Source organism: Candidatus Palauibacter scopulicola, from assembly GCF_947581915.1.
Lineage (GTDB): Bacteria > Gemmatimonadota > Gemmatimonadetes > Palauibacterales > Palauibacteraceae > Palauibacter > Palauibacter scopulicola.
Genome location: NZ_CANPWG010000008.1, coordinates 114,577 through 196,089, shown reverse-complemented (window position 1 = coordinate 196,089; position 81,513 = coordinate 114,577). Strand labels below are relative to the sequence as shown.

At 70.4% G+C, this 81,513-nt stretch carries 59 protein-coding genes and 1 tRNA gene (1 of these 60 only partly in view); 42 read left to right on the top strand and 18 right to left on the bottom strand.

Annotated elements, in window-relative coordinates:
• On the bottom strand, positions 1-344 hold a 344-nt coding region (locus RN743_RS01425), incomplete at its 3' end, for a hypothetical protein (protein ID WP_310775479.1).
• A 481-nt stretch (positions 345-825) separates the two neighbouring features.
• Between RN743_RS01425 and RN743_RS01420 the strand changes: the two genes are divergently transcribed.
• A complete protein-coding gene (locus RN743_RS01420) occupies positions 826-3,204 on the top strand; it encodes an ATP-binding protein (RefSeq protein ID WP_310775477.1) in 2,379 nt (792 codons plus the stop codon).
• Positions 3,205-3,216: 12 nt separating this feature from the next.
• On the opposite strand, the gene RN743_RS01415 is transcribed toward RN743_RS01420, so the two are convergent.
• From RN743_RS01415 to RN743_RS01380, 8 genes are read right to left on the bottom strand one after another with little or no spacing between them, the layout of a single operon-like run.
• Entirely contained in the window at positions 3,217-6,288 is a 3,072-nt protein-coding gene (locus tag RN743_RS01415) for a DUF5107 domain-containing protein (protein ID WP_310775476.1), read from the bottom strand.
• Positions 6,276-8,465 (bottom strand): galactokinase, encoded by a 2,190-nt coding sequence (gene galK, locus RN743_RS01410; RefSeq protein ID WP_310775474.1) that lies wholly within the window; start codon positions 8,463-8,465, stop codon positions 6,276-6,278. The genes RN743_RS01415 and galK overlap by 13 nt, the downstream gene beginning before the upstream one ends.
• Positions 8,466-8,469: 4 nt before the next feature.
• Entirely contained in the window at positions 8,470-10,326 is a 1,857-nt protein-coding gene (locus RN743_RS01405; protein WP_310775488.1) for a trehalase family glycosidase, read from the bottom strand.
• Positions 10,327-10,330: 4 nt separating this feature from the next.
• Positions 10,331-11,152: a carbohydrate ABC transporter permease gene (locus RN743_RS01400; RefSeq protein WP_310775472.1), complete on the bottom strand. Its 822-nt coding sequence runs from the start codon at positions 11,150-11,152 to the stop codon at positions 10,331-10,333.
• Positions 11,145-12,926 (bottom strand): sugar ABC transporter permease, encoded by a 1,782-nt coding sequence (locus tag RN743_RS01395; RefSeq protein ID WP_310775469.1) that lies wholly within the window; start codon positions 12,924-12,926, stop codon positions 11,145-11,147. Before RN743_RS01395 ends, RN743_RS01400 begins: the two co-directional genes overlap by 8 nt.
• On the bottom strand, positions 12,923-14,269 hold the full coding sequence (locus tag RN743_RS01390; protein ID WP_310775467.1) for a sugar ABC transporter substrate-binding protein: 1,347 nt from the start codon (positions 14,267-14,269) through the stop codon (positions 12,923-12,925). Before RN743_RS01390 ends, RN743_RS01395 begins: the two co-directional genes overlap by 4 nt.
• A gap of 17 nt (positions 14,270-14,286) precedes the next feature.
• The gene (locus RN743_RS01385) at positions 14,287-15,420 is read right to left on the bottom strand and encodes an ABC transporter ATP-binding protein (RefSeq protein ID WP_310775465.1); all 1,134 of its coding nucleotides are present in this window, start codon (positions 15,418-15,420) and stop codon (positions 14,287-14,289) included.
• A gap of 5 nt (positions 15,421-15,425) precedes the next feature.
• The gene (locus RN743_RS01380) at positions 15,426-17,783 is read right to left on the bottom strand and encodes a trehalase family glycosidase (RefSeq protein WP_310775463.1); all 2,358 of its coding nucleotides are present in this window, start codon (positions 17,781-17,783) and stop codon (positions 15,426-15,428) included.
• 145 nt (positions 17,784-17,928) lie between these two features.
• Between RN743_RS01380 and RN743_RS01375 the strand changes: the two genes are divergently transcribed.
• Positions 17,929-18,651 (top strand): hypothetical protein, encoded by a 723-nt coding sequence (locus tag RN743_RS01375; RefSeq protein ID WP_310775461.1) that lies wholly within the window; start codon positions 17,929-17,931, stop codon positions 18,649-18,651.
• A 9-nt stretch (positions 18,652-18,660) separates the two neighbouring features.
• Here RN743_RS01375 and RN743_RS01370 read toward each other — a convergent pair whose 3' ends face one another.
• The 5 genes from RN743_RS01370 to RN743_RS01350 form a co-directional block, all read right to left on the bottom strand.
• Positions 18,661-21,219, bottom strand: a complete 2,559-nt coding sequence (locus tag RN743_RS01370; RefSeq protein WP_310775459.1) for a M66 family metalloprotease — start codon at positions 21,217-21,219, stop codon at positions 18,661-18,663.
• An 88-nt stretch (positions 21,220-21,307) separates the two neighbouring features.
• Positions 21,308-24,481 (bottom strand): hypothetical protein, encoded by a 3,174-nt coding sequence (locus tag RN743_RS01365; RefSeq protein ID WP_310775456.1) that lies wholly within the window; start codon positions 24,479-24,481, stop codon positions 21,308-21,310.
• Positions 24,482-24,757: 276 nt separating this feature from the next.
• The gene (locus RN743_RS01360; RefSeq protein ID WP_343218973.1) at positions 24,758-26,155 is read right to left on the bottom strand and encodes an NAD(P)(+) transhydrogenase (Re/Si-specific) subunit beta; all 1,398 of its coding nucleotides are present in this window, start codon (positions 26,153-26,155) and stop codon (positions 24,758-24,760) included.
• 9 nt (positions 26,156-26,164) lie between these two features.
• The gene (locus RN743_RS01355) at positions 26,165-26,458 is read right to left on the bottom strand and encodes an NAD(P) transhydrogenase subunit alpha (protein WP_310758303.1); all 294 of its coding nucleotides are present in this window, start codon (positions 26,456-26,458) and stop codon (positions 26,165-26,167) included.
• 66 nt (positions 26,459-26,524) lie between these two features.
• Positions 26,525-27,655, bottom strand: a complete 1,131-nt coding sequence (locus RN743_RS01350; RefSeq protein WP_310775452.1) for a Re/Si-specific NAD(P)(+) transhydrogenase subunit alpha — start codon at positions 27,653-27,655, stop codon at positions 26,525-26,527.
• 168 nt (positions 27,656-27,823) lie between these two features.
• Here RN743_RS01350 and RN743_RS01345 point away from each other — a divergent pair, with 168 nt between their 5' ends.
• From RN743_RS01345 to RN743_RS01330, 4 genes are all read left to right on the top strand, one after another.
• Positions 27,824-28,399 (top strand): hypothetical protein, encoded by a 576-nt coding sequence (locus RN743_RS01345; protein ID WP_310775450.1) that lies wholly within the window; start codon positions 27,824-27,826, stop codon positions 28,397-28,399.
• A 39-nt stretch (positions 28,400-28,438) separates the two neighbouring features.
• Positions 28,439-29,122 carry a hypothetical protein gene (locus RN743_RS01340; RefSeq protein ID WP_310775448.1) on the top strand — a complete coding sequence of 228 codons (684 nt, stop codon included), beginning with the start codon at positions 28,439-28,441 and terminating at the stop codon, positions 29,120-29,122.
• Positions 29,123-29,403: 281 nt separating this feature from the next.
• Complete coding sequence (locus RN743_RS01335) at positions 29,404-32,919, top strand: VCBS repeat-containing protein (RefSeq protein WP_310775446.1); 3,516 nt, start codon at positions 29,404-29,406, stop codon at positions 32,917-32,919.
• On the top strand, positions 32,916-35,207 hold the full coding sequence (locus RN743_RS01330; RefSeq protein WP_310775444.1) for a CRTAC1 family protein: 2,292 nt from the start codon (positions 32,916-32,918) through the stop codon (positions 35,205-35,207). Before RN743_RS01335 ends, RN743_RS01330 begins: the two co-directional genes overlap by 4 nt.
• Before the next feature lie 9 nt (positions 35,208-35,216).
• On the opposite strand, the gene RN743_RS01325 is transcribed toward RN743_RS01330, so the two are convergent.
• The 4 genes from RN743_RS01325 to RN743_RS01310 all read right to left on the bottom strand — a co-directional run bounded on the left by RN743_RS01325 (position 35,217) and on the right by RN743_RS01310 (position 40,205).
• Entirely contained in the window at positions 35,217-36,335 is a 1,119-nt protein-coding gene (locus RN743_RS01325; RefSeq protein WP_310775442.1) for a helix-turn-helix transcriptional regulator, read from the bottom strand.
• Positions 36,336-36,556: 221 nt separating this feature from the next.
• Positions 36,557-37,729, bottom strand: a complete 1,173-nt coding sequence (locus RN743_RS01320; RefSeq protein ID WP_310775440.1) for a helix-turn-helix transcriptional regulator — start codon at positions 37,727-37,729, stop codon at positions 36,557-36,559.
• Between the two features lie 263 nt (positions 37,730-37,992).
• Positions 37,993-38,712 (bottom strand): thioredoxin domain-containing protein, encoded by a 720-nt coding sequence (locus RN743_RS01315; RefSeq protein ID WP_310775438.1) that lies wholly within the window; start codon positions 38,710-38,712, stop codon positions 37,993-37,995.
• Positions 38,709-40,205 (bottom strand): aminotransferase class I/II-fold pyridoxal phosphate-dependent enzyme, encoded by a 1,497-nt coding sequence (locus tag RN743_RS01310; RefSeq protein WP_310775436.1) that lies wholly within the window; start codon positions 40,203-40,205, stop codon positions 38,709-38,711. Before RN743_RS01310 ends, RN743_RS01315 begins: the two co-directional genes overlap by 4 nt.
• Positions 40,206-40,242: 37 nt before the next feature.
• Between RN743_RS01310 and RN743_RS01305 the strand changes: the two genes are divergently transcribed.
• From RN743_RS01305 to smc, 36 genes are all read left to right on the top strand, one after another.
• Complete coding sequence (locus RN743_RS01305) at positions 40,243-42,237, top strand: AAA domain-containing protein (protein ID WP_310775434.1); 1,995 nt, start codon at positions 40,243-40,245, stop codon at positions 42,235-42,237.
• A gap of 880 nt (positions 42,238-43,117) precedes the next feature.
• On the top strand, positions 43,118-43,552 hold the full coding sequence (dtd, locus tag RN743_RS01300) for a D-aminoacyl-tRNA deacylase (RefSeq protein ID WP_343218972.1): 435 nt from the start codon (positions 43,118-43,120) through the stop codon (positions 43,550-43,552).
• A gap of 2 nt (positions 43,553-43,554) precedes the next feature.
• Positions 43,555-44,052, top strand: a complete 498-nt coding sequence (locus RN743_RS01295) for a TIGR00725 family protein (protein WP_310775430.1) — start codon at positions 43,555-43,557, stop codon at positions 44,050-44,052.
• On the top strand, positions 44,049-44,435 hold the full coding sequence (locus tag RN743_RS01290; RefSeq protein WP_310775428.1) for a hypothetical protein: 387 nt from the start codon (positions 44,049-44,051) through the stop codon (positions 44,433-44,435). Before RN743_RS01295 ends, RN743_RS01290 begins: the two co-directional genes overlap by 4 nt.
• Positions 44,436-44,682: 247 nt before the next feature.
• Entirely contained in the window at positions 44,683-45,771 is a 1,089-nt protein-coding gene (recA, locus tag RN743_RS01285) for a recombinase RecA (RefSeq protein ID WP_310775426.1), read from the top strand.
• A 122-nt stretch (positions 45,772-45,893) separates the two neighbouring features.
• On the top strand, positions 45,894-46,442 hold the full coding sequence (locus RN743_RS01280; RefSeq protein WP_310775424.1) for a regulatory protein RecX: 549 nt from the start codon (positions 45,894-45,896) through the stop codon (positions 46,440-46,442).
• Positions 46,439-49,123, top strand: a complete 2,685-nt coding sequence (alaS, locus tag RN743_RS01275; protein ID WP_310775422.1) for an alanine--tRNA ligase — start codon at positions 46,439-46,441, stop codon at positions 49,121-49,123. Before RN743_RS01280 ends, alaS begins: the two co-directional genes overlap by 4 nt.
• Before the next feature lies 1 nt (position 49,124).
• The gene (locus RN743_RS01270; protein WP_310775420.1) at positions 49,125-49,481 is read left to right on the top strand and encodes a hypothetical protein; all 357 of its coding nucleotides are present in this window, start codon (positions 49,125-49,127) and stop codon (positions 49,479-49,481) included.
• Complete coding sequence (locus RN743_RS01265; RefSeq protein WP_310775418.1) at positions 49,478-50,260, top strand: SDR family NAD(P)-dependent oxidoreductase; 783 nt, start codon at positions 49,478-49,480, stop codon at positions 50,258-50,260. Before RN743_RS01270 ends, RN743_RS01265 begins: the two co-directional genes overlap by 4 nt.
• 7 nt (positions 50,261-50,267) lie before the next feature.
• A complete protein-coding gene (locus tag RN743_RS01260) occupies positions 50,268-51,641 on the top strand; it encodes a hypothetical protein (RefSeq protein ID WP_310775416.1) in 1,374 nt (457 codons plus the stop codon).
• Positions 51,634-53,082 (top strand): replication-associated recombination protein A, encoded by a 1,449-nt coding sequence (locus RN743_RS01255; RefSeq protein ID WP_310775414.1) that lies wholly within the window; start codon positions 51,634-51,636, stop codon positions 53,080-53,082. The genes RN743_RS01260 and RN743_RS01255 overlap by 8 nt, the downstream gene beginning before the upstream one ends.
• Positions 53,079-54,365 carry a GTPase HflX gene (gene hflX, locus RN743_RS01250; protein WP_310775412.1) on the top strand — a complete coding sequence of 429 codons (1,287 nt, stop codon included), beginning with the start codon at positions 53,079-53,081 and terminating at the stop codon, positions 54,363-54,365. The genes RN743_RS01255 and hflX overlap by 4 nt, the downstream gene beginning before the upstream one ends.
• 45 nt (positions 54,366-54,410) lie before the next feature.
• On the top strand, positions 54,411-55,166 hold the full coding sequence (locus RN743_RS01245) for a pyridoxine 5'-phosphate synthase (protein ID WP_310775410.1): 756 nt from the start codon (positions 54,411-54,413) through the stop codon (positions 55,164-55,166).
• On the top strand, positions 55,163-56,212 hold the full coding sequence (locus tag RN743_RS01240) for a lysylphosphatidylglycerol synthase transmembrane domain-containing protein (RefSeq protein ID WP_310775408.1): 1,050 nt from the start codon (positions 55,163-55,165) through the stop codon (positions 56,210-56,212). The genes RN743_RS01245 and RN743_RS01240 overlap by 4 nt, the downstream gene beginning before the upstream one ends.
• Positions 56,213-56,240: 28 nt before the next feature.
• Positions 56,241-57,212, top strand: coding sequence for a hypothetical protein (locus RN743_RS01235; protein WP_310775406.1), 972 nt, complete (start codon positions 56,241-56,243; stop codon positions 57,210-57,212).
• Positions 57,213-57,320: 108 nt separating this feature from the next.
• Positions 57,321-57,391, top strand: a tRNA-Gln gene (locus RN743_RS01230).
• 17 nt (positions 57,392-57,408) lie between these two features.
• Positions 57,409-59,556: a thioredoxin domain-containing protein gene (locus RN743_RS01225; RefSeq protein ID WP_310775404.1), complete on the top strand. Its 2,148-nt coding sequence runs from the start codon at positions 57,409-57,411 to the stop codon at positions 59,554-59,556.
• A gap of 47 nt (positions 59,557-59,603) precedes the next feature.
• Entirely contained in the window at positions 59,604-60,671 is a 1,068-nt protein-coding gene (locus tag RN743_RS01220; RefSeq protein WP_310775402.1) for a mechanosensitive ion channel family protein, read from the top strand.
• A gap of 183 nt (positions 60,672-60,854) precedes the next feature.
• On the top strand, positions 60,855-61,820 hold the full coding sequence (locus tag RN743_RS01215; protein ID WP_310775399.1) for a ribose-phosphate pyrophosphokinase: 966 nt from the start codon (positions 60,855-60,857) through the stop codon (positions 61,818-61,820).
• A 19-nt stretch (positions 61,821-61,839) separates the two neighbouring features.
• Positions 61,840-62,496, top strand: a complete 657-nt coding sequence (locus RN743_RS01210) for a 50S ribosomal protein L25/general stress protein Ctc (protein WP_310775397.1) — start codon at positions 61,840-61,842, stop codon at positions 62,494-62,496.
• Positions 62,497-62,529: 33 nt separating this feature from the next.
• Positions 62,530-63,099, top strand: coding sequence for an aminoacyl-tRNA hydrolase (gene pth, locus RN743_RS01205; RefSeq protein WP_310775395.1), 570 nt, complete (start codon positions 62,530-62,532; stop codon positions 63,097-63,099).
• A gap of 75 nt (positions 63,100-63,174) precedes the next feature.
• Positions 63,175-65,319, top strand: coding sequence for a sodium-translocating pyrophosphatase (locus tag RN743_RS01200; RefSeq protein ID WP_310775393.1), 2,145 nt, complete (start codon positions 63,175-63,177; stop codon positions 65,317-65,319).
• A 1,053-nt stretch (positions 65,320-66,372) separates the two neighbouring features.
• Complete coding sequence (locus tag RN743_RS01195) at positions 66,373-66,792, top strand: hypothetical protein (RefSeq protein ID WP_310775391.1); 420 nt, start codon at positions 66,373-66,375, stop codon at positions 66,790-66,792.
• Positions 66,731-67,993 (top strand): cysteine desulfurase family protein, encoded by a 1,263-nt coding sequence (locus RN743_RS01190; RefSeq protein ID WP_310775389.1) that lies wholly within the window; start codon positions 66,731-66,733, stop codon positions 67,991-67,993. Before RN743_RS01195 ends, RN743_RS01190 begins: the two co-directional genes overlap by 62 nt.
• Before the next feature lie 69 nt (positions 67,994-68,062).
• Entirely contained in the window at positions 68,063-70,015 is a 1,953-nt protein-coding gene (locus RN743_RS01185; protein ID WP_310775387.1) for a hypothetical protein, read from the top strand.
• Positions 70,012-70,848: a hypothetical protein gene (locus RN743_RS01180; protein WP_310775385.1), complete on the top strand. Its 837-nt coding sequence runs from the start codon at positions 70,012-70,014 to the stop codon at positions 70,846-70,848. The genes RN743_RS01185 and RN743_RS01180 overlap by 4 nt, the downstream gene beginning before the upstream one ends.
• The gene (locus RN743_RS01175; RefSeq protein WP_310775383.1) at positions 70,845-71,489 is read left to right on the top strand and encodes a hypothetical protein; all 645 of its coding nucleotides are present in this window, start codon (positions 70,845-70,847) and stop codon (positions 71,487-71,489) included. Before RN743_RS01180 ends, RN743_RS01175 begins: the two co-directional genes overlap by 4 nt.
• Entirely contained in the window at positions 71,473-72,351 is an 879-nt protein-coding gene (locus RN743_RS01170) for a hypothetical protein (protein ID WP_310775381.1), read from the top strand. Before RN743_RS01175 ends, RN743_RS01170 begins: the two co-directional genes overlap by 17 nt.
• A gap of 232 nt (positions 72,352-72,583) precedes the next feature.
• Positions 72,584-73,273: a 30S ribosomal protein S6 gene (gene rpsF / locus RN743_RS01165; protein ID WP_310775379.1), complete on the top strand. Its 690-nt coding sequence runs from the start codon at positions 72,584-72,586 to the stop codon at positions 73,271-73,273.
• On the top strand, positions 73,274-73,498 hold the full coding sequence (gene rpsR / locus RN743_RS01160) for a 30S ribosomal protein S18 (RefSeq protein WP_310775377.1): 225 nt from the start codon (positions 73,274-73,276) through the stop codon (positions 73,496-73,498).
• 11 nt (positions 73,499-73,509) lie between these two features.
• Positions 73,510-74,445, top strand: coding sequence for a DUF2232 domain-containing protein (locus tag RN743_RS01155; protein ID WP_310775375.1), 936 nt, complete (start codon positions 73,510-73,512; stop codon positions 74,443-74,445).
• A 15-nt stretch (positions 74,446-74,460) separates the two neighbouring features.
• The gene (gene rplI / locus RN743_RS01150) at positions 74,461-74,910 is read left to right on the top strand and encodes a 50S ribosomal protein L9 (RefSeq protein ID WP_343218971.1); all 450 of its coding nucleotides are present in this window, start codon (positions 74,461-74,463) and stop codon (positions 74,908-74,910) included.
• 17 nt (positions 74,911-74,927) lie between these two features.
• Positions 74,928-75,323, top strand: a complete 396-nt coding sequence (gene rsfS / locus RN743_RS01145; RefSeq protein ID WP_310775371.1) for a ribosome silencing factor — start codon at positions 74,928-74,930, stop codon at positions 75,321-75,323.
• A 53-nt stretch (positions 75,324-75,376) separates the two neighbouring features.
• Positions 75,377-76,924 carry an SPOR domain-containing protein gene (locus tag RN743_RS01140; RefSeq protein ID WP_310775369.1) on the top strand — a complete coding sequence of 516 codons (1,548 nt, stop codon included), beginning with the start codon at positions 75,377-75,379 and terminating at the stop codon, positions 76,922-76,924.
• Positions 76,921-78,492: an SPOR domain-containing protein gene (locus RN743_RS01135; RefSeq protein ID WP_310775367.1), complete on the top strand. Its 1,572-nt coding sequence runs from the start codon at positions 76,921-76,923 to the stop codon at positions 78,490-78,492. The genes RN743_RS01140 and RN743_RS01135 overlap by 4 nt, the downstream gene beginning before the upstream one ends.
• 7 nt (positions 78,493-78,499) lie before the next feature.
• Positions 78,500-81,513: the 5' portion of a chromosome segregation protein SMC gene (gene smc, locus RN743_RS01130; protein WP_310775365.1), read on the top strand. The gene runs 517 nt beyond the window's last position; the window shows 3,014 of its 3,531 coding nt (coding positions 1-3,014); the start codon lies at positions 78,500-78,502; its stop codon lies beyond the right edge, outside the window.

Below are 81,513 nucleotides of genomic sequence, written 5' to 3'. Positions count from 1 at the left end.
CCGGCCATGTCCTCATCGGTCGCCGTCACGGTCACCGTCTGCGCCGAGTTCCAGTCCGCCGTCGTGAACGTCAGACTCGACTTGTCGACCGTCGCCACGCCGGACTTCCGGGTACATGAGGTCCCGGCGTGTTCATGGCACCTGGAGGGGGCGTCGGCCGGGGTCACCGAGATCGTCACCGTGTCGGTCGGCTGCGCGTTCAGCACGACGGTGTAGGAACCCGTCGAGCCTTCCTGTATGGTCAGTCTGTTGGCTGATACGGTCACGCCGGCGGTCTGCGCCGCGGCCGAGGGGGCCGGCAGGAGGAGGTACGCCGCGAGAATGCCGAGCGCGATGCGCGTCACATTCCCTCCCGGACGCAGCCTCCTTCGTCGTCGGGATCCGACGGGTTGGGGCGGGAGTCATGCGGCTTGGAGGCGTACATGTACCCGGCAAGCCGCGCACGCGAACCGCTCCATGACCGACTTGGGGACGACCTAGCGAGTACCGGGTACCGCATGGGTCACCTCATGGCCTAAGGCAGCCACACCTCCCCACAAAACCCCACCTTTAATCTAGCGGGTCGTGTACGATACTTGGGCGATAGACGACCATTTTTCGGCGATATTTTGACGATTATCCGTTCAGGCGCCTCGACTCGGCCGCTACGTCCCGGCCCGCAACACTGGCCCGGGAGCCACGGAACCCCTATATACGAGGCCATCTTATGCGACCTTCGGGCGATCGAGGGCCGTGTGGCGGCGATATTCCGGTGATATTCGGACGTCGTCCGGTCGGGCGGCCCGGCGCGGTTGCAGGGTGGCGGACGATGACGGAGGGGTGCCAATGACGGAGGACCGTGAGGGGCTGCGGCGACAGATCGAAGTGCTCGAGGAGCGCATCTCCAGACTGAGCGCCGCCGTGCTGCGCGTCAGCGACAGCCTCGACCTGGATACGGTGCTGCAGGAGGTCGTGGACGGCGCCCGCGACCTGACGGCGGCCCGCTACGCGACGATCGTGACCGTGGACGATGCCGGGAACGTTGCGGAGTTCGTCACGTCCGGCTTCACGCCCGAAGAAGCGAGCGAGCTGGCCGCCTGGCCGGACGGACCGCGCGTCTTCGATCACTTCCGGGACCTCGCGGCGCCGCTGCGGCTGACGGACCTGCCGGCCTATGTCCGGGGGCTCGGCTTCTCGACGGATCTCATTCGGTCCAGCACGCTGCAGAGCGCGCCGATGCGGCACCGGGGCGTGAACATCGGCAGCTTCTTTCTTGCCGAGAAGGAGGGCGGCGGCGCCTTCACGAGCGCCGACGAAGAGGTCACCCTGCTGTTCGCCTCCCAGGCCGCGACCGCGATCGCCAACGCCCGGGCCCACCGCGAGGAGCGCCGGGCACGGGCTGACCTGGAAGCCCTGATCGAGACGTCGCCCGTGGGCGTGGTCGTCTTCGATGCCGAGTCGGGCGAGGCCGTATCGTTCAACCAGGAGGCACGGCGCATCGTCGAGGGCCTGAGCGCGCCCGGGCGCGCGCTCGAGGAGTTGCTGGACGTCATCACCTGTCGACGCGCCGATGGGCGCGAGGTCTCCCTGGCGGCGTTCCCGCTGGCCCAGCAGCTGCGCATCGGCGAGACGGTCCGCACCGAGGAGATGACGCTCTCGGTCCCGGACGGCCGGAGCGTGACGACGCTGGTCAACGCCACCCCGATCCACGCGTCGGAGGACGCGGTCCGGGCGGTGGTGGTCACGATGCAGGACCTGGCGCCATTCGAGGAGCTCGAGCGGCTGCGGACCGAGTTCCTCGGGATCGTGAGTCACGAGTTGCGGACGCCGCTCACGTCGATCAAGGGTTCGACGGCCACCGTACTCGCCCCTTCGGCGGACTTCTCGGCGGCCGAAATGCTGCAGTTCTTCCGCATCATCGATGGGCAGGCGGACCAGATGAGCGGCCTGATCGGCGACTTGCTGGATGCCGGGCGCATCGCCACGGGCACACTGTCGGTCTCGACCGAATCCTCGGAGGTGGCAGGGCTCGTGGACCGGGCGAGGAGCACCTTCCTGGCCGGCGGCGCCCGGCACGCGGTTCACGTCGACCTTCCCGGGGACCTGCCTCTCGTATCGGCGGATCGACAACGCATCATACAGGTGCTGAACAACCTCCTCGCCAATGCAGCCACGCACTCTCCGGAGTCGTCGCATATCGAGGTTTCCGCCCGACACGAGGGGGCTCACGTCGCGATCACCGTCTCCGATAACGGTCGGGGCATTCCGCCGGAGCGCCTCCCGCACCTGTTCCGGAATTACGGTGGCACGGGGGACACGAAGCAGGGCCCGCAAGGCGGTCTGGGGCTGGCCATCTGCAAGGGACTCGTCGAGGCTCACGGCGGGCGCATCCGGGCCAGGAGCCGCGGCGAGGGCCAGGGCGCCCGGTTCACCTTCACCGTCCCGCTGGCCGACACGATCCCGTTGGCCGAGCATGCCGACGGTGACCTTGCAACGGCGGACTTTGCCCAGGTTCCGGGAGGGGCGCCCGGACCACGCCGGGCACAGGTGCGCGTCCTCGTGGTGGACGACGATCCGCAGGCGCTGCGCCATGTCCGAGACGCGCTCACCGCCGCCGGTTACGCTGCGGTCGTGACCGGCGACCACCGGGAGTTGTCAAAGGTCATCCAGACCGAGAAACCCCATCTGGTCCTGCTCGACCTGATGCTGTCCGGCGCCGACGGGATCGAGTTGCTGGAGCAGGTTCCCGAACTGTCCGATCTGCCGGTCATCTTCATCTCCGCCTACGGACGGGACGAGACCATCGCCCGCGCCCTGGGCGCCGGCGCCGCCGACTACATCGTCAAACCATTCTCCCCGACGGAATTGACGGCGAGAGTGCGGGCTGCCGTGCGAAAGCACGCCGCACCCGAACGCTTCGTGCTCGGAGCACTCGCGATCGACTACGAACGCCGCCACGTGACCCTGGCCGGGCGCAAGCTGGACCTGACGGCCACGGAGTACGAGATCCTGCGCGTGCTTTCGACGAATGCGGGGCGGGTGTCCACGTACCGTTCCCTGTTCCGGAAGGTCTGGCGGCGGCATCCGGACCCCCGCGCCCCGAAACTCGTCCACGCCGTCATCAAGAGGCTCCGAAAGAAGCTGGGCGAGGACGGGACCCGCGCAGCCTACATCCGAAACGAGCGCGGCGTCGGCTACCGCATGCCCGAACCGGGCGAAACGTAGTTACCGACGCAGTTACCGGCGGGCGGCGGCGGCGACCGCCCGGCGGAGTAGCGCCTGCTCGATCGTTGCGATCGGGGATGGGGCGGCGGCGAGCGAGTCGATGCGGGCGCGCAGCGAGGCGATGGTGACGGTCTCGAAGGCCCGGGACACGGGTCCGGCATCGGGGCTTTCCGCCACCGCGTCGAACAGGAACCGTACGAGGCGGTCGTCGGGGTCGAAGGGGCGGCCCTGGCCGAGCGATTCCGGCCACAGCAGCGCCGCTTCCAGGTGACGGCGGGCGAGCGGGCGGTTCCCGGCCTCCAGTTCGTCCAGCGCGGCCCCGATGTGCAGGAGCTCGTACAGGCGGTGGGCCTCGCCGGAGTTCTCCGAGGGTAGTACGAGGGTGCCGGCGAGGATCCCGTTGGCCTCGCGGTACTCGCCCGCCCGGATGAGCCCCCGCGCGTGGATGAGGGCGAGGTTGAAGTCGTCCGGGAAGAGTTCCCGTCCCCGGCCGGACGCCTCGCGCGCCTCGCCCCAGCGTCCCGTCTCCTGCAGATGCCGGATGAGGGAGATGCGGAGGAGGCGGCTGCCGGGATCCACCTCGACGGCGCGACGGAAGTCGGGTCCGGGGTCGCCGCCCAGGGCTTCCGTCAGGTGCGCGCGCGCCGCGTAGGCGGGGCCGTAGTCGGACTCATCGCCCAGGGTCGCGAGCACCTCGGCCGCTTCGGCGTCGCGGTCGAGCGCCCACAGGTTCAGGCCCAGCAGGTAGCGCCAGCCCCAGTGCGGGTCTTCGCGGGCCGCCCAGCGCAGGACCGGCAGGGTCTCCGGGCGGTAGGGGAAGGCGAAGGCGGGATCGGTCCCCGCCCGCAGGAGCTCCGCGTCGTCCGTCAGGAAGCCGAGCCACGCCGCGGTGACGGGACCGCCGTCCACCCGGTCCGCCAACTCCAGCAGGCGGGCGGCATCGCCGGGCAGCCCGCGGTTCGCGTAGCCCACGGCGAGTTCCAGCAGCGTCTGCCCCGGGTATTCGCTCCGCATCGACGCGGTGAGGCGCGCGGCTTCGGCTCCGTCCGTCGCCTCTGCCCCGCCGGGTCCCCCGGCCCGCGCCGCGAGATAGCGCTCGGCCAGCACGAAATGGTTCAGCGGGTCGAGTTCCAGCAGCTCCGCCCGCACGCGCGCCGCGCCGGCTTCGTCTCCCTCCAGCCGCGCCGCGATCGCCAGCACCTCGCGGGCCGGAATGCTCGCGCGATCGTGGTCGAGCGCCAGCGCGGCGTGGCGGCGCGTTTCGGCCATGTCCCCCGCCTCCAGCGCCAACTCCGCCAGCCGAGTACGCGCCGCGGCCCGGAACGAGACCGACCGGGCCGCCCAGCCGAACGAGTCGAGCGCATCGGCGCGGCGCCCGAGGGCCAGATACAGGTTGCCGGCGAGGAAGTTGGCCTCCGGATCGTAGGTGTCGAGCTGGAGCGCGCGCCGGGCATGGGCGAGACCCTCCTCATGGCGAGCCGACCTCAACGCCAGCGCGCCTAGACCCAGCAACGCCTCACGGTTCCACGGCTCGGCATCGAGCGCCCGGTGGTATAGCGTCCGCGCGTCGGCATGGCGGCGGCCACGCACCAGCTCCCTCGCCTCGAACACCAGGCGATCCGTCTCCGGGAGCGCGTCCCACGCTTCGGCGTTCGTCCCGAACGGCCGGGACACCGAGGGATCCCCACCGAATCCGCACACCCCGGCGAGCCCGGTCGCGTCCGGCCTCGAGCAGGCTTCCAGCCGGAGCCCCGGCACGGCAACGCGCCACGGACGCCCGGGATCGACGTCGAACTCGAGGGTCACCGGTTCAAGGGGTTCGAGCGCCACCGCCCGCGCGTCGACCGGTTCGCCGCCCGACCATGCCGCCACGGTGTCGACCCCGGCCCCGAACGCCTGGATCACGACCCGCAGGCGGTCGCTCTCCCGTTCGACGTGCATGGCGCCGTGGGGCGAGGCGTCCGTGAGGCCGCCGGTTCCTTCCAGCGGGAACCACCACTCCGTCCAGCGGCTGGCCGAGAACGGATCGAACCCGGCCTGCGAGATCGGGTTGCGGTGCGCTCCCGGCTGGTACTGCGCGTGGAGCCGCCCGGCCTGGAACTCGACGTACTGTCCGTCCGTGTCGGTGAGCAGATCCTCCCAGATGCCGCCCGCCCGCGAGAGCGCCCACAGCCACATCTTGCGCCCGGGCATTTCCTCGTGCGGGGCCCAGTGTCCCCAGCCGTAGTCTTCGTCGTGGTAGTAGCCGCCGAAGAAGTCGTTCAGCGCTCCGACGACGTGGTAGGACTTGTGTCCCCCGAATGCGTTGTTGCGGTAGAGGGGGAGGAATCGCCCCTCCTCGTCCTCGGGCCAGGGGCGCGCCCGCCCGGAGTGCTCCAGGTAGGCGTTGCCGGGCACGAACAGTTCCAGGTCGTCCTGCGCGAAGGCCGCGGCCGTCATCCAGTTGTAGTAGGGCTGCTCCAGCGGGGTCGGGTTGTACCACAGCACACGCGTCTCGAAGGCGGCCCGGTCCGGCGGAAGCCGGATCTCGACCCGCCACGGGGTCCGCGACGGGAGGTCGGTGGCGCCGACGATCGTGCTCACGCTGCCGTCCGCGTTCTCGCGCACCAGGTAGTCCACCGGCGTAGCGGTGGCCGGCGTGTGCCCGATGACGCCGAAGTTGAACTCGATGCCGCCCGAGGTCCACGGGCCGCGGAGCGCGATGTCCCGGAACTTCATCACTTCGTTCCGATAGATGAACTCGTGCCCGGTCGCCTTCACGACGGCCCCCCACACCTTGCCGCCCACCTCCGGAAGGACGAAGACCTCGATGAGGTCGTTCTCCATCGTCACGACCTTCCACTCCCGGGGCTCCGACGTCGCCGCGTACCCCTCGAACGTGTGGTAGGGGTACAGCCGGCGGTCGGTGGCCAGCACCGGCACGGGGTTCGGATCCGAGAACGGATACGTGTCCAGAACCCGCACCTCCTCGGAAATCCGGGCGCGGGGCCCCGGAGCGTCGCACGCGGCCGCAGTCAAGGCAGTACACGGGATGGCCGCGGCCAGCGCGGCGGTTCGCAACTGCCGCAACGTCAATCGGAACACGTGACACCTCCTTCGCTCGTTACGGTGGCGCCGTCGGAGGCGTCGGCGACGAACAGGGCGCGGCGGCCGACCCCTCCGCGGGGGGCGTAGAAACGATCGATCAGGGCCTCGATCACGGCCTTCGCCTCGTTCGCGCCGCAGAGCGCGACCGCGCAGCCGCCGAATCCCGCGCCCGTGAGCCGCGCCCCGGCCGCGCCCGCGTCGCGGGCGACCCCCACGATCTCGTCCAGCGCCGGCGTGCTCACGCCGAAGTCATCGCGCAGGCTGGCGTGCGATTCGTTCATCAGGCGGCCGAAGGAGGCCATCTCACCGTCGCGAAGCGCGCGCTCGGCCTCGATCACCCGCCGGCCCTCCGTGGCCACATGGCGAAAGCGCCTCGACAACGTGAGCGGCAGCGACTTCCGCGCCCCGGCCAGGACGGTGGCGAACTCGGCTTGGTCGGCTTCCATCACCTCCAGCCAGGAGGTTCGCCCCACCCGCTCGAGGGCCTCCGCGCACTGGGCCCGCCGCTCGTTGTACAACTCGCGGACCGCGCCCGCCTTCTCCGCGCGCGTCAACGACGAGGCGACGATCCACCGCCAGCCCTCCGGCACCGGCGCCGGCGTCACGCGCAGCGGTTCGAAGTCGATCCGCAGCGCGTGCCCTTCCTTTCCGCAGAGGGACGCGGCCTGGTCCATCCCGCCGCCCTGCAGGCCGACATGGCGCTCGGCCCGGGCGAGGAGCGCCGCCAGTTCCAGTGCCTCCACCTGCTCTTCGTTCGCGTGCAACAGCGCCAGCGCGGACGCGACCACGAGGGCGGAGGAGGACGACAGCCCCTCCGCCACCGGTACGGTGCCCGTGACCGTGCCCCGGATGCCTCGCTTCAGTTCGACGCCGTGGTCGAGCAACCCCCGGGCCGCGGCCCGCACGTAGTTCGACCAGTGGCCCTGGGGTGCGGATTCCGTGGCGCGCTCCAGCCGAAAGGCGAACGAACCATGGTCGGAATCGCCTTCGAGTTCGACCGTCGAGTGCGCCACCGCCTCGAAGTCCACGTTGACGTGTCGGTCGAGAGCCATTGGCAGCACCGGCAGGCCGTTGTAGTCGATGTGCTCGCCGATCAGGTTGATGCGCCCCGGAGCGGTCGCGACGCCACTGGGCAACGCCTGCGGTGGACCGAAGAGCGACGCCTGCGCCGAGCGCACCGGCTTCGCGTGGGCGTACGGCGTCCAGAGGTCGACGGGGTACGCGCCCGCCTCCGTGAGTTGCCGGAGCCAGACGGCGACGCCCTCGTGGTCTCCGGGGAAGGTGACGCCCTTCCACCCCTTGCCTGCGGGCACCAGGCCGCAACGCGTTCGTTCGGCGACCACCAGGTTGCTCACGGTTTCCGACAGGTAGAACTCGTCCTCGGTCCCGGGGGAGGCAGCGACGAAATCCCGGAAGCGCTCCTCCAGCAACGGCAGGATGTCGGGGAAGAAGCCCCACAGGCCCATGCACGCCTGGCTGTCCGCGCCCACGCGGATCGCCGCGCCGGAGGGCGTGCACCCGACGACGTCGGGCCGGACCACGGCGGCATCGGCGCCTCCGCCCGTCCGCTGCGCGCCGCCGTCGAGGCGCAGGTCGAGGCCCTCGGTCATGCGGAGCAGCGTGCCGTCGGGCCCCTCTTCGCACAGGCCGCGCGACACGCCGCCGAAAGCGGACAGGGTGTCGGCCAGGGAGTAGGTCACCGCGAAGGCACGGATGCCCGGAGGCGGCGCCGCGAGCGCGTGTGCCAGGCCCTCGTACGCGATCCGCCCGTAGAAGTCGTCCGCGTTGCACACGGCGAACGGGGCCCGGCGGGACAGGGAGGTCGCCGCGGACAACACGGCGAATCCCGTGCCCCAGGGCCGAACGCGCCCGGGCGGGGGGAGCGGGACGAGGTCGGCGTCGGCGAGACGCTGGCGGGCGAAGGAGAGGGAGATCCCCGCCGCCCGCACCGGCGCCAGGCGCGTCTCGAACTCATCGCGCTGGCTCTCGCGCACGACGAGCACGAAACGCCCGAAGCCCGCGCGCACGGCGTCGTACACGGCGTACTCGAGCAGCGACCCGCCGCCCGGCCCCACCGGTTCGAGCTGCTTGGGGCGACCGAACCGGGTGGATTGCCCGGCGGCAAGGATCACCAAGGCCGGCCGTTCCGGCCGGTCGGCCGCCTCCACGGTCATGGCGTCAACTCGACCGTCCCCGCCAAGGACACGCGGCGACGGACTCCTCGATCGCGCCCAGCGCGAGCAGCGGTCCCCAACTCTGGAACCGGTGCCCTCGCCCCCGGCCGCTGCGCGCGTCGAAGTTCTCGCGGCAGAACCCCGTACGCCGGAGATCGGCCAGGAACATGAGCGCCCCTTTCCATGCGAGTTCACTCGCCAGTTCGTCGAACCCGTACCGCCGCAGTCCCTGCAGCACGAGGTAATTCATGGGCGGCCAAATGGAACCGCGCCAGTACTGCTGGTCGTCAAAGGCGGGGTCGTCGCGCGAGATCGTGGGCAGCACCCACTCGCCCCGGAAGCGCGCGGGGTTGCGAAGCACACCGGCCATGCGCCGCGCCCGGCGAGCCGATGGCGCGCCGGCAACCAGGGGAAGGAAGTTCGACGCGGCCACGCGAGGGGAGTGGCCGCCGGGCAGCTCGTCCAGGTACAGCCCCGCGGCTTCGGACCAAAGCACCCGGTTCATCGTCCGGACGAGCCGGCAGCGCTCCGCCTCAAGCCGCTCCGCCTCCCCCCCGTGGCCCAGAATGCGGGCGATCCGCGCCAGGCATTCGAGGTCCAGGGCGCGGTAGCTGCACAGATCGACGGCGGACATGGCGAGGACTTCCCGCTCCGGATCCCATGCCGCCTCCTCCCACAGCGGCAGGTCGTCCTGCCCCGATTCCCATGCCCCCCGCTGGTGGCCGCTTGCGCTCACCTCCCACTCCGGAAGCTGCTCGCGCGGCGGAACCCGCGCCGTATCCGAACCCCAGGCCAGAAGCCCCGGCGTGAGGCCCTCCCGGCGCGGCCGCCCACCCTTGTCCGCCACCCACCAGTCGTTCCACTCGCGGAGCCCGGTCCAGGCCGCGGCCAGCGCGTCTTCGTCGGGACAGGCGAGGTGCAGTTTCAGCGCCGCGAACGACCCCACCGGGGGCTGGGAGCGATCGGGCGTGCCGCCGAGGCGGCTCCTCCAGTTGGGCACGTTCCCGTTCGGATAACGCGACTCGAGCCCGGCGAGGAGGACGTCCCACGCCAACCGCCCCGACGCCGTGGCGAGCGCGAGCGCGTTGAAGAACGAATCCCACCCGAACACCGTCCAGTCGTCCGGCTCCGCCGCGCCGTCCCCGCGTCCGCTGCCCCCCGGCTTCGGGAAGATCCAGCGGCGGCCGGCCGGCGCGTACAGGCGTCCCGTTTCCGGTTGGAGGAGGACGTTCCACATCGAGTGGTCCGCGACGGCTTCGACGAGTTCTTCCGCGGCCCCGGACCCACGGGGGCGGCGGCGGTCCCAGTCGGCGCGCGCGTCGTCGATCCAGCGGTCCAGCTCCGGGAGAAGCCGTCGGGCGCGGTCCAGGGCGGGCGTGGATCCGGGCCGCGCCCCCTTCGGCTCCCAGGCGACGACCGTGGCCGCGCGTTCCCCCGCCCGCGGCGCGAAGGCGGCGGCGATCTCCACGCCTTCCAGCGCGGCCCGCCAGCCATCGGATGCCTGGTCCCACCGCGCCTTCCACCCCCACGGATCATCCCCCACCAGTTCCACGCGGCCGGGCACGCGCGCCACAGCCCGCAGCGCCAGGGCATTCTCGCAGCGCGACCACTCCAGGATCAGCGTGCCCTCCGCAGGGCGGGAATCCGACGACGGCTCGGCGGCGAGGTCGAACTCCATGCGCGCATAAAATCCATCCGGCGCGTGGGGACCGACGCGGGAGACCATCCAGTACCAGTCCTCCAACTCCCGCTGCTCACCGCTCGGAGTCGTGAAGACGAGTCGAAGGCCGATCCCGTCGCCGGGTCCGGCCGCAAACACGAGCCCCGCCCAGCGCCGCGCCTCAAGCGCCCCGACCCGCATCACGCTAGCGGATGCCTTCCAGTTGGATGCCGCGCACGAAGTACCGTTGGGTGAAGAGGAAGAGGAGGGCGATGGGCAGAACCGCGGCGACGCCGGCCGCCATCTGGTAGGGCCAGTTGATTTCGTAGGTGGAATGGAAGGCCGCGATTCCCACCTCGACGACGCGCATCTCCATGGAGCGGGTCACGAGGAGCGGCCACAGAAGATTCTTCCACGCGTCGACGAACGCGAACAGGGCGAGCGTGGCCACGGCGGGCTTCGCGAGCGGCAGCGCGACGCTCCAGAAGATGCGCACGCGCCCGGCACCGTCCACGCGCGCGGCGTCCTCCAGCTCGCGCGGCACCGTCCGGAAGTACTGCCGCATGAGAAATATGCCCCACACGGAGACGAGTTCCGTGGAGATGAGTCCCTGGTAGGTGTCGATCCAGCCGAGCGCCTCGATCATGAGGAAGCGAGGGATGAGGATGACGACCGCGGGCACCATCATCGTCGACAGAAAGAGCATGAACAGTCCATCCCGTCCCGGAAAGTCGAGGCGGGCGAAGGCATACCCGGCGGTGGCCGAGGTTGCGACCTGGCCCGCCGCCACCGCGGTCGCGAACACGAGCGAGTTCAGGAAGTAGCGCCCGAAGGGCTGGGCCGTGAGCGCCTCCGGATAGTTGGACCACCGCGGCGGCCGCGGCAGGAGACCCCCGCCGGCGAACACTTCGAGCTGTCCCATGAGGCTCGTGAGCGCCATCCACGCGAAGGGCGCGGCCATGACGAGGCAGGCGGCGGCGAGCAGGAGGCCACGCGCCGTCCGGGGCGGGACCGCGCGCTCAGCCATGGGCGCGCCGCGCATCGAGGAAGCGGAAGTGCAGCCAGGTGGCGGCGAATACAACCGCGAACAGCATCCAGCTCATCGCCGCCGCGTTGCCGAACTGCAGGAACTCCCACGCCTCCCGGTAGATGTGATAGACGGCGACGTCGGTGGCGCCCAGCGGACCGCCCTCGGTCATCACATAGACGAGTCCGAACACCTGGAAGGACCCGATGACGGACGTGACGAGCACGAAGAAGAGGGTGTGGCGCAGGCCGGGGAGGGTGACGTGACGGAAGCGCTGCCACGGCCCCGCGCCGTCGACCCGTGCCGCGTCGTACCAGTCGCGCGGGATCGCGGCGAGGCCCGCCTGGAAGACGACCATCTGGTAGCCCAGGACCATCCAGACGCCGATCATCATCAGGCTGATGAGCGCGGTGTCGGGCGAGGTGAGCCAGGGGACGGACTCGAGCCCGACGCGCTCCAGGCCCCGGTTCAGCAGCCCGTACCGGTCGCTCAGCAGCCACTTCCACACCACCGCGATCGCCGCCACGCTCGTGATTCCGGGGAGGAAGAGGGCGAGCCGGGCCCAGCGCATGGCGCGGCGCGATCCGCGGGTGAGGAGCGCGAGGGCGAGGGCGATGGCCATCGCGGCGGGCACGTGCAGCGTGAACAGCGCCGTGTTCCCGATCGCCGACCACCACTCGCCGTCCGCGAGCAGCGCCGCGTAGTTGTCGAATCCGAGAAAGAGCGGCGCGGGGTCGATGAGGCGCCACTCGTGCAGCGAGATCCACAGCGAGAAGACGAGCGGCCCGAGGGTGAACGCGAGGATGAGGGCCGCCGCCGGCGCGAGGAGGCCCCAGGCCGCGAGGGTTCGACGCAGGGCGCGGGGACGGGCCGCGAGTTGCACCAGGTGGAGCGCCAGCACGACCAGCAGGGTCGCGAGCCCGCCCGCGGCGGCCAGCGCGAGGGCGGGCGAGGCGGTGCGCTCGTATCCGAGGAGGGCGAGGTGGATGTCGGCGGCGCGGGCCGCGTGCCACGTAGCGCCGCCCGCCTCCACCGTGTGTGGCGCCCCTGCCGGCGCCCCCGCCGGCTGCGACCCTCGGTCCGGCGCGGCGGCGATGGCCGCCGCCACCTCGGACGGCATGGTCCACTGCCCGTCCGCGGACGCCAGTGATCCGTCGCTGGCCCAGGGAAGGCGCGCGACCCGGGCGGCGCGCGCCGGCTCCGCGCCGCCCGCCAGGGCCAGCTCGACAGCCTGCGCGCCCTGGGCCACCGTGGCGGCGCTCAGCAATCGGAGTTCGCGGTCCGCCCACCGCCCGGCGGTAGCCGCCGCGAGGGCGATGCAACTGATCGAGAGGAGTGCGATGCCGCCCGGGTAGCGAGAGCGGGCCGGCCCGCGGCGCCGGCCCGCCGCCCAGCCCGCGATGATCGCCGCGCCCGCCAGCGCGATGGCGAGGGCGGCGCCGGGGAGGGCGCCCAGCCGTCCGCCCGCGCCGCGTGGCGCGACCGCGATCCAGGCGGCGGGCTCGAGCGCGCCGGCCTCGTACGCGTATGCCCCCGCCCCTTCGCCTCCGTCGCCCGCGCCGAGCATCGTGGCCCGCTCGCCGAGTAGTCCGACGACGGCCGGGACGCCGCCCCCCGCCTCCCACAGCGCGGCCGCCATGCGCGCCTCGGCCTCCGCCGACGCCACCCGCACGCTCTGCACCCGACCGGCGGCGATGGCCACAACCAGCGCCAGGCCGGCGGCCAGGACGACGGCGGCGAGGGGAGCGAGAGCCGGCTGCCGCGCGCGGCTCACCGCTCGAACTCCGCGTCGATGCGACGGGCCACGTCCGAGGCGCTCGAGGCGAGGGGCTCTCCCCGAATCAGGCGGCGGTCCATGATTTCCACCGCCAGCGCCTCGATGCGGGAGAAGTCGCGCACCCGGGCGCCCCACGTCATCCGCGCGCCCTCCACCAGCGCGATGAACGCGTCCTCGACGCCCGTGCGGTCCGCCGCCGCGATCTCCGCGGCCACATCGATCCGCGACGGAATCGCGAGTCCCGACCGTGCCCGAATACGCTGCGCCTCGGGCGAGGCGAGGAAGCCGGCCAGGTCGATCGCCCGCCGCAGGTGCCGTGCGTTCGGCGGCACGGCCCACCCGGACGCGTACACCACGCTCGTCGCCGCGGTCTGCGACGGGTGGTGCGGGATGGGGACGATGGCCAGTTCCAGGTCGCCCGTCTCCACGAGATTCCGGAACACGGGGAGCGTCCAGTGACCCGACAGGAGGAACGCCTGGCCCCCCGATGCGAAGCGCGCCTCTCGCGCGGGGTCTCCCTGCTGGACGAACTGCGCGCCCGGCGTGAGGCCGTCCTCCGCCAGGGCGGTAAGGAAGCGGTACGCCTCCAGCGCTTCCGGCCCGTCCAGGTAACCCACCGCCCCGCTGCCGGCAGGGCCGAGAATGTCGCCGCCCGCCGACCACACGAACGGCACCCACTGGTAGAGATTGCGCGGGAAGTCGAAGCCGAACACGTCGTTCCGGCCATCGCCGTCCGTGTCCGCGACAACTGCCTCCGCGGCCCGCCGGAAGTCCGTCCACGTCCACCCGGCCGCGGGCAGAAGGCCTTCGACCCCCGCGGCGGCGAGCACGCGCCGGTTCGCGTACAGGACCATCGGCGTGAAGTCCTTCGGCAGCGCGAACACGGATGCGCCCCGGCGAAACGCGTCCACTACCTGCCCGAACACGCTGTCCGGCCGAAAGCCGAGCGCTTCCGTGTACGGTGCGAGATCCAGCGCCAGCCCGCGCTCCACGAAGGTCGGAATGTCCGGCGAATCCATGAGGTAGACATCGGGCGGACGCCCCGCCGCGATCGAGGTCAGCAGCCGCTCCTCGTACCCGTTGGGGGCCGATTCGAGCACGACCCGCACGCCGGGGTGCAGCGCCTCGTAGCGGTCGGCCACCTGCCGCTCGATCTCGAGTTCGTGTCCGCCGGCCCAGAGGGCCACGCGCAGCACGTTGCCCGACTCGCCGGGCGCGCAGCCAGCCGCCGCGAGGCCGAGGGCAGCGAGGACAAGGGTCGCGCGGGGGAGGGCGGCGGCGACGCCCTTGGCGCGAAACGTCGTCGCCGGCGCCGACCGGCGCGTGGTCGACCGGGGCATGCGCGGCCTGGGGCCTGTCATCCGGGGCCCGGGCGGCCGATCGGTCGCGGTGCGGCCTCCTCGCGGTGGCCATCCGGGCCGAACAGGTGGCTGCGCTCCCACGCGACAGAGACATTCACCCGGTCGCTCGGCGCGATCCGCTGTGCGGGGCCCGCGCGCGCCACCCACGCCGCGTCGCCGGGGCCGTCCAGGTGCACGCGCTGCTCGCTGCCGAGCGCCTCCACCCGGAGCACGGCGGCCCGAAAGTCGCTCACTTCGGTCGCGTCGCCGGCCTCGCTTGAATCGTGCCCCCGGGCAGGGACGACCGCGAGATCCTCCGGCCGCACCGCGAGCGTCGCCCGGTCGAGCTCCGGCGGCCCGTGCAGGGCGAACGGACCGCCCGCGAGGCGTCCCCCCTCGTCGCGGACGAGCGGGATGCGGTTGATGGTCGGCGAGCCCACGAACCCCGCGACGAACAGGTTCCTCGGCCAGCGGTACACCTCATCCGGCGTGCCCACCTGCTGAAGCCGGCCGCGGTCCATCACCGCGACCCGCTGGCCCAGCGACAGCGCCTCCACCTGGTCGTGCGTCACGAAGATCATCGTCGTGCCGAGACGCCGGTGCAGGGCGGCGATCTCGTCCCGGGTCCGCAGCCGCAGTTCCGCGTCGAGATTCGAGAGCGGCTCGTCGAACAGGAATACGCCCGGGTCCCGGACCATGGCCCGCCCCAAAGCGACGCGCTGGCGCTGTCCGCCGGACAGTTCGCCGGGCTTCCGCGACAGCAGTTCGGCGAGCCCGAGCGCGGCGGCGGCGTCAGCGACGCGACGCTCGATCTCCTCGCGCGGCGTGCCCCGCACGCGCAGGCCGAAGCCCAGATTCCCGGCCACGGTCATATGCGGATAGAGCGCGTAGCTCTGAAACACCATGGACACGTCGCGGGCGCCCGGCCCGACGTCGTCCACCCGCCGCCCCCCGATCCACACCTCCCCGGCGGTGGGTTCGATGAGCCCGGCGATGAGGCGTAGCAGCGTGCTCTTCCCGCACCCCGAGGGTCCCACCAGCACGACCAGTTCTCCCGGCCCGACCTCCAGATCCAGCGCACGGACGGCCACGACGTTGCCGTACCGCTTCTCCACGCCGCGCAGCTCCACGCCCTGCGGCGCGCGACTCACGGCACTCACCGGATCCACGGCACCCGCAGGGCCTCGCCACGCGGCCCTTCGAACCGCTCGCCGTCCACCTCGAGGCGCACCCGTTCGGGCCCCACCTGCACGCGAAGCTCCCGGCCCCGAGCGAAGACCGGTCCCAGCGACACGCGGGGGGGACCGTTCGGCAGCGGCCGCACTTCGATGCCCGACGCGTCCACGTGAAGCCCGCCGAATCCGCGCGCCAGCAGGTCGAGGATCCACGAGTGCTGGTAGTCGTCGATCCCCCGGAAGTGGCACGCGCGCCCCGTGTGCGGGTTGTAGTGCTCGAAGCAGTTCGGGCGCGAGGGATCGCCATCGGTGAACATCATGCGGGCGAAGCGGCGGAGCATGTCGGCCGCCAGCGCCCCCGCCCGCGCGTTCCCGCCGCGCCAGCAGCGCAGCAGCCCTTCGATCACGTGGCTCGTCGTCATCGGCCAGACGCGTCCGTTCCAGGGGCAGTTGCGGCGCTTCCCGCGCCAGATGCCCTCCGCCGAAAACCGCGGATCGTCCACGCTCGACGAAGGCAGGGGAAAGCGCGTGCCGAAGGTTCCGGGATCCTCCAGGTGGTCGAGCAGGGCATCGAGCCGCGTGCCCTCCACCCCTCCGATGAGCAGCGGATAGAACCCCACCGCCGCCTTCACGCCGGTCCGCTCGCCGGTGCGTCCGTCCACATCCGTGAAAAGCCCGGCCTCCGCAGACCACATGTGCTCGTCGATCGCCCTCCGGCAGCGTGCCTCGAGCCCGCGCCACCCGGCCTCGTCGCCGGGCCGCTCCAGACGGCGCGCCACGGCGGCGAGGGCGCGAAACAACTGGTGTGCGTACACCGTGACATCGATCCCCTTGAGGCGCAGCCGGGGACGCCACCCGGCCACGTCGGCCTCCTCGTCAACGGCCATGTAGCGCGACATGTACTCCTGTCCCGTCTCGAAGTGGTTCGTGACGGTGAACATCCCCGAGGCCTCCGAGTCGCGCGCCGCCTTCAGCCAGCGGGCGTAGCGCGACAACCCCTCGTAGCAGCGGGCCAGCGCCGCCGCATCGGGATGCATGTCATCGACCGCGAGCAGCGCATCGCCCCAGTTCGCGTGGTAGAAGTCCGTTCCCTCGAGGCGCTCCGGATAGAGGCGCCCGTGGAAGGAGCCATCCGGCTTCTGGTTGTCGACGAAGTTCAGGAGCGAGCCCCACGCCTCGCGCCCGCCCTTCCGCCACCGCATCTCCATCATGTGGCACTGTGCGCTGTACGCGATCGGCACGTGGAAGTACTCCGGGCCCTCGGCGATGGCGGGGCGCCGTACGGGGCCCCAGCGACCCTCGATGCGGTTCAGGCCGAGGCCGTAGATCCGGTAGTCGAAGGTGCGGTCCAGATAGGGATCCCCGCTCTCGAAATGCGGAAAACCGCCGAAGAAGGACTCCCAGCCGGAGGGCGTCGGGATCTCGTCGGACGGGGGCGTCGAGGATGTCGGAGCCGGGGTTATCGAGGGCGTCGCGGCCCGGCGCCGAGACTCGGTCTCCCGGAGGCGGAGGTTCAGCCGAATGGCCGGCGCCCCCCCACCGTCGATCCCCGTCAGCGGAAACGCGACGGCGATCCAGATCCATCCCGTGCGGTGGGTGCGCGGGCCGGAGTTCGGATCGTGGGGCGGGCCGGACGTGGGGTCGGCGCCCGCGGCCGCGGCGCTCTCGGGGGCGCCGACCTCCTCCGCGAAGGGTGAGTGCCGCCATTCGGGCACCCCGCGCCCCTCGGACGGTACGACGCGCCGCCACGCGGGCGATCCCGAGCCCGCGAGTTCCATGCGCAGGGCCAGTTCCTGCCCGCGCCGGTCCGAGACGACCCGCGTCCAGCCCACCCCATCCGCCGTGGGCGCCACCCCGTGCGTCGCGCCCGCGGGCTGCGCGGTGAAGGCGACGAGATGGCCCTCGAAGTCTCGGGGGACGCCCCAGGCGGATTCCAGGATGCCGCCCGGCAGCACCCGGCGGCGCTCCTCGACGAGAGTGCCGCGCTCGTCGGCCCACGTGACGACCAGTCGCCCGGGCCGCCACCTGCCGACCGCCGGCTCGCCATCGTCCGGGCCGGGGGCCGCCCGGTGGAGCGGGCTCTCCCGCCCGTCCGAGCCCACGAGGGCGATCGAGAACCCGGGCCCGACCTCGTGCTGCAACAGGTGAGCCGGGTCCCAGAACCCCGGCCGGTGCAGCCACTGCGGGAATGGCGGTGCCCACACCACGCCGTCCAGCCCCCCCAGGAACCACTTGTCGTCCCGGGCCAGCGCCGCGATGCGAGCCCTGGGCGACACGGCGGGATCGGACGGAGCGCTGTTCATGGAGAACACCATCGAACCGCCCGGGTCGGCGGTCAACGGCCCGACGCCTCCGGTCAACTGCCCGGCGCCTCCGATCGACGGCCCGGGGCCTCCCGTCCGCGCGGTCTGACACTTCCTCACGGCGAGGCGCGTAGGCGCGCACAGGTCCCCTAACTCTGCGTACAGCGCCTGGAGGAAAGAGATGTTCCGGAAACGCCACTCTCTCGGCCGCCCCGCGCGGCGGATCGCCCTCGCGGGCGCCCTCGTCTGCGGCTTCACGTCGGCGGGCTGCATCTTCGTCGGCGACAACGAGTCTCGGGACGAAGCCGTGGAAGTGCGGGAGGACCTGCGCGATGCCGCCGACGAAATCGCGGCCAGCATTACCGACGCGGTGGAGGAGATCGGCGAGCACGTGTCCGATCTCGCCGAAGACCTGAGTGCCGAGACGCTGGTCGATCGCCCGATCTCCTTTCGCGAGTTCTACGGTCTCCTGCCGGAGCGGGCGGGGAACCTGAGGCGGGTCTCGCGCGAGGGGGCGACGGGCGGAGCTCTCGGGTTCCACGTGTCCGTCGCCGAAGCGGAGTACGAGGGGAGGAACGGAGCGGAGGTCGAAATCTCCATCGCCGACATCGGCGCGATTCCCCTGATCGGCTCGGAGGGCTTCGTGGAGTGGCTCGACCTCTCGGTCGACCAGGAGAGCGACCGCGGGTGGGAGCGCACGATCGAATACGAGGGCTATCCGGCCATCGAGGAGTTCCGCCGCACCCGCGGCGACCGCGGCCGCGCGGAGTTCACCTGGTTCATCGAGGATCGTTTCGTCGTCGCGCTGGAGGGGCGGAACCTGACGATCGACGAACTCCACGAGCTTCGCGACGCGATCGACACCGACGCTCTCGCCGACCTGCGCGACCGCGAAGGCGGGTAGCGCTGGGGGCTACCGGTCCCAGTCCGCGGGGTCCGGTAGCCCGCGGCTGACCATCGCCTCCAGAGCGGGATCCGGAGCCAGCGCCTCCGCCACCGCGCCGGCGAGGCCGGCGGCTGACGGATCCTGAAGGATCGCGCGCACCTGCCGGGTCGCGGGATTGCGCACGATGGCGGTGGGTAGGTCGCTCTCGCCGTCGAGCGTGAAGGATCCCTCGGGCCCGGAGAGCGTGAGACTCGCGAGCGCCCGCGACCACTCGGGCTGGACGGGCACGGCGAAGGCGAAGCCCAGGGCTCCGTTCCCGTGGTCGATGTGCCACATGTCGAAGCGCAACGCGAACAGTTCTTCACCGGACGCGTTCCGACCGCGAATCCGATGGTCGCCGCCGGGGCGGGGCAAGGAGGGCGGAGCGTCGAGAACGAAGGCGGGCTCCAGGTAGGGAACGCCTGCTTCGCTCACGCCGCCCCAAAGCAGCAGCGAGCGGTCATTGCCGCCGCCTGCCGCTCGCGAGGCGGAAGCGGTCGGCTCGGTGCGGAGGCGGAAGCGCATCGCATTGTAGAAGTGATAGTCCCCGATCCAGTGCGGATCGCAGTATCCCATGATGTCGGGCCGCTCCGGCGGCACGAGTTCTCCGCCATCGCGAAAATCGTATCCCCACGCGCCGATGTGCCCGGTCCCCCCGGGATACCACGGATCGGGACCGGTCGCGCTGCACGGGGCGTGGCTGAGGCTCATGTTGTGCCCGAACTCGTGCGCGACGATGTCGGCCCGGTCGTGGCTGGAGAAGCTGGCGAACCCGCCGACGTAGGCCAGGCCGCCGCCGTCGCTGTTCGTCATCGTGCCCATGTAGTGCCCGATAGATCCCTCGGCGGCGCGGATCATCGCCGTCCGGCTCAACAGCGCGCCCTGGCTGTTGGTGGACACCATCACGGCCTCGTGCGCCCGGACTGTCATGGCTCCGACGGGGAGCAGCGTATGCGTGTCCCAGAAGAGTTCGTGCTCCGGCGTCAGATCGTTCACGTAGCCCACGATCGAGTTGTCCGGTTCGGACGCGAGCACGAACGGAATCACCGTGAGATTGAAGGTGGGCATCCGCCGGACATCGACGGCGCGCCGGCCGTTGTCGGGGATTCGCCGCGTGAGTCCGAGGGCCGGGTTCAGCGTGGCGCCGGGATCCGTCTCGACGACGATTTCGAGCCCGGGCTGCACGACCCGTCCGGGAATCACGGCGTTCGCGGATGCGGCGAGGTCGCCTTCCTCGATCACGGTCGGCACGGGGTTCGACTGCGCGGGAATGTCGACGACGTGGGTCTCGGCGCCGTCCAGGTAGAACCGGGCCCGGACCGCCGGGAAATCGACGGACGCGCCTTCAGGAGTCGTGAGAAACACGCGCAGGAGCGCGGAGTCCCCGGCGACGAGCGGCACCGGGAATCGTGACGACTGCACGGCCTGCGTGAGGACGATCGACGCGTCCTGCCCGCACGCGGCGAGCCGGTATCGGTACAGCCGCTCGAGCCAGTCCCGGAAGGCGGGTGCGGCGGGCGCACAGAGCGTCGAGCCGCCCAGGTGGAGCTGGGACAGCCGCCGCATCGACGTCCACTCGACGGGCACGGGGCCGGACAGTCCTGCGTTGCCCGACAGGTTGAGGACGCGGAGCGCGGCCAGACGCCCGAACGCCGCGGGCACCGGCCCCTCGAGGTCGTTCCGCATGAGCAGCAGGGTCTCGATCCGGCCCAGGCCGCCGAGTTCGGACGGGACCGGTCCCGTCAGATGGTTGTCGCTCAGGTCCAGCCACCGCAGCGCGCCGAGTTTGCCCAGCGCGACCGGGATCGGCCCCTCGAATTCGTTGCCGGCGAGATCCAGCACGTCCAGATAGCCGAAGTCGCCGATCAGCGGCGGGATTTCACCCGCGAAGCGATTGTTGCGAAGATCCAGGTGCACAAGGATCGGCAGCCGGCCCAGTTCCGGTGGGACGGCCCCGGTAAGTTCGTTTCGCGACAGCACGAGCGACTGGAGCCGGTCGAGATCGCCGAGTTCCGGGGGCAACGGTCCCCGGAGCCCGTTGAAGTCGAGGCGGAGGTCCGTCACCCGCCCCTCCGCATCCACGCCCACGCCGTACCACGTGTCGAGCGGCCGCCCGGTCAGCCAGTTGTCGTCGTGCGTCCAGCCCTCGCCCCCCGTCGCCTCGTAGAGCGCCCGGAGCACGACGTGGTCCGCCGTCACGGGCACGGGCACGAGGACGGTGAAGTCCAGCCGGGCCTGCAGCGCACGGGGATCGCGGGCCCGGATCGTGACCCGCGCCTCGCCCGGCGCGACCCCGACGACGGCGACGGTGGCGCCCGAGAGTGAAGCCGACGCGACGCCGCGGTCGGAGGTCTCGACCGAGAACGTGAGCGCGTCCCCGTCCGGGTCCGTGAAATAGGCCGACGCGTCCAGCGTGAGCGTATCGCCCGCCGCCAGTTCCTGCGGCGGGATCGTGCTCGTCGGCGTCGGCCGCCGGTTGGGAGAAGCCGTGGGCGGCGCCGTGGCTTCGTCCCTGCACGCCGCGGCCGAGAGGACCACGAGCGCCATCAGGCCCGCCGATACGACCGGCGAGCCCCTTCCCCGTCGGCTCACGGCACGACGTGCGACGACCGCCGCCAACGGGCGCCCACGCCGGTCAGCTCGTGGCGCGGGGCGGGGTGCGCACGATGACGCCGGGGACGCCGGCCTCGCGCAGGCGGTTGTTGAACTCCGCGACGTCCGTGTCGATGATTTGCTGGAGCGTGGTCAGCCACCCGCCGAGTTCGGCCTCGATTTCGTCGGCGCGGACGGCCGCGACCGCGTTGGGCCGGTCGTAGGTGGACGCGATGTAGCCGTACAGGTTGGCGATCTCGTTGTCGAGCATGGGCGGGAAGTTGAGCATGTCCTGCCCCGAGCGGTTCCGCGTCTGGAAGAGTTCCTCCTCGACATCCGTGAGCTTCTCGCCCGCGGCGTCCGCCATCTCCGTGAAGTCGTCGCCGTAGCCGGCCTCTTCGACGGACGTCGCGATGTCGCTCATCTGCGACCGGATCGACCGCACCTCGCGCACGGCGTCGTGCGACTGCTGGAGGAGGCCGCGCACCCGGACCATCAGCTCGTGCTGCTGCCGCAGGTCGGCGACCGTGACCTGGTCGGCCACCCGCGGATCGATGTGGACCGCCAGCGGCTGCGTCTGCGTCGCCTCGCCCGCCGTCAGGCGCACCTCATAGCGCCCGGGCACGGCGGGCACCCGGCCCGTGAAGCCCCAGATCCGCGCGCCCTGAACGAGATCGGGCCCTTCTCCCTGGAGGTTCCACACCATCCGGTTCAGACCCGCGCTCGTCTGCAGCCGATCCGGCGACCACGTCGACGCGCGCCCGATCGCCGCCTTCGCCTCATCGTCCCACGAACCGGGGTTCGAGGAGTACACCCGCACGACCTCGCCGCCCCCATCCACGATCTCGACGTCGATCGTCTCCTCCATCCCCTCGCCGAGCGCGAAGTGAATCGTTGCCCCGTTGGGGAAGACGACCTGCGCGCGCACCGCATCGCGCGGCGGGTAGAGGTGGACGTCGGCCGCCAGCGAGGCCGGGGACATCGCCCGCAGCGGCGTCACGTCGTCGAGGATCCAGAACGAGCGGCCCTGCGTGCCGATGACGAGGTCGCCCTCGTGCACCTGCATGTCCGTGATCGGCGTGATCGGCAGGTTCTGCTGGAAGCGCTGCCAGCTGTCGCCGCCGTCGAAGCTCACGTAGAACCCGAACTCGGTGCCCGCGTAGAGGAGGCCCTCCCGCACCGGATCCTCGCGCACGACGCGCACGAAGTGGCCGGGCTCGATCCCGTCCGCCGAGAGGCGGGTCCAGCTCGCCCCGTAGTCGTCGGTGCGCCACATGTAGGGCGTGTCGTCCTGCATCCGGTAGCGGTAGACGGCGACGTGCGCCCGCCCCGGGCCGTGCGCCGAGAGGTCGATCCCGTTGACCGTCGAGAACTCGGGCAGGTCGCCCGGCGTCACGTTCTCCCAGCTCGCCCCGTCGTCGCGGGAGATGTGGATGAGGCCGTCGTCGGAGCCCGCCCACAGGACCCCCGCCTCGTGCGGCGATTCCTCGAAGGCGAAGATCGTCCCGTACATCTCCACTCCGGTGTTGTCCCACGTGATGCGTCCGCCCGCGTGCAACATCTTCGTCGTGTCGTTGCGCGTGAGGTCGGGGCTGATCGTCTCCCACGAGTATCCCGCGTCGGAGGTCCGGTTCACGTACTGCGAGGTGTGATAGATGACGTCGTGGTCGTGCGGGGAGATCCGGATGGGCGCGTTCCACTGGAAGCGGTGCTTCATCGTCTTCGGCGCCTGCCCCAGCTGGAGCTGCGGGTAGAGGAGCATCTGCCGCACGTCGCCCGTCTCGCGGTCCACCCGGTTGATGCTGCCGCCGTAGCAGCCCGCGTACGTCACGTTCGGGTTCCGCGGATCGATCGCGATGTGACCGCTCTCGCAGCCCCCGACCGCCGCCCAGTGCTGCGCCTGCTGCACCGCCGGCATGCCGCGGCTCGGCACCATGATCGTGGAGTTGTCCTGCTGCGAACCGTACACGCGGTAGGGGAACTGGTTGTCGACGAACACGCGGTACATCTCGGCGGTGGGCTGGTTGTAGTAGGTGGACCAGCTCTCCGCGCCGGTCGTCGTCACTTGGCCGCCGCCGTCGTTCGCCACGACCTGGAAGTCGGGGTTCTCGTAGTTGATCCAGAGGTCGTGCACGTCCCCGTGCGGGACGCCGTAGCTCTGCCACGTCACGCCCCCGTCGACCGACTTGTTGTAGCCCACGTTGAGGGCGTAGACCGTGTTCTCGTCCACCGGGTCCGCGTAGATGTGCGTGTAGTACCACGCCCGCTGCAGGAGTCCGCGGTCGCTGTTCACCCGCCGCCAGGTGTCGCCGCCGTCCTCGGAGCGGTAGACGCCGCCGCGGTCGTCGGACGCCTCGATGAGCACCCACACGCGGTCGGGGTTCGCCCGGGAGACGGTGACGGCGGACTTGCCGACGAGGCCGGTGGGGAGCCCGCCCTCGAGCCGGTCCCACGTGTCCCCGCCATCGGTCGACCGGAAGACGCCGGACTCCTCCGAGCCCGACGTCGCGGTCCAGGGCTTCCGCTCGGCCCGCCACGCCGAGGCGAAGACGATGCGCGGATTCGACGGGTTGATCGCGAGGTCCACGGCGCCCGTGGAGTCGGAGATCGCGAGGACGTGGTCCCACGTGTCGCCGCCGTCCGTCGTGCGGAACACGCCGCGCTCCGGGTTGGGGCCGAAGGGATCGCCGAGCGCCGCCACAAAAGCGATGTCGGCATCGTGCGGGTGGACCTGGATGTCGCCGATCTGGCCCGAGTTCGGGAGCCCGATGTGGGTCCACGAGTCGCCGCCGTTGGTGCTGCGGTAGAGGCCGATTCCCTTCGAGATGTTGCCGCGGATGCAGGACGATCCCGTGCCCACGTAGATGACGTTCGCGTCGCTGTCCGCCACGTCGATCGACCCGATGGCCCCCGTCCCGAAGTAGCCGTCGGAGATGTTGCGCCAGTTGAGGCCGGCGTCGTCCGTGCGCCACACGCCGCCGCCGGTCGCGCCCATGAAGTAGGTGAGCGGCTGCTCGGTGATCCCCGCCACGGCGGTGCTTCGCCCGCCCCGGGGCGGCCCGATGGACCGGAAGTTGAGGCCCGCGACGTCGGCGGAGTCGAACACCACCGCCTCCTGGGCGGCGAGCGCCGAGGGCGCGACGGCGAGGTCCGCCGCGACGAAGACGGCTGCGGCGAGGGTGAGCGTGGTCGGCGTGATGATGGCCAGCTTGCGCATGGGGCTCTCGCTCCTGTTACGGCGGCACGTAGTCCGGTTGCGGACGCGCGGCACCGACGGCCTGGCGCGGTCGGGTCGCACGGGAGCGCCAACCTAGATGGACAAAGCCCGCCGCGACAATCACGCCAGGCACCCGCGTCCGGCGAACGCGGCACGGGCATCGGCAGCCTCACGAGTCGGTAGGTACCGGAAAGCGCCCGCTATCCGGTGGGCCTCGACTGTGAGCTTCGCGTTGCCGACCCCGAGGCGTTGGAGGAGACCTGACACGCCCCGCCGTCAGAGTTGCTTCACTTCCTCCGTGATGCGGGCGAGGGCGTCGGAGGCGTCTCCGAAGAACATGCGGTTGTTCCGCAGGTAGAAGAGCGGGTTGTCGATGCCCGCGTAGCCCACCGAGAGCGAGCGCTTGATGACGATGCACGTCTTCGCGCGGTCCGTCTCGATGATCGGCATGCCGCCGATCGGGCTCTGGGGGTCGTCGCGGGCGAGCGGGTTCACGACGTCGTTCGCCCCCACGACCACGGCGACGTCGATGTTCTCCATGTCCGGGTTCACGTCCTCGGGCTCGCAGAGCTGCTCGTAGGGCACGTTCGCCTCGGCGAGGAGGACGTTCATGTGGCCGGGCATCCGACCCGCCACCGGGTGCACGCAGTAGCGCACCGAGACGCCGCGCTCGGTCAGCAGGTCGGCGAGTTCACGCACCCGGTGCTGCGCCTGCGCCACCGCGAGCCCGTAGCCCGGGACGAAGATGACCTGCGAGGCGTAGCCCAGGACCATGGCGGAGTCCTCGGCCTCGATCGGCGTCGCCACCCGGTCGCCGTCCGCCGCGCGCCCCGCCGTCGCCGCCCCCGTGCCGAAGGCGCTGAACAGGACGTTCGCGAGCGAGCGGTTCATCGCGCGGCACATGATGCCCGTGAGGATGAGTCCCGAGGCGCCGACCAGCGCGCCCGAGATGATGAGCGCGTTGTTCTCCAGCACGAACCCGGCCGACGCCGCCGCGAGCCCGGAATAGGAGTTGAGCAGCGCCACCACGACCGGCATGTCCGCGCCCCCGATGGGGATCACGAACAGGACGCCGAGGATGAGCGCGGCCGCGATGAGACACCAGTAGAAGACGAGGTTGGATTCGAAGCCGACCAGGTAGACCGCCAGGACCACGGCGAAGCCAAGGAGGAGGCCGGCGGAGAACTTCACGAGCGGGTTCGAGATGGCGTTGCCGGTCACGAACCCCTGCAGCTTCCCGAACGCGATCATGCTGCCCGAGAAGGTGACGGCGCCGATCAGCGTCCCGGCCATGATCGACACCCCGGAGTCGATGGCGAGCGTCTCCGCACCCGCGCCCCCCGCGACCCGCAGGTACTCCCCGACCGCGACGAGCCCGGACGCGGCCCCGCCGAACCCGTTGAACACCGCCACCATCTCCGGCATGGCGGTCATCTTCACCGTCCGGGCCATGATGGCGCCGATCAGCCCTCCGATGGCGACGCCGGCGATGATCCAGGTGTATTCCAGACCGCTCTCGAGCAGCGTCGCGATCACCGCGAGCAGCATGCCGATGGCGGCGAGCCGGTTGCCGCCCGCCGCCGTGTCCGGATGGCTGAGCCGCTTGATCCCGAGGATGAAGAGGACGGCGGACGCCAGGTAGGCGAGCGGGATAATCGCGGAGAATCCTGACATTTCCATCGCTCAGCTCGCGTCCTTGCTCTTGAACATCTGGAGCATGCGGTCGGTGACGAGAAAACCGCCCACGACGTTGATCGTGGCGAGGATCAGCGCGGCGAGCCCGATCCACCGCATGAGAACCGCGTCTCCGGCGCGTCCGATCACGAGCAGCGCGCCCACGATCGAGATCCCGGAGATCGCGTTGGATCCCGACATGAGGGGGGTGTGCAGCGTGGGCGGCACCTTCGTGATGAGTTCGAAGCCCACGAACATCGCGAGCACGAACACATACAGTCCGATCAGGAGCGTTCCTTCCATCGGCCAGGCCTCGTCGTTGGGTTGCGCCCGGGAGCGACGGCTCCGGGCTCCGTCATCATGCGTGCGTCACGCGCCGAACCGGACCTCGCCCGCGTGCGTCACGCAGCAGGGCCCGATCACGTCGTCCGCCAGGTCCACGGACACGCCCTCCTCCCCGATCATCGGCTTCACGAGCGCGGAGAGGTTGCGTCCGAGCAACTGGCTGGCGTGGTAGGGAAGCGACCCCGGCACGTTGAGCGGAGCGTGGATCGTGACGCCGCGCTCCACCACCGTCTCGCCCGGCGTCGACAGGGCGCAGTTGCCTCCCGCCTCGCCCGCCAGGTCGACGATCACCGAGCCATCCTTCATCCGGTCCATCGTCTCCTCGGTGATGAGTACAGGGGCGGGTCGGCCGGGTACGAGCGCCGTCGTGATGACGACGTCCGCCCGCGCCACGTGCTGCGCGAGCAACTCCCGCTGCCGCGCCTGCTCCGCCTCCTCCAGTTCTTTCGCGTAGCCGCCCTCCGTCTCGGCGTCCTCCGCCGCGCCCTCGGCGCCCTCCTGGAGGTCCACGAACTTCGCCCCGAGGCTCTCCACCTCCTCGCGCACGGCGGCGCGGATGTCGTAGCCCCAGGTGTCCGCCCCGAGCCGGCGCGCCGTCGCGATCGCCTGCAGCCCCGCGACCCCGGCCCCGAGCACGAGCACGCGCGCCGGGGAGAGCGTCCCGGCCGCCGTCATGAGGAGGGGGAAGATCCGTCCGAGCGAGTTCGCGCCGAGGAGGACGGCCTTGTAGCCCGCCAGGTTGCTCTGCGACGAGAGGGCGTCCATCGACTGCGCGCGCGTGATTCGCGGCACCAGTTCCAGCGCCAGCGCCGTGATCCCGCCGTCGGCGAGGCGCTCGATCAGCGCCGCGTTCTCGTGCGGTTGGAGGAGACACGCGAGGATCGAACCCTCCCGGAGTCCGTCCGCCTCGGTCTCCGAGGGCGGAGCGACCTTGAACACGATGTCGGCCTCGCCCAGGAGCCGGCCGGCGTCGGGGACGATTTCCACCCCCGCGTCCTCGTAGTCCGCGTCGGGGAAGCCGGCCGCCCGTCCCGCGCCCGCCTCGACGGCGATCGAAATGTCATCCGAGAGCAGGCGCCTGGCCCCGTCCGGCGTGAGGGCGACCCGCGACTCCCCGGCGGCGGTCTCCCGCGGGACACAGATTCGAACGCTCAAGGGCGACTCCCATCATCCACGGTGTTGATCCACGGTCCGGCTGCGTATGCGGCGGCGCCGCGAATCTTGACCGCACGACCGCCGCGCGCAACGCACCGCGGGCTCTCGATTGCGCGGCGGCGCCGGTGAGTGCCTATTCCCCGAAAGTTCCAGCCCCGGGAGGACCGCATGTTTCGCCGTTCGTTCACCGCCTTCGCCGTAACGGCCGCCGCGCTGTCGGCTGCCGCGCTGTCGGCCGTCGCATCGGACCTGGCCGCCCAGGACGCGGTCGCGCTCGCCATCGCGCCCATCCCCACCGAGACGGAGCAGGCGACCGCGAAGGTCATCCAGAAGCAGGGGGACGAGTGGGTGACGCTGCGCGAGGGCGCCGGGCCGTTCATCTGCATCGCGGATGACCCGGCCGCCGACGGGTTCCACTCCGCCTGCTACCATACGTCGCTCGAGCCCTACATGGCGCGCGGCCGCGAACTCACCTCGCAGGGGACCGTCGGCCGGCCCAACGTCGAGCAGCGGATGGCCGAGATCGAGGCGGGCACGCTGGAGATGCCGAGCTACGCCTTCCTGCACGCGATCTACGCGGCCGAGGGCTGGTCCGGGGACATGGACGCGGTGCAGCGCCACCAGTCGGTCATCTACACGCCCTTCGCGACGGCCGAGGACCTGGGACTTCCCACGAGGGCGACCCGGGGCGCATGGCTGATGGCGGCGGGCACGGCGAACGCCCACGTCATGATCACGCCCTAGCGACACGACACCAGACGATCCCGGAGCGTCGGACGAACCGTGGCTGAAATCACCCGACACCAGTTGAGCGCGCTCCTCCTCAGCGCCCTCCGCGACCGGGGACTGGGCGCGCGGGATCTCTTCGAGGGCCGCCAGGAACCGCTCTCCTGGTTCTTCCGCGTCATCGCCTACGACCAGTCCGAACTCGACATCCTCGAGTCCGGCGCGCTGGACGCCCTCCACGCGCCCTCGGCGATGGTCGAACTCGTCATCGACGAAATGGCGCTCGGACTCGCCAACATCGGCACCGAGGGGCTCGGTACCTACCTGGCCACGCCCGCGTCGGACGTCCCGGGCCACGACGCGCTGGAACTCGATGGCGAGGTGATGCTCGGGTACGTCCACATCGACGTCGCGCCGCCCGCCCTCTGGCTCGACGAGCGGGAGTCGAACCCCTCGCGCAACGACGCGCTCGCGACCCGGCTCTCCAAGGTGGCGCAGGAGGTCGGGGCGGTCTCGGACACGGTCGAAGTGCACATCGAGGGCGCCCTCGATCCGAACGGCGGCTGGACGGATCCGACGGAGAACGTCCGCCCGGCCGGCGTGGCGGTCCACTTCACCTTCGACATCCCGCTCGTCGGCACGGGGAAGCGGGAACTGGCAAAGGTCTTCGCGCGGGCGGCGGAAGGGGCCCGCGACGCGGTGGAGGGGATGCGGTCTGTCTTCCGCGGAGACGGCGAATAGCCGCCCGCGGCAAAACCCGCTCCCGCCTCCTTCCCGCCGCAGCCTGCGCCGCCGGCCTCTTCGCCGGCTGCGATGCCTCCGCCCCGCCGGTCTCGATCGACTGGGTCGAGGAGGGTGACGGAACCCGCGCGCGTCTCCTGTCGTTCCGGGGGGAGGCCGAGGGCGGCTTCACGTCGCTGGCGCCGCGGAGCACGGGCATCCAGGCGGTCCCCGCCGTCTCGCGGGAGGCCCGGCTCGCGAACCGCACGCTCATTCACGGCGTCGGCGCGGCGCTCGGGGACGTGGACGGGGACGGCTGGGTCGACCTCTACCTCTGCATGCTGGACCGGCCGAACGTCCTCTACCGCAACCTGGGAGGGTGGCGCTTCGAGGACGTGACGGAGCGCTCCGGCGCCGGACTCGGGGACCGGCTGTCTCGGGGCGCCGTCCTCGCCGATGCGGAGGGCGACGGCGACCTGGATCTCTTCGTGGCAGTGCACGGGGGGACGAACGCGCTCCTCCTGAACGACGGGAGCGGAGTCTTCGAGGAGGTCGATGCGGGGTTCGAGGGAGAATGGGGGAGCAGCACGCTCGCGCTCGCGGACACCGACGGGGACGGGGACCTCGACGCGTACTTCGCCAACTACAAGACGGTCCAGGCGGACGACCTCTTCAGCCCCGCGGAGCGGAGTCCGCGCGAGATGGCCGATCGGGTGGGGGACGAGCTGATCGTGAGGCCGCCGTACGACCGCCACTACCGGATGCGGTTGGACGGCGAGTTGGTGCTGCGGTTCGAACTCGCGGATCCGGACGAGTTCTACCTCAACGATGGGTCGGGCCGCTTCGAGCCCGTCGACCCCGGAGGTGGCGCGTTTCGGAGCGAGGACGGCGAACCGGTCGCCGATGTGCCGAGGGCGTGGGGACTGGTCGCGCGCTTCTTCGACGCGGACGACGACGGGGACGCCGACCTCTTCGTCGCCAACGACCTGGGAAGCCGGGACGAGTTCTGGCTCAACGAGGGCGGCGTCTTCACCGCCGCGTCGGAGTTCGCGTTCCGCACCGAGAGCGCCTCCTCGATGGGGGTCGACTTCTCGGACATCGACGGAGATGGCTACACCGATTTCGTGACGACGGAGATGCTCTCGCCCGATCCGGTGCGGAGACGGGAGCAGGTCGCCCTCGGCGCGGCCGGGTGGACGCCCCCCGGCGGACACGGAACGCGGGCGTCGGCGGACCGGAACACGCTGCAACTCAACCGCGGCGACGGGACCTGGGCCGAAACGGCGCGCGCGGCGGGGCTCGACGCCTCGGAATGGACGTGGGGCGCGATGTTCTTGGACGTGGAACTCGACGGCTACGAGGACCTCCTGATCACGAACGGACACGGCTGGGACCCGCTCGACGGGGACACGCAGGAGGCGTTGCGGACCGGCCGCATCCAGGTGGACTGGCGCGAGGAACTCGGGGTGTTTCCGCCGCTCCGGCTGCGGAACCTCGCGTTCCGCAATCTCGGCGACGGCGCCTTCGTCGACATGACCCGGAGTTGGGGATACGGGACGGAGCCGGACGTGAGCCACGGGATCGCGGCGGCGGACTTCGACCGCGACGGCGACCGGGACGTCGTGATCACGCGGCTGGACGAACCGCCCCTCATCCTGCGCAACGACGCCGGGCGGGCGCGGGTCGCCCTGCGCGTGCTCGGGGAAGGGGGGAACACGCAGGCGATCGGGGCGCGCGTGACGCTGGCCGGGCCGCCGGGCGCCGTCTCCGGCGCGGCCTCGGACACGGTCCCTCTCCAGACGCGGCAGGTGACCTCCGGCGGCATGTACCTCTCCGGCTCGGACCCGGGGCTCGTGTTCGCGATGGGCGACCGCGAGGCGGCCGAAGCGACGATCGTCTGGCCCTCGGGGCGGAGCCGGACGGTCCGGGTGCTCGCGAACCACGCCTACGAGGTGGGGCCGCCCCCGGATGGCGGGGCGGGGGAGGGTGGCCCCGAGGGCGCGGCCGGCCCGGAGGGTGTGGCCCGGGCGGGCGCCGAAGCCGGGCCGGGTGGCGCTGTCGGCGCGGGGAGCGGTGCGGCGCTCTTCGCGGAGGCGGAGCCCGTCGGGCGGCACGGCGAATCGGCCTTCGACGAGCTGGCCCGGCAGCCGCTCGTGCCGCTCGAGCTGTCCCGCGGCGGCCCGGGCGTGGCGTGGGTGGATGCGGATGCGGACGGCGACCCGGACCTGCTCGTCGGGGCGGGGGCGGGAGGCCGCGCCCAGCTCGCCGTCAACGAAGCCGGGCGGCTGGCGGACCCCGTGCCCATCGGCGCCCCCGCCGTCGGCGACCACACGTCCATCATCGCGCTCCCCACAGCCGGCCGCCCGGTCATCATCGCGGGCGTCAGCGCCTGGGAAGCCCGCTCGCCGGCCGACCTCGACGCGATTCCACCCCTCGCCCGCCTCGATCCGGACCCCGCGCCGGCCGTCCCGCCGACCCGCCACGCGACGGGCCCCCTGGCGGCCGCCGACGTCGACGGAGACGGCGACCTCGACCTCTTCGCCGGCGCCCGCGCCACCCCCGGCGCCTACCCCCTGCCCGCCGACTCGAGACTGCTCCTGGCCGAGGGCGGCGACTGGGTCGTTGACGCCGAGGCCGCCGAGGTCCTGCGGCAGATCGGCCTCGTCTCCGGGGCCGTGTTCTCCGACGTGGACGGAGACGGCGATCCCGACCTCCTCCTCGCCCTGGAGTGGGGACCCGTGCGGCTGCTGGAGAACGACGGGGGACGCTTCACCGACGCGACGGCGGCCTGGGGTCTGGACACGCACACCGGCCGCTGGAACGGCGTCGCGACGGGAGACTTCAACGCGGATGGCCTCCCGGACCTCGCGGTGACGGCGTGGGGTACGAACACCGGCCGCTTCGCGAGCCCCGAGCGACCCGTCGGCGCGGTCGCGTCCGACTTCGACGGGAACGGGCTCGTCGACCTCGTCGAGTTCGAGACCGGGGCGGACGGCGTCCGGTGGCCCGTGCGCGACTACCTCACGCTCGGAAGGACGCTCCCCTTCCTGCGGCGGGAGGCCCCGACGTTCGAGGCCTTCGCGGGAAGCTCCGTCGAAGACCTCCTCGGAACGGGACGCACGGGACTCTACCGGACGAGCGCCGTCACGCTGCTGCACACGGCGTTTCTCAACCTCGGCGGGCGGTTCGAGCCGCGCCCGCTGCCTGCGGCCGCCCAACTCGCCCCCGCCTTCGGGGTGGCCGTGGCGGACTTCGACCGGGACGGCCGCGAAGACCTCTTCCTGGCGCAGAACTACTTCGCGACCCCGCAGGGTCTCGGGCGCCACGACGCGGGTCGCGGAGCCGTGCTGCTCGGGGACGGGACGGGCGGATTCGAGATCCTCGACGCTCGGCAGAGCGGGGTCGAGGTGTACGGGGACGCCCGCGCGGCCGCCGTGGCCGACTTCGACGCCGATGGGCGCTGGGACCTGGCCGTCGGGCAGAACGGTGCCGAGACCCTCATCTTGCGGGGGCGGGGCGGAGCGCCCGGGCTGCGCGTTCGGCTGTCCGCGGGCGGGGCGCCTTCCGGCGCGGGTGGTGCGCGGTTGCGCCCGAGGTACGCCGACGGAAGCGAGGGTCCCGCGCGGGAGATCCAGTTCGGGAGCGGGTATTGGTCCTTCAACGGGTTCGTACAGGTGCTGGGGCGCGCGGCGGACATCCGCGCCCTGACGGTTCGCTGGGCGGATGGGCTCGAGGAGACGTTCCCGGTGGAGGCCGGGGCGCCGGAGGCCGGGGCCGGAGCGCGGGAGGTCACGCTGAGACGGGGCGAAGGCTCATGAGCCCCGGCGATGCGGCGGCCCGGACGCGGGGCCGGCACACCACGGCGGCGGGGCCGCTCACCGCCGCGCTGCTCGCTTTCGCGCTGCCCATCGGCTGCGGAGATCCGTCCGCCGAACCCCCGGGCCGCGGCGGCCCCTCGGACGGGACGATCGAGATGTCGGCCCGCCTGCTCGCGTTGGCCGACTCGGCGGACCCCCTGCTCGACGAGCAACTCAACACCGCGCGCCTCCGCTACCTCACGAACCTGCCGCCGTCGCCGGACGGCGCGGAGATGCTCGTGCGCGTCGCGAACGCCGCGCGCGAACTCCTGAACGCGGGGCACACCCAGCCCGCGCTCGAACAGCTCATCTTCGTCGACCGGACGCTGGAAGGGACCCCGGCCGAGCCCTTCCCCGGCTTCCGCCGCTCGATCGAGGAACTCATCGGGATCGCCTTCCTGCGTCTCGGCGCCGAGGTCGCATGCCCCGCCGCGGGGTCCGCCGCGGGCACCGTCGAGCCGGCCCTGGAGCGCTCCCCGTGCTGGCCCGCCGTGCCCCCGGCCGCCTCCGCCCCCGCCCCCGTCTCCGATTCCGCCCGCGTGGCCCTCAACGCGGCGATCGGCTGGCACCGGTCGCTCCTGCAGTTGCGGCCCGACGACCTGCGCGCGCGCTGGGCCCTGAACCTCGCCGCCATGACGGTCGGCACTTGGCCCGACAGCGTCCCGCCCGAGTACCGGATCGAGGCGGCGGCCGTGGGCGGAGCCGGGGAGCTCCCCCGCTTCGAGGAGGTGGCCACGCGCGCGGGCCTGGACGCGGTCTCCCTCTCCGGCGGCGCCATCGTCGATGACCTCAACGGAGACGGCCTGCCGGACGTGATGACGTCCTCCCGGGGCCTGCTGCACCCACTCCGCTACTTCGAGAGCGATGGCGCGGGCCGCTTCGTCGACCGGACGGTCGAGGCGGGCCTCGAGGGCCTCCTGGGCGGGCTCAACCTCGTCCACGCGGACTACGACAACGACGGCGACGCCGATGTCTTCGTCCTCCGCGGCGGCTGGCTCGTCCAGCCGCTCCCCAACTCCCTCCTGCGCAACGACGGCGGCGTCTTCGCCGACGTGACGCGGGAGGCCGGACTCTACTCCGAGCACCCCACCCAGACCGGCGCATGGGCCGACTTCGACGGCGACGGCTGGCTCGATCTCTTCATCGGAAACGAGTCGAGGGACAGCCTGTCTCACCGCAGCGAACTGTACCGGAACCGCGGCGACGGCACGTTCGAGGAGGTCGCCGCGGCCGTTGGCATCGACGTGACCGACTTCGTGAAGGGCGTCACCTGGGGGGACTACGATAACGACGGCCGCCCGGACCTGTACCTGTCGGTCCTCCACGCTTCCAACCGCCTGTACCGGAACCTGGGTCCGGCGGAAGATGGAGGCTGGGCCTTCGAGGATGTGACCGCGGTGGCCGGCGTCGGGGAACCGCAGGCCAGCTTCCCGACCTGGTTCTGGGACTTCGACAACGACGGCTGGCTCGACGTCTACGTCGCGGGCTACGCCGCGCAGACAGCCGACCTCGTACGCGAAATGACCGGCGAACCGCACTCCGCTGCCCTCCCGCGCCTGTACCGGAACCTGGGGGACGGCGCCTTCGCCGATGTCACGGCCGCCCAGGGCCTCGACCGGATCATGTACGCGATGGGGTCGAACTACGGCGATGTCGACGGCGACGGCTGGCTCGACTTCCTCGTCGGGACGGGCGACCCCGACCTCCGGCAGCTGATGCCGAACCGGATGTTCCGCAACCTCGGCGACCGCTTCGAGGAGGTCACCGGCGCGGGCGGGTTCGGGAGCCTGCACAAGGGACACGCAGTCTCCTTCGTGGACATCGACAACGACGGGGACACCGACGTCCACATCCAGCTCGGCGGCGCCATGGAGGGGGACCTTTCGCCGAACGCGCTCTACGAGAACCCCGGGTTCGACCACCGCTGGGTCGCGCTCACGCTGGTGGGCGAACGGGCGAACCGGTCCGGAATCGGCGCCCGCATCGCGGTGACGGTCGAGGGGCCGGAGGGGACGAGACGCATCCACCGCCGCGCCGGCACGGGCGGGAGCTTCGGCTCCAACCCGCTCCGCCAGGAGATCGGCCTCGGCCGGGCGACGCGGATCGAGTCCGTCGAGATCCGCTGGCCGGGCTCGGGCACGGTCGACCGGCTCACCGGCCTCGCGCTCGACCGCGCCTATCGCATCCGGGAGGGCACCGGGATCGCCGAGCCGCTGGAGAGGCCCCGGATCCGCCTCGGCGGCGGCTGAGAGCCCGGTCTAGAGGTCGCGGGGCGCCGCGCCCAAGCCCTCCAGGGACAGGACCCGCCGCACCAGGTCCACCTGCCGCGAGATGCCCTGCTTGCGGTAAAGCTGCTTCAGATGCCACCGAACGGTCGCTTCCGTGCGACCGATCATCTGCGCGAAGTCCTTCACCGTCCTTCCGGCCGCAAGCGCCACCGCCAGCTCGCTCTCCGTCCTCGTGAGGTCCAGGGCCTTGGCCACATGAACCGCGTCGAGCCGGGCCCGACTGGTGGGATCCACGAGGAGCACGACCGCGCCGAGCCTGCGCGTTCTGAAGTGCGGGTAGTCATCGCCCACCGGAGTGACGTGCAGCGCCAGCCGTCGCGGGCGAGAAGAGAGCTGAGTGATCGCCATCGAGCCGCCGGAGCTCCGCACTCCCCAGCGCCGCAGGGCGAGCGCCAGCAGGCGAGACAGTTCGGCGTTCTCCTCCGGCATCCGGGCATGCAGGAAGCCCTCCAGGTCCATCAGGCCATCGCGCCGCCGCAAGGTGTCCAGCGCCCGGTCGTTCGTCGCCATGATCCGGCCGCGTCGGTCGAGATGGATGATCCCGGCACGCGGGTTGGCGAGCCAATCCGTTGCGGACCTGCCCCCCACCTCGGCTTCGACCAGCGCGTGGCGCACGATCGCGAGCTGCAGAAGGTGCGGCTGGAGTTGCTCGATCAGCCGGATCTGATCGGAACTCCAGCCTCCCCGCTCCGTGGAATCGCACAGCTCCCATACGAGGCCCACGCCATTCGGGCCGTCCAGCCGCACGCAGAGGCCGTCCTGCGCCTGTGCGGCGACCAGCGCTTCGTTCCAGGTGGGCGACGTCTTCTTCTCGGCGTCCGTGTACAGACCCCCCGTGGACACGAGGTGCCCGTGCTCCAGTTGGGCGACGCGCGGGACACGTTCGTCTCGGGCCCAGTAATCCGTGAAGTACCTGTGCTCCCAGTCCTTGCGCCGTTGTCCCAGGAGGAAGACCTGGTTCAGGAAGACCGCCACATCGGCCCCCTGTGTGTCATAGAGCGTCAGGGCGCTGCCGCTCATGCGACCGACTTCGCCGATTTGGCGAATCACCTCGCCCCACCGCGCTTCGTCGAACGTGGCGTCGTTCAACAACCCCACGATCCGATCGTATGGATCCCCTCGGGATGTCATCTGCGTATGTGCCGCCCTCGTAACCCGGTCGCTGGTATCGTGCGTCACCACCGACGATGGTTACGGGCACGGCGCCCGCGTGACTACTCCCCAATTTTGGGGGTATGCCCCCCTATTTTAGGGGGTGAGAGGCAAAGCCTATCTGCCTGCAAACGAACTTTTTACGGGCTGTCAGAGGATCACGGGCGGGTCCCGCCAAAGCCCTCCAGGGACAGGACTCGCCGCACCAGGTCCACCTGCCGCGAGATGCCCTGCTTGCGGTAGATCTGCTTCACGTGCCACCGAACGGTCGCTTCCGTGCGCCCGATTCTGCGCGCGATGTCCTGCACCGTCCGTCCGGCGGCCAGCTCGACGGCCAGTTCGCTCTCCATCGACGTCAGGTCCAGAGCGGCCGCGACGTGGACCGGATCGATCAGGGAGCGGCCGGCGGGATCCACGACGAGGACCATCGCGCCGAGTCTGCGCGTTCTGAAGTGCGGATAGTCATCGCCCAGGGGCGTGAAGTGCAGGGCCAACCTTTTTGGGGGAGAGGAGGACGGCGACGTGACCGTCATCGAGCCGGCGGAGCCCTGCACTCCCCAGGGCGGCAGGGCGAGTCCCAGCAGGCGAGACAGTTCGGCGTGTTCGTCCGGCAAGCGTGTACGCAGGAACCCGTCCCGGTCCATCAGGGCATCGCCCTCCCGCAGGATTTCCAGCGCCCGGTCGTTCGCCCTCATGATCCGGCCGCGCCGGTCGAGATGGATGACGCCGAAACGCGGGGTGGCGAGCAGTTCCATCATGGTTGTGCCCGTGAGGTTCGCTTCGGAGAGTGCGTGGCTCACGAGCGCAAACTGGCGAATGTGCGGCTGGAGTCGCTGGATCAGGCGGATCTGATCGGAGCGCCAGCCTCCCCGCTCAACGGGATCGCCGACGATCCATATGACGGCATTCAGGCCCTTCGTGCCCTTCAGCCGCATGTTGAGGCCCTGCTGCATCCTGGCTTCGAGCAGCATCTCGTTGTAGGCGGGCGACGTCTTCTTCTCCGCGGCCGCGTACAGATCGCCCGTGGGCACCAGGCGCCCGTACGCCTGCCGAGCGATGCGCGGGATCCGTTCGTCTTCGGGCCAGTAGTCCTCGAAATACCTGCGCTCCCAGTCCTTGCGGCGCTGGCCGTGAAGGGAGATCCGAATGAGGTATGCCGTCCCGTCGGCCTGAGACGTCCCGCTGAACAGCCCCAGGCCGCTGCTGCTCGCACCGCTGATTTCAGCGATCAGGCGATCCGTCTCGGGCCACCGCGCTTCGTCGAGAGTGGTCGCATGCAACGACGCAAGGATGCGGTCGAACGAACCGTCTGGAGATTTGTTTGCGCGCACCGTCGCCCTCGCCCGCTCCGCATGCACATACAGATCGCTCTACTACGCATACATGTTACGCCTTCGGCCGCGTGCAGGGACCCCCCAATTTTGGGGGCTTGCACCTGGTTTTGGGGGGAGATTGTGAGCGGATCCACGGCCCCCGGGCGTAATACGGCACCATCGCGGCGGCGGCGGCGGAGGTTTTCGGGCCCGGAAGAACTGCCGCCGCCGGGTTGGGCGGCGAGCGTGAAGCGGGGCCGGCGGCGGAGTGGCGAAGACGCCTACTGCGGTTGGGTCTCGCCGCCCTTGAGGACGAGCAGGGTGTCGATCGCGGAGGAGAAGGTGCCGAAGTCGGCGGCGCCTCGAAGCGCCACGCTGTCGCCGAGGATGAAGTAGGGCGTGCTCGAGATCCCGGCCTGCGTGACGCTGGTGTAGTCGCGCAGCACGAGCGGGGCGAGCGTGCTGTTCCGCACGCAGGAGCCGAACGACTCGGGGTCGATGTCGATCTCCTCCGCGTACCCGACGAACAGTTCGTAGGGATCCGCGGCGCCGCTCCACTCGTCCTGGCGCTCGAACAGGATGTCGTGCATGGGCCAGAACTTGCCCGTGGCCCCCGCGCAGTACGCCGCTTCCGTCGACACGAAGGCCTCCGCATGCCCGGGGTTCGCGTAGGCGATCCACAGGTAGCTGACCTTGCCCTGGGAAATGTAGGCGCTGTCGATCTTCGTCAGCGTCTGCTCGTGGAACTGCCGGCAGTAGGGGCACTGGAAGTCGGAGATCTCCACCACGCGGACGGGCGCCCCCTCCTCCCCCTTGATGCGGCTGCGGTCCGCGCGTTCGCGGGCCACCTGGGCGTCGGGCGGGACGATGGAGCGTTCCTGCGTGCTCCCGGCCTCGGCCTCGGCCGCGCAGCCAGCGACCACGAGGACGATGCCGGAGAGCAGGCCGGCAACGGCTGCGAAAGGTCCGAAGCTGGGTCCGAAACGGAATCTGGCGTTCAACCCGGTTCTCCCGGTGAGAGGTCGGCGGCGGCCCGGTGGAGCGCCTCGAGCGCGTCGTCGAGGTGGCGTTCCTCCGTGTGAACGCTCCCGACGGACAACCGTACAGTATAACGCCCGTCGAGTTCGGTGTGCGAGAGAAACGAGCGTCCACCTGCATTAACCCGGGCGAGGATGTCGCGGTTCCACCGCTCCTCGCCCGCCGGGTCGCCCTCCCGCGCGGCCCGGAAACAAACGGTGCTGAAGGAGACCGGCGCGGCGAGTTCGAACACGCCCCCCTCGGCGAGCCGCGCCGCCGCCGCTTCGGCCATCGCGATGTGTCGCCGCATCGTCTCGGCCAGCCCGTCCGTCCCCACGCACCGGAACAGCACCCACAGCTTGAGCCCGCGGAAGCGGCGGCCGAGCGCGAGGCCGATGTCCATGAGGTTCGTCTCGTCGTCCTCCGATTCCAGGTAGGTCGGCGTCAGCGCGAGCGAAGCCCGGAAGGGATCCGCGTCGCGGTACAGGAGGACGGAACAGTCGAGCGAGGTCCCCAGCCACTTGTGGGGGTTGAGGACGATGGAGTCCGCCGCCTCCCAGCCGCGGAACAGGGCCCGCTGCTCGGCGACCATGGCCGCTGGCCCCGCGTACGCGGCATCCACGTGGAGCCAGACGCCGTGCCGGCGGGCGATGGCCGCCACCTCCGCGACGGGGTCGACGCTCGCCGTCGAGGTCGTGCCGATCGTCGCGCACACCATGGCGGGACGAATCCCGCCTTCGATGTCCTCTCCGATGGCGGCCTTCAGTGCGTCCGGGCGCATGCGGAAGGCGTCGTCGGTCTCGATGCGGCGGACGGAGCCTCGGCCGAGTCCGGCGGCGATGGCGGATTTCTCCACCGAGGAGTGGGATTGTTCGGACGTGTAGACGGCGAGGGCCGGACCGCCGGGGAGTCCGTCGTCCCGAACCCCGTCCCCGGCGCGCTCGCGCGCGGCCAGAAGCGCCGTGAAGGTGGCGGTCGACGCCGTGTCGAAGATCAATCCCGTGAAGGTGTCGGGGAGGCCGACGGCCTGCCGCAGCCAGTCCACCGCGGTCCGCTCGACCTCGGTCGCGGCGGGGGAGGTTCGCCACAACATTGCGTTCACACCGACGGCGGCGACGAGGAGTTCCGCCACGATGCTCGGTGCCCGCGTGGAGCTCGAGAAATAGGCGAGGAAACCCGGATGATTCCAGTGGGTGAGACCGGAGGCGATGTGCTCGTCGAAGTCGGCCAGGATGCGCTCGAAGGGTTCGGGGGAGCACGGCGGCGCCTTGGCGAGCGCGCGGCGCACGTCGCCCGGCGCGACGTCAGGGAGGACCGGCCGTTCCTCGATCCGCTTCCGGTAGTCGACGGTCCAGTCCGCCGCGCGCCCGAGCGCCGCGCGCAGCGCCTCGCCGCTCCAGTCCCCGGCTGTCGCATCGGCGGCAGCCTCCGCGTCGGCGGTGGTCTCGGGGTTCGCTCGATCGATGTGGTCCGGCATGCAAACTCCTGACTCCCGGGAGTCGTTGTGGCTTCTGTTGGCGGATCTCCGCGGCGCGATCGAGGAGGAGATCGAGGCGGTCGCGGCCGACCTCGCCCGCCGCCGTCTGGACCGGCCGATTCCGGCGCTCTCCGGACGCCTGCGGGGAGAGGTGGGGACCGGGTACCGCTACGCCTTCCAGATCGCGGGGGGAACATACGACATTCGCGCCGACGACCGCGTGCGCATCCACACCGGCGGGCGGGACGCGCTCGGCGTCGTCCACCGTTTCGACCGCACGCTCGGGCTTCTGCAGGTCGTGAGCCCGGAGTGGCTTGGCGAACGCCTCGACGGCGCCGAACTGGAGTTCGATCCCACGTGGCTCCTGCAGGAACTCTCCACGCGCCTGGCCGAGGTCGGTCAGGACCCGGAGGACTACTTCCCGGACACGGTGCTCGGGGTCTTCGGCCGGCTGCCCCCGCGCCTCGGCCGGGAATCGCCGCGCCTGGACTCGTCGGGTGACCTGAACGCGCCGCAGCGGGACGCCCTGGAACGGGTGCTGGGAAGCAGCGCCCAACTCGTCTGGGGTCCGCCGGGGACCGGCAAGTCCCGCCTCGTGGCGCGCGCCGCGCTCGAACTCGCGCTCCGCGGCCGGGTGCTCGTGGCGGCGACGACGAACGGGGCCGTGGACGAGATCGCGCGCCGCCTCGCCTCCATCGCCGACCCGGCCATGCTCGCACGCGACCGCATCATCCGCGTAGGGTTCGACCTCGGCGCCTCGCCGGACTCGCGCATCGACCTCGGCGCGGCGCTGGCGCGGCGGATCGAGGGCGGCGCCGGCGGCGTGGACCGCACGCTCGTGGAGCAAGAGGGGCGGCTTGGGGCCCGTCCGGCGGCCGGGGCGCGCGACGGGGCCCCCGCCCTCAACCCCTACGCCCGCGCCGGACGCCTGCTCGCGCTCGCGCGCTCGCGCAGCGATGCGGAGTCCGCCCGCGACCTGGGCCGCGTCATGCTCGAGATCGCCCGCCAGGCGGAACGCGTGCTGGAAGAGGCGGACATCGTCCTCACCACCTTCGCCCGGCTCTCGATCCGGGAGGAACTCCGCGAATTGCGGTTCGAATCCCTGCTCATCGACGAGGCGAGCACGGCGCCGCTCCCCTATGTGGCGTTCGCCGCCTCGAGGGTCGCGGGCCCCGCGATCGCCGTCGGCGACTTCCAGCAGCTGCCCCCGGTCGTGTCGAGCGCGGCCCCCGCGGCCATGCGCTGGCTGCGGACGGATCTGTTCCGGGAAGCGGGCGTCGTGGGCGGGGCGGGGGCCGGCGACCCTGCGGAGGCCGCCGGCGGGCCGGGCGCCGTCAGCGCGCTGCCCTCCCCGAAGGACGGGCTGTGCGCGATGCTCGACCTTCAGTACCGGATGGCGCCCGACATCCGCGAATTGGTGAGCGAGTTCTTCTACGGCGGACGGCTCCGGGACGCACCGGAGATCGCCGAGCGCGCGGCGGAACGGGCGGCGGGGAGCGCTGCGGAGCGGGCCGCCCTCACCGTGCTCGACACGAGCGGCCTCGATCCGCGGGTCGAACGGGTGGACGGCTCACGCCGGAACCGCGCCCACGCCGAGGCCGTGGCGGACTTCCTCGGCGCCGCGGCCCGCGACGGGGTCCGGGACATCGCGGTGGTCTCCCCCTACCGCGCCCAGACCCGCCACCTGAACGATCTCATCCGCCGCCGGCTCGGTCGCGCCGCGCCGGCCGATCTCGAAGTCAGCACGATCCATCGCTTCCAGGGGCGGGAGAAGCGCCTCGTCCTGATCGACACGGTGGACGCGCCTCCCGGCCGCAGCTGGTTCCTCGACGAGCGCCGAAACCGCGACTTCCCCCGCCTCCTCAACGTCGCCCTCTCCCGAGCCCGCGAACGCCTTGTCATCGTCGCCACCGTTGCCGGCCTGCGCCGCACCCTGCCCCCCGAAGCCCTCCTCAACCGCCTCCTCGCCCAGGTCCAGCGAACCGGCTCCCGCATCGACGCCACTCCCACCGACCTCTGGAGCGGAGGCTGACTGGAAGCCGCCCAAAATCCGGTTTTTTCCCGCGGATCGGTACGGGGAATGGCGATTCAATCGATGAATTTTTGAAAAAAATGCAACTCGCAACGGTTCGAGGTTGACGACCCAAAAAAATCTTTTTAGAATCAGGGCGTGCTAAGGGAGGCGGCACCGACCGACCGGAGGGTCGAGGCCGATGACCGCACCGCGAGTTGCCCGACGCGAGATCGCGAAACCGGGGCGCGAGCCCCGGGCCTGAGGGAGCGGAGTTCCGGCGACGGAACGAAGCGATCGAGGGAAGAGGGATCGAGCACAGCTGGTTGGGCAGACGGTACCAGGCTCGCGGAGAGGTTCTGGAAGACCGCGCAAGCTACCAGGACCGGGCGGTAGTTGGCCGTAAACAAGCCTCCTTGCTCAGCCCCTGACACCTTCGGGTGGCCAGGGGCTGAGTGCATCTACCCACCTCTTCGCTTGCTCGCGGCCTCCGGCGTTCCCCGCTCGGCGAGGCTCGCGGGCGTCCTGCGGATCGTTCTCCGATCACGGCGACCGGGCCGGGCGCTGGACGCTCCTTCACGCTCCTTCACGCGCTCCTTCACGCTCCTTCACGCGCTCCTTCCGCTCGTATCCCGGCTGGCGGCCGAGGCGGCGCCGTCCTGACCGGAGAGGGCCGGCCCACGCGGGGGCGGCGTGTCTTGTTTTTTTCAAAAAAATGATGTCCAAAAACTGTGGATATCTTGTCCAAATAACGTGGATTTTGAAATCGGCCACCCGCTCGACCGCCGGCGGAGTCGCCCGGGACCGAGCGCTGTCGCATCTTTTCGTCGTTCACCGCTTTTGGCGTGCTGTGGAAAACCGGCGTGGCGCGAAAGGCCGGGTCGGCAACGGGACGACGCTATTGCGAGTCGTGATTCAGCGAGTCAGCCAGGCCCGCGTCCGGGTCGGAGGCGAGGTTGTGGGGGAGATCGGCTCCGGCCTCGTCGTGCTGGCGGGTTTCGCCCCGAACGACTCCGAGGGGACGATGGCCTGGATGGCGGACAAGCTCTGGGACCTGCGCCTGTTCGCGGACGCCGCGGGCCGCATGAACCGCTCCGCCCGGGAGGTCGGAGGGGCGCTGCTGATCGTGTCCCAGTTCACGCTGTACGGAGATGCGAGGAGGGGTCGGCGCCCGTCCTTCACGGGGGCCGCGCGGCCGAACGAGGCCCGGGCGCTCTACGCTCGCTTCGTGGAGTTGTGCCGGAGAGGCGGCGAGGTCGCCGAGGGGGAGTTCGGAGCAATGATGGAGGTGGAACTGGTCAACGACGGCCCCGTGACCCTGCAGCTCGAGCGGTGACGGTGCGACCGCTGCGGATCGGCGTCATCGGCTCGGGAGCCGCGGCGCCGGCGGAGGCGGGCCTGGCCCATGCCGTGGGGGTCGCCCTCGCCCGCGCCGGGGCCATCGTCGTGTGCGGCGGCATGGGCGGCGTCATGCGGGCGGTGGCGGACGGAGCTTCCTCGGAAGGGGGGACCGTGGTGGGGATTCTGCCCGGTGGGGACCCGCGGGCGGCGGCGGACGGTGTCACCATCCCTATCGCCACCGGACTCGGAGAGGCGCGCAACGTCATCGTGGCACGGGCCTCCGAGGCCGTGGTCGCGATCGCCGGCGAGTGGGGCACGCTCAGCGAGGCGGCCTTCTGCCGGAAGTTCGGCGTGCCCGTGATCGGCCTCGCGTGTTCGCTGCCCGAGGGTGTCGTCGATGAGACGGCCGAGGACGCGGCGGAAGCGGCCGCGCGGGCCGTCGAGCTCGCGGCGGCGCGGCGGGAGGGACGTACGCCAAGTGAGGTGAACGAGTGACCGGGTTCATCCTCTTTGGGGTCATCCTCGCGGTGCTGCTGGGCACGATCATCTGGGCGGCGATCCGGTCCGGCGAAGACACGGGCGCGTCGCTCGGCGCCGCGGAGCGACGCGACGCCGCCATCGAGGCGCTCCGCGATCTCGAACTGGAGTACCGCACGGGCAAGCTCCAGGAGGAGGAGTACCGAGCCACGCGGGCGCGCCTGGAGCGCACGGCCCTCGACGCCCGGGACGCCGCCGCCCGGGGACCCGCAGAGGCTCCTGCCCCGGAGCCCCGGGAGCTCCCGGCTTCCCCCCGCCCATGCCCCGAATGCGCCGCGTCACTGACCGGCGACGAAGCCTTCTGTCCCGCCTGCGGAATCGACCTCGTCCCCCGCGCCTGACGCCCCCGCCGCAGCCCCAGGCGAGCCCGCCGACCCTACCGTCGGCCTCGCTCTCTTGAGCCCCCGTTGAGACGTGGCTCCATCCTGATTCTGGACGGCCGGACTTCGCGATTCGAGCAAAACCGAAGAAATTGCGAAAGGTCATCCGGCGTGGTATTGTCAACCTCCGCTGCGGCGGGTGATCGACTCCCCGTCATCGGCCCGGCGGGCCCCTCGGAAATCGGGAGAGCGTGTAATGGGTGTGGAGATGGATCGGGAACAGAAGAAGGCGTTGTCCGTGGCCCTCAACCAGATCGAACGGGCCCACGGCAAGGGAGCCATCATGCGGCTCGGAACCGAAGGGGCGCGGGTGCGGATCCCCGCCATTTCGACGGGGGCGATCAACCTGGACCACAGCACCGGGATCGGCGGCATTCCGAGGTCGCGCGTGACCGAGATCTTCGGTCCCGAGTCCTCCGGCAAGACCACCCTCACCCTCCACGTCATCGCCAATGCGCAGAAGGACGGCGGCGTCGCGGCGTTCATCGACGCCGAGCACGCGCTCGACGTCGGGTATGCGCAGAGACTGGGCGTCGACATCGAGAACCTGCTCGTGTCGCAGCCCGATACGGGCGAACAGGCGCTCGAGATCGCCGAGGTGCTCGTCCGGTCCGGCGCGCTCGACGTCATCGTCGTGGACTCGGTGGCCGCGCTCGTGCCGCGGGCCGAGATCGAAGGCGAGATGGGGGATTCGCACGTCGGCCTTCAGGCGCGGCTGATGTCGCAGGCCCTCCGCAAGCTCACGGGTGCGATCGGGCGCTCGAACACCGCCGTGATCTTCACGAACCAGATTCGCGAGAAGATCGGCGTCATGTACGGGAATCCCGAGACCACGACGGGTGGCCGGGCGCTGAAGTTCTACTCCTCGCTCCGACTCGACATCCGCCGGATCGCCTCCATCAAGGAGGGGAACAACCTCGTCGGGAGCCGGACGCGCGTGAAGGTCGTCAAGAACAAGTGCGCGCCGCCGTTCAAGCAGGCCGAGTTCGACATCATGTTCAACCAGGGCGTGAGCCGGGAGGGTCTGCTCGTGGACATGGGCGAGAGCATCGGCATCGTGAGCCGCGCGGGCGCCTGGTACTCGTACGGCGGCGATGTCCGGCTCGGGCAGGGGCGCGAGAACTCGAAGACCTTCCTGCGCGAGAACCCGGACATCGCGGAAGAAATCGAGGCCCGGATTCGCGAAGAACTCGGGATGACGATCCCTGAACCGGAGGCGGCCGAGGCTGCGGCGGAAGCGGGCGCGGCAGAGCCGAAGAACTCCCGGCCACCCCCGAAGCAGGCCACCGGCCGCTGAATTCCGGCCACGACCGCCACACAACCGGGGAGATCACCGACCTCGTCCCGGTCAAGCGCCGCTCCGGCTGGACCGAGGTCCAGTTGGACGGCGCTTCCCTCTGTCGGCTTCGGGACGAAGACGTGCACCGACTGCGGCTCGATGTCGGGATTCGGCTCGAGTCCGCGGAACTCGAAGCCGTCCGGGCCGCGGGCGGGCGCGCCGAAGCGATGTTCGTCGGGCTGCGCTACCTTTCCGTGCGTCCGAGGAGTCGCCGGGAAACGGAGCGCCGGCTGCGGCGGGACCGGATCGACCCGGCGGCGATTCAACACGCACTGGAACGTCTCGCGGCGCTGGGGTATCTCGACGACGCGCAGTTCGCTGCCAGCTTCGCGCGGGACCGTATCCGGCTCCGGCCCTGTGGAACCCGTCGCATGCAGTCCGACCTTCTCGCCCGGGGTGTGTCGCGGGAGGATGCGGACCGCGGCATCCGCGAAGCGATGGCGGAGGAAGGCGCGACGGAGGAGGCGCTGCTCGAGCGCGTGGCGACGGCCCGGGCGCGGAGGCTGACCGGGGCGGACCCGACGAAAGCGCGTCGGCGGCTGTTCGACTACCTGGCCCGGCGCGGGTTCGCAGCGAGTCGCATCCGGGCGTGGATCGAGGTCAACTGGCAGGCTGAGGATACACGATGAAGGCGGACGAACTCCGGCGGAGTTTCATCTCCTACTTCGAGCGGCAGGGGCACGAGCATCGGCCCAGCGGCCCGCTCGTCCCCGCTGATGACCCGACCCTCATGTTCACGAACGCCGGGATGGTGCAGTTCAAGGGCATCTTCACGGGAGAGACGGAGCGCCCGAGTCCCCCCCGCGCCGTCACGTCGCAGAAATGCCTCCGCGTGAGCGGCAAGCACAACGACCTCGAGGAAGTGGGGCGGACCGCGCGCCACCACACCTTCTTCGAGATGCTCGGGAACTTCTCCTTCGGCGACTACTTCAAGCGCGACGCGATCGACTTCGCCTGGGAGTGGGTGACCGAGGATCTCGGCCTGGAGCCCGGCCGCCTGTGGGCCACGGTCCACCACGACGACGATGACGCCTTCGACCTCTGGCTGAAGCGGACCTCGATCCCGGAATCGCGGATCCGGCGCATGGGGGACAAGGACAACTTCTGGCAGATGGGCGACACGGGTCCGTGCGGCCCCTGCTCGGAACTGCACTACGACCTGCGGACGGAGCGCGACGACCGCATCACCGACGCGCAGTTCGAGGCGGCGGGCGAGGCGGACCGGATCATCGAGTTCTGGAACCTCGTGTTCATGCAGTTCGACCGCGCGCCGGACGGGACGGACACGCCACTCCCCGCGCCTTCGATCGACACCGGCGCCGGACTCGAACGGATCGCGGCGCTGCTGCAGGGCGTGGGCACCAACTACCACACGGACCTCTTCCTCCCGATCATCGAGGCGGCGGAGGAGGGGCTCGGGATCGAGTACTCGCGGGCGCCCGAGGACTGGGACGACGGCGTCGCCTTCCGCGTCCTGGCGGATCACGCCCGGGCCGTGGCGTTCCTGCTCGCCGATGGCGTCTTCCCGTCGAACGAGAAGCGCGGATACGTGCTGCGCCGGATCCTGCGCCGGGCGGTCCGGCACTACTGGCTGCTGGGCCGGCGCGACCCGCTCCTGCACGACCTCGTAGGCGTCGTCGCGGACCGCATGTCGGCCACCTTCCCGGAGTTGGAGACGCGGCGGGAGCACCTGCTCTCCACGACGCGGGCGGAGGAGGAACTCTTCCTCTCGACCATCGAGGGCGGCATGCGCGAGATCGACCGCGCGATGCCGGAGGGAGGCTCGGGCACGGTCGAGGGTGGCGTCGCCTTCAAGCTCAAGGACACCCACGGTATCCCCGAGGACCTCACCGGCCTCATCGCCCGCGAGCGCGGCTACGACGTGGACTGGAAGGGCTTTGACGAGGCGCTGGAAGCCCAGCGCGCCCGCTCGCGCAGCGTCGTCGAGTTGAAGGGTGGCGTCACCGCCGCCGTCGGGTTTGGGGGCAGTCTCAGGGTCACCCCGCCGGGCGGGGACGCGAAACAGGAGTTCGTAGGCTACGGGAGTCTCGATATCGAGACGGACTGCCGGCGGTGGTCCGCCGACGGGCGACACGCGTTCCTGCTCGAGCGGAATCCCTTCTACCTGGAGAGCGGCGGGCAGGTCTCCGACACCGGGCGCGTCATCGGGGACGGTTGGGCAGTCGACATCTCCGCGGTGTGGGGCGCGGACGGGCGGACCGTCGTCGCGGGGTCGCTGGCCGAGGGCTCGCTTCCCGGGGCGGACGGCGTTGTCGAGGACACGGTGCTCGCGCGGGTGGATCCGGCGCGGCGCGAGACGGAGCGGAATCACACGGCGACGCACCTGTTGCACGCCGCGCTCCGCAACCGGCTGGGCGAGCACGTGCAGCAGGCCGGCTCGCTCGTGGCCCCGGATCGGCTGCGCTTCGATTTTAGCCACAGGGGTCCGCTGACCCCCGAGGAACGGGCGGACATCGAAGCGGAGGTAACGGAGGCGATCCTCGGTAATCACGACGTCGACGCGTCGGAGCGGGGCTACGACGAGGCGATCGCGGCTGGGGCCATGGCCCTCTTCGGCGAGAAGTACGGGGACATCGTCCGCGTGATCGAGGTTCCGGGACTCAGCCTGGAGCTGTGCGGCGGCACCCACGTCCGGACGACGGGCCAGATCGGGACGTTCCGGCTCGTGTCCGAGACGGGCGTCGCGGCGGGCATCCGGCGCATCGAAGCCTTGACGGGGCAGGGGGCATACCGGCGCGAAGTGGAACGAGACCGGCTCCTCGCCGAACTGGCCGCGCGGCTGCGCTGCCAGCCGGGGGACCTGGCGGCCCGCATGGACCGTCTCCTCGAGGAACGCGACGCGCTCGCCGAGGAGGTTCGCGGACAGCGGGGAGATGCGGCGGAGCGACAACTGGAGACGCTGCTCGCTCGCGCGGTTGCAGCGGGCGCGGAGGACGCGAACGGGGCCCGCTTCGTGTCGGGGCGCCTGGAGGTGCCCGCAGGCACGGACCTCGGCGCGCTCGGCGATCGCCTGCGCGGCGGAATGGGGTCGGGCGCCGCCGTCGTGCACGTCGTGTTCCAGGACGAGGACCGCCACGCGTTCATCTCCGTCGTTTCCGACGACCTCATCCGGCTGGGCGTGAAGGCGGGGGACCTCGTCCGCGTGTCGAGCCGGGCGACGGGTTCTGGCGGCGGCGGCGGCGCCCGCTTCGCGCAGGGGGGCGTGGGCGATCCGTCGCGAACGGACGACGGGCTCGGAGCGGCCCGGGCCTGGGCGTCCGAGCGGGTGCCCGCCCTGTCCGGTGGCTGACGTGCCGGGCGAATCCGGCCCTCTCACGCTCGAGACGTGGCTCGCGGGGCGGCTCGATAGCGCGCCGCCGGAGCTGGCGGAAGCGGTGTGGCCGCTGGTTCGAGGGCGCCTGGCCGACGGAGAGGACGGGCTCGTCCACGCGGCGCTCGATGCGCTGGCTGTCGCCGCGGAGGGGGAAGCGACCCGCGCCGAGGCGGTGACCCTGCTCGCCGCGGACGCGATCCTCACTTACGCGCTCGAGGCGGCCGCGGATCCGGCCCTGGGGGGAAGCGCCGCGCGGGCGAGCCGACTCGCCCGGCGGGCGGGTCCGGGCGGGTTGATCGGCAAACGATTCAACGAGGGGGAGATGACGGAATGACAGCGACGGTGCCGGGGTTGCCCGGTCTCGCGGGCAAGCGCGTGCTCGTTACCGGTGGCTCGCGCGGGATCGGACGCGCCACCGCGCGGTGCCTCGCGGCGTCGGGCGCGTCCGTCGGTATCGCCTACCACCGGGCGGAAGCCGACGCGCGGCGGGCGGTCGAGGAGGCGTACGCGCTCGCCCCCGACGGGCGCCACTGGTGCGCCGGCGCGGATCTGGCCGAGCCCGCCGAGTGCCGGACCCTGTTCGAGTGCGCGGACGCCGAGTTCGGCGGACTGGACGGGTTCGTCGGCAACGCCGGCATCTGGAACGTGGACGCGCGGCCCATCGAGTCGCTCGAGGCGGACGAGTGGCGACACATGATCGAGACCAACCTCACGTCGATCTACGCGGGCACGCGCGAGGCGGCGCTTCGCATGCGGCCGGACGGAAGAATCGTCCTCGTCTCCTCCACGGCGTCCCAGCGGGGTGAGGCGGAGCACAGCCACTACGCCGCGTCCAAGGGGGCGATCAACGCGTTCTGCAAATCGGTCGCGACCGAACTCGGCCCAAGGTCGATCAACGTGAACGCCGTCGCCCCCGGCTGGGTCGACACGGACATGTCGTCGCCGGCGCTTCAGGGAGAGGCCGGCCGCGCCGCGCTGGCCCTCATCCCGCTCGGCCGCGTCGCAACGGCCGAAGACATCGCCGGACCCATCTGCTTCCTCCTCTCCGACGCGGCGCGGCACATCACGGGCGAGATCCTCAACGTGAACGGCGGCAGTGTGCTGTGCGGCTGAGAATGCCGTGAGCGCGATCGATCCGGGCCGATTCTCCCCGCCGCCCGGGTTCTCCCGCACCGCGGAACGGCTCGAGGCCGCGGGCTTCGAAGCCTGGGCCGTGGGCGGCGCGGTCCGCGATGCCTACGTCTCCCAGATCGGAGGGACGCCTGCCCGACCCGAGCCGGCATGGGAGGACCTGACAACGGACGCGCGGCCCGATGACGTCATGCGCCTCTTCCGGCGGACGGTCCCGGTCGGCGTGTCGCACGGGACCGTCAAGGTTCTCGATGGGGACGATGGGTACGAGGTGACGACCTTCCGGCGCGATGTCGAAACGGATGGCCGCCACGCGCGGGTGGCCTTCGCCGATTCCATCGACGACGACCTGAGCCGCCGGGACTTCACGGCGAACGCCATCGCCTGGCGGCCCGCCTCGGACGAGTTGCGCGACGAATGGGGCGGCGCGGAGGACATCGAAGACGGGATCCTGCGCGCCGTCGGTGAACCCGAAGCGCGCTTCCGCGAGGACTATCTGCGCGTCCTGCGCGGCTTCCGCTTCGCGGGACGCTTCGGGTGGGCGGTGGAGGCGCGCACGGACGAAGCGATGCGGGAGGCGGTGGGCGGCCTGTCCGGGCTGTCGGCCGAGCGCGTGCGGGAGGAGCTGCTCAAGGTCATGGCCGACCCGAAGCCGTCGGCCGCGCTGGAGCTGTACGCTGACTGCGGGGCGCTGGGCCACTGGTATCCGGAGCTGGTCGGGCTCGCGGCGGACGGCGACGCGTGGAGGTCCGCGCTCGGCGCCGTCGATGCGGCCCCGGCGCAGGCCCCGAATGTGCGCGTCGCGAGCTTGCTCGTGTGCGGGTCCGAAACGCCGGAGGGGCGGGCCGAGGCGGCCGAGTCGCTGCTCTCGCGGTTGAAGTTCTCCAACGCGGACCGGCGCTACCTCGCCCGGCTCGCCCGGCTTTATCTCCCCTTCGTCGGGGCGCTGGACTCGGCGGCGGAGCACCGGCGCTGGCTCGCCTCGGTCGGCGACGCGTGGGAGGACCTGTTCGAACTCCACTTCGCCGTCGCACGCGCGGCGGGGGAGACGCTCGCGGAGCGCTACCTGGAGGCGACCCGGGAGCGCGTCCGGGAAGAACGCGCGGGCGACCCGGCGCTCGACCTGGCGGGTCTCGCGGTCAAGGGAGACGACCTCCTTGCGCTCGGCATGTCGCCGGGTCCGCTCGTTCGGCTGCTGCTGGAGGAGTTGCTCGAACAGGTCATCGAGGACCCCGGCCGTAACGACCACGAGACCCTCCTCGAAGAGGCCCGCCGGCTGATCGAGATCGGCTCGCTCGCCGAGGCGTCCCGGCCGCGCGACGTACCCCCGGCCGCCAACGGGCTGCCCGGCGCCGATGACTGACGAGCCGAGCCTGTTCGCCGGCGTGGAACCGCCCGCCGCCCGTCCCGGCGCCCCTGCGGATGCGGGCGGGCCGGGGGACGCCGGGGCTCCGGACGCCGGCCTGGCCGACGCGCCGCTCGCCGCCCGCATGCGGCCGCGGACGCTGGAGGCGTTCGTCGGGCAGCCGAAGCTCGTCGGCGAGGGCCGGCCGCTACGCCAGCTCATCGAGAGCGGACGCGTTCCCAGCCTCATCTTCTGGGGCCCGCCGGGCACGGGGAAGACCACGCTCGCCGGGCTGCTGGCCGGCCGGATGGAAGCCGCGTTCGTCCCCTTCTCCGCCGTGACCGACGGCATCCCCCGCGTCCGCCGCGTGCTCGAGGAGGCGAAGGCGCGCCGCGCCGCCACCGGCCGCGGCACCGTTCTCTTCGTCGATGAGATCCACCGCTTCAACCGGGCGCAGCAGGACGCCCTCCTTCCGCACGTCGAGCGCGGCGCCGTCACCCTCATCGGGGCCACGACGGAGAACCCCAGCTTCGAGGTCGTGGGCCCGCTCCTCTCGCGTACCCGCGTCTTCGTCCTCGAGCCGCTGGCGCCGGAGGATGTCGCGGAGATCTGCGCCCGGGCGCTGCGCGACCGGGAGCGCGGACTCGGAGCCACGGGTCTCTCCATCGAGGAGGACGCCCTGGCCCGGCTCGGCATCGAGTCGGACGGAGACGCCCGCCGCGCCCTCAACGCGCTCGAGACGGCGGCGGACCTGGCCGGCGTCGCCGGCGCCCCCGCGATCTCCGCGGATCACGTGGCCGCGGCGCTGCAGAAACGGTTCGCGCGCTACGACAAGTCGGGCGAGGAGCACTTCAACCTCATCTCCGCCCTGCACAAGGCCGTGCGCGGCTCGGACGCGGACGCCGCGCTCTACTGGCTCGCGCGGATGCTGGACGGCGGCGAGGACCCCATGTACCTGGCGCGGCGCATCGTGCGCATGGCCGCCGAGGATGTCGGACTCGCGGATCCCGGCGCGCTGGCGGTTACGATCGCGGCGCGCGACGCGTACCACTTTCTCGGCAGCCCCGAAGGAGACCTGGCGCTGGCGCAGGCGGTGACCTACCTGGCGATCGCCCCGAAGTCGAACGCGGTCTACCGGGCGTTCGGCGGCGCAGCCCGGGCGGCGCGCGAAACGCCGGCCGAGCCCGTCCCGTTCCATATCCGGAACGCGCCCACGCGGCTCATGAAGGAACTCGGGTACGGATCGGGGTATCGCTACGATCACGACGAGGCAGACGGCGTGGCCGCCCAGTCCTACCTTCCGGAGTCGCTGCGCGGAGGCCGCTGGTACGATCCGGCGGGGCGCGGCTGGGAAGCGGAGGCGAGGCGCAGGCTCGAAGCGATCCGCGCCAGCCGGGCGCGGGCGGCGGCGGAAGTGGCGGGGGCCGAGACCATGGAGGAGGATCGATCGACAGAGTGAGGTCGGACGAGGCGACGGAACGCGCGGTGCTCGTGGGGGCGCCGCCGCGCGACATGCCCCAGGAGACGGTGGACGAACACCTCGAGGAACTCGCCCGTCTCGCCGGGACGGCGGGAGCCGATGTCCGGGGCGCCGTCGTCCAGCGGCTGCGCACGCCGAACGCCTCGACCTACATCGGCAAGGGGAAGGTCGAAAGCCTGGGGCGGGCGCTCCGGGAGCACGACGCGACGCTCGCCATCTTCGACGAGGAACTCACGCCGGCCCAGGGCGCGAACCTCGAAACCGCGCTCGGCGTGCGCGCGCTCGACCGGACCGAACTCATCCTCGACATCTTCGCGCTCCGGGCCCGGACCTCGGAAGCGAAGCTCCAGGTCGAACTCGCCCAGCTTCAGTACATGCGGACACGGTTGAAGCGGATGTGGACCCACCTCTCGCGAGAGGGCGGAGGCATCGGCGCGCGCGGGCCCGGGGAGCAGCAGATCGAAACCGACCGCCGGCTCATCGACCGGCGCCTGGCCCGGCTGCGGCGCAAGCTCGACCACATCGCGCGGGCGCGCGTCACGCAGCGCCGGGCGCGGAGCGAGCAGTTCACCGTGGCGCTCACGGGCTATACGAACGCGGGCAAGTCCTCCATCCTGCGCGCGCTGTCGGGCTCCGACGTCTTCGTGGAGGACCGGCTGTTCGCGACGGTGGACTCGGCGACCCGGGTTTGCGATCTCGAAGGTCCGGGCCCGATCCTCCTCACCGACACGGTCGGGTTCATCCGGAAGCTGCCGCACCATCTCGTGGCGTCCTTCCGGGCGACTATGGAGGAACTCGCCGAAGCGGACCTCCTCCTGCACGTGATCGACGCCTCGTCGCCGAGCCGGGACGAGCAGCGCGAGGCCGTGGAGGAGGTGCTGGCGGAGGCCGGCGTGGCGGACCGTCCCGTGATCGAGGTCTTCAACAAGATCGACCGGCTCACGCACGAGGAGGAGCGGGCGCTGCGCGAGCGGGCCGCGGCGGACGGTCGGCCGCACGTCCTGACCTCCGTCGTGGAGAGGGGCGGGCTGCAGCCGTTGCGCGAGGCCCTTCAAGCCGCGATGAGGGCCCGCCTCGAGACGGTGCGGGTGAGCCTGCCGGCCGGGGACGGCGCGCGGCTCGCCGAGGCGTACCGGGAGGGCGAGGTGCTGGAGCGCGCGTACGAAGCGGGGTGCGTGGTCATCGTGGCCCGCGTGCCCGCCGGAGTGGCCGGCCGCTGGCGCGAGAGCGGCCTGGTCGTGGAGCGGGCCGACGCCGCCTGACGCGGCGGACGGTCGAGCCGAAAACGGGAGCACCGGGAGCACATCATGGCGAACAGCAGCTTCTCGCATCTGGTCGATTGCCGGCTCTGCGTGAACATCGATCACGTGGCGACCGTCCGGCAGGCGCGCGGCACGGACGAGCCCGACCCGGTGCGGGCCGCCGTCCTCGCCGAACTCGGGGGCGCGAACGGGATCACCGTGCACCTCCGCGAGGACCGCCGGCACATCCAGGACCGTGATGTGGAACTCCTGCTGGCGACCGTCCGCACCTTCGTCAACCTCGAACTCGCGGCCGAGGAGGAGGTGCTCGCCCTCGCCGAGAGCTGGCGCCCGGCTCAGGCCACGCTCGTGCCCGAGAAGAGGGAGGAACTGACGACCGAAGGCGGGCTCGACCTGTCCGTCGATCCCGCCCGCATCGCCGCCGCCGTGGCGCGGCTCCAGGACGCCGGGATCCGCACGTCGCTTTTCATCGACCCCGATCCCGCCTCCGTCGACGCCTCGGCCGAGGCGGGTGCGGCGGCGATCGAACTTCACACCGGCGAATACGCCAACGCCCCGGACCGGGCGAGCGCCGACCGTGAACTCTCGCGGCTGGAGGAGGCGGCGATGCGGGCCGAGGGCGCCGGCCTCGCGGTGCACGCCGGACACGGGCTCACCTACGAGAACGTCCAGCCGGTGGCGGCGATCCTGGAGTGCGAGGAACTCAACATCGGCCACTCGATCGTGAGCCGCTCCGTGCTCGTGGGGATCGAACGCGCGGTGCTCGAGATGTCGGAACTCGTGCGCGAGGCGCGCGGGTGAGAGGCCGTCTCACAGTCCTCGTCGGCGCCCTCGTCTCCGTCGCGCTTCTGGTCTGGGCGCTGCGGGGCGTCTCGGCGGCCGAACTCCTCCGACACCTGGGCGAGGCGAACGTCTGGCTGCTCATCGCTGCGACGGTCGTGGCCACGCTCACCTTCAACCTCCGCGCGATACGGTGGGAGATCCTCCTCCGCGCCTCGAACGGAAGTCTGCCGTTCGGTTCGCGCTACGCGGCCGTGTGCATCGGCTTCATGGCGAACAACGTCCTGCCCGGCCGGCTCGGAGAGTTCGTCCGCGCCTACTCGCTGTCGCGGATCACCCCGGTGCCCCTGAGCGCCGCGCTCGCCTCGCTCGTCGTGGAGCGCCTGCTCGACGCAATCGTCCTCATGGTGTTCCTCGTCCCCGCCTTCTTCATCGTCGGGGTGGACGAAGCCGCCTCCGGGACGCTGCGGGACCTGTTCACCCTGGGGGTCGTCCTCGTCTCCGCGAGCCTGCTCGCGCTCGCCCTCCTCGTCCGCTCGCCGGACCGCTTCCTCCGGCTGGCGGCCAGGTGGTCCCGCCGGGTCGCGCCCGACCGCGTCGCCAACCGCATCATGGACGTGCTCTCCGCGTTCGTGGACGGCCTCGGGGCGCTGCGCCACGCGCACGTCTTCGCCCGCGCGATGCTGTGGTCGTTCGCCGTCTGGGCCTGGAACGCCGCCTCGTTCTATCTCGGGTTTCTCGCCTTCGGCATCGTCGGCCCGGGGTTCCTCGGCGCGCTCGTCCTCCAGACGACGATCAGTTTCGCGGTCGCGATCCCGTCCACGCCGGGGTTCTTCGGACCGTTCGAGGCGGCCGCCCGCGTCGCGCTCGAACTCCACCAGATCGAGCCCGCGAGGATCATCAGCTTCGCCGCGGGCTACCACATCCTCACCTTCCTGCCCATCACGGTGCTGGGGATTTGGTACATGCGGCGCCTCGGAATCAGCCGCCGCGAACTGGGGCGGAGCGAGGCCCCGGGCCCGGAGACGTCGACCCCGGAGACTTCGGCCCCGGAGGCCTCGGCGTGACGAGCGCCGCAGAGGGGACGAGCGAGGGGTGACGGGAGTCGGAGAGGTGGCGGGCCTCGGGGAGACCGGGACGGCCGAAGCGCACGCGAAGGTCAACCTGCGCCTGCGCGTGTTCGCCAGGGACGAAACGGGCTTTCACGGCGTCGAAACCCTGCTCGCCCGCACAAGCCTGTCCGACACGGTGACCCTCTCAGCGGCCGGGCCCGCGCGGGGCCGGCCGGGGGGCGCCGAACCGGAGGGCGCTGAGTCGGAGGGCGCCGGGCGCGGCATCACCCTCTCCGTCGATGGACCCCTGGCCGATGGCGTCCCCGATGGTCCCGACAACCTGTGCCGGCGGGCGGCGCAGCGGTTCTTCGAGCGGGCCTTCGGCAGGCGGACGTGGCCCGCGGTGCACATCCGCCTCACCAAGCGAATCCCCATGGGGAGCGGGCTCGGCGGCGGGAGCGCGGACGCCGGCGCGACGCTGCGCCTCCTCGCCGCCCGCTGGCCCCGGTTGGAGACGCGGGAACTCGTGGAGCTTGCGGGCGAGATCGGCAGCGACGTGCCCTTCGCGCTGATCGGCGTGCCGATGGCGCTGGGCTGGGAGCGCGGCCGCCGCCTCCTCCCGCTCCGCCCCCCGCGCCCCCGTCCTGCGCTGCTCGTCTGCGCCGGCATCCACGTTTCCACGCCCGAGGCGTACGGCTGGCTCGGCCGCGGGGACGAGGACGTCGGCGCCGCCTCCGTCCTTCCGGGCGCGACGCGGATGGCGGAGTGGGACTCCCTCGAACGCCTCGCCCGAAACGACCTCGAAGCTCCCGTCCTCGCCCGGCATCCGGAACTGTCGGAACTCCTCGACGGGCTTGGGTCGTGCGATCCGGCGCTGGCCGCGATGACGGGATCGGGCTCGACGCTGTTCGCGATCTTCCGCGACGAGGCCGAGCGCGCCCGCGCCCGCCGAACGCTGGCCGCCTCCGAAGGCGCCGAAGGCCCCCGGATCCTGGATGTCGCACTCCCCGTCTGAGGCCGGTCGGAGGCCGAGCCGGCGCTCAGGCCGGGTCCAGGCGGGGTCCACGGGAGGCACCGGCGCGGTTTGACGCCGCTCGCCGGATCGCGCCATCTTCGGCGCCTCTGGCCCCTCGTCTAATGGCAAGACACCGGCCTTTGGAGCCGATGATCCAGGTTCGACCCCTGGGGGGCCAATCCCATGTCTAATTTCCATGCCTGATTCCGGCCCCCGCCCCAACCGACTTGCGCGGGAGAAGAGTCCCTACCTTCTCCAGCACGCCTTCAATCCCGTGGACTGGCTTCCGTGGGGGGAAGAGGCCTTCGCGCTCGCCCGTGCCGAGGACCGCCCGATCTTCCTCTCCATTGGGTATGCGACCTGCCACTGGTGCCACGTCATGGAGCGCGAGTCCTTCGAGGATGAGGATGTGGCCGCGCTCCTCAACCGGGACTTCGTGCCGATCAAGGTGGACCGCGAGGAACGGCCGGACATCGACGGCGTTTACATGACGGCGTGCCAACTCATGACGGGGCAGGGGGGATGGCCGCTCACGATCGTGATGACGCCGGACAAGCAGCCCTTCTTCGCCGGCACCTATTTTCCGCGCGAGAGCGTGGCGGGGCGGGCGGGGATGCTGGATCTGCTGCCGCGGCTCGCGTCTGTGTGGCGTGAGCGCCGGGCGGATGCGGAGGCGGCCGGGGCTTCGGCTCTGGCCGCCATCCGGGAGGTCGAGGTCCGCGGGCTCGGTTCCGGGGAGGGCGCGCTCGACGAGGAGACGCTCCGCCGCGGCTTCAGCGACCTGCGGGCCCGCTTCGACCCCCACCAGGGAGGGTTCTCCCGGGCTCCGAAGTTCCCGGCACCGCATCAACTCCTCTTCCTCCTGCGCTGGAGCGACCGCACGGGCGACCGGCGCGGCGTGGAGATGGTGGAGAAGACGCTCGTCTCCATGCGGCGGGGAGGCGTCTTCGACCACGTCGGGTACGGTTTCCACCGCTACTCGACGGACGCCCGCTGGCTCGTCCCCCACTTCGAGAAGATGCTGTACGACCAGGCGCTGCTTGCCATGGCGTACACGGAGCTGTGGCAGGTGACGGGCGACGAGGCGCACCGGAGGGTGGCCCTCGAGATCTGCGAGTACGTGGCGCGCGACCTCACGGACGCGGAGGGCGGCTTCCATTCGGCGGAGGACGCGGACAGCGAGGGGCGCGAAGGGGCGTTCTACGTGTGGACCCGGGACGAGTTCGACGAAGTGATGACGCGGGCGCTGGGGGAGGAGGCGGCCGGGCTCGCGCGACGCGCCTTCGGGGTCGAGGCGCGCGGAAACTTCGCCGACGAGGCGTCGGGGCTCCGGACCGGCGAGAACATCCTGCACGCCGCGGAAACGCCCGCCGACATCGCGGCGGCGCTGGGGGAGGACGCCGGCCGCGTCGAGGAACGGCTGGAGGAGGCGCGCCGCGTCCTGTTCAAGCAGCGGGAGACGCGGGAGCGCCCGCTGCTCGACGACAAGATCCTGACGGACTGGAACGGGCTCATGATCGCGGCGCTGGCGCGGAGCGGCCTCGCCTTCGGCGACGAAACGCTCGTCGGCGCGGCGGCGCGGGCGGCGGACTTCATCCTCCGGCAGTTGCGCGACGCCGAGGGACGGCTCCTCCATCGCTACCGGGAGGGGGACGCGGCGATCCCCGCGGGCGCGGCGGACCACGCCTGCCTCATCTGGGGGCTGATCGAGCTGTACGGGGCGACGTTCGACCCGCGCTGGCTCCGCGCAGGGCGCGACCTGCTCGACCCGCTCCTGGAGCGGTTCTGGGACCCTGAGCGGCTCGGCGTGTTCAACGTGGACGCGGCGCAGCGCGACGTGCCGGTCCGGCAGAAGGAGCTGTACGACGGCGCCACGCCCTCGGCCAACGCCACGACGTGGTACGTGCTCCTCAGGCTGGGCCGGCTCACGGGCGACCTCGACCTCCTGGACCGGGCGGAGTCGCTGCGCGGGGCACTCGCCGGCCCCGTCGGCGGTGCCCCCTCCGCGCACACGATGTCGCTCGTCGCGCTCGATCTCGCGCTGGGCCCGGCGCAGGAAGTCGTCGTGACCGGCGACCCCGGCGACCCTGGCACGCAGCGCATGCTGGCTGCGCTCGCCGGCCGCTACGCGCCGCGCACGGCCGTCCTCTTCAAGCCGGCGGGCCGCCCCACCGATGCGTCCGAAGCGCCCGGCGGGACCGCCGGGGACCCGCTCGCGGAGGTCGCGCCCTTCACCGCGCCGCACGATCTGCTGGACGGGAAGGCGACGGCATACGTTTGCACCGGCTTCGCCTGCCGGCGTCCGACGACCAACATCCAGGAGATGATGGAACAACTCGCCTGATCTCCCGACGGCAACATCTCCCCATGACAGACACTGGAGTTCGAGGCATGGGCCTGGACCAGACGATCTACGGAAACACGCTTTCGACCTGGCTGCTCGCGGCCGGCACCTACGCCCTCACGACCCTCGCGCTGTGGCTTCTCGAACGCTATGCGCTGCGGGCGTTCGCGCGCTTCGCGAGCCAGACCCGCACCTCGCTGGACGATCTCGTCGCGGACGTGCTCGGCGAGACGAAGTTCGGACTCATCCTCTTCGTCGCGCTCTTCGCCGCCTCGCTCGTGCTCGAACTCGATACCGTCGTGGCGCTCGTGATTCGCCGCGCCGCGGTCATCGCCATCGTCGTCCAGGGCGGCATCTGGGCGAGCGCCGCGATCGCCTTCTGGGTGCGGCGGTTCGTGGACGCCACTGCGGGCGAGGACGCGGAGGCCGTGACCATGGTCGGGGCGCTCTCCTTCGTGGGCCGGCTCGCCGTGTGGTCCGTCGTCCTCCTCCTCATCCTCGACAACCTCGGCGTCGAAGTGGCGGCCCTGCTGGCGGGCCTCGGCATCGGCGGCATCGCCGTCGCCCTCGCGGCGCAGAACGTCCTCGGAGACCTGCTCGCATCGCTCTCCATCATCCTCGACAAGCCCTTCGTCATCGGCGACTTCCTCGTCATCGGCGAGTTCCAGGGGTCGGTGGAGCACATCGGTCTCAAGACGACCCGGCTGCGGAGTCTGGGGGGCGAGCAACTCATCCTCGGGAACAGCGACGTGATCAACACCCGCATCCGCAACCTGGGGCGCATGGAGGACCGGCGCGGCGCGCTGAAGATCGGCGTCACCTACGACACGCCGCGCGACCTCCTGGCGCAGATCCCCGGCTGGATCGAGGAGATCGTGGAGGCGCAGGAGGAGACTCGCTTCGACCGTTGCCACCTGTCGGGCTTCGCGGACTCCGCGATTGAGTTCGACACCATCTTCTACATGACCGTCCCGGAGTATGCCCGTTTCATGGACGCCAAGCAGGCGGTGCTGCTGGCGATCCACGAACGGTTCGATCGGCACGGCGTCGAATTCGCGTACCCGACGCAAGTCGTTTACACGATTCCGGGGCGCTCGACGTCGGACGCTCGTTGACAAAAACCCGCGTGAATCGATAGTCTGGGCGGCTGTCGCCCAGGGGTTCGGCCCCGCGGCGCATGGGTTCGGGACCCACACAGTTTCTCTTCCATTCCGGCAGGGTTCGCGCGCGCTGCATGCGCGCTGCATGCGCGCGGAGCGGCGAGCGCCGGAACCAGACCAGCGAGCCAGTCGACACGCATGGATACCACGGACTTCTCGTTCCATACGAGTCCGATCATGCTGCTTTCGGGTACGGCGAATCCCGCCCTCGCGCAGGGGATCGCCGACGTGCTCGGAGAGCGGCTGTGCGACGTCACGATCAAGCGGTTCGCCGATGGCGAGATCTTCGTGCGCATCGACGAGAACGTGCGCGGGCGCGACGTCTTCCTCATCCAGCCCACGAACCCGCCCGCGGAGAATGTGCTCGAACTCCTGATCCTGCTCGACGCGGCGAAGCGCGCCTCGGCGGCGAGGGTCACCGCGGTCGTCCCCTACTACGGGTACGGGCGTTCGGACCGGAAGGATCAGCCGCGCGTGTCGATCGCGGCGAAGCTGCTCGCGAACCTGATGACGGCCGCTGGCGCGGACCGCGTCCTCTCGATCGATTTCCACCAGCACCAGATTCAGGGCTTCTTCGACATCCCGGTGGACCACCTGTACGCGGCCCCCGTCTTCCGGCGCTACTACGAGATGAAGAAGCTGGACAACCTCGTCGTCGTCGCGACGGACGTGAGCGCGGCGAAGATGGCGCGCGGCTACGCCCGCCGCCTCGGAGGGGACCTCGCGATCATCGACAAGCGGCGTCCGGCGCCGAACGAAGCCGAGGTCTCGAACATCGTGGGCGACGTCGAAGGGAAGCACTGCATCGTGCCCGACGACATGATCGACACGGCCGGGACCATGGTGTCGGCCATCGAAGTGCTCAAGGAGCGCGGAGCGCTGGACATCTTTGTGCTCGCCACGCACCCGCTCTTCTCGGGACCGGCGCTCGAGCGCCTCGCTTCGGCCGACGTGAAGGAGATCACGGTGACGGACACCGTGCCGCTCGCTCCGGGGGTGCAGGAAGCGCTCCCGAACCTGACCGTGCTGTCGGTGGCGAGCCTCCTCGCGCAGGCGATCGAGAGCACGCACGCGAACACCTCCGTGAGCAAACTGTTCAAGTAAGAGCAAGTAAGAGAGAAAGATGACGAACGAATCCGTCAAACTGACGGCGCGGTCACGCACCACCTCCGGCAAGGGTGCCGCGCGGCAGCTTCGCCGTAGCGGCCAGTTGCCCGCGGTCGTGTACGGCCGCCGGGACGAAGCCGAGTCGCTGGCGCTGGACACGCACGAGCTTTCCCGGCTCCTGAGCCGGATCCACGCGGCCACGACGGTGATCGACCTCGAGGTCGACGGCGGCGAGCCGCGCCCGGTGCTGATCCGCGAGATACAGCGCCACCCGTATCGGCCGCAGTTCCTGCACGTGGATTTCTTCGAGATCCGCGCGGACGTGAAGATCCGGGTATCGGTTCCGCTCCACCTTCTCGAGACTCCCGCCGGAGTGGAGATGGGCGGGATACTCCAGCACCTCCGGCACGAAATCGAAGTCGAGTGCCTGCCGAACGAGATTCCGTCCGAGTTCACCATCGACGTGTCGGAGCTCGAGATCGGCGATTCGCTGAACGTCTCGGATGTCGATACGGGCGGGGTCGAGGTCCTCGACGACGAGGGGTTGACGATCTGCACCGTCGTGCCACCTGCCGTCGAGGAGGTCGAGGAGGAGGAAGAGGTCGAGGAAGTGGGAGAGGCGGAGGCCGAGGCTGCGGCCGAGGCCCCGGAGGACGAGGCGGAGGAGGGCTGAGCCGAACGGCCGGGGACCGATCCGCGGGGGACTGTGCGGCTGCTGCTGGCTCTGGGGAATCCCGGCGCGAAGTACCGGGACACGCGGCACAACATCGGCTGGTGGCTCGCCGACCGCCTGGCGCACCGCTGGGGCGGGAGCCCCTTTCGCGCGGACGGCCCCACCGCGTGGACGGTCGGGGCCGCGCGCCCCGGCGTCGAGATCCACAAGCCGCGGACGTACATGAATCTGAGCGGCGAAGCGGTGGCGGCGCTGCTGGGTCGTCGGCGCTTCGACCCGGCGGCGGACATGCTCGTCCTCGTCGACGATGTCGCGCTGCCGGCGGGTCGCTTTCGCCTGCGGGCGAGGGGGTCGCCGGGCGGGCACAAAGGGCTCGCTTCGATATCGGCGAGTCTAGGCTCCGACGACTACGGCCGCCTCAGGCTCGGCGTCGGGCGGCCGCCGGACGAGCGCATCGACCTGGCGGCCTGGGCGTTGTCACGGATGCCGCGGGCGGAGGAGGAGGCGGCGCTGGGCGCCTTCCCCCGTGCCGCCGAAGCGGTGGAGTACTGGCTGGACCATGGCTCGGAAGCGGCGATGAACCGCTTCAATCGTCCGGGGTGAATCCCCGCTGATCGAGGGATAGCCGCTGATCAGGGGATAGCGCTGATCAGGGGATAGCAGAGGGAGCAGGAAAACGTGGTCGGAAACATCGTCGGAAACATCGATTTTGCGGTCTGGCTCGGCGTGATCGGGCTCTTCTTCTCCTTCGCGCTCTTCATGTACGTGAAGGCGCAGCCCGTCGGAAACGAGAAGATGGCCGAGCTGTCGGAGGCGATCCACTCGGGCGCGATGGCGTTTCTGCGGCGCGAGTACACGGTGCTGCTGCCGTTCATCGTCGTCGTGGCGGCCCTCCTGTTCTGGCTCGTGGGCCCGCACACGGCGGTGGCCTACGCGCTCGGCGCCGCGTGCTCGATCATGGCGGGGTTCTTCGGGATGAAGGCGGCGACGGCGGCCAACGTCCGGACCTCCGAGGCGGCGCGCGCGGAAGGCCAGGCCAAGGCGCTGCGCGTCGCCTTCTCCGGGGGAGCCGTGATGGGCATCGCGGTGGCGGCGCTCGGCCTGCTCGGGATCGGCGCCGTGATCGTGATCTACGATCCCCAGGGAACCGGCTTCCGGCCCTTCGGCGAGATCATCTCGGGCTTCGCGATGGGCGCTTCCTCGATCGCGCTCTTCGCGCGCGTGGGCGGCGGCATCTACACGAAGGCGGCCGACGTCGGCGCGGACCTGGTGGGGAAGGTCGAGGCCGGCATCCCGGAGGACGATCCGCGCAACCCGGCGACGATCGCCGACAACGTGGGCGACAACGTGGGCGACGTGGCGGGGATGGGGGCGGACATCTTCGAGTCGTACGTGGGTTCGGTCATCGCCACGATCGTCATCGGCGTGACGAGCGCGATGATCCTCGACGGGGCGCGGCTCCAGGCCGTGGCGCTCCCGGTCCTCTACATCATGGCCGGCTTCCTCGCGAGCGCGGTCGGCGTGCTCGCCATCCGCGTTCTCGAGCGCATGAGTCCCGCGGCGGCCCTGCGCTGGGCGCCGATCATCGGGGCCGTGATCTTCTGGGTCGCCGCGTACGCGATCACGGTGAACCTCCAGCTCTTCGACGCGGCGGCGCAGGGCAAGTGGGTCTTCATCCACCCGAACGCCGGTCCCTTCTGGGCCATGCTGTTCGGATCGCTCGTGGGCATCGCCATCGGCCTCGTGACGGAGTACTACACGGCCGAGAAGCCGATCCGGCGCATCGCCGAGGCCTCCGAAACCGGCTCCGCCACGAACATCATCACGGGACTCGCGGTCGGGATGGAATCCACGTTGATTCCCATGCTCCTGATTTCCGCCGCCATCTTCCTCGCCTTCAACTTCGCCGGCCTGTACGGGATCGGGATCGCCGCCGTGGGGATGCTGGCCACGGTCGGCGTGACGATGTCGGTGGACGCGTACGGTCCGGTGGCGGACAACGCCGGCGGCATCTCGGAGATGGCGGAACTGGGGCCCGAGGTCCGCTCGGTGACCGACTCGCTCGACTCGCTCGGCAACACGACGGCGGCGATCGGGAAGGGATTCGCGGTCGGCTCGGCCGCGCTCACGGCGCTCGCCCTCTTCTCCGCCTACGCGAACGCCGTGGGTCTGCGCGAGACCGGGATCAACCTCATCGATCCGCTCGTCGTGATGGGGCTCTTCATCGGCGGCGTGACGCCCTTCTTCATCGCCGCGCTCACGATGACGGCGGTGGGCCGGGCGGCGGCAGGCATGGTGGCGGAAGTCCGTCGCCAGTTCCGCGAGATCCCCGGCATCATGGAGGGGACGGCGAAGCCGGATTCGGCGCGCTGCGTGGACATCTCCACGAGGGCGGCGCTCCGGGAGATGATCGTACCGGGCCTGGTGGCCATCATCGTCCCCATCATGGTCGGCCGCTTCCTCGGCGTGGCGGCGCTCGGCGGCGCGCTGGCCGGCGCGACCGTGAGCGGCGTGCTGCTCGCGCTCTTCATGGCGAACTCCGGGGGCGCGTGGGACAACGCCAAGAAGTACATCGAGACCGGAGCCCACGGGGGGAAGGGGTCCGACCCGCACAAGGCGGCCGTGGTCGGCGACACGGTGGGCGATCCCTTCAAGGACACGTCCGGGCCGTCGATGAACATCGTCGTGAAGCTGATGAGCGTCGTCTCGCTCGTCCTCGCGCCCTGGTTCGTGGATGTGCACGGGATGGCCGCGGCGACCGGCGTCGCCGAATCTGTTCTGGCGGCGGCCGCGGCGGTGCTACAGGTTCTCCCCTTGTTCTAGGACTTGGACTGGGCACACGGGAGGAGGTTGTGATGTCACGGGACTCAAGGGCGGACTCTGGCTCCTCCATCGCTGTCTCGTCGACTGCCCCCGATGATGAGTCCGGGATCGTGCGCGCGGGGCATAACTCGTCAAACAAAAATGAGTTGCGACCTAAGGCTGCTTCGCCGGCTCGTGGCGTGCGGTCCCGCTCCCAGCCCGACTCCCGGGATCCCTTTCGTTACCGATCCAAGTCCCATCGGGAGCTGCCCCATGTCGTGAAGTTCTCAGGAGGGCGTTCCAGCGGCATGCTGCTCTTCACGCTCTTGGAGAACGACGTGCTGGACGCACAGCGTGGGGATGTCGTCCTCTTCAACAACACCTCGGCTGAGCACCCCAAGACGTACGAGTTTGTCCGTGAATGCACCGAACGTGCCGAGGCGTCAGGCATTCCGTTCTTCTGGGTCGAATACCAGACATATGAGGATGCGCGGAACGGCGAGTGGACCCGCCTCCCGTCGTACCGGCTCGTCGACCGGCACCCGTGGTCTCCGGACAACACCGACGGATTCCACTGGCGGGGCGAAGTCTTTGAGGAGCTCGTCTCTTGGTCCGGTTACCTTCCCAACAAATTCAAGCGCATCTGCACCGGAGGATTGAAGTTGGAGACGACGCGGGCGTTCATGACCGACTGGCTGGCCGGCAACGAACAGATCCCCCGCCTCGGCCATCACGACAAAGACTCTCGGCTGGATCCCGATGCGCTTCACCGTCGGCACGAGCGCAATCGCGGAGGCGTCCCCAAGGAGATCTTTCTGAAGAAGCGTAGCTTCGCTTTGGGTAGGCCCCACGTGCGCCCCAACCAGCGGTACGCAGACTTCTCCTCGGCGTGGGTACCGTTCCAGAATCACCTTCTGATCGGAAACACCTATGGGGGCCAAGCGCGGTTCGGGAAGGGAGGGGCGGAATACGTGGCCTTCGTGGGCCTTCGTGGCGATGAAGAAGCGCGGGTCGAGCGCGTGAGGGCTCGCAACGGGCCGGGTCAACCTTGGGCATGCAGGAGAACATGTGTACATGCCTCTCGCCGACATGAGCGTGAGCCGCGCCGAGGTGAACGACTTTTGGGAGGCTCGCGAGTGGAAGCTGGAGTTGCCGGGCGAGGGAGGGCTTTCGAACTGTGTTTTCTGTTTCCTGAAGGGGGGGGCGATCCTGCGCACCGTGCACGCTCAAATGGAGTCGCGGAGAGATACCGAAGTCCCCGGGTTCGGCCGCTTGGCGGACTCCCCGTGCGATGTAGCGTGGTGGGCCCGGATCGAACGCGAGTACGGTCGCGATCTCAAGGCCGAGAACCGACGGGACGAGGACGGGCCTGCTCACATTGGATTCGGCGGACTCGGCGGTATGGTGTTCGGAGATCTCGACGCTCAGGCCGATGCTCCCGGAGGGGAGCAGTTCTTCGAGAACGCGGGGCTACCGTGTGACTGCACCGAGTGACGGCATGGTGGGCGTGGTAGCTACCACGCCCGAAGCGACCATCAGTGAACGGATGCGACCCGTTTATTTGGATTATCAGGCGACGACGCCCGTCGACCCACGCGTGCAAGCCGCCATGTCACCCTTCCTCGACGACAGCTTTGGGAATCCGCATTCAGTGGACCACAGGCATGGGTGGGAGGCGGCGGCAGCGGTGCGGGAGGCTCGGACCCAAGTTGCCTCGCTGGTTGGGGCGGACGATGACGAGATCGTCTTTACGTCTGGAGCGACGGAGTCGTGCAATCTTGCTCTGAGAGGCGTGGTCAGGGCGGCGCTAAGAGGAGGGAGCACTCGTCGGCGGGTCGTAACCGTGGCCACGGAACACCCGGCGGTCCTGAGCACCGCGCTGGACCTACGGCAGCCAGATGTCGAGGTCGTGGTCCTCCCAGTGCGGCACGACGGCCTGCTCGACCTGCCACGCCTGGCCGAAGTCATTGACCGGGAGACGTTACTGGTCTCCGTGATGGCGGCAAACAACGAGGTGGGTGTTGTCCAGCCGCTACCTGAGATCGCCACGTTGTGCCGCAGATTGGGCGTGCTGCTCCATACCGATGCGACGCAAGCGGTTGCCCGGGCGGTCGTCTCGGTCGATGGTTGGGGCGTCGATCTGCTTAGCGCCTCCTCTCACAAAGCGTACGGTCCGAAGGGAGTGGGGCTTCTTTATGTTCGACCGGGAACCCCCATCGAAGCGGTGGTAACGGGTGGTGGCCAAGAGGGTGGATTGCGGCCTGGTACCGTACCCACGCCGCTGGTGGTCGGATTCGGAGTTGCGTGCGAGATCATCGCTCACGAAGGGGAGGCCGAGCGGCGACGCCTGTTCACGTTGACCAAAGATCTACTGAACTCGATTCGAGCAGCCTGTCCCGGCATGCGGTTGTTCGGTCATCCGACGCACCGGATACCGGGTAGCGTCTGCATTGGCTTTCCGGGCATACCCGCCGGAGAGGTAGTTCAAGGCCTCGCCAGCACCCTCTCGATCTCGACGGGATCCGCCTGTGCTTCTGCTGTCGTAGAACCATCGCCGGTACTTCTTGCCCTCGGGGTCGATCCCGAAGTTGCCGCAACCGGTGTACGCTTGAGCCTCGGGCGGTTCACCACCGAGAGCGACATCGAGGTTGCGGTCGCTGCCATTTCCACTTTCTTGGGACGGTCCCCTTTCTAAGCTGCAAGCTAGAAGCAACATCATGTCCCCTCGCTGTGAAGAGCGAGCCAGAGAGACAGGTGACGTGTGATGTCAAAGAGTAACGGACAACTGGATCTACGCTTCATGCCCGGCAGCCCGGCAGGGTTCACGCCGGCGGGTATCGCGGCCTTCGACGACCTTCGTCCCGCCGCCATTGTACGGGAACTCGTCCAAAATTCCATTGACGCAGCCGTGGAGGCGGGCGAAGGGACCGCCATCGTTCGTTTCCAGCTGGACACGTGTGCTCTGGATGAACTCCCCGGCATTGAGGCATACCAACGAGCTTTCGCAGCAGCGCTGGAGTTTCAGGAGGAGCGGGGTGGACTACCATCCAAGGCCAAGCGTGTGGCCGATACGATTGCCGCTGCCCTGGAGCGGGCGGAAGTGGACATGCTCTCCGTGCTCGATAACGGCGTGGGCTTGGACGAGAGACGTATGGAGGCCTTGCTCAGCGATGGGGTCAGCATCAAGAGCGGTTCGGGTTCCACTGGGACGTACGGCAACGGTCATAGCGTGCCGATTCCCGCATCTGACCTGCGTTATGCGCTCTACGGGGGCGTAACCGAAGCCGGCGCGGAAGTGTCGGGGGGCCACGCGGTCTTGGCTTCTCATTCGGGAGACAACGAGTTGCCGCTCTCAGGCGACGGTTTTCTGGTCCGCGCTTTCGGGGACGGAGCAGCGACGCCCATGTTCCAGTTTGCCCAAGGCGGTGACATCCCGTCGTTCATCCAGAAGCGCCTTGCGGACATTGAGGAGGCATCCGGCCATGGTGCGGCCGTAATCCTCCCTGCGTTCAACTTCTTTCGGGAGGAGCGACGCTCGTTCGGTGAGACCGTCCTCAAGGCCGCTGCGTGCAACTTTTTTGCAGCGATCCACGAGGGGCAGCTTGAAGTATGGGTGGAGGATCCTGCTGGGGAGGTGCAGGAATTGACGCTTGACGCCTCCAACCTTGCGGATACGCTGGCCGAATGCCGGGGTCAGAAACGAGCGCAGGCGTTTCTCAGCGGTACCCGAGCCTATGACGCGTACAGCGCGCTGCGGTTCGGAGCCTGCGAGGAGGTGCAAACGGAGGAGGGGGCGGTGTGGGTTCAACTCCACAAGGGGACGGAGAAAACGCATGTCGACCTATGCCGGAACGGCATGTGGATCACGGACGACAAGAAGATCCCCGGATTCTATTATAAGTTCGGTGACCGTCGGCCCTTCCACGCCGTCCTGCTCTTGGATCGGGATGGCGGCAATCTCCACGAGCTGGTACGCAACGCGGAAGGACCTCTGCACGACGCAATTCGTCCCAAAGACCTATCCCAGACCGACGCGAGCAGTCTGAGATCCGCTTTGGCCGAGGTTCGTGATTGGCTGTTGGCTAACACGGACGAGATCAGCGGCGAGTCGTTCGATGTCGATGATTTCCTCGTGATTGACGGCGATGACGTGGCCGGAACGGGTAAGCGGGGCGTGGGCGGCTACCGCGGCGTACCGTCGATCATCCGGCGGCGGGTACCTGGCCATGCAGGTGGACTGGTCGGTCGCGGAAAAGGTTCTCCGAAGAAAGAAGGTGGAAGCGGAAAGACCAATCTCGACCGACCCAGGCGCACGTCCGTGCTCCCTCCCGCGTATCAAGCGGTCTCGCTTCCATTGCCGGACCGTCGTTTCCGCGTGGCTGTAACATGCGCCGAAGCGCGCCGGAATGCGATACTGCGCCTCCGGGTGAACGAAAACGTGGATGCGACATGCGATTCTCTCTGGCATGAGGTCGTCCCCGTTGTCCTTGAAGACATACGTCGCGAAGGAAAACCAGTCGCTGCCGCCGATCTCGTTTGGCACGATGAAGATGTCGTGGGAGTGCGTCTCGGATCGCTGAAGAAGGGCGCGACCGTGAGTATCGAAACGGGCTATCGCACACCAGATGCGTTCGGATCCTGGCGCGGCACTGAGCCATCCCTGTGGGTAGAGGTTGTCGAGAGTGCCGCCGGAGACTCTGAAAAGAACGCGTCATGATAGAGATCATCACAGAGGCAGCGGCGTCCGCCAACACCATAGGGAGTTACCGTCATCCCGTTCTCGAGGAAGGCAATCTTTCGTTCCCTAACGGTCGGTATGTTGTCGCCTTCCCGGAAGATGGAGTCGGCAGTGAGGAACTCAGACTTGAGCACCGGGTCGAGCGAGCCAGCCTGATCAAGCGGCTGATCCGCCAGAAGAAGGCGGAATACGCATGCATCGTGTCTTCCCCCAAGTCGTTTTACCGCCGAACGCTTCTGCAGCGCTCGCCCAGCCAGCGCGTGAGGTGGAGTGATCGGGATCTCGGCGAGCCGCCGCTGTTCACGCCGGTGATCCTCTGTACCGATGCGGTCGCCGTTGACCTCGACTCTGCCCGTGACGAAGTCCACCCAGCTTGGCACGGTATCCGCGTTGAGATTCCTCGTGGCGCACGGCTCGCCGTGGGACATGTCTTCGACCTACGCTCGTCCGTGACTCAGCTCATCACAATACAGCCGGACGAGACCCTGAGCGGAAGCACGTTTCTGGTGGATACAGGTAGCGACCCGTTCCGCTTCGTCGTCAAGTGTGGTCCGGAACTGATCCGCTACTTCCGAAGCGCTCCCCGAAGCGAGACCCGCAGCAACATCATGACACATGTAGTTACAGCGTGTCTCGCCGTGCTGCAGAGGCAGTTTCGCGATCCCGAGGAGTGGGATCGGAACTTGTCCCGCCTCGCGGATCATCTCGCCGGAAAGTACCCCTACGGATGGGACGAAGAGGACTTCCATCCGGAAGAAGCGGCCACCGTGCTGTATCCGCATGTGCTCCCTGACCCGGACGGAGATCGATGACGGATCGCACATACCGCGAACTCTCAGATTCAGACTACACGAAGTTCCGCCGCTCGCTCCTGACCAAGAAGGGGAGCCCACGACAGGTCGAGTTCCTCGAAGCGGCGAAATCCAGCGTCGATTTCGTGGCCTATCTTGACCGTGAGATCGGCACCGTAGGACAATCTGAAGTCGATTTGAGCGAAGTGCCGATGACAGAGAACGAGTTCGGCAATCCACCATCTGACACCGAAACCCGCCTGTACGAGTTGTGGCAGTCGATCGGTTGCCGCATCGCGTCACGAACGACCTTCTGGGCCAATGTGACCCGCCGACACATTCTCGAGGGGCGCATCGACGCATCGTATCTCGCCACGTCACCATCCGTGCCAAGCGGGGCGGCACGCATCGAGATGGCTCTGAGGTCTAGTGGCGCTACGCGCGAAAAGGCAATCGACGACTGCTTGCGTACAGTTCTTCGCCGCCTGGGCGGCATCCCGGAAGCCCGTGGCAAACGTACCGTCTACGTCGACTGCCCCTTCGGACGTGCGTGGTGGAGAGCGTGGTTGGTGCAGGAAGTAGCACAAGGAGACGTCGATATCGCGCGGCAGCTGCGAGCGGTGACCGCCATCAACCTCAGAGGGAGTGGAATACCTATTTGAGACGGAAAGTGACGAAAACGGTGGGGTGCCCGGGAACTTCGAGGAGGTACTGAGAGATGTCGAGTGGGCCCTGATGCGTGTTTCGAACATGGGCTCGCCGAGTCGATCCACGCTCCCAAGCTGGCCGCCAGTGCACGTCCTCACCGCTGTCGGATCGCGCTCGTTACGTGACGACGATCCCGCGAAAGTCAACGCCGCGCGACAGCTGATCGATGCATATTATTGGCGCTCTCTATTCACGAACCGACACGAACGGCAGGCGAACGACCGTCTACACGAGGATCTGGAGGAGCTCTCGAGCGTACTCAAAGGCGAGAGGGAGGTAGGGACTATGCGGATCTTTAGCGATCAACATCATCCGCTCTATCCCTCGGAATGGTTGGCAGAGAGCGTGGGATGGATCGGAAAAAGCCGGATCGGGAAGGCCTTGGTTGCAGGGGTTCTGGCGTCCAAGACGACACCTGTCGATTGGATCACGGGCGAGTTTCTGCGGGCGACCCATATCCGGCAACTTGAGCAGGAGAGGAACTTGGATCGACATCACGTGTTTCCAAAGAAAGTGCTGCTCGAAGCGGGTGTCCCGGAGAGAGAGATAAACAACGGCCTAAACGGCGTGGTGCTGGACAGGCGCACAAACCGGCAGTTCTGGAAGTACCCGCCGCACGAGTACGTGGCGAACGTCACGAGGAAGAAGGGAATCACAGAAGGGGAGTTGCGGGAACGGATCGAGGGGCATCTTGTCCCATACGAGGAAATGATAAGCGTGACAGGAAAAACGCACGTTCGGTATTCGAAATTCCGTTTGGCAAGAGCGAGATTGCTGATGGAGACGATAAGGCAACTCGCGCAGCCGCCCCAATAGCGTCGCCTTCGATCGCCCAACCTCCCGCCGAGCGAACGTGGCCACCACCGGCGGAAGATCACACCGTCTCCGTCCTGGCGTTCAATCCTCGGAGCTTGACGTACAAACCGCCGGCGATACCTTCTTCACCTTCTTCAACCCGATGTCGAGTTGACCGGACATCGGCACATCAACAAGAGACTCCTGCTCCGACCGCGCGGATCGGGGCCGACGAGACCGAAGGAGCCTGCGCATGCGCGATTACGAGATCGTGTACATCTTCCGTTCGAGCCTGACCTCCGAGGAGATCGAGGCGAAACTCGAACGCTACCACGCCGCAATCACGGCCGACGGTTCGGGCGAAATCACCGCCTCGGTCCACTGGGGCAAGCGTCAACTCGCCTACCCCATCAAGAAGCAGCCGAACGGCTACTACGTCGTCGCCCAGTTCACTTCGGCGCCCGATCCGCTCAGGGAGCTGGAGCGCTTGCTGAAGCTCGAGGATGACGTCCTTCGGTACCTGATCGTGATCGCGGAACATCCGCTGCCGCTTCCCGACCCGGCGCCGGAGACGCCCGCCGCAGAGGAAGCCAAGGCAGAAGAACCCGCGGAGGAAGCCAAGGCAGAGGAAGCCAAGGCAGAGGAAGCCGAAGCCGGGGAACCCGAGGTGGAGGAAGCCGCCGCAGATGCCCCCGACGCCGAGGAAGGGTCCGAGACCGACGGGGCCTCCGAGGCGGAGGAGACCGGGGAAGCGGAGGAGACCGGGGAGGCGGAGGAAAGCGAAGAGGCCGGGGAGACGGACGGCGCCGAAGAAGCGGCCGACGAGGCCGACGAGGCTCCCTCCGAAGCCGACGCCGACGCCGACGCCGAAACCGAAGCCGAAGCGGAGGCGCCGACGGACGACGCTGAGGCGGAAGAGCCCGCCGACGCGAAGGAGGAATAGATGGCATTTCGAAAGGCGTGCCGGTGTTGTGTGGCCGGGGGCCGTAAGCCCGGCATCGACTACAAGGATGAACGCGCGCTCGACCGCTATATCTCGGATCGCGGCAAGATCCTGCCGCGGCGAGCCACGGGGTCGTGCGCGCGGCACCAGCGGGCGGTGACGGCAGCGATCAAGCGGGCGAGGTATCTCGCGCTACTGCCGTACATCCGCGGCTACCACGACTAGCCGAGCCCCGGGTGGGGCCGCTGAGGGAACGCTGGAGCGGTCTCTGGCCGGCCGCGGGACTCCTCCTGCTGGTCATGCTGCTGTCTCCGCTGAGTTCGTCGCCGCTCGGGCTCATGGCGATCGTCGGCGTCCCCGCGGCCGTGGCGATTCTGACCTTCGCGCCGCCCCAGTCCGGGTCGGCCGCCCTGGCGCTGCTGCTCCTGGCCGGAGCGGGGCTCGGGTTTCAGGAGGCCGGGCCGCTGTGGTTCATGGAGCGCGGCTGGGCGCTGCTGCTGGCCGGCGGGTTCGTCCTCAGCACGGCACTGGCGCCGGATCGGCGGGTGTTCGACCGGTCGCTGTGGGCGGTCGCGATCGCGGGAGCCACGGTCGCGGTCCTCGCCGTGCTGCGACCCGAGCTTCCGGCGGACCTCGACTGGCGGATCACGGCGCAGTTCAGGCAGGCGCTGGCCGCGTACGACTTCAACGCGTGGGGCGGCCGATCGGTGGAAGCCACGGTGCGCACCATCGCGAGCGTGTGGGCAGCCGTCTACCCCGCCATGCTCGCGCTCGCTTCGATCTCGGCCCTCGGGGTCGTCGGCTACATCCTCGGACGAGTCCGGGGAGAACGGAGGCCGCTCCCGCCGCTGCGGGAGTTCCGGTTCGGCGACCACCTGGCCTGGGTGCTCGTGCTGGGGCTCGCGCTGCTGGTGCTCCCGGCGGGAGCGTGGGCGGAGCGCGCGGGCGGCAACATGGTGACGGCGATGGGCGGCCTCTACCTGCTCCGGGGTCTTGCGGTGCTCGTGTGGCTGGGGGCTTCCGTGCTAAGCTCGGGCTGGGCGATCGCCGTGTGGGTGCTCGCGGCGCTGGTCCTCTACCCGGTGACGGCGGGGGCGGCTCTCGTCATGGGAATCAGCGATACGTGGCTGGACCTGAGGTCGCGTCCGGGGGTGAAAACGGACGGTGGATGAGAACTGGAGGGATCGATGGTTGAAGTGATTCTGAGAAAGGATGTCGCGGACCTCGGCCTCGCCGGCGAGATGGTGAACGTGCGGCCGGGGTATGCGCGCAACTACCTGATTCCGCAGGGGATCGCGCTCGTGGCGACGGAGGGGAACCGGAAGCGGTTCGAGGAGGAGCGGCGCCAGATCGAGCAGTCCGCCGAACGCGAGCGTGAAGCCGCCCAGGAACTGGCGGGCGAACTCGAGGGCAGGGAGGTGAGCTTCGTCCGCCGGGCCAGCGAGAGCGGACGCCTGTTCGGCTCGGTCACGGCCGCGGACATCGCGGACGAACTCGAGAAGGAAGGCGTCGCCGTGGACCGCCGCACGATCCGGCTGGACGATCCGATCAAGGACCTCGGCGAACACGAAGTTCCGGTGAGAGTCCACGTGGACGTCGAGCCCAGGCTCAAGGTGTCCGTGGTCGCCGAGGAATAGCGAGCGGTCCGCGACCGATGGTGCACGATCCGCTCCCGCTCGACGAAGTGTGGCGCCGGCTCTCGGAACGGGGAGCCCCTTCCCCGGAACTCCGCAGCGTGGCGGAGGCCGCGCTCGAGAGGAACGCGCGCCTCCCGATGATCCTCGACTTGCGGGGGCTGTCGGATGTCACCGACTTCTTCCTCATCGCGACAGGCGACTCCGACACGCACGCCCGCGCGATCAGCGAGAACATCCTCGATCGAACGCGCGAGGACGGGTTCCGGCCGGTCGGCGTGGAGGGGTTGAACGCGGGTCGCTGGGTGCTGATGGACTACGTGGGCCTCATCGTGCACGTCTTCCTGGGCGAAGTCCGGGAGTTCTACCGGCTCGAGCGGCTGTGGGGCGACGCCCCCATCTTCGAACTGGAGTGAAGCGGGGCCGGGGCCGTTCCGCGACCGAGTACACGACACTAGTTTGTAGGGCCATGAATCGTGCGAAGTTGCCGGCTGCGCTCCTTCTCCTGCTTGGGGTCGGGGGTGTTTCCGGCGCCTGCGGAAGCCCTCCGGAAGATCAGCCGGACCCCCTCGAAGGCGCGGCGCTCGTCTCCGGGTCGTCGCTCGAGCGGTACGGGCTCCTCGTCATTCCGCACGACGGCGGCGTCGCACAGTTCCGTTCCATCGAAAGCCCGTCCACCGTGCGCTGGACCGGACGCCTGCCTCTCGGAAGCGTCACGGCGGCCCATTCGCTCGGTTCCGCGGTCGTGCTGCGGCGGGGGTCGCGGCTTCGCCTCTACACGACCTCGCCGGTGGAGGCCGACACCCCGCTTCCCGACGCGCCCGCCGACGCGCGCTGGATCGCCTCGCCTTCGGGGGGCGCCTTCGTGTCGGGGGAACGGATCCTCGCCATCACCCCCACCCGTACCGCGGAGGTGACGGCCGGTGGCGCCGTGCACTGGGCGGCCCCCGCCGCCGGAGACCGGGTCGTCGCCCTCGTTGAAGGCGCGAGCGGACCGGAACTCGCGGTATGGGAGGCCGGGGAATCGCGGCCCGCGACGACTCGGGTCGTCGGCGCGAGCGGCCCCGTCGCGCTTGCGGGCTGGGGCCGAACGATCGTGACGGCGTCCGGGGATGGAAGGGGACTGACGGAGTGGTCGATTCCCGAACTCGAACCGGTGGAGGGGACGGAGATCGGCGGCGCGCCGTCGGCCCTGGCCATCTCCCCCTCGCAGCACCGCGTGTTTGCGGCGTCGGTCGACCGGCCGCGCTTCACGGTCATCGACCGCTACGACTGGCGCGAGGTCGGATCCTCGCGGCTCGAGGCGCCCCTTGAGGCGTTGCGGCCCGGCATGACGGGCGGTCGGCTCGTAGCCTGGGATGGCTCGAACGCGTGGTCGGCGAGGGCGGGAGAGGCCGGTTTGAATGCGGTGCCCGGAGAGTGGCGCGCGGACCTGCCGCTCGCGCTGCCGGGCGGGGCGGTGCTCGTGTCCACGGAAGGCGGCCTCGCTCTCCTCCGCCCGGAGGGCGAAGTCGCCGCCGTGGAAGGGCCCGCCGACGCCTGGTGGCTCCCCTTCCGATGGGGGCGCCGCCTGCCCGTCGCCTCCGCCGCCGTGGTGCCGGAGGACACGCTGGAAGATGCCGAAGAGGCGCTCGATGCGCTCGCCGACAGCGTCCCGCCCGGCCGCATCGGACTGTTGACGGTGGGGAGGACGTCGAACCGCAGCCCGCGAACCCTCGGCGATCCCGTACCGGGGGACCCCTTGCCGGAGCTTCCCGCCGGGTTCTATGCCGTCGCTCAGTCCTCGCGGCAGATGGCCGCGCTCGGACAGGTGCGTCAGCTCCTCGACCGGTCGGGCTATTCGACGCACGTGTTGCGCCGGATGGACGAGGCCAGCGACATCTGGTATCGGCTCCTCGTCGGGCCGTACGAGACGCGCCCCGATGCCGAGGGGGCGGCGCTCGAGTTGCGGCGGGAGAGGGGGATCGATGCGTGGATTCATGAGGAAGGAGATCAGGCGGTGAGGCGAGACCCGTGAGCGCCCGCGCCCCGGCCCCGTTCGCGTGGGAACTGCCCGGCGATGCGCGGATCGTTGCACTCGTGTTCCAGCGTTCGGAGGCGGAGAGAAGCGCTACGGCGATTGACGCGATCGCCACCTCCATCGCCCGCCGGCGGAGACGGACGCTCGTCCTGAACTCCGAATCCGGGCCGTCGCCCCTCGACGAACTGGCTGGCGCGTCCGAACGGACAGATTCCGGCGGCATGGCCGGGTTCCTCGGAGGCCAGTCCGGACTTGCCGGGATCGCCGTGCGCCGCGCGGACTGTCCCTATGTATATCTGCCGGCGGGACAGGTGCCGGAAGGCGTGATCGGACTGCTTGAGTCCGCCGCGCTCGAGCGCTTCGTCTCCCGCGTAAAGGAGCAGGGTGGGACGCTCTTCATCACCATGTCCGATCGCGGGCGCCCCTCCGATGGCCTGCTCGATCTCCTCGACGGGTACGTCGCCGTGGGAAGGGTGCCCCCGGAGGATCACGGCATGCGGTGCTACGGTCACGTGCTTTTCGAGTCGAGCACGTCGGACGCGTCGAGCGAGTCGGAGGCGTCGAGTGCGGTCCCCGAGGCGACGCCCGCGGAAGGCGCGACCGAGCCACCGGAACCCGCGCCTCCACCGGAACCCGAGCTCCCGGCGGAAGCCGAGCCCCGGCTGGAATCCGAGCCCCGGCTGGAATCCGAGCCCCGGCCCGAACCCGCGGCCCGGCCGACCCCCGAGCCCGGGCCGGACGCCGCCCCCGCGGGCTCGGGGCCAGCGACCGGACGGGCCCGGGGCCGCCGCCCGCGCGCGCCGCTCGTCGCGGCGCTGGTGATCGCGGCGCTGGCGGTCGGGAATTGGTGGGCGTACAGAAACGGCTGGTTCGACCGCGCCATCTCCCGCGTCGGATCGCTGATCGGAGGTTCGGAGGAGACTCCGGCGGCGGTGGCGACGCCTGTGACGCCCGCGGACGATGGCCCGGCTACCCAGGCTGCGAACACCCCGGCGGACGCATCGGAGGACACCTCAGCGGACGACATCCCGTCGTCCGCGGTTGCCGCCGCCTTCGAGTCGGCCGCCGAGCGGCCGTACTCCGTGCTACTGGGGAGCTTCGTGGATCCGGGCGAGGCGGCGGAGCGCGTGGCGGAAATCCGCGCGCTCCGCGGAGACGTGCTGTACGTCATGGCCCCGACGACGATTCGCGAGGTCCGGTATCAGAGGATCCTCGCCGGGGCCGTCGCAAGCGAGGCGGAGGCCGCCACTCTCATGGAGGAACTCGCGTCGGCCGGCGTGGCCCGGGAGGCGAACGCGTGGCTCCTTCGTCCCGTGAGATTCGCGTACGACCTCGGCGTGTTCGCGGAGCGTCCCGGGATGGAGGCGCGGATCGCCGAACTCGCGTCGCTCGGCATCCCCGCGTACAGCCTCGAGACGTCGCTCGACGGCCGGCCGGTCTTCAGGGTGTACGGGGGTGCGTACGAGAACGAGGCGGCCGCCGCCCCCATGCGCGACCTCCTCGAAGCGGCCGACGAAACCGCGGCACTCGTCGAGAGGCGCGGCGGCGCTCCCTCAATCCCCTGAGCGGCGCTTGAAGATCAAGGCCCTGACCCTGCGTGGATTCAAGTCGTTCGCCGACCGAACGCGGATCGAACTGCACCAGGGCATCACGGCCGTCGTCGGCCCGAACGGCTGCGGAAAATCGAACCTCTCCGACGCGCTGCGCTGGGTTCTGGGAGAGCAACGCCCCACGGCGATCCGCGGATCCCGCATGGAGGAGGCGATCTTCGGGGGGACGGAGGCGCGTCAGCCCATCCACCGGGCCGAGGTTCTGCTCGAGCTCTCGAACGAGGACGGCGTGCTTCCCGTGCCCTACGCCGACGTCGCGATCGGCCGCACGGTCTACCGCGGGGGAGAGAGCGAGTACACGCTCAACGGAACGGCCTGCCGGCTCAAGGACATCCTGGATCTGTGCCGGGACACCGGGCTGGGCTCGAACGCCTACGCGATGATCGAGGGCCGCATGGTGGACGCGATCCTCTCGGATCGCGCCGAGGAGCGCCGGACGCTGTTCGAGGAAGCGGCCGGGATCGGGCGCTACAAGGACCGTCGCCGGATCGCGACCCGCCGGCTCGAGCAGGCGGATGGCGACCTGCAGCGGCTCGATGACGTGCTCGTCGAGGTGGCGTCCAAGGTTCGCTCCCTCGCGCAGCAGCGGGGACGGGCCGAGCGCCACGCGAAGCTGCGTGCCCGGCTCCTGCAACTCGAGATCGCCGTCGCCGACGCCCAGCTCGAAGCCACCACCCGCCGGTTGGCCGAAGCCAGGGCCGAGTTCGAGCGCCTCGAGCCGGACGCGGGCCCGGACCATGTGGATCTGAGTACGGCGGAGACCCGGGCGGAAACGCTTCGTCTCGAGTACACCGAAATGGAGCGGGAGCGGGCCGGTCTCGCCCGCAGCCTGGAGGAAGCCCGGCGCGCCGTGGAGGAACAGGAGCGCGCCCGTCTCCTCGCCGGGGCGAGGGGTTCGAGCGCGCGCGACCGACTCGGGACCCTTGAGGAGGAGGTGCGCCGGAACGAGCGCCGCCGCGGGGACCTGCGCGAGCGCGTGGAGGAAGCGCGGTCCGCCCTGAAGGAGGGGGAGTCACTCGCCGCCGAGGGTGCCGCGACGACGGCTGAACTCGCGGTTCGGGCGGAGGCGCTGGCTGAGACGGCCCGCACGGCCGCGCGCGAGCGCGCCGCCGCCCGCGAGGCGCTCGACGAGGCGCGCCGCGAGATGGACCGCTGGACGCTCGAACTCGGAGTGAGAGAGGTTCGGGCCCGAGACCGCAGCGAGGAACTCGAGCGGCGCCGGCCGGCCCTCGATGCGCTCGCCGCCCAGGAGCGCGGGCTTCGGAAGGAGGCGGAGAGCGCGTCGGAACGCGTGGCGCGGGCGGACGGGACGCTGAAGGATGCGCGCGACCGGCTGCGGGCGGCCCGTGAAGCCGCGGTTGCCGCGGAGACGGCGCTGCGTCGCGCCCGCGATGAAGCGGCCGACCTCGAGGGCCGCCTCGCCGCCGCGCGCGCGCGCGCCTCGAGTCTCGGATCCCTGGTGGGGTCGAGCGCGCTGCTCCCCGAGGCCGTTGCCGAGCTGCTGAGGGACCGGAGCGCGATCCCCGGACTCCACGGCGCGCTGTCCGAGTTCATGGAGGTTTCCGCTCCCTGGGCGTCGGCGGTCGAATCTCATCTCGGCCCGTACCTGCACGGCGTCGTCGTGCGCGATTGGTCCGCGGTCCGGGAGGTCGAGAGATGGCTGGCGGAGCAGGGCGGCGAGGAGGCGGTCCTCGTGCTCCCGCTCGATCCGGGCCCGCTTCCGGGGCCGCCGGAGGCGGACGCGCCCCTCACGCGACACGTTGACGCGAAGGGGGCCGGTGCGGTCTGGGTGAAGGCGCTGCTCGAGGGCGTCGAGGTCCCGTCCGGCGGCGAACTGGCGCCGCGCCCGCACGCCTGGGTGGATCCCGAGGGGCGGCGCCAGGACCGGTGGGGCGGTGTCTACGTCGGAGGCGCCGCCTCGGAGGGACTCCTGAGCCGGCGGGCCGAACTCGGGGCCCTGCGCGAGGAAGCGGCGGCGCTGGAAGAGGAGCGCGCTCGCTCGCGGGAAGCGGTGAAGGAGCTGGGGGCCGCCGCCTCGGAGGCGCTCGCCGGGGCCAACGCGCTGGAGCGCTCGGCGTCTGACGCGGAGTCGGCGCGCCGCGAAGCCGAAGCCGATCGGACCTCGGCGGAGGCGCGGCTCGTCAGGCTGGACCGCGAGCGCAGCGAACTCGCCGGCCGGATCGAACAACTGGAGGCGTTCGGCGAGGATGAGGTGTCGCTCTCGGCGGACGACGACGCCCGTGCCGGCGAACTGGACCGCAGCGTCTCGGAGTGGTCCTCCACGTGCGAGGAGGCGCGACAGAAGGCCGACGACGCCCGCGCCGCCGCCGACGCGGGGAAGGCCGAACTTCACCGCGCGGAGCTGGCGCAGGCGCGGCGGGAGGCCGAGGTCGAGAATCGACGCGCAGTGGAGAGCCGCCTCACCGAAGCCGCGGAAGACGCGGAGGAACGGTCGCGGGCGCTGGCGCGGGAAGTGGACGGGCTCCACGCCGCGATCGCCGACAGCGAGGCGCGGGCCGAGGAGCTGGAGGCGTCGATCGGGGCCGCGCTCGAAACCAGGACGCGGCGCGAAGAGGATCTGTCGGAGTTGGAACGGCGGATCGGCGAACGCCGCGGACGACTGGACACGCTCGAGTCGGAGCTGAGCGAGGCGCGACGGCTCGAGCGCAAGCGCGTGGAGGCCCGGCATCGGCTCGAGCTGGAGATCACGCAGCTGGAGGCGGGGGAGTCCGGGATTCGCGGCCGCGTCGAGGCGGAGTGGGATGCCCCGCTCGAAGAACTCCGGGAACGCGTCGATCCCGTCGACGACGCGGATCCCGCCGAATGGGAGCCGGAGCTGGAGCGCGTGCGGCGCTCGATCGCCCGCATCGGTCCGGTCAACCTCCTCGCGCAGCGCGAATACGAGGAGGAACAGAAGCGTCTTGAGTTTCTGACGGGACAGCGCGACGACCTGACCCGCGCGCGCGACGACCTCCG

What these genes read in the sequence shown, in the direction of transcription:
- RN743_RS01245 (WP_310775410.1), top strand. Translation starts at nt 54,411, where the DNA reads ATGGCGAACAGCAGCTTCTCGCATCTGGTCGATTGCCGGCTCTGCGTG.
- RN743_RS01400 (WP_310775472.1), bottom strand. Translation starts at nt 11,152, where the DNA reads ATGGCTGAGCGCGCGGTCCCGCCCCGGACGGCGCGTGGCCTCCTGCTC.
- RN743_RS01405 (WP_310775488.1), bottom strand. Translation starts at nt 10,326, where the DNA reads ATGCGGGTCGGGGCGCTTGAGGCGCGGCGCTGGGCGGGGCTCGTGTTT.
- RN743_RS01390 (WP_310775467.1), bottom strand. Translation starts at nt 14,269, where the DNA reads ATGCCCCGGTCGACCACGCGCCGGTCGGCGCCGGCGACGACGTTTCGC.
- RN743_RS01180 (WP_310775385.1), top strand. Translation starts at nt 70,012, where the DNA reads ATGATAGAGATCATCACAGAGGCAGCGGCGTCCGCCAACACCATAGGG.
- RN743_RS01360 (WP_343218973.1), bottom strand. Translation starts at nt 26,155, where the DNA reads ATGTCAGGATTCTCCGCGATTATCCCGCTCGCCTACCTGGCGTCCGCC.
- RN743_RS01370 (WP_310775459.1), bottom strand. Translation starts at nt 21,219, where the DNA reads ATGGCGCTCGTGGTCCTCTCGGCCGCGGCGTGCAGGGACGAAGCCACG.
- RN743_RS01255 (WP_310775414.1), top strand. Translation starts at nt 51,634, where the DNA reads ATGACTGACGAGCCGAGCCTGTTCGCCGGCGTGGAACCGCCCGCCGCC.
- RN743_RS01355 (WP_310758303.1), bottom strand. Translation starts at nt 26,458, where the DNA reads ATGGAAGGAACGCTCCTGATCGGACTGTATGTGTTCGTGCTCGCGATG.
- alaS (WP_310775422.1), top strand. Translation starts at nt 46,439, where the DNA reads ATGAAGGCGGACGAACTCCGGCGGAGTTTCATCTCCTACTTCGAGCGG.
- RN743_RS01225 (WP_310775404.1), top strand. Translation starts at nt 57,409, where the DNA reads ATGCCTGATTCCGGCCCCCGCCCCAACCGACTTGCGCGGGAGAAGAGT.
- RN743_RS01215 (WP_310775399.1), top strand. Translation starts at nt 60,855, where the DNA reads ATGGATACCACGGACTTCTCGTTCCATACGAGTCCGATCATGCTGCTT.
- RN743_RS01330 (WP_310775444.1), top strand. Translation starts at nt 32,916, where the DNA reads ATGAGCCCCGGCGATGCGGCGGCCCGGACGCGGGGCCGGCACACCACG.
- RN743_RS01185 (WP_310775387.1), top strand. Translation starts at nt 68,063, where the DNA reads ATGTCAAAGAGTAACGGACAACTGGATCTACGCTTCATGCCCGGCAGC.
- RN743_RS01265 (WP_310775418.1), top strand. Translation starts at nt 49,478, where the DNA reads ATGACAGCGACGGTGCCGGGGTTGCCCGGTCTCGCGGGCAAGCGCGTG.
- RN743_RS01220 (WP_310775402.1), top strand. Translation starts at nt 59,604, where the DNA reads ATGGGCCTGGACCAGACGATCTACGGAAACACGCTTTCGACCTGGCTG.
- rpsF (WP_310775379.1), top strand. Translation starts at nt 72,584, where the DNA reads ATGCGCGATTACGAGATCGTGTACATCTTCCGTTCGAGCCTGACCTCC.
- RN743_RS01345 (WP_310775450.1), top strand. Translation starts at nt 27,824, where the DNA reads ATGTTTCGCCGTTCGTTCACCGCCTTCGCCGTAACGGCCGCCGCGCTG.
- RN743_RS01190 (WP_310775389.1), top strand. Translation starts at nt 66,731, where the DNA reads ATGCTCCCGGAGGGGAGCAGTTCTTCGAGAACGCGGGGCTACCGTGTG.
- RN743_RS01310 (WP_310775436.1), bottom strand. Translation starts at nt 40,205, where the DNA reads ATGCCGGACCACATCGATCGAGCGAACCCCGAGACCACCGCCGACGCG.
- galK (WP_310775474.1), bottom strand. Translation starts at nt 8,465, where the DNA reads ATGACCGTGGAGGCGGCCGACCGGCCGGAACGGCCGGCCTTGGTGATC.
- rplI (WP_343218971.1), top strand. Translation starts at nt 74,461, where the DNA reads ATGGTTGAAGTGATTCTGAGAAAGGATGTCGCGGACCTCGGCCTCGCC.
- rsfS (WP_310775371.1), top strand. Translation starts at nt 74,928, where the DNA reads ATGGTGCACGATCCGCTCCCGCTCGACGAAGTGTGGCGCCGGCTCTCG.
- RN743_RS01195 (WP_310775391.1), top strand. Translation starts at nt 66,373, where the DNA reads ATGCCTCTCGCCGACATGAGCGTGAGCCGCGCCGAGGTGAACGACTTT.
- RN743_RS01365 (WP_310775456.1), bottom strand. Translation starts at nt 24,481, where the DNA reads ATGCGCAAGCTGGCCATCATCACGCCGACCACGCTCACCCTCGCCGCA.
- RN743_RS01210 (WP_310775397.1), top strand. Translation starts at nt 61,840, where the DNA reads ATGACGAACGAATCCGTCAAACTGACGGCGCGGTCACGCACCACCTCC.
- recA (WP_310775426.1), top strand. Translation starts at nt 44,683, where the DNA reads ATGGATCGGGAACAGAAGAAGGCGTTGTCCGTGGCCCTCAACCAGATC.
- RN743_RS01375 (WP_310775461.1), top strand. Translation starts at nt 17,929, where the DNA reads ATGTTCCGGAAACGCCACTCTCTCGGCCGCCCCGCGCGGCGGATCGCC.
- RN743_RS01140 (WP_310775369.1), top strand. Translation starts at nt 75,377, where the DNA reads ATGAATCGTGCGAAGTTGCCGGCTGCGCTCCTTCTCCTGCTTGGGGTC.
- RN743_RS01420 (WP_310775477.1), top strand. Translation starts at nt 826, where the DNA reads ATGACGGAGGACCGTGAGGGGCTGCGGCGACAGATCGAAGTGCTCGAG.
- rpsR (WP_310775377.1), top strand. Translation starts at nt 73,274, where the DNA reads ATGGCATTTCGAAAGGCGTGCCGGTGTTGTGTGGCCGGGGGCCGTAAG.
- RN743_RS01175 (WP_310775383.1), top strand. Translation starts at nt 70,845, where the DNA reads ATGACGGATCGCACATACCGCGAACTCTCAGATTCAGACTACACGAAG.